The organism is Pleomorphovibrio marinus (genome assembly GCF_003347495.1).
In the GTDB taxonomy this organism is placed as follows: Bacteria; Bacteroidota; Bacteroidia; order Cytophagales; family Cyclobacteriaceae; genus Pleomorphovibrio; species Pleomorphovibrio marinus.
On sequence record NZ_QCXY01000004.1, the window covers coordinates 230687 to 346029 of the forward strand.

At 43.5% G+C, this 115343-nt stretch carries 101 protein-coding genes and 1 other RNA gene (2 of these 102 running past the window's edge); 22 read left to right on the top strand and 80 right to left on the bottom strand.

The features are described from left to right. The 16 genes from DB520_RS12505 to DB520_RS12580 form a co-directional block, all read right to left on the bottom strand. Positions 1 to 999 carry the 5' portion of a glycosyltransferase gene (locus tag DB520_RS12505; protein WP_114750059.1) on the bottom strand. The gene continues 129 nt to the left of window position 1, outside the view, so only the first 999 of its 1128 coding nucleotides appear in the window; it begins with the start codon at positions 997 to 999; its stop codon lies off the left edge, out of view. 116 nt (positions 1000 to 1115) lie between these two features. Next, positions 1116 to 2264 carry a glycosyltransferase gene (locus tag DB520_RS12510; RefSeq protein ID WP_114750060.1) on the bottom strand — a complete coding sequence of 383 codons (1149 nt, stop codon included), beginning with the start codon at positions 2262 to 2264 and terminating at the stop codon, positions 1116 to 1118. Positions 2265 to 2266: 2 nt separating this feature from the next. Continuing rightward, positions 2267 to 3430 carry a glycosyltransferase family 4 protein gene (locus DB520_RS12515; protein WP_114750061.1) on the bottom strand — a complete coding sequence of 388 codons (1164 nt, stop codon included), beginning with the start codon at positions 3428 to 3430 and terminating at the stop codon, positions 2267 to 2269. Then, a complete protein-coding gene (locus DB520_RS12520) occupies positions 3427 to 4320 on the bottom strand; it encodes a glycosyltransferase family 2 protein (protein ID WP_157972058.1) in 894 nt (297 codons plus the stop codon). Before DB520_RS12520 ends, DB520_RS12515 begins: the two co-directional genes overlap by 4 nt. Positions 4321 to 4327: 7 nt before the next feature. Beyond that, on the bottom strand, positions 4328 to 5215 hold the full coding sequence (locus DB520_RS12525; RefSeq protein ID WP_114750291.1) for a glycosyltransferase: 888 nt from the start codon (positions 5213 to 5215) through the stop codon (positions 4328 to 4330). A 5-nt stretch (positions 5216 to 5220) separates the two neighbouring features. After that, positions 5221 to 6042 carry a glycosyltransferase family 2 protein gene (locus DB520_RS12530; protein WP_114750063.1) on the bottom strand — a complete coding sequence of 274 codons (822 nt, stop codon included), beginning with the start codon at positions 6040 to 6042 and terminating at the stop codon, positions 5221 to 5223. 34 nt (positions 6043 to 6076) lie between these two features. Next, positions 6077 to 6793: a hypothetical protein gene (locus tag DB520_RS12535; RefSeq protein ID WP_114750064.1), complete on the bottom strand. Its 717-nt coding sequence runs from the start codon at positions 6791 to 6793 to the stop codon at positions 6077 to 6079. A gap of 704 nt (positions 6794 to 7497) precedes the next feature. Further along, positions 7498 to 9012, bottom strand: coding sequence for a glycosyltransferase family 39 protein (locus DB520_RS12540; protein WP_157972059.1), 1515 nt, complete (start codon positions 9010 to 9012; stop codon positions 7498 to 7500). Positions 9013 to 9031: 19 nt separating this feature from the next. After that, positions 9032 to 10468 (bottom strand): FAD-dependent oxidoreductase, encoded by a 1437-nt coding sequence (locus DB520_RS12545; RefSeq protein ID WP_157972060.1) that lies wholly within the window; start codon positions 10466 to 10468, stop codon positions 9032 to 9034. Beyond that, positions 10465 to 11658 carry a glycosyltransferase family 39 protein gene (locus DB520_RS12550; RefSeq protein WP_114750067.1) on the bottom strand — a complete coding sequence of 398 codons (1194 nt, stop codon included), beginning with the start codon at positions 11656 to 11658 and terminating at the stop codon, positions 10465 to 10467. The genes DB520_RS12545 and DB520_RS12550 overlap by 4 nt, the downstream gene beginning before the upstream one ends. 7 nt (positions 11659 to 11665) lie before the next feature. Further along, on the bottom strand, positions 11666 to 12511 hold the full coding sequence (locus DB520_RS12555; protein WP_114750068.1) for an FkbM family methyltransferase: 846 nt from the start codon (positions 12509 to 12511) through the stop codon (positions 11666 to 11668). A gap of 867 nt (positions 12512 to 13378) precedes the next feature. Further along, positions 13379 to 15166 (bottom strand): ABC transporter ATP-binding protein, encoded by a 1788-nt coding sequence (locus DB520_RS12560; protein ID WP_114750069.1) that lies wholly within the window; start codon positions 15164 to 15166, stop codon positions 13379 to 13381. Next, positions 15159 to 16172 carry a hypothetical protein gene (locus tag DB520_RS12565; protein ID WP_157972061.1) on the bottom strand — a complete coding sequence of 338 codons (1014 nt, stop codon included), beginning with the start codon at positions 16170 to 16172 and terminating at the stop codon, positions 15159 to 15161. Before DB520_RS12565 ends, DB520_RS12560 begins: the two co-directional genes overlap by 8 nt. A 576-nt stretch (positions 16173 to 16748) precedes the next feature. Beyond that, positions 16749 to 16934 (bottom strand): hypothetical protein, encoded by a 186-nt coding sequence (locus DB520_RS12570; protein ID WP_114750071.1) that lies wholly within the window; start codon positions 16932 to 16934, stop codon positions 16749 to 16751. Between the two features lie 652 nt (positions 16935 to 17586). Continuing rightward, entirely contained in the window at positions 17587 to 18057 is a 471-nt protein-coding gene (locus tag DB520_RS12575; protein ID WP_317047761.1) for an ArsR family transcriptional regulator, read from the bottom strand. A 143-nt stretch (positions 18058 to 18200) separates the two neighbouring features. Then, the gene (locus tag DB520_RS12580; RefSeq protein WP_114750073.1) at positions 18201 to 18425 is read right to left on the bottom strand and encodes a hypothetical protein; all 225 of its coding nucleotides are present in this window, start codon (positions 18423 to 18425) and stop codon (positions 18201 to 18203) included. An 85-nt stretch (positions 18426 to 18510) separates the two neighbouring features. On the opposite strand from DB520_RS12580, the gene DB520_RS12585 reads away from it, so the two are divergent. The 3 genes from DB520_RS12585 (at position 18511) to DB520_RS12595 (ending at position 22595) form a co-directional block, all read left to right on the top strand. Continuing rightward, positions 18511 to 19554 (top strand): Gfo/Idh/MocA family protein, encoded by a 1044-nt coding sequence (locus DB520_RS12585; protein WP_198675320.1) that lies wholly within the window; start codon positions 18511 to 18513, stop codon positions 19552 to 19554. 150 nt (positions 19555 to 19704) lie between these two features. After that, positions 19705 to 21084 (top strand): Gfo/Idh/MocA family protein, encoded by a 1380-nt coding sequence (locus tag DB520_RS12590; RefSeq protein WP_232834950.1) that lies wholly within the window; start codon positions 19705 to 19707, stop codon positions 21082 to 21084. 41 nt (positions 21085 to 21125) lie between these two features. After that, the gene (locus tag DB520_RS12595) at positions 21126 to 22595 is read left to right on the top strand and encodes a sodium:solute symporter family protein (RefSeq protein ID WP_114750075.1); all 1470 of its coding nucleotides are present in this window, start codon (positions 21126 to 21128) and stop codon (positions 22593 to 22595) included. A 25-nt stretch (positions 22596 to 22620) separates the two neighbouring features. Here DB520_RS12595 and DB520_RS12600 read toward each other — a convergent pair whose 3' ends face one another. The 6 genes from DB520_RS12600 to DB520_RS12625 form a co-directional block, all read right to left on the bottom strand. After that, the gene (locus tag DB520_RS12600; protein ID WP_114750076.1) at positions 22621 to 23631 is read right to left on the bottom strand and encodes a phosphotransferase; all 1011 of its coding nucleotides are present in this window, start codon (positions 23629 to 23631) and stop codon (positions 22621 to 22623) included. Continuing rightward, the gene (locus DB520_RS12605; RefSeq protein WP_114750077.1) at positions 23618 to 24172 is read right to left on the bottom strand and encodes an AAA family ATPase; all 555 of its coding nucleotides are present in this window, start codon (positions 24170 to 24172) and stop codon (positions 23618 to 23620) included. Before DB520_RS12605 ends, DB520_RS12600 begins: the two co-directional genes overlap by 14 nt. A 48-nt stretch (positions 24173 to 24220) precedes the next feature. Further along, on the bottom strand, positions 24221 to 26185 hold the full coding sequence (locus DB520_RS12610) for a heparinase II/III domain-containing protein (RefSeq protein ID WP_232834951.1): 1965 nt from the start codon (positions 26183 to 26185) through the stop codon (positions 24221 to 24223). A 13-nt stretch (positions 26186 to 26198) separates the two neighbouring features. Then, entirely contained in the window at positions 26199 to 27635 is a 1437-nt protein-coding gene (locus DB520_RS12615; protein WP_114750078.1) for a hypothetical protein, read from the bottom strand. Between the two features lie 46 nt (positions 27636 to 27681). Beyond that, positions 27682 to 29055 (bottom strand): DUF1593 domain-containing protein, encoded by a 1374-nt coding sequence (locus DB520_RS12620; RefSeq protein WP_114750294.1) that lies wholly within the window; start codon positions 29053 to 29055, stop codon positions 27682 to 27684. A 254-nt stretch (positions 29056 to 29309) separates the two neighbouring features. Next, positions 29310 to 31250, bottom strand: a complete 1941-nt coding sequence (locus DB520_RS12625; RefSeq protein ID WP_198675321.1) for an ATP-binding protein — start codon at positions 31248 to 31250, stop codon at positions 29310 to 29312. A 323-nt stretch (positions 31251 to 31573) separates the two neighbouring features. Between DB520_RS12625 and DB520_RS12630 the strand changes: the two genes are divergently transcribed. The 4 genes from DB520_RS12630 to DB520_RS12645 all read left to right on the top strand — a co-directional run bounded on the left by DB520_RS12630 (position 31574) and on the right by DB520_RS12645 (position 35657). Next, positions 31574 to 32095: a hypothetical protein gene (locus DB520_RS12630; RefSeq protein ID WP_157972063.1), complete on the top strand. Its 522-nt coding sequence runs from the start codon at positions 31574 to 31576 to the stop codon at positions 32093 to 32095. A gap of 7 nt (positions 32096 to 32102) precedes the next feature. Next, complete coding sequence (locus DB520_RS12635) at positions 32103 to 32555, top strand: phosphoribosyltransferase (protein WP_114750081.1); 453 nt, start codon at positions 32103 to 32105, stop codon at positions 32553 to 32555. A 205-nt stretch (positions 32556 to 32760) separates the two neighbouring features. Further along, positions 32761 to 34611, top strand: coding sequence for a TonB-dependent receptor (locus DB520_RS12640; RefSeq protein WP_114750082.1), 1851 nt, complete (start codon positions 32761 to 32763; stop codon positions 34609 to 34611). Between the two features lie 11 nt (positions 34612 to 34622). Continuing rightward, positions 34623 to 35657: an aldo/keto reductase gene (locus DB520_RS12645; protein WP_114750083.1), complete on the top strand. Its 1035-nt coding sequence runs from the start codon at positions 34623 to 34625 to the stop codon at positions 35655 to 35657. Positions 35658 to 35706: 49 nt separating this feature from the next. On the opposite strand, the gene DB520_RS12650 is transcribed toward DB520_RS12645, so the two are convergent. After that, positions 35707 to 37026, bottom strand: coding sequence for an ABC1 kinase family protein (locus DB520_RS12650; protein WP_114750084.1), 1320 nt, complete (start codon positions 37024 to 37026; stop codon positions 35707 to 35709). Then, positions 37026 to 37694, bottom strand: a complete 669-nt coding sequence (locus DB520_RS12655; RefSeq protein ID WP_114750085.1) for a TetR/AcrR family transcriptional regulator — start codon at positions 37692 to 37694, stop codon at positions 37026 to 37028. The genes DB520_RS12650 and DB520_RS12655 overlap by 1 nt, the downstream gene beginning before the upstream one ends. A 504-nt stretch (positions 37695 to 38198) precedes the next feature. On the opposite strand from DB520_RS12655, the gene DB520_RS12660 reads away from it, so the two are divergent. From DB520_RS12660 to DB520_RS12670, 3 genes are all read left to right on the top strand, one after another. After that, positions 38199 to 39368 (top strand): DUF4221 family protein, encoded by a 1170-nt coding sequence (locus DB520_RS12660; protein ID WP_232834952.1) that lies wholly within the window; start codon positions 38199 to 38201, stop codon positions 39366 to 39368. Between the two features lie 161 nt (positions 39369 to 39529). Continuing rightward, complete coding sequence (locus DB520_RS12665; RefSeq protein ID WP_114750086.1) at positions 39530 to 40858, top strand: S41 family peptidase; 1329 nt, start codon at positions 39530 to 39532, stop codon at positions 40856 to 40858. A 2-nt stretch (positions 40859 to 40860) separates the two neighbouring features. Further along, complete coding sequence (locus DB520_RS12670; RefSeq protein ID WP_114750087.1) at positions 40861 to 41604, top strand: hypothetical protein; 744 nt, start codon at positions 40861 to 40863, stop codon at positions 41602 to 41604. Between the two features lie 629 nt (positions 41605 to 42233). Here the strand turns inward: DB520_RS12670 and DB520_RS12680 are convergent. From DB520_RS12680 to DB520_RS12695, 4 genes are all read right to left on the bottom strand, one after another. Beyond that, complete coding sequence (locus tag DB520_RS12680) at positions 42234 to 43829, bottom strand: RagB/SusD family nutrient uptake outer membrane protein (protein ID WP_198675322.1); 1596 nt, start codon at positions 43827 to 43829, stop codon at positions 42234 to 42236. Between the two features lie 22 nt (positions 43830 to 43851). Then, on the bottom strand, positions 43852 to 47367 hold the full coding sequence (locus DB520_RS12685) for a SusC/RagA family TonB-linked outer membrane protein (protein ID WP_157972066.1): 3516 nt from the start codon (positions 47365 to 47367) through the stop codon (positions 43852 to 43854). A gap of 163 nt (positions 47368 to 47530) precedes the next feature. Then, the gene (locus tag DB520_RS12690) at positions 47531 to 48637 is read right to left on the bottom strand and encodes a FecR family protein (RefSeq protein ID WP_114750091.1); all 1107 of its coding nucleotides are present in this window, start codon (positions 48635 to 48637) and stop codon (positions 47531 to 47533) included. Positions 48638 to 48781: 144 nt separating this feature from the next. Continuing rightward, on the bottom strand, positions 48782 to 49375 hold the full coding sequence (locus DB520_RS12695) for an RNA polymerase sigma factor (protein ID WP_114750092.1): 594 nt from the start codon (positions 49373 to 49375) through the stop codon (positions 48782 to 48784). Positions 49376 to 49574: 199 nt separating this feature from the next. Here DB520_RS12695 and DB520_RS12700 point away from each other — a divergent pair, with 199 nt between their 5' ends. Further along, positions 49575 to 50828: a mandelate racemase/muconate lactonizing enzyme family protein gene (locus tag DB520_RS12700; protein ID WP_114750093.1), complete on the top strand. Its 1254-nt coding sequence runs from the start codon at positions 49575 to 49577 to the stop codon at positions 50826 to 50828. An 88-nt stretch (positions 50829 to 50916) separates the two neighbouring features. Continuing rightward, on the top strand, positions 50917 to 52434 hold the full coding sequence (locus DB520_RS12705) for an alkaline phosphatase D family protein (RefSeq protein ID WP_198675323.1): 1518 nt from the start codon (positions 50917 to 50919) through the stop codon (positions 52432 to 52434). A gap of 112 nt (positions 52435 to 52546) precedes the next feature. Here DB520_RS12705 and DB520_RS27025 read toward each other — a convergent pair whose 3' ends face one another. Next, positions 52547 to 52717 carry a hypothetical protein gene (locus DB520_RS27025; protein WP_198675324.1) on the bottom strand — a complete coding sequence of 57 codons (171 nt, stop codon included), beginning with the start codon at positions 52715 to 52717 and terminating at the stop codon, positions 52547 to 52549. A 572-nt stretch (positions 52718 to 53289) separates the two neighbouring features. Between DB520_RS27025 and DB520_RS12710 the strand changes: the two genes are divergently transcribed. After that, on the top strand, positions 53290 to 53847 hold the full coding sequence (locus tag DB520_RS12710) for a DUF6252 family protein (RefSeq protein ID WP_114750094.1): 558 nt from the start codon (positions 53290 to 53292) through the stop codon (positions 53845 to 53847). 642 nt (positions 53848 to 54489) lie between these two features. Here DB520_RS12710 and DB520_RS12715 read toward each other — a convergent pair. The 15 genes from DB520_RS12715 to DB520_RS12785 form a co-directional block, all read right to left on the bottom strand. Next, positions 54490 to 54942, bottom strand: a complete 453-nt coding sequence (locus tag DB520_RS12715) for a gamma-glutamylcyclotransferase family protein (RefSeq protein ID WP_114750095.1) — start codon at positions 54940 to 54942, stop codon at positions 54490 to 54492. Beyond that, the gene (hisIE, locus tag DB520_RS12720; RefSeq protein ID WP_114750096.1) at positions 54914 to 55519 is read right to left on the bottom strand and encodes a bifunctional phosphoribosyl-AMP cyclohydrolase/phosphoribosyl-ATP diphosphatase HisIE; all 606 of its coding nucleotides are present in this window, start codon (positions 55517 to 55519) and stop codon (positions 54914 to 54916) included. Before hisIE ends, DB520_RS12715 begins: the two co-directional genes overlap by 29 nt. An 11-nt stretch (positions 55520 to 55530) precedes the next feature. Then, on the bottom strand, positions 55531 to 56286 hold the full coding sequence (gene hisF, locus DB520_RS12725; protein ID WP_114750097.1) for an imidazole glycerol phosphate synthase subunit HisF: 756 nt from the start codon (positions 56284 to 56286) through the stop codon (positions 55531 to 55533). Positions 56287 to 56311: 25 nt separating this feature from the next. Beyond that, on the bottom strand, positions 56312 to 57034 hold the full coding sequence (gene hisA, locus DB520_RS12730; RefSeq protein ID WP_114750098.1) for a 1-(5-phosphoribosyl)-5-[(5-phosphoribosylamino)methylideneamino]imidazole-4-carboxamide isomerase: 723 nt from the start codon (positions 57032 to 57034) through the stop codon (positions 56312 to 56314). A gap of 1 nt (position 57035) precedes the next feature. Then, positions 57036 to 57620 (bottom strand): imidazole glycerol phosphate synthase subunit HisH, encoded by a 585-nt coding sequence (gene hisH, locus DB520_RS12735; RefSeq protein ID WP_114750099.1) that lies wholly within the window; start codon positions 57618 to 57620, stop codon positions 57036 to 57038. Between the two features lie 113 nt (positions 57621 to 57733). After that, entirely contained in the window at positions 57734 to 58516 is a 783-nt protein-coding gene (locus DB520_RS12740; protein WP_114750100.1) for a phenylalanine 4-monooxygenase, read from the bottom strand. 131 nt (positions 58517 to 58647) lie between these two features. Further along, positions 58648 to 59667 carry a 3-deoxy-7-phosphoheptulonate synthase gene (gene aroF, locus DB520_RS12745; RefSeq protein ID WP_114750101.1) on the bottom strand — a complete coding sequence of 340 codons (1020 nt, stop codon included), beginning with the start codon at positions 59665 to 59667 and terminating at the stop codon, positions 58648 to 58650. Between the two features lie 3 nt (positions 59668 to 59670). Next, positions 59671 to 60456 carry a tryptophan synthase subunit alpha gene (trpA, locus tag DB520_RS12750; RefSeq protein ID WP_114750102.1) on the bottom strand — a complete coding sequence of 262 codons (786 nt, stop codon included), beginning with the start codon at positions 60454 to 60456 and terminating at the stop codon, positions 59671 to 59673. Positions 60457 to 60468: 12 nt separating this feature from the next. After that, the gene (gene trpB / locus DB520_RS12755) at positions 60469 to 61647 is read right to left on the bottom strand and encodes a tryptophan synthase subunit beta (protein ID WP_114750103.1); all 1179 of its coding nucleotides are present in this window, start codon (positions 61645 to 61647) and stop codon (positions 60469 to 60471) included. 3 nt (positions 61648 to 61650) lie between these two features. Continuing rightward, entirely contained in the window at positions 61651 to 62310 is a 660-nt protein-coding gene (locus DB520_RS12760) for a phosphoribosylanthranilate isomerase (RefSeq protein ID WP_114750104.1), read from the bottom strand. Beyond that, the gene (gene trpC, locus DB520_RS12765; protein WP_114750105.1) at positions 62307 to 63125 is read right to left on the bottom strand and encodes an indole-3-glycerol phosphate synthase TrpC; all 819 of its coding nucleotides are present in this window, start codon (positions 63123 to 63125) and stop codon (positions 62307 to 62309) included. The genes DB520_RS12760 and trpC overlap by 4 nt, the downstream gene beginning before the upstream one ends. 2 nt (positions 63126 to 63127) lie before the next feature. Continuing rightward, positions 63128 to 64138 carry an anthranilate phosphoribosyltransferase gene (gene trpD, locus DB520_RS12770; protein WP_114750106.1) on the bottom strand — a complete coding sequence of 337 codons (1011 nt, stop codon included), beginning with the start codon at positions 64136 to 64138 and terminating at the stop codon, positions 63128 to 63130. Between the two features lie 44 nt (positions 64139 to 64182). Next, entirely contained in the window at positions 64183 to 64749 is a 567-nt protein-coding gene (locus DB520_RS12775; RefSeq protein ID WP_114750107.1) for an anthranilate synthase component II, read from the bottom strand. Positions 64750 to 64791: 42 nt separating this feature from the next. Further along, the gene (locus DB520_RS12780) at positions 64792 to 66198 is read right to left on the bottom strand and encodes an anthranilate synthase component I family protein (protein ID WP_114750108.1); all 1407 of its coding nucleotides are present in this window, start codon (positions 66196 to 66198) and stop codon (positions 64792 to 64794) included. A 669-nt stretch (positions 66199 to 66867) separates the two neighbouring features. Continuing rightward, the gene (locus DB520_RS12785) at positions 66868 to 67191 is read right to left on the bottom strand and encodes a hypothetical protein (RefSeq protein WP_114750109.1); all 324 of its coding nucleotides are present in this window, start codon (positions 67189 to 67191) and stop codon (positions 66868 to 66870) included. 246 nt (positions 67192 to 67437) lie between these two features. Here DB520_RS12785 and ffs point away from each other — a divergent pair. The 4 genes from ffs (at position 67438) to DB520_RS12805 (ending at position 69280) form a co-directional block, all read left to right on the top strand. Then, an RNA gene (gene ffs, locus DB520_RS12790) (signal recognition particle sRNA small type) lies at positions 67438 to 67530 on the top strand. A gap of 79 nt (positions 67531 to 67609) precedes the next feature. After that, positions 67610 to 68266 (top strand): fructose-6-phosphate aldolase, encoded by a 657-nt coding sequence (fsa, locus tag DB520_RS12795; RefSeq protein WP_114750110.1) that lies wholly within the window; start codon positions 67610 to 67612, stop codon positions 68264 to 68266. 95 nt (positions 68267 to 68361) lie between these two features. Then, on the top strand, positions 68362 to 68565 hold the full coding sequence (locus tag DB520_RS12800; RefSeq protein WP_114750111.1) for a fructose-6-phosphate aldolase: 204 nt from the start codon (positions 68362 to 68364) through the stop codon (positions 68563 to 68565). 4 nt (positions 68566 to 68569) lie between these two features. After that, positions 68570 to 69280 (top strand): cell division ATP-binding protein FtsE, encoded by a 711-nt coding sequence (locus DB520_RS12805; protein ID WP_114750112.1) that lies wholly within the window; start codon positions 68570 to 68572, stop codon positions 69278 to 69280. Between the two features lie 62 nt (positions 69281 to 69342). On the opposite strand, the gene DB520_RS12810 is transcribed toward DB520_RS12805, so the two are convergent. Genes DB520_RS12810 through DB520_RS12820 form a run of 3 tightly spaced genes read right to left on the bottom strand, consistent with a single transcriptional unit; the run spans position 69343 to position 71959 of the window. Further along, on the bottom strand, positions 69343 to 70062 hold the full coding sequence (locus DB520_RS12810; RefSeq protein ID WP_114750113.1) for a tetratricopeptide repeat protein: 720 nt from the start codon (positions 70060 to 70062) through the stop codon (positions 69343 to 69345). 2 nt (positions 70063 to 70064) lie between these two features. Further along, entirely contained in the window at positions 70065 to 71492 is a 1428-nt protein-coding gene (locus DB520_RS12815) for a CCA tRNA nucleotidyltransferase (RefSeq protein WP_114750114.1), read from the bottom strand. Beyond that, complete coding sequence (locus tag DB520_RS12820; protein WP_157972067.1) at positions 71489 to 71959, bottom strand: hypothetical protein; 471 nt, start codon at positions 71957 to 71959, stop codon at positions 71489 to 71491. Before DB520_RS12820 ends, DB520_RS12815 begins: the two co-directional genes overlap by 4 nt. A 103-nt stretch (positions 71960 to 72062) precedes the next feature. Here DB520_RS12820 and DB520_RS12825 point away from each other — a divergent pair, with 103 nt between their 5' ends. After that, entirely contained in the window at positions 72063 to 74450 is a 2388-nt protein-coding gene (locus DB520_RS12825; RefSeq protein ID WP_114750116.1) for a penicillin acylase family protein, read from the top strand. Continuing rightward, positions 74447 to 75082 carry a nucleotidyltransferase family protein gene (locus tag DB520_RS12830; RefSeq protein WP_114750117.1) on the top strand — a complete coding sequence of 212 codons (636 nt, stop codon included), beginning with the start codon at positions 74447 to 74449 and terminating at the stop codon, positions 75080 to 75082. Before DB520_RS12825 ends, DB520_RS12830 begins: the two co-directional genes overlap by 4 nt. Here the strand turns inward: DB520_RS12830 and DB520_RS12835 are convergent. The 15 genes from DB520_RS12835 to DB520_RS12905 all read right to left on the bottom strand — a co-directional run bounded on the left by DB520_RS12835 (position 75079) and on the right by DB520_RS12905 (position 95653). Further along, positions 75079 to 76776 carry a potassium channel family protein gene (locus DB520_RS12835; RefSeq protein WP_114750118.1) on the bottom strand — a complete coding sequence of 566 codons (1698 nt, stop codon included), beginning with the start codon at positions 76774 to 76776 and terminating at the stop codon, positions 75079 to 75081. The two genes, DB520_RS12830 and DB520_RS12835, sit on opposite strands and share 4 nt — an antisense overlap. Positions 76777 to 77101: 325 nt before the next feature. Beyond that, complete coding sequence (locus DB520_RS12840; protein WP_114750119.1) at positions 77102 to 77659, bottom strand: DUF1349 domain-containing protein; 558 nt, start codon at positions 77657 to 77659, stop codon at positions 77102 to 77104. 37 nt (positions 77660 to 77696) lie between these two features. Beyond that, positions 77697 to 78698: an aldo/keto reductase gene (locus DB520_RS12845; protein WP_232834953.1), complete on the bottom strand. Its 1002-nt coding sequence runs from the start codon at positions 78696 to 78698 to the stop codon at positions 77697 to 77699. A gap of 150 nt (positions 78699 to 78848) precedes the next feature. Next, entirely contained in the window at positions 78849 to 79520 is a 672-nt protein-coding gene (locus DB520_RS12850) for an SGNH/GDSL hydrolase family protein (protein WP_157972068.1), read from the bottom strand. Between the two features lie 10 nt (positions 79521 to 79530). Continuing rightward, entirely contained in the window at positions 79531 to 81030 is a 1500-nt protein-coding gene (locus tag DB520_RS12855) for an alkaline phosphatase family protein (RefSeq protein ID WP_114750121.1), read from the bottom strand. Positions 81031 to 81036: 6 nt separating this feature from the next. Beyond that, positions 81037 to 81663, bottom strand: coding sequence for a Pr6Pr family membrane protein (locus DB520_RS12860; RefSeq protein WP_114750122.1), 627 nt, complete (start codon positions 81661 to 81663; stop codon positions 81037 to 81039). Further along, positions 81654 to 82367: a DUF3307 domain-containing protein gene (locus tag DB520_RS12865; RefSeq protein WP_114750123.1), complete on the bottom strand. Its 714-nt coding sequence runs from the start codon at positions 82365 to 82367 to the stop codon at positions 81654 to 81656. Before DB520_RS12865 ends, DB520_RS12860 begins: the two co-directional genes overlap by 10 nt. Further along, positions 82364 to 82975, bottom strand: coding sequence for a transcriptional regulator (locus DB520_RS12870; protein WP_114750124.1), 612 nt, complete (start codon positions 82973 to 82975; stop codon positions 82364 to 82366). The genes DB520_RS12865 and DB520_RS12870 overlap by 4 nt, the downstream gene beginning before the upstream one ends. A gap of 120 nt (positions 82976 to 83095) precedes the next feature. Then, complete coding sequence (locus DB520_RS12875) at positions 83096 to 84784, bottom strand: L-lactate permease (RefSeq protein ID WP_114750125.1); 1689 nt, start codon at positions 84782 to 84784, stop codon at positions 83096 to 83098. 27 nt (positions 84785 to 84811) lie between these two features. Then, positions 84812 to 86698, bottom strand: a complete 1887-nt coding sequence (locus tag DB520_RS12880; RefSeq protein ID WP_114750126.1) for an aldolase/citrate lyase/malate synthase family protein — start codon at positions 86696 to 86698, stop codon at positions 84812 to 84814. Positions 86699 to 86766: 68 nt separating this feature from the next. Further along, positions 86767 to 88911 (bottom strand): hypothetical protein, encoded by a 2145-nt coding sequence (locus DB520_RS12885; protein WP_114750127.1) that lies wholly within the window; start codon positions 88909 to 88911, stop codon positions 86767 to 86769. 1 nt (position 88912) lies between these two features. After that, on the bottom strand, positions 88913 to 91177 hold the full coding sequence (locus DB520_RS12890; RefSeq protein WP_114750128.1) for an alpha-amylase family protein: 2265 nt from the start codon (positions 91175 to 91177) through the stop codon (positions 88913 to 88915). Between the two features lie 20 nt (positions 91178 to 91197). After that, a complete protein-coding gene (locus tag DB520_RS12895; RefSeq protein WP_114750129.1) occupies positions 91198 to 92328 on the bottom strand; it encodes a YncE family protein in 1131 nt (376 codons plus the stop codon). A gap of 101 nt (positions 92329 to 92429) precedes the next feature. Next, entirely contained in the window at positions 92430 to 94037 is a 1608-nt protein-coding gene (locus DB520_RS12900; protein WP_232834954.1) for a sulfatase family protein, read from the bottom strand. Positions 94038 to 94198: 161 nt separating this feature from the next. Then, positions 94199 to 95653: a sulfatase gene (locus DB520_RS12905; protein ID WP_114750130.1), complete on the bottom strand. Its 1455-nt coding sequence runs from the start codon at positions 95651 to 95653 to the stop codon at positions 94199 to 94201. 117 nt (positions 95654 to 95770) lie between these two features. Here DB520_RS12905 and DB520_RS27650 point away from each other — a divergent pair, with 117 nt between their 5' ends. Beyond that, positions 95771 to 96214 (top strand): CPBP family glutamic-type intramembrane protease, encoded by a 444-nt coding sequence (locus DB520_RS27650; RefSeq protein ID WP_198675326.1) that lies wholly within the window; start codon positions 95771 to 95773, stop codon positions 96212 to 96214. Positions 96215 to 96285: 71 nt separating this feature from the next. Here the strand turns inward: DB520_RS27650 and DB520_RS12915 are convergent, their stop codons facing one another. The 8 genes from DB520_RS12915 to DB520_RS12955 all read right to left on the bottom strand — a co-directional run bounded on the left by DB520_RS12915 (position 96286) and on the right by DB520_RS12955 (position 104606). Further along, a complete protein-coding gene (locus tag DB520_RS12915; RefSeq protein WP_114750132.1) occupies positions 96286 to 96708 on the bottom strand; it encodes a VOC family protein in 423 nt (140 codons plus the stop codon). A 74-nt stretch (positions 96709 to 96782) separates the two neighbouring features. After that, positions 96783 to 98171: an FAD-binding oxidoreductase gene (locus DB520_RS12920; RefSeq protein ID WP_232834955.1), complete on the bottom strand. Its 1389-nt coding sequence runs from the start codon at positions 98169 to 98171 to the stop codon at positions 96783 to 96785. Between the two features lie 34 nt (positions 98172 to 98205). Next, positions 98206 to 100110, bottom strand: a complete 1905-nt coding sequence (locus DB520_RS12925) for a sulfatase-like hydrolase/transferase (RefSeq protein ID WP_232834956.1) — start codon at positions 100108 to 100110, stop codon at positions 98206 to 98208. Positions 100111 to 100311: 201 nt separating this feature from the next. Further along, the gene (locus DB520_RS12930; protein WP_114750133.1) at positions 100312 to 100740 is read right to left on the bottom strand and encodes a nuclear transport factor 2 family protein; all 429 of its coding nucleotides are present in this window, start codon (positions 100738 to 100740) and stop codon (positions 100312 to 100314) included. Positions 100741 to 100805: 65 nt separating this feature from the next. Continuing rightward, positions 100806 to 101969 (bottom strand): CapA family protein, encoded by a 1164-nt coding sequence (locus DB520_RS12935; protein ID WP_114750134.1) that lies wholly within the window; start codon positions 101967 to 101969, stop codon positions 100806 to 100808. Further along, the gene (locus tag DB520_RS12940; protein ID WP_114750135.1) at positions 101966 to 102946 is read right to left on the bottom strand and encodes a hypothetical protein; all 981 of its coding nucleotides are present in this window, start codon (positions 102944 to 102946) and stop codon (positions 101966 to 101968) included. The genes DB520_RS12935 and DB520_RS12940 overlap by 4 nt, the downstream gene beginning before the upstream one ends. 12 nt (positions 102947 to 102958) lie before the next feature. Beyond that, complete coding sequence (locus DB520_RS12945; RefSeq protein WP_114750136.1) at positions 102959 to 103876, bottom strand: hypothetical protein; 918 nt, start codon at positions 103874 to 103876, stop codon at positions 102959 to 102961. Between the two features lie 403 nt (positions 103877 to 104279). Next, complete coding sequence (locus DB520_RS12955) at positions 104280 to 104606, bottom strand: RNA polymerase sigma factor (RefSeq protein WP_114750138.1); 327 nt, start codon at positions 104604 to 104606, stop codon at positions 104280 to 104282. A gap of 123 nt (positions 104607 to 104729) precedes the next feature. Here DB520_RS12955 and DB520_RS12960 point away from each other — a divergent pair, with 123 nt between their 5' ends. Further along, positions 104730 to 105236 (top strand): cupin domain-containing protein, encoded by a 507-nt coding sequence (locus tag DB520_RS12960; protein WP_114750301.1) that lies wholly within the window; start codon positions 104730 to 104732, stop codon positions 105234 to 105236. Positions 105237 to 105245: 9 nt separating this feature from the next. After that, positions 105246 to 106349 (top strand): aldo/keto reductase, encoded by a 1104-nt coding sequence (locus DB520_RS12965; protein WP_114750139.1) that lies wholly within the window; start codon positions 105246 to 105248, stop codon positions 106347 to 106349. Between the two features lie 48 nt (positions 106350 to 106397). On the opposite strand, the gene DB520_RS12970 is transcribed toward DB520_RS12965, so the two are convergent. From DB520_RS12970 to DB520_RS13015, 10 genes are all read right to left on the bottom strand, one after another. Then, positions 106398 to 106808 carry a type II toxin-antitoxin system VapC family toxin gene (locus tag DB520_RS12970; protein WP_114750140.1) on the bottom strand — a complete coding sequence of 137 codons (411 nt, stop codon included), beginning with the start codon at positions 106806 to 106808 and terminating at the stop codon, positions 106398 to 106400. After that, on the bottom strand, positions 106789 to 107037 hold the full coding sequence (locus DB520_RS12975; RefSeq protein WP_114750141.1) for a ribbon-helix-helix protein, CopG family: 249 nt from the start codon (positions 107035 to 107037) through the stop codon (positions 106789 to 106791). Before DB520_RS12975 ends, DB520_RS12970 begins: the two co-directional genes overlap by 20 nt. A gap of 254 nt (positions 107038 to 107291) precedes the next feature. After that, positions 107292 to 107711: a response regulator gene (locus DB520_RS12980; protein WP_114750142.1), complete on the bottom strand. Its 420-nt coding sequence runs from the start codon at positions 107709 to 107711 to the stop codon at positions 107292 to 107294. Further along, positions 107708 to 108865: a sensor histidine kinase gene (locus DB520_RS12985; RefSeq protein WP_114750143.1), complete on the bottom strand. Its 1158-nt coding sequence runs from the start codon at positions 108863 to 108865 to the stop codon at positions 107708 to 107710. Before DB520_RS12985 ends, DB520_RS12980 begins: the two co-directional genes overlap by 4 nt. Continuing rightward, entirely contained in the window at positions 108862 to 109344 is a 483-nt protein-coding gene (locus DB520_RS12990) for a hypothetical protein (protein WP_114750144.1), read from the bottom strand. Before DB520_RS12990 ends, DB520_RS12985 begins: the two co-directional genes overlap by 4 nt. A 156-nt stretch (positions 109345 to 109500) precedes the next feature. Beyond that, positions 109501 to 110064 (bottom strand): hypothetical protein, encoded by a 564-nt coding sequence (locus DB520_RS12995; protein ID WP_198675327.1) that lies wholly within the window; start codon positions 110062 to 110064, stop codon positions 109501 to 109503. A gap of 132 nt (positions 110065 to 110196) precedes the next feature. Then, on the bottom strand, positions 110197 to 111399 hold the full coding sequence (locus DB520_RS13000; protein WP_114750146.1) for a GAF domain-containing sensor histidine kinase: 1203 nt from the start codon (positions 111397 to 111399) through the stop codon (positions 110197 to 110199). Positions 111400 to 111719: 320 nt separating this feature from the next. After that, a complete protein-coding gene (locus DB520_RS13005) occupies positions 111720 to 113180 on the bottom strand; it encodes a glycosyltransferase (protein ID WP_198675328.1) in 1461 nt (486 codons plus the stop codon). A 2-nt stretch (positions 113181 to 113182) separates the two neighbouring features. Then, positions 113183 to 114724 carry a 4Fe-4S binding protein gene (locus DB520_RS13010; protein WP_114750148.1) on the bottom strand — a complete coding sequence of 514 codons (1542 nt, stop codon included), beginning with the start codon at positions 114722 to 114724 and terminating at the stop codon, positions 113183 to 113185. Positions 114725 to 114900: 176 nt separating this feature from the next. Beyond that, a protein-coding gene (locus tag DB520_RS13015) for an NAD(P)/FAD-dependent oxidoreductase (RefSeq protein WP_114750149.1) crosses the window boundary here: on the bottom strand, positions 114901 to 115343 show its end. 940 nt of this gene lie beyond the right edge of the window; the window shows 443 of its 1383 coding nt (coding positions 941–1383); the start codon falls outside the window, past its right edge; it ends in the stop codon at positions 114901 to 114903.

Below are 115343 nucleotides of genomic sequence, written 5' to 3' on the forward strand. Positions count from 1 at the left end.
AGGATTATCGATCAAGATCCCTATTTTTTCGGCTATTTGACCTGGAACATAAGGAGGAACTAAAAAACCGGTTTCATTATCCACCACAATATCCTGTAATCCTCCTACTTGAGTGGCAATAACTGGAAGTTTGTGCAACATGGCCTCAGCAGCAACAAGACCAAACCCTTCATGAGCAGAGGACAAACAAAATACATCCATTAACTCGTAAAATGGATCAGGTTTTTCCTGAAAACCTACTGGAATAAACTGATCTTGAAATCCAAGATGTATAGCTAATTCCGTTAACTCACTTAAATCCGGACCTTGTCCAACCAATAAAAATTTAGTTTTAGGATTATCCAACAGCTTTATTGCCTTCAAAATATCTGAAAATCTTTTCACCCTATCGTGTACCCTTCCAACAGACCCGATAACCAAATCATCCTTTTCAATTCCTAAACATTTTTTTAAACTTTGAATCTCAACTTCCGAACAAGTTTCCGGAAAATCTACTCCATTATTTATCAAAATAACCTTTGAAGATGAAACCTTTACCTTTTCCTTTAAAAACTGAACAACAGAAGGGGCTATCCCTATCACCTTATCAGCAAAATTGGAGTATATCCTTTGCAATAAAAGCGCTTTTTTTGATCGGGTTGAAGGAAAAGACGTCTCCTCGAGAATGACCACAGGAACGTTACCGATATATCCACCTACTGTAGCCATACTCATTCCCTCAAATACAGCTCCATGAATGATATGAGGTTGATAATTGCGGATTATTTCTAAAACCTTTTTATACTTTCTCCACTCAAATGGGCTTTTAAATGTCCCCACTTCAATAATCTCTACACCTAAGCTTTTTAACTGTTCTTTGATCGGCCCAACGGCTTTTGTGCAAATAATTTTTAATTCAAACTGATCAAAATCCAACCCTTTAGCAAAGGTCAACCTGATTTTCTCCACCCCGCCTGAAGAAATGGTTTCTATACAATGTAATAGGCGGATTTTTTGCATATTTTTTCTCCTATCCCTGACCCCTTATTGGGAAGAGGGAATGGTTTCAGTTGAAATTTACTCTTTAAAATCTCTAATCGTCTTCAAAAACATTTAAGCCTAGCAGAGAGCCTGATTTAGGGGGTAGAATACACCTCCAACAACTTCTTCACATAATTCCATACAGAATATTTCTTCCCAGCCTCTTGAGCCATCCTTCCAATTAATTGCCTTTGTTCATTAGACAATTTCAAAACCTTTAGCATTTTACATTTTAAATCAGAAGCCTGACGAGGATTTATTAAAAAACCTGTTTTACCATCCTCCACAATTTCGCTAGGCCCACCCTGATTAGTAACAATACAAGGCAATTCACAAAGCATAGCCTCCACTAAGGAAATTGAAAAACCCTCGGAAAAAGAAGGTAAAACAAAGGCATCTGAATTTTTTAAAAACGGATTTACATCTTCTTGAAACCCATAAAAAACTACACTTTCTTGAATCCCAATTTTTTTTACCAAAGCCTCTAAATTCACCTTATCAGGTCCATCCCCCAATATCCATAATTTTAAATACTTTTCTTGATTCTCTTTCACAAGCTCAAAAAACACTTTTATCAAAGTATCCAAATTCTTTACTGCCACCAATCTACATGTCGTAACAAACACAAATGGCTTTTCTCCTTCTCCATGCTTGTTATATACGTCACTTATAGCGATGTTTGCACCACTCTGGGTGCAAAAAAGAGTCCCACTTTCACCTTTTTCCTTTTCCCTAATTCCTAAATCAACCGGATTATACACCACCTCCACTTTCTCCTCTTCAACTTCTCCTAACTCCACAATTCTATCCTTGACCGATTGTGAAATAGCTATAACCTTAGTCGCAGATTTATACACCCATTTGAATACAAACCTCCACTTAAAATCATGATTGGGAAAACCTATCTCCTCTCCTATTCTTACAGGTACACCAGCCATTTTTGCTGCAATCAATCCATGAAAATTGGCCTCGGAAGCCGAAGTATGGACAACATCAGGTTGAATATTTTTAAGAAATTGAAACAACATATAAATTAACCTAAGGTTGGGGATTTTGAAATTTTGGTGAAAATGAATTGGATGAGTGCCCATTAAATGAAGTTCTTGGGAAATTTTCCCTTCACCTCCTAAGACAACAATTTCTAAAAGGTCATAAGAATAAGTATCAAATCCTAATACAGTATGTTTGATCCTTTGCTCTACCCCTCCAAAATCCAGCAATGGGACAATTCTGACAATTTTCAAATCTAGAAGGTCTTTAAATTTAAATAACTTTCGATTAAGGCCTTGTATTCGATTTCATGATTTCTAGCAATAGTCCTTATATCAAATTTTTGTTTTGCGAGATCATAGGCATTGGAAGTTAATTTTGATTTCAAAGACCAATTTTCTAGTAAAAACCTTGTTTGAGATGCTAAATCCAAATAATCACCCATTTTGAATAAAAGCGAATTATTTTTATGCACTAGGTTTTCAATATTAGGGTTAATATCAGATGCAATGATTGGAATTTTGGATAACATCCCTTCAATAACAACACCAGGAGAACCTTCATAATGCGATGCAAACCAAAAAATATCACAAGCCTTCAAAATTTCGGGAATATCCTTTCTCCTTCCTAAAAAAGTAACACTTTCTTCTATCTTTAATTTGTTGCAAATTGATTTATAATAACTCATATCGAAACCATCTCCAACTATTATCAATTTTATATTTCTAAAGTTTTGTAGTAAAACATTAAATGCCATGAAAATTTCATCAAATCCTTTTGATCTAATAACCCTTGAATTGGATACAATTAATATATCTTCAGAACTTAAATTTAAACTGGTTCTTTCAATTGGAACAGCATTATTATATTTACAAACATCTCTACCATTGGGGATGACTTTTATTTTGCCTTTTGGAATACCTAAATACTTCATGTTAGGTATAACAATTGCATTTGAAACTGATAAAAATAAATTTGCTCTATTTGCGGTTACTTTATTTATAAATCGATAAAATTCAAGCTTAATTACTTCTTTCTTACTTAGTAAATTATATCTATCTTTGGAGTGAGAATCACTAATTAAAGTACAAACCAAGGGTATCTTAAATGAAGGAACAACAATTCTTGCAATAATCTCGGATCTAAAGTGATTAGCATGAACCAAAATAGGCCTTTCTTGCTGAATAACTCTTTTTAACTTAATTGAAGCAGAAAAAAAACCAAATCTATGTGGGATATTAAAAAGAATTAAATTTTTAGCATAATGATTAAACTCTATTAACAGCTCATTCTTTGCTTTATATATAACGCAAACAATAATATCAAATTCTTGAATATTCTTAATCAATTCCAAAACGCTTAATTCAGCACCCCCAATTGAAATTGTATCCAATACATAAAGTATCTTTTTATTATTCATTTATAATATTTTTTTAATCTATATAAATAATTAAACAAAAATGGAAAATAATAAATGACTAATTGTCTAATTGAAATTTTAATATTTTCCTTTTTAAGTTGTTTATAAAAGAAATTTAATACTGAAGTTGAAGGGTTCATTTTCACACACATTTCAGATATTTGATATATATAATTAACCCTCAATTCTTTATTAATACTTTTCGATGAATGATTTTGATAAAACTGAACACAACCCTGAAAATCAATTTTTTTTGTAGAGAAATTAACTCTATTTACAATCAAATCATAGGAATCCAGATAAAACCACTTTACTTTTTTATGAACTTTAATAAAAAAATCAAAATCTTGGTGACGAGTTAGGTTTTCATCAAAATTAACCAAATTAAAAACGCTTTTATGGATAATAAAACTAGGAGTTGGAGCATATGTATCATTTAAAAGCAAAAAATCAAAAGCGGAATCAGACTCCATTATTTGCTTAGATTTTCTAAATTTTATTTGGTCTCCATAGTTATCAATTCCGCTACTATACAATGCAAAAGCTCCTGAATTCATTATGTATTTCAGGGCAATATTTAGTCTATCCTTTTTCCAAATATCATCAGAATCCAAAAATGCTATAAATTTTCCTTTAGAATTTTCTACCCCAATATTTCTACAAGAATTTGCACCTTTAGGCCGATTATTATTACGAAATATCAATTTAATTTTATATTCATCTTTAATCAATCCTTTTACAAAATCAAGAGAATCAAAACTCGATCCATCATCTACAAGAATCAATTCCCAATTATGGTAAGATTGATTTAAAACTGATTGTATGCATAATTCCAACTCAAAAGAATTATTAAATATAGGAATTACAATTGAAACTGGGATTTCATCCATGAAAAATTTATCTTTTAGGTTCAAAATGAAATATCAATCTAAAATATTCTAAGGAAACTCCAAAAATAATGGCAATACAAACCATATTTATCGCATAAGAGTCTTTGAGGCTAACTGTAAAAATCTTTTTTGACATAAATTTAAACCTTCTCAATATAAAATTAAGTAAATAGACAAAAAAACTTAAAGGCTTAGATTTAAATTTTCTTTGATATACTCCTCCCATCAACCTTTGATATTTAAAAACTACAGATGAAATTGAATCCCTTGCTGGATGTCTAACAATTATATCTTCTGCATAAATGATTCTATATTTTCTAGAGATTTTTTTTGATAATTCTGTATCTCCATTAGACCGTAGCTTTGAATTAAATCCACCGAATTCTTCCAAAACAGCTTTGTATGAAAACCAATTACCGGCACCACATGCACCCTCACTGGCATAGGACTTAAAATCAAAACCTGTATATTTTTCATAAAGCTCTGCTGATGTTAACTTTCCAACTTGCTTAAAGAAAAGTGGAACAGGTCCAGTTAAAACACCAATTTCTTTATTAAGGTCATTATCAAAATATTTTTTTGCATTTATCAACCAATTTTCATCAGGTAAACAGTCAGAATCAGTAAAGGCCAAAATTTCGGTTTTTGAAAAAGTGATTCCCTTATTCCTAGAGGCATAAGATCCCTTTTCGGGCTCATAAATAATTTTTAAATTTTTATATTCTTGTAAATCTAAATCTAAAAATTCTTCTTCATTGTTATTTACAACTATGATATTAAAAAGCGATTTCTCAAGGGTTTGATTATTAAGACTTTTCAAACATTTTTTTAATCTTTCTGTATCATTAAAAACTGGTACAATGACTGTAAAGTATTTTTCTATGTTTGAATTCATAAATTTCATTTAATCTTTAATTTTAAGGATATAGCTAAAAACTTTAAGATTTCAATAGTTAAAACCTTTATCAATTTAAAATTTAACTTGTTATTCAAAATACCTATTTTCAAAAAAATCAATCTAGATTTTGCTCTATTATAATAATAATCAGAGTTTATATTTCCTGAAATATTAGCATGACCTCTTCTTGCCAAATAAATTGCTGCTTGAAAATTATAAATTTGATGGATTTTCAATTTCATAATTGATACTCCATGAAAAAGCCATTCTTGCCCATTTTTAATTACCAAATTGAATGGTTCATTCTCAAAAAAATCTCTTCTCCACATGGGGCCACCAATTGGCCATTTAATGTTTTGTAATAAATAATCAAGTAAAAGGTTTTCAGAATTAGTTTTCCTAGACCAGAATTCTTCAAGTTCTTTTGTGAAATGATTGAAAAAACGTCCGTAGCCTAGACATACTTTTAAATCCAAATTTTCTTCTAAAATGCTAACCTGTATACTTAGAGTGTTTGAAAGAATTAAGTCATCAGAGTCGATCCATTTGATATACCTTCCTTTTGAGTAATTTAAACCTAAATTTCTACATGAATTACTTCCTTTTTGAATATTATCTGGCCTAATAAAGTACTTAATCCTTTCATCTATAGCAATATAGTTTTTTACAATTTCTAAGGTAGCATCTGTAGATTTATCATCAACAATGATACATTCCCAATCTTCAAATTCCTGATTAATAATTGAATCAATAGTTTCACCAATCAATTTTGACCTTTGAAAAGTTGGTACAATTAGACTAACCTTAGGACTAGTACAATTCATAGCTAAAAAATTTAAAACATAAATTATTATAATACTAAGATGGAGAGGTTATTATGTTGTAGTTGTGGGATAATCTTGAATATTTATATATATCAATCTTCTTTAGATTGAACTCTATTACAAAATCCTTAGCTAAGATTTGCTCATCAAATCTATGAATATCATCTATAAATATAATACTGCTTTTAGTTAATTTATTTCTAAGGAAATTTATGGCACCATATCTTGCGAATTTATTTTTTTTTCCAATTGGGCCATCAATTATTACCAAATCATAATTCTTATTTAACAACTCTGATTTATTTGGGATATCAAACCATTTACCATCTCCATTTTTAGAAAATGGATTATTATCGCTTATTTCAAAAGAAAAAAATGAAACAGAATTACAATGTCTACTAATTAAATTTTGCCAATTCTTATCTTGGTCAACACTTATAAACTCAACATTAAGATTAACTTCTTTTAAAAAATTACTAATAATAATAGTTGACAATCCTGAACCAAACTCTATAATAGTCTTAGGCTTGTAGATCAAAATATCATTGCAAATGTGCTGAATTAGTTGGAAAGGTAAAGAATAATCAGTTTCGAAAAGAAATCCTGTGGGGAAATAAGGTTTTAAAATCTCCAAAGCTTTTAATTCCCTAATTCTGATAATTAATTTTTCTTCAAACTGATAATTAATTTTATTTAAACCAAAGGCTTTATCCCTAATTTTTATAAGCCATTTTAAAACTTTATCTTTCATACAAAAATAATTGTTTTTTTAATTAATGCCTTGGTTAACAATTAATTCTTCAAACTTCTCATTCTTTTCAGGTAATTATAGTAAACTCAAATTACCTTTTACTTTTACAACTTGTATATAAAAGTTGCATCAACATTATTGACTGTTAAAATTATATAAACAATTATAATCAAGGTAAAGCCATATTTAATTTTAAATATTTTCACCAATTATTTGGTTTATATTTAAATATAATTTGAAGTTGTTTCGTTCATTATATATAAAATTAAAACAATTTGTTTCTGACATCAACTTAATTTAACTGTACTATTTTATATAATGTGAGAATTTTCTTCAGAAATTATATTAATAAATTTAGTTAATAATTCTTCCTATACTACTTTCAATAATACTTATATTTTAGGTAACCATAAAGCAATAATATTTTGTCAAAAGCCTTTCAATTTTCAGAAAGAAAATCCTCCATCCCGGAATAATGCCATGTTGCTTCAACGTTTGCAGTTTTTTCAAACTCATGCTTTGTGTTATTATCATAGTCCTTACCAACTCCATCAGCTGTCAAACCATAGTCCAAACTTCTTTGGACCCAGCAATTGAGCAAACAAAATTATGTCTCAAGGAAAATGCTGAAAGTTTAAATGCATTGTTTCAACTCATGATATTTTAGTATCTTTAGAATCATACTTTTAAATTCAATTTTCCGATTAAATCTCCACCTCATACCCACAACTATCCGAAAAGCATTGTTTACGCAAAATAGTGATTCCATTTGAATTCATGGTCCTTTCCCAGTCGTAATGTAGCTCAGGTGTATGATGTTCAAAAACAAGCCATAGGGATCCGGGTACCTCTCTGATTAATTCTAGTCCTTTATTGCCCTCCATTATTTCATAATCAGTAAAAACAAGTGGAAGGTCTTCCCAATACCCCATAGAGCTATAATACCGCATAGACGGAGCTTCTTTATCATAAGAGAAAATAACTTGACCCTCCTTTAATTCCTCAGCAACAAAAGTCATAAGACCTCTTACATTTACACTCTGCACCGGAAAATTCCCAGCAAAGGACCTGATTATTCCGCTCAAGGATACCAAAAATACCAATCCTATAAAAGCATAAGCAAATTTAGCGGGTTTTCCACGTAGAAGTTTTATTATCTCATCCAACCCAAAACAGATTACAAGAATTAGTAAAGGGGTGTAATATAAAAACAATCGCAACTCCAAAGGATAAACCTCAAATACAGACAAAAAGAAGTGGCTGACCAGGGGAAAAAGCAAAAGTATGGTCCAGCCATACCTCTTGAAATAAAGTAATGAGCCCATACCGCATGCAAAAAGGAAAAACATCAAATATTTCTCCACCGTCCACATGCTGAGCATAAGCCGGAACATCATCACAAATTTCAACTTGAAATACATAAGGAGCCTTTGAGGATTGTCAAAATCTGGCAAGAATCCGTATTTGACCTTCCAGAAGTCTTGCATATAGGCTTTCAACGGGTGATCCTTGATGAAAAGTAGGTAATAAACGACAAATACCAACGCCCATATCAAAAACATAGGTAGGTATGGCTTGAGGTCTTCCAGCTTCTTTGCTTTTAGCATCAGGTAAAGCCCTGTGCTTGCCAGAATTATGGGGGCCACATTGGAGAAAAATATCATGACTGATCCTATAATTCCCAGCACCCAAACGTTTTGATTCTCCTTTACCTCCCCCTTTAGCACCAGATAGTACATAAGTAAAATGGAAAAGACATCACCCATATACTGTTTTACCTCAGAGGAATAATAGATCAAAAAATAGTTGATGGAAAACAGCAAAGCCCCAAACAGAATGATTTTAGGGTCCTTAAAAATCAAATGCAGCATTTTATAGAACAATACAGCTGAGCACATATACAGCGTAAGCGGCATAATCCGTAGGGCATATTCCTTATGAGGCAAAAGGTCAAATAAACCCTTCTCGATCAATAAAAACAAAATTGGTGCCGCCTGTTTTTCGTCCAGTGGAAGAAACATAGCCCAAAATGTACGATTTACGAAATTATTGGCCAATAACGCTTCATCGTACCACAGATCCCTGTTAAAAATAAACTGCCAAATGGCCAAACCGGCACCCACCATAAAAACCCCTAGGGTCGCCCCAAAATAAAACTTCCCGGATTGTTGGTAGGGATTGTTCTGTGTTTTGTCCGGGAGCGTTTGAGTCGTTGTCATTATCCTTTCAATTTTACAATCAGGAATATAAAACTGTGGCATTTTTGCCCCTTTCCTGATAAACCTCATAATCGGTGTTGATTTTCCAGAGGTCATGATTGCCTGTACCGGCAATATTCTCAGCCCCAAGTATCCCCATCAATATGCTGTGATCCTGGTTATTGTACTTAAAAGATCCATATCTACCTATCACTATAAGGCCTGAAATCTTGCTCAAATATGAAATGATACTGCCCAGGTGAATCTTGTACCCTATATTGTAAACGGGGTAACACTTAGGCAACCTATAAACAAATCCTGCTGAAATATGGGCTTCCTTTACAAGACTGGTTTTAGCGATTTCCTCTTTTGCCAACGCCACCAACCTCTCATCACTGTTTAACCACAGTTCCTCATTTTCATTGGCCCAGTATTCCATGCATAGAATGGTTTTGTCACTTTGCCTTGTAATCTCCGGGCTCCACCAATTCGAAAAATTGGTGATGCGTCCCACCTTTAAGGATGGATCGTGAATATATATCCAGTTGTCCGGGAAAACTTCCCGCTGATCCACCAATAGATAAACCAAAATGGTGTTTCTGAACCTAAGCTCATTGGCAGCCATTAACACTTCCCCGGGGACATCAGGTAATTGTAGGATAAGTTGGGTCAAAGGCATGGTAGAAACCAAGTGTTTATAATTAGGGGCCTCACCGTTGTTTGTTCCTATTAAAAATTCTCCAGTATTGGTTTTATTCACAGAAATTACCCTTGCATTCAGATGGATTCTTCCCCCATTCTTATTCACGAAATCCCCCATTCGCTGGTACACCATTCCAGTGCCTTCCTTGGGGTAAGCAAATTCATCGATCAATGTACCATGCCTGTTGTTTTTCTTTTCCCTTAAACCTTCCCTAACGGCTTCAAAAAAAGTTAGCTTCTTAATCCGCTGAGCTGCAAAGTCCTTATCCAGGTGGGTGCCTGGGATTCCCCAAAGCTTTTCACTATATGTTTTAAAAAATAATTGGTACAATTTTTTCCCAAACCTTCTGACCACCCACTTTTCAAAACTCTCATCCTCCCTTGTCGGGATAAGCTTTTCCTTGACGTAAGAAAAGATTGCGGCAGACCCGTCCCAAAATCCCAACTTTGTGAAAGTTTCAATAGGCTTTAAAGGATATTGGAAAAACTTCCCTGCATAATAAACCCTTGTGAGCCTTTTCACCATGCTGTAATCCTCACCTACCACTTCCAGCCAGAGCTTCAATATCCTGTCATCTTTGGTAAAAAAACGATGCGGTCCAAGATCCACCTTTTGGCCCCACAGCTCAATGGTTTTGGACAACCCCCCCAACCTGTCTGAAGCTTCGAAAACATCAACCCTGTAGCCTTGCTTTGTTAAAAGATATGCAACAGTAAGACCCGCAGGTCCTGCTCCTACAATCGCTACCCTACTTTTCTCATTTCCTTGGCTCAATATGGGTTAAGTTTTGGACGTTGAAAAAAACAGGAGCCTTGTATCTTCATCAAGAAATTCAACAACTGTGCCGAAGCAATCACAAAAACCACTGGCAATACTGAAACCAAAAACCTGCTGTTCCAGTCCACAGTCAGCAAAACCGAACTCAAAACGTTGACACCAATAAATACGCCTACAAACAGCTTAATAAGATCCGGCAGGCCTTTGCCCTTCATCTCCTTTATGAAACCTAAGTACACAGGCACCAAAAACAGCAAAGCCAATCCGTTATGGTAAAAGGAAAAATAAGGTCTGATATAAAGAAGGTAAAAAAACAATTTTGTGAAAATCAATTGAAAAGAATACAAGGGGTTGCCAAAAATCACCAGGATGAACTGCGCTAAAGCTGGAAAATGTGAGGGAGGAATATATAGATCCTCAGGAGATGTCACAATTAAATATTTGGCATAAGGTTCATGGGTCAATTTGTGGATATTATAGACGATTTCGCCTCTTTGATAATCATCCACATATCCGAAGGTGGTCAACATCTGATTGAGCAAGAAAAAAAATGCCAGCAGCCCAAATAACGTCAACGAAGTCTTGATGGCAGCATTTGGAAGAAACATCCACAACTTCCTAAATATCAACACCAATACAGCGGCCAATAAGGCCACACCGGTAGGTTTGGTAAAAAAAGCCAACGCAAAAATCAAAAGACCAAATACTAGATACCGTTTGTCCTTTTTTACCTGCCAAAGCACCAATAAACTGAAAACCAAACTATTCAAAGAAATCAACATTGACTCACAGAGAATCCAAAAATTCCAATAAGTTATCATTACAAAGCCCAAAAACAAGAAACCGGCCACCAGCCCTGCCTTATTGTCCGAAAATAAGGTTTTCCCTGCCTTATAAATACCCCACAAGGCAACATATGAGACCATCACTTGCCCCACAACCACCATTTCCAGGGAGGAATGAGCCGTTTGCATCAAAAGTATAAACAAAGGGTAACCTATGTACCAAAAATCATGAGGCTTAAAAAACAAGCCTCTTTCCCTCATCTCTTCGGCGTATCCCAAGTACCGCTGCGAATCATCATCCAGGGACACCCCAAGATAAAATCCCAAAACCCCATTTACCAACAAGAAAATAGGGGTAAGCAAGCCGAAAAAAAGTGTATTTTCTTTAAAATATTTATTCATGTTAATACTATACAAGGGGCCTATCCAAAAAATAAAGGTTTTTCAAAACAAATCCCTCAAGCCTGTACCCCTGCTCCATTAGAAGCTTGTAAATGACGTTTTGATTGGGGTTCTCTGTCTTAAAGGTCTCGTCTTCTACTACAATCAACCGTGGTCGAAACCTGTGAAAATCCAATCCTTTTAATACCTCATAATCATGTTCCTCAGCATCAATGGACAGCAAGTCAAATAAAGGTGGCACCTTATGGAGGCACATTAGTTCAGTTAGCGTTTGAGCATCAAACTTTTGTTCCCTATAATGGAGACCTTCCCTTCTTATCTCTTCCAAATTTTGTGGGGAAGCTGTGCTAAGCACATCGTTTTCGACCTGATAAAATGACCGCTCACCGGTATGGTCTGAAACCAACCCACACACTGCCTTGTCCCTTGGCCTGCATTTCTTGTGCTTTATAATAAGGTGGGCGTTGGCATCTATGCATAAGCCCCTCCAGCCCTTGCGGTACAAGCCATAGGTGTTTGAAATAAACTTTGGATGATTGGAGCCTACCTCCACATAATAGCCCATTTTGGTAAAACGGGGTTTCAAAATCCCTTCTATGATCCTATCTTCTCCATAAAAAGCATAGGACACTTTTGCATTCCTACCTAGTGATAATCTTATCAAGATGGAAAACGTAACCCTGAAAAAGTTCAGCACACTGTTAAAAGGGTATTTCCAACTCAAAAACTGTGAAGGAGCCACTTTTAGCTCTTGTACTGCCTGACCGAACATTCCCACACCTGCCCTTGTACGGGCATTTTTGTAAAGGTAATGGTTTAAAAAAGTATTGGTTATTAGCGGTTTCAGCTTCATTTGACTTCACAAATTCAAATATCTTTCGATATATGGTTACAGATTCTATGAAAACTTGTAAAATTGATTTTAGAAAAATATATAGCGAATAAATCTAGTTCAATTATTTAAATTAGCTTCAACCCCTTTATTCTTTGAAAATGCTTTTTATTCATCGTTAACACTGGAAACCAAACTCTAAACAAGTTGCTCCAATTAAAATATTCCTGAACTCTATAAGTTGATTTTGATTTTTCAATTGCTGATAAATAGTGGCAGGCCAAAGAGCTATAGGACTAATAAAATCCAATTTTTTAAATTTTTTGTAAGTATTAAAATATCCTTTCTCTTTACCTCAGTAGTAGCTCCAGCCATTAACTCATAAAAAGTAATCGATGATATAAACAGAAAACCCGTCTCATAAATATCATAAAGAGTGGTCTTATCTTTTTCCTTTGCCCCTAAATGTTCAAAAAAATCCCAGTATCAACTACCATTCTTTGATAGGGAAATTAAAGGAATTACTTACTTCCTCAATTGCCTTAATTTCAACTTCGCCCAAATGGATACTTTTTTTATACACCTTTCTAGTCCATTTTCTTTGAAGAAATATTAGTTATTTTAACACCTAATGCTTCCAGCAACTCTTTAACCAGTTTACTTTTGCCCTCAGGAACATCTTTAATCAACTTTTCCATCTGAACAATATTTTATTTTACTTCTAAAAGTACGGAAATAACAGGTTTTTAGCTAACGATAACGTACGCCTTACATTATAAATTACAAAAAAAAATTGCTATCCATATCGTTGACCCTACCCTTTTCGAACAAAGTTAAAGATTTGAAAATTATAGCAACTATTAAGTGGTATAAAACCGGCTCCTCATATTAAAACTCCTGCATTTCCACCATCCTTTGAAAAACACTGGAACTGGAAATCAATTCTGCGAAATTGCCTTTTTGCACGATTTCCCCTTCTTTTAATACAAGTATTTGATCCACATTCCTTACTGTGGAAAGCCTGTGGGCGATTATCACAATAGTATATTGCCCCCTTAATGCATCGATATTCTCCTGAATGATTTGTTCCGTTTCAGAGTCCAAGGCAGAAGTGGCCTCATCCATCAACAGAAAATCCACCTCCTTATACAGTTCCCTTGCGATGGAGATACGCTGCTTCTGCCCCCCACTTACCATAATGCCGTTGGTTCCCAAGGGGCTGTCCTCCTTTTGGGGTAGGGTTTCCACAAAGTTCCAAACTGCCGCTTTCTGCATTGCCTGTTTACATCTTTCCCTGTTGGCTGCACTATCCACATCCCAAAAGGTAACGTTATTAAAAACGGTGTCGTTAAAGATCACGGGCTCCTGCGTGATGTACCCAATTCTCCTTTGGAAACTTCTTCTATCCAGCTCCGCCATATCCACCCCATCTATCAAAAGCCGTCCACTGTCCGGTAAGGCCAATCCTGCCATAAGATTCATCAGGGAGGTTTTCCCGGATCCCGACTCTCCCACTAGTGCCAGGGTGGTGTTTTTGGGCAACTCCAAACTAATCTCCTTGAGGATGGGCTTGTCCCAATATCCAAAGCTCACTTGTTGAAACTCCATCTTTTCTGTGAAGCACTGGAATTGGGAATTACCTTGTTGCTCCCTGCCTTTCTCCAAATCCCTCAAAAACTCTGTAAGGTTATCCATAGATCCATGGTAATTCATAAGCGCATTCCAAAAGGACTGTCCGCTCATCAAATAGGACAAGGCCCTATAAAAAAACATCAGACTAAGAATAATGGCCCCCAGATTACCTCCAAGCACTTGAATTTCAATCAGTATTACCCCCACAACGATAACAATGATCATGGGTTCCCGGATGGCATTGATAAAAGAATTGAGCAGACCGATTTTCCGGTGGCTGTTTTCTATTTTAGTAATTAAACTCTTTAGTCGATCCCCAAACCTATCCATACTTCCCGTGGCTAAAAGGTACTTAAAAAATGCCACCTTCTGGATCAACAACCCTTGAAAGGCGTGGTTGTTGCCGGTTAACAACTTGGATTGATGCTTTGTCTTACCATAAATACTGGTATAAATAAAATTGGTAAGCACCCCCCCCAATACTACTAATGCAGTGAATTGGGCATTAACCGAAAGAGCAAGTACCACATATACCCCCACCATGGCTGCGGCCTGTAGAAAATTCAGGTAGTTGACAAATCCGTTTACCACCCGCTCCATTTCCCCACTAACGGTGTTTTGAATCCTTCCAGAATCCGAAAGAACAAAGGATTTATAGCTATACCTACCCAGGTTATTTACGGTCAGGTACCTTAGACGCTTTACATAATACCTTCTCAGGGAAGTTCTATATGCCCCTTCCCAGAACTTCACCAAGCCCTTAAGGCAAAAAAACACCACCATCACCAACAACACAGAAACAATGGTGATGGAGATGCCCATGCCCTCAAGTCCTGTTATCACAAAAGCCAAATAACCGAGCCCCTCCCCTGAGCTTTCTCCCCCGTCCAGCATCTGCAAAAGGGGTAAAAACAAAGTCAGTCCCAACCCATCAAAGAAGGCCACCAGCATGCTAAGAGCAAATGCCGCCAACAACCTATACCGAAGATACCTATAAAAATAGGTGAAGTAATAAAAGTACTTTTTTACAAATTTCTTAAGCATAACTGTCCAACAGCAATTGCCAGCCTTTGGTTTTGACCTTTATTTGGTACTGGATACATGGTTGGGCGCCAAAAGAGGCCTTCCAGCTTAATAATCCCTTGTTTATTTTTTTTCCTTCTTGCTCATTTACATGGCCAAAATCCAAAAATTGCTTTTCCTTGAAAATGTCTTCGCACAACCCCTTGATCATAAAATCCAGGGCATGCAGTCTGCGTCCCAGGGCATTGGTGGCAAGGTATTGGGTATGTACACAGGTAGGGGCTACGTATACGATGGCACCGGCCAGCCATTCTCCATTTAAGATTGCCACAAATTGCCTGATTTTTCCGGGGTTGTTCTTTGCCAGATAAGCTATTTCCCCACTGTTATGTACGGGTTGCACCCCGTGCCTGGAAGCCAGGTTAGGAACTAGAAGCTCTTTCCAGAAGCGTCCAAAATCATCTGTTTGACACAAAGAAAGCCTTACACCTTCCGCCTTTTTTATGGCGCTTTTACGGCCTTTTGAAAGGCCTTTCAGATTGAGGGGAAGTGGAATGGCCAGAGACAATTCTTTTTTGATGGTTTTCCCGCCGCAAAGGTGAAGAAAGTACAAATGCATTTCCGCTGCGGGGGGTCCATAGACCGCTGGGGTAACTTTGATCAATAACTCATTGATTTGGCTATGATGGTAGGTTTCCAACAGTGTTTGGTAGGCCTGCAGCTTTAGGTCAAAAGAAAGGCTTTTTACAAACACCAGACCTGCATACCCCAGGCCCAAATGAGAAAACACCCTATCCTCTTCCTGATGGGCAGGGAAGATGGCAATGGGTTTTTTCCCATGGTAGAGTAAGAGCGAACAGTCATTGAACCTGCCTGCACTATGGTAGGACAGGTATTCCCGGGAATGCATCAGTGTTCCGTTTTCAGAACCTTCCAGTACCGTGTCCCAATCCTTTTTCCATGCCTCATCAAAAAACCTGGCAGAAAAAGGGGCAGAAGGTGTCAATATATTGATTGAATTATTCAAAAGGTTTTTTCAAAATCCTCTGACGTCAAATTGCTTCTACAAATTTAATTTCCGTCCGTATTGGCGGTCACGGAGTTCAACCCCTGCCGGGGTTGACGGTTCCATATTGCATTAACCTACCCCGAGTCGTGGACTCGGGGCTAATGGGGTTGAAACCCTGAAGGGTTTCTTTGTGATTGTTCCGGATGTTGTCTTTTCTCCATCCAGGGTGTAAAGTATTCGAAATGATAGGTAATTATAGAGGGGTTTGAATTTCTATTAAACATTGGAAGAATACTTAAAATAGCAACCTATTTAATTCTCACGCTTTAAGTAGTGATTTTCCTCGATGAACGAAAAACAACCTGGTGTCCGCTCATCAAAAGACCACGGCAGTGGTCAAACCCCATTAGCCCCGGGCAACAGCCCGGTGGTAACCCGAATCCCAAATTCCCTCCACAACCACGAAGTGGTTGAACTCCACTGCACAACAAGGTGAGAAAAAACATCATCTTGTAGGCGATCCCTAGTTTTATAGTACTCTATCAATTTCCGGTTCCAATTTATTGACCACGACCGAACCATTGTTCACGGAGTTCAACCCCTGCCGGGGTTGACGGTTCCATATTGCATTAACCTACCCCGAGTCGTGGACTCGGGGCTAATGGGGTTGAAACCCTGAAGGGTTTCTTTGTTTTTTCTCAATGACATGGTTCGTAAAACATCCATATAATTCGAAAATACATTGTTGTTTTCAAGATCCCCATCCTGACTGCTATTCATCTACTCTTTATTTCTGATCAAAAACATCCTCGGTAACTTCCCAAAAAAGACCACGGCAGTGGTCAAACCCTATTAGCCCCGGGCGACAGCCCGGTGGAAACCCAAAACCCTAATTCTCCCCACAACCACGGAGTGGTTGAACTCCACTGCACAACAAGGTGAGAAAAAACATCATCTTGTAGGCGATCCCTAGTTTTATAGTACTCTATCAATTTCCGGTTCCAATTTATTGACCACGACCGAACCATTGTTCACGGAGTTCAACCCCTGCCGGGGTTGACGGTCCATGGTTCGTTTCCGTACCCCGAGTCATGGACTCGGGGCTAATGGGGTTGAAACCCTGAAGGGTTTCTTTGTTTTTTCTCAATGAAATGGTTCGTAAAACATCCATTTAATTCGAAAACACATTGTTGTTTTCAAGATCCCCATCCTGACTGTTATTCATCTACTCTTTTATTTCTGATCAAAAACATCCTCGGTTTCTTCCCCAAAAAGACCACGGCAGTGGTCAAACCCCATTAGCCCCGGGCAACAGCCCGGTGGTCGTTTGAGCCCTACCCTCCATCCAAAACCACGGATGTGGTTGAACTCCACTGTACATCTTCGCTATACTATTCATCATTTTATTATAGCTACTACCTTTCCTCGGAAATCAAACATCGTAAACCACCATTCCTTCCAGGCTATTGCCCGGGTCTTGGTCCAATACCTTGACCAGAACTTTACGGTCGATTTTCTGCTCGGCCTTTTCTACCAAAAACTGCAGGTAATCGAAATTGATGGATTCCCCCACCAACACCAACTCTATCACTCCCGTGTCCCTGCCCTTGGCATAATCCCCCACAATAATGGCCTTTTTGACCGTGCCAAGATTCTTCACCACCTGCTCCAACAGGTGATCGAAACCCAAATACTTGGCCACAATGCTCTTTATTTCCTTAAACAGGGGATGTTCAAGATTGGCCGAGTAACTCTTGGTCTTTCCCAGGGTCTGAGACACCAACAATCCCGCCTCACTAAGACGGTTGAGCTCCACCCTTACCGAATTGGTGGATTCCTTAAACTCTTCGGCCAATCCCCTAAGATAACCCTGGTTGCCTTCCTTGGAAAAAAACTTTATCAAAAGTTTTACCCTCGTTTTTGAGGTAATCAATGAATCTAACAAAATAAATCAGATAAAAACGTGAATGGATGTCTATAAAAAAGTAGGCCATTGAATAAGCCATGAAATTTGAGGGCTGTTTAATTTTTGGTGTGAAATCCAAATTAACCTGTCCAAAAATCAATTAACATTTTACCAACAACAAAGTGCTTTTGCCTTGTGATGGCTTCGCCGGGTAAGTCCCATTGATTTTGGGGGTTACGAGTAACAAATTTACTCGCAGAATGGAAATATCCAAACATTTTCTGTAAACAGGGGTGCTTTTTTTTCAGAGGATGTGCCACCAGCCAGCCCCCCGTTTCAACCATTGGCCATAATCCAAATTCCATTATAGCCCAATTTTAAAATTATGTAGTAAATTGGGTGACCAATTGAAGAAAATCCAAAAAGTAAGGTTCTCAAATAACTAAAGATATGTACCCGGACATCAAAAGAAGAAAATTTTTAACAAAAACCGCATTGGCAGGCATGGGAATAGGGCTTGCTTCCCAGGCTCCCTCTTGGTCCGTTCCCCTGTTTAAGCAAGACTCCAAAAGAGTGGGCATAATAGGCCTGGACACCTCTCACAGCGTGGCATTTACTAAAGCCTTCAATGATGAAGATGCAGAAAAAGACTTGCGGGGATATAAAGTGGTAGCCGCCTATCCGCAGGGAAGCCGTGACATCAAGTCATCTGTGGATAGAATACCTGGATATATCGATGAAATGAAAAAGCTGGGCGTTCGGGTAGTGGGCTCAATTTCTGAACTCCTGGATTCCTGTGATTATGTTTTGTTGGAAACCAATGACGGCAGGCTCCACCTGGAACAGGGCCTTGAAGTATTCAGGGCGGGAAAACCTGTTTTTATCGACAAGCCCATTGCCGCTTCCCTGTCCCATGCAATAGCACTTTTCAAAGCCTCGGAGAAGTATAAGGTACCCATGTTCTCCTCAAGCTCCCTGCGATACATGGAGAATGTGGTTGCGGTAAATAATGGTAAAATAGGGAAGGTAATGGGTGCGGACACCTTTAGTCCAGCAACCTTGGAACCCACTCACCCCGACCTTTTTTGGTATGGGGTACATGGAGTGGAAACCCTATTTGCAGTTATGGGAAAGGGTTGCCAGGAAGTAAAAAGATTCTATGCCGAAGATATGGAAGTAGTAGTGGGAACCTGGGATGACCAAAGAATCGGCACCTTTCGTGGATCCCGGGAAGGCAAACATGGTTATGGGGGAACGGCTTTTGGGACGGACGGCATGACGGACCTTGGCCCATACGGAGGTTATCGGCCACTTCTAGTGGAGATTGCTAAATTTTTTGATTCCGGAAAAGCCCCAATTGACCCGAAAGAAACCCTGGAAATATTTGCCTTTATGGAGGCCGCAGACGAGAGCAAACGCAAAAAAGGACAATCCATATCATTGCACAGTGTAATGCAGAAAGCAGAAAAGGAAGCAGGGAAGATTGATTTGTGAGTTTAGATTTATGATTTTAGATTTCAGATTTGCAAATTTTGGGATGGAGACGGCCTTTTTGAATGGCTTTATGGGGCGCAGAATGGATAGGTATAAGTACAAGTCAAAGGTTAGTGTGTTATTGGCTTTTGGCAAAACTATTTGAAAATAATGGATAAGAGCTTAGAATCAACATCAAAGTTAAATATGGAAAATTCCAGGAGAAAATTTATAAAAAAAACCGCCCAAGGAACAGCCTTGGTGGGTATTGGGGGTATGATCCCGGCTTTTAGTGCCAAAAGTTACGGTCGCATCATAGGTGCCAACGAAAGGATTAACGTAGCCTGCATGGGGGTGGTCTCCCGTGGAAACGCCGTAGGGCAGAACTTCGCCGGGCAAGACGACTGCGAGGTCATCTATAGCTGTGACGTGGACAGCCAAGCCTCCGCAAAATTCGTGGACAAAATACAGGAAATACAAGGTAAAAAACCCAAAGAACAAAAGGATGTAAGAAAAGTTCTTGAAGATCCCGATGTGGATGCCCTGGTAGTTACCAGTCCGGATCACTGGCACGCACCTGCTGCAATCATGGCTTGCCAGGCAGGAAAGCACGTGTACCTAGAAAAACCATGCAGCCATAACCCCAGGGAAGGGGAGCTGCTTATGGATACTGTAAAAAAATACAAGAAGGTAATCCAGGTGGGGAACCAACGCAGGTCCTGGCCCAATGTGGTAGAAGCCATCAAGGAGGTTCACAATGGGGTGATAGGAAAGCCCTATATGGTAAAGACTTGGTATGCCAACAACCGGGGTCCAATAGGACATGGCAAAAAAACTGCTGTGCCGGATTGGCTGGACTTCGACCTTTGGCAAGGCCCCGCTCCTAGGGAAGATTATAGGGATAACCTTATTCACTATAACTGGCACTGGTTCTGGAATTGGGGCACCGGAGAGGCACTCAACAACGGCACCCATATGGTTGACTTGGCCAGATGGGGGCTGCAAGTGGATTATCCCACCAAGGTAAGTTCCGCAGGGGGCAGGTACCGGTACCAGGACGATTGGGAAACACCCGATACACAAGTGATCAATATGGAATTTGGGGATAAGGGTTTGATCACCTGGGAAGGAAGAAGCTGCAATGGAAAACACATCGAAGGAGGAGCCGTTGGCGTCCTCTTTTACGGGGAGGACGGAACCCTTTTGATAGAGGGAGGGAATTCCTACAAAATCTTCGACCTAAAAAACGAAACAGTAAAGGAGGTAAAAAATGACTTTGCCATTGACCCCCAAAACAAAGTAAGCCCTGCTCAAGCTCTGGATGCCATCCATATCCAAAATTTCTTTGACGGAATAAAGGACGGTACCACGGTAAGGTCTGAGGTAGTGGGAGCTCACCAAAGTACCCTTTTGGTACAATTGGGTAATATTTCCCAAAGGGTGGGCAGGTCTTTGGATATTGACCCTGGCAATGGTAAAATCAAAAATGACCCCAGAGCCATGGAACTTTGGTCCAGGGAATATGCCCCGGGCTGGGAGCCAAAAGTTTAATTTGACAATACACCCAAACACCGCTTTACTTTCACAGATACATGGATTTACATTCGCTTGACCTGTTGGTCATAGGCCTGTTTTTTTTATTGATGCTTTTTATTGGCATCTGGTCTTATTTTAAAAACCAAAATGCCGAGGATTACTTTGTGGCAGGCGGAAAGCTCCCATGGTGGCTGTCAGGAATCTCTCATCATGTATCCGGATATAGTGGGGCGGTGTTTGTTGCTTATGCAGGACTTGCCTACACCCATGGCTTTTCGGTATATGTGTGGTGGGCATTTACTATAGGGATCACCGTGGTAGTCAGTGCCAAGGTGTTTCCTGTGTTTTGGGTAAGGCTCAGGAAACGTTTCCAGATTCAGTCCCCCCTGGAGTTTTTGGAAACCAGGTATAACCTGGCCACACAGCAATTGATGGCCTGGAGCGGGGTATTGCTAAAGCTCTTTGATATTGGGGCAAAATGGGCGGCAATCGCCGTGTTGCTGAATGTGTTCACGGGTATTTCCCTGCCTGTAGGAATCTTGATTTCAGGGGGTATTTCACTGCTCTATATCACTTTTGGAGGGCTTTGGGCGGTGATCATTACGGATTTTGCCCAGTTTGTGGTACAAATAGTAGCGGGTATCGTTATGTTTGTGGTGGTAGCTGGAAGGCTAGGTGGATTGTCTTCCTTCTTCACCATTTGGGACCAACTCCCGGAAGGCAACAGCGATCCCTTTAACGAACCCTATACCGCTGGTTTTGCACTGGCATTCCTGTTTATCAACTTCCTTTCCTACAACGGGGGCCAATGGAACCTGGCTACACGATATATATCTTCCCCCTCTGAGCAGCAGGCCAGTAAAGCTGCACGATTATCGGGATTCCTCTATTTGGTCTGGCCGCTCATTCTCTTCTTCCCCATGTGGGCTGCACCGTTAATCCTTCCGGAAATGGAAGACCCTACCCAGTCCTACGGCATCCTTACCATGGAACTGCTGCCCATTGGGTTGATAGGCCTGGTCATTGCTTCCTTATTTGCCAACACCATGTCCATGACCTCCTCGGATATCAACACCATTTCTGCGGTGATTACCAGGGATATCCTTCCGGCTGTGGCCAAAAAATTCAGGGACTCAAGAACCTCCTTGCTCACCGCCCGAATCACCACCTTTTTGTTCACCTTGGGTACCATTCTCATTGCACTTCAGTATGAGCAGTTCGGTGGGGTACTTGGGCTGATCATAAGTTGGTTTGGGGCACTTGTCGGGCCAATCGCAGTGCCTATGCTATTTGGGGTAATACCATGGTTCAGGTCATGCGGCCCCAAGGCAGCCATCAGTTCCATCTTGGTAGGATTGCTGGCCTTCGTGATTACCAAAAACTTTGACCTAAACAGCCTTGCTCTAGAGGTAAGCCTCCCTGTGCTCAGTTCTACTATTACCTATGTGCTGGTTGGCTTTATTGAAAGGGATACAGTTCCTGAAAAAGTAAAGCAAATGCTGGCAGAAATTGCGGAGGAGAAATAAGATTTTGCCTTTCTCCTTTAATTTTCTATCTGCTCTGGTTGATATAAGCCTTCATAAGCAATAGGTATTTCCTAAGCTGATCCAAATTCGAGGCATTTTCCTCGCTGTTATTGCCTTCCTGCACTGCAAGCGCGTGAACCTTGGCCCTGATATTCGCCCGCAGGCATTTGTAATAAACAAAAATGGCTTCGTCTTCCTCTTTTTGGAAGGTTTTATTGTGCCTAATATACTCGGAAAGGAAAAGCCTGGAAAGTCGCTCCGCTTTAAAGCCTTCAAGATCCATGCACATAAAAGCCACCTCATAGAGCATGTCAATCCTCCTGAAACCATCATTGAATTCAATACAGTCGAAAATGACCGGTTTCTTGTGAAGAAAAACATTCCCACTATGCAGGTCCCCATGGATATCCCTGAAAAAGCCTTCGTCCATTCTTTCCTGAAAGCGTTTACCGTATTTTTGTAAAAAGGCATCACTCCATTTTATGGACTCGGGAATTATCCTCTGAAAATCAGGCTCAAGGTGCTGCTTTACTAACTCCTGAACGGATTGAAGGTCATTAAAGGTGTTTTTGGCTTTGGAAAGGATAAAAGAAGTGGTTATTTGTTCGGCCTCATGGTGAAATTGGGCCACCTCCAAGGCTAATAACCTTATATCACTTTCACTGACCTTTTGCTGTTCCAAGAGATAATCCATTCTGCTTTCGGAAGGTAAACGCTTCATCCGTACCACATAGTCCTTTATCTCCCCCTTACTATCTCCGATTGCCCATCCATCTTCAACTAACCTTATGGGAAGCACGGATAGATATATGTCCGAATATCGGCTATTGAGTTTGATCTCACGCAAACAATACTTTTTCCGCAAAGCCAAAGTGGAAAAATCGAGGAAGCTCAACTTTACTGGTTTTTTGAGCTTAAAAACATCAGTACCGGAAAGAATAATCCAAGATATATGGGTTTCAATCAATTCCCCATTGAGCGTCCTGTCCTCAAAAACCCCTGATTGCGCCAATTTTTCTACTTCACCCTTTTCCATGTTGCCTTTCTAGGTATTCCTTTGCTTGCTTCAGCATTTCCGAAATATTGTCATCCGTGGACTGTAGGGATAAATGAGGCTTTTCCACCTCTTCAAATTCCTGTTTCAACAGCCGATAAACCGAAAAGTCCGCCTCACTGTCTTTTCTTTTCTTACTTACCCTCTTTTTGGCCAGGGCTTCTTCTGTTTCTATCTTAATCAGATAAATAGGGCATGAAGCACTTCTTGAAAGGGAGATAAACATATCCCGGAATTGCTGAAGATGGAAAGTGGCATCCAGCACTACCGATTTGCCATTCAGAATATGCCCTTGTGCCATTTTCGCCATTTCCCCATAGATATGGGTTTTTTCTTTCAGGCCATATTGTCCTGTATTACCCAGAGTTCTCCTTACTTCATCACTCCCAATATAGGCTGCTTCCAATGCCGTTGCCAATCTTGTAGCAAAATAACTCTTACCACTCCCGGGCAGGCCTATCACCATTACCATAAAGGATTTTTTACTGGAATGGGGTTCAGTTGAAGACAAGGTCTGCTGCATATTACAAAGAGGAATCGAAAATCACGCTTGAATTGACAATTTGGTTGCTTATTTTGGTTTTATTTCCATTTGGATTTCGTCACTGAGATCAGTGGGCAAATAGGTAAAAGCCAAACGGTATATTTTTTCCCCATGGTTACTGCTTAACCTAGGATCATCTATGGGAATGGGTTCCAAGGTGAATTTGAGTTGCTTTGGATTGTAGTTTAGCTCCAGGTCAGCATCCTTGGCTTTTATCAAAATGGAACCCGGCTTGGATTCCTGGCATTCCAATCCCGTCATTAAGTGAAGCGAGGTATCACCATCTCGACTGTCCAATACAAAGTCATCTGAGATGGTGACACCCTTTCCTTTTTTCAATTTATAGGTACGAAGCCATTTCTTCACATTAGCTTCCTGTGGATAAGCTCTTGATATGTCGGTTTCAAAGGCATAGGTGTTTCCTCTCTTGGAAACCATGGTGTTCATTGCCTCAAATTGCCTTCCCGCCTTTTGGCCCATCCCATTTACCAAAGGGAGGTTATGAAAATTGGACTGCATGGTCCATATGGAATACCTGTCCCTACTAAAAGTCTCCCGGGTGTACGTCCCTACCCCCACATCCAGAAACACCGGATTTCCATTATAATACAGCATAAATGAGCCCACATCATTGTGGTTGTGCTGTTCGTTGTTGTTCCCTCCTTTGGCGGCAAGGTAAAACCCATCCGTAGTACCCTCCTTTTCCCTAGCGATAAAAGCTTCCAAATTTTCAAAATAGTGTGTCCCGATTAAAGGTTCATTGGCAGGGGTCTTCTCCCATTCCCTGAGGTAGAAGAGATTTAATAGTGCCTCCCCTATCCTGCTTTCCCGGATCAGTCCACCATGAGCCTGTTGAGCTAACAGAAAGGCTCCGAATTGCTGCATGGTTTCGTCCTCAATGGCTTTACCAAAACGGAAAATTCTCCCTGCATTATGGTTAATTTTCAATTGAGAATCGGCAAAATTCAGATAGTAATTTCCCTCAGAAATATAGGCCCTGTAAATATACCGACCCATTTCACGGACAATGGATTGATCATATATTGTCATCTCCCCCGAAGAATACATGTCCAGTACCTCTAGAAAATCAAACATCTTCCCTCCTGCGTGGGACCAATATCCAGGACCTTCACTACAAGCTCCGTCATCCGGATAAGAATTGATGAACAAGTCCACCGACTGCATTGCTTTATGGATTCCATCGAGTTTTCTTTGCTGGTCTTCCTCCATGAGTAATATGGTTACCAGCATGTTATAACTGCACCAAGGCGTCCAGTTATTCACCCTGCCTTCATCCCATCCCGTAATCCACCAGAAATCATTTCTCTCATAATAGGGAATTAGTACCTTTTGGTAAATCTCATGTTTCAATCTTTTGGCAATTACCGGACTGACTTCATCAAAGGCATCCTTGAAAAAATGATAAATCCATGCCAGATCAGCTCCTACATCACCCACTACCAAGTCAATAATAGGATCATCCAAATCAGGCACCACAGTGGTGGGATTACTGATGTTATCATCAAACCCGTATAGGTAAAAGTGGGCAGAACTTCCCCAATAAGTCTGTTCACAAAGGGCAAAAACCCCGTTTATCAAGTCGTCTATAAACCGTCCCTTACCTTCCAATAGCTCTGCCATTGCCAAGCTAAACAATGCTTTTTTACGCTGACTCATTACGGCGGCATCCTTGCTCCTATCCCCTGTCCTAGTAAACTCCAGGTACTGTGTTGCTTTAACGGTAGGCCATTCGAAGTCCAAAAAGGCTTCCCCTTGTTCTATGGCCTGCCGGCGGAGATCGGAGGGCAAAGCTTCCCAAGCATCCCTTTCTAGATATCCGGGAAAGGGCTGCCATTCTCCTTTTTCTTCAATCACCGTGCTGATCATTTTCCTGGAAAAATTCGTACCCAGCAAATCTCTTTTAACCTGTGCATTCAATTCCACCGAAAACAAAAACAACAAGACTAGGACAATCCCTTTTAAATACATCATGTCTTACCCTTTTTTATTTTTTGAGAATTACACCAATAAAACCCCTATCCCCCGGTGGAGACAGTCTAGCGCTTCCATCGGCACTTACTTTCTCCTCCTGCTTCCATTCTGCATGGGTTACATCAATCCAATGTAGCTCATAAGTACCTGAAAGTTGTAATTCTACCTCCCCATTTGCAGGAAAATACAGTAAATATTTCTCACCCTCTTTTGCTGCAAGGAATGCTTCATTAGATGACACATTGGACAAAAGATCCATCCTTGCCTCTACGTCCCATAATTTTACTTTCTCCTCCACTGCACGTATGGTTTTAAGGGCAGCCGCTGAACGGCTAGACAGACTTAGACCATGGGGAGGCCTGTGGAACCTACTACTCGCAAAACCACCCAAAATATTTCTAAAGAAGGTCTGAAGAGCATGTTCTGAATTTATCCCCCTCTCCAACCAGGGACCTGCATCAGAACCATATATTTTGGTGCTGTTGACCGGCCTGGGAGAATCTTTGATGTACTGAAACACATATTGGGCATTGTCCCAGTTTTCCTGTCCGGTCTTGTGGCTGTTTTGGGAGATGTCTATGTAATCGTAGCGCTCCGGATGATCCAGGGTACGTTTGTGCATGGTGGATGTTAAATCCCAATCATCCCACATCTGGGTTAGATAAAGGGTCTTTCCACCATCATTTTCCCGGATGAATTCCGCCCAATAAGTGGCCCACTCCTCTACCCCACTGGTTTCGTTGTCTATGCAATAGAGCACATTGTCATACTCTAGGGAAATGGATAGCAATTTCTTCACAAATGCCTGCTGGAAGGATAGCAATACCTCATTGTTGTCCAAATTGGGAGTAGTAAAGAAAAAAGGTTGTTTATTCGCCCCAGGGTGATCGGGATATATACTGTCCAATTTGGCCTCATCATAGGTATAGTTAACATTGTTTTTGGGGTTAAAAGGATCTCCTTGCCATTCTTGGCGAGCATGATCAAATCGGTCCCATATTTCAATCTGGATAATAATTTCCCTTTCCTCTGCCCATTGCAACAGATTTTCAAATTTTTGCCAATAGGTATCGTTCCAGGTGTTGAGGTCGTATAGCCCATCAGCGTTTTTGGCAAAGGCTCTTTCGTCCCCCTCATCCCTGTCGCTCATGGTATTCCTCACATAATTGCCTCCCACAGCCTTGAGGCTATCCAGATGACCTTTTAAATTTTGGTTTTGGAACAGATTGTCATTATTAGTGGCCCCTAGCAAAAGCACAGGTTCATCCCGATAAGACCAGTAGCGGGGGTTTTCTGACCAAGGTTTTATCCCTTCGATAAGCGTAGAAATGCGACCATCCTCCTCGTGGACGGGGTTACAATGAATGGAGAGTATTATAAGTACCAACATTATAAGTCGATTAACTCCATTTACGGTTACTCTTACTTTGTTTAAAAATTTGATGTTCATGGGTTTGTTGGGTTTTGAAACGGAATATTTCGGGTACTTAATTTGCTCAGGGGTTTTTCAGGATAACCCTACGGTACCTTGTGAGAGCAGGAGAGCCGTTGTCGCTTACCTCCAAAATCAGATGCAACTGGCCGCCATTGGGTAAACTCGGCATGGTAAAGGATACCACTTTGCCCTCATCGCTGATATCCAATGCCACTGGCTCTTCTGGTTTATAAATCTCCTCATATAAAAACCAATGGAAAGACAATTCATCCCCATCCGGGTCTGTACTGATGCTGGCATTCAAACTTACCATGTCGTTTGCTTTAAATTCTAGGTAAATGGGAATGCCTTCGGGATGGTCCACTAATTTCACCACAGGAGGATGGTTGGCTTCCTCGAAGGTGGTCAGGCCCCATTGTACCCTAGCCATAAAGTCCCGTTGAAACTCTGGCCTCCATCTGGATACTGAATGTCGCTCATTCAAATAACCGTCTAAGAAATCAGGTGCATCGATATATACCTTTTGGTTAATAGGTCTGAAGCGTCCCCCCCAGCCACCAGCGGAAGGGTCCTCAGGTATATTGAGCCCATTATTGATCAATCCCAAAAAGGAAGGGGTATCTCCTTCTTTCATCCCATCAGTACCATGCCCATGCAACTGATAGCATTCCCCCAAAGGAGAAACTTGGATGTTTTCCTTTACCCAATTCGCATCTTGCATGCTTAGATCTCCAGTCATATACATCCCCCTGAACACCGACAATTCCCGCACCCCCGTAAAGCCCGTCCAAGCAAAACCATTTGCAATAAAGGTGATGTCCTTAAACTCCTTCAGCACATCTGCTCTGTGCCTGTCCTGATCCCCTATGGCATGCACCTGGATCTTTTCACTGAACTGTTTTAGGGCCTCTACATCCCTACTGTTTTTTACTTTCCAAAGGGCCTGATACAATTCCCTCATGCCTCCCCAGATGGCTATATGCACTGTTTCTTCTGAATTATCCACAGTGCTTATCAAATGTTCCGAAGCTTCAGAGTCATACTCATCCCCTATGACCTCGAAATCGTCGTGACCCACCTTTATCAAAGGAAACAGTGATTGTGGCGATGGAAAGCCCTCAGCATGTTGTCTTAAGTTGGGATATACCTTTTCGTAAGCTTGGATCTGGGATTCTATTATTTCTGGTCTAGTATCCAGGCCATGCCCCATTCTACTCGTGGCATACAATCCCAAAATTTCAAATTGGTCTGCATAGTGGAGGAAACGGCTAAGGCTTTGCTCATCATCGGTGTCACCTCCTATGTCCGTCAACACAATAATTTTTGGCTTGCTCCATTCTTGGGCCCTACTTTCTAAGATCCCCAAAAATAGAAATAAAAATAAGTAAACAAGTTTTTTAAAACAATCAGGGGTGATTAATGTGTCTGTGCGCATAAGTGTGGGGTTTTTCAGATGATATAAAGCATTGGGCTGGCGTTGAAATGCTAAAGCACAGGATCTCCCAAAGATTCCGGAACCTAAGACCTCCTCAACTTTCTGGACATTCATCATAAATCACGAATTCATCCTGAGCTAGTTGACCACCATTCTTTTTTGCATTCCTTTTATCCGACCCTCTCTTTTCTTATCAAAAATACGGATTTTTGGGTCAAAAGCATCAGGTTGCCCAATTGGAGCGGGTCAATTGATCACAATGGAATTTCCACAATAAAAACAGTCCCCTTATCCTTGTTGGGTTGAAACCAAAGGTTGCCTCCATGGGCTTTCACAATCTGTTTAGAAATGGCCAATCCCATTCCATGGGTTTCTTCTCCTGCAGTACCCATCCTCCTGCCTTCCGTGAACATTTCAAAGATCTTATCTTTCAATTCGTCTGGAATACCTATGCCCCTGTCTGCTACTGAAATCCTGGCTACATTTTTATTTTTGTCTGCCCGTAAAGCAACTTCAATCACCTCTCCCGATGGGCTGAATTTGATGGCATTTGCCACCAAGTTGCTAACCACCCGCCACATTTTCTCTCGGCTGATAGGTACGATTACTTCGTTCACCTCCAACAACACCTTTTGGTGTTTTTCCTCGGCTTTGTACTTGAGCAGATCCACACAATATTGCAGCAATTGATGAAGCTCGACCGGCTCCTTTTTGATGGTTTCTTGTTCGTTTGATCCCTTTAGGATATCCCCTACCAAATTCAGGGAATTTTCTGAGGAAGTTTTTATATGTTCGAGCAAGGTTTTATCGTCCCCTTCAAGTTTGGTGCTATCCAGGAGCAATTCAGAAATCATCGTAATACTGCTGATAGGGTTTCTCAGGTCATGGGCCACCACGTGCATCATCTTGGTGTTCTCGGCCTGACTCTGCTCAAGAGCCTCTAATGCCTCTTGAAACTCCATGTTTTGTTTGCTGATTTTCCGATTGAATTTTTTGGTTTTTTTAAGACTTCTATAAACCAAAAACAACAGACATCCAGCAGCAAGAATTAGCAAAACCACTACATAGAGATAAATATTTTTTATCTGATTGTCCCTGCTTATGAGAGAAAGTTGATATTCTTTCTCCATGTGCTGGAAGGATTCCTCCATATCCAAGTAGCGGCCTCTGAGACTGGCCCTTTCGGTAGAATCATATAGAATTTGGTAGGCTTTCATGTTTTGGTAAGCAAGCCCGACATCCTCTATGGCTTCTGCATAATCCCACTTTAGCCTACTCAAGCGCAGGAAAGCATTCATGTTGGTTTCACTTAATCCCTCTCTGGCCTCCATATCCACTTCCAATTCATCAATCCAGTCTTTAGCCTCCTCAAGTTGACCGCTATCCAAGTACAATTCTGCCAACTTCATTTTTGCGGTTTGGGCATCATATTTGTCGAATCCGGGTCTATCATTGAGACTAATGCTTTCCAACAAATATTTTTCGGCCTCCTGAATATGCCCCTTCTTGTAAAGTACCCCACCTAAATTCCCTTTTACCACCCCTCTAGCCATAGTGATAAAATGGGATTCATGGGGATACTCAGCCCCCTTTCGCCCCAAAAATTGCAGAGCACGCTGATAGTGGTGTTCTGCACTATCCAGCTTACCTCGTTTTTCGTAGGCCAAAGCCAGGGTATTGATATACATCTGTGGATTTACGATGTTATATTCCAAATTCAATTCCGGACATTCCTGGTTTTCAAAAAAGGCTTGCTTCAGATAGGGAATGGCCTCCTCAAACTGATTTTGCCTGTATTTAAACAAGCCTAGCTGATACGTCAGGGTGCTGGTTTTGCAGGGGTCCAAATATAATCTGGCAAATTCCCATCCCTGATAGTAACTTCTCATGGCCTCCTGATGCCTGTTTTGAAGCCTAAACAGATCTCCTTTTATAAAATGGCTTTTTGCAAATTCCTCCTTATATGTTTTTTCTCTTCCCTCAAGGGCAAAAAACAAGCTGTCCACATATCTTTCTGCCTTTTTGAGGTCCTTATCAAAGTTGAGGTATATCATGGCATAGAGACTATTTTTCTTCCATTGATATAAAAATCCCAATTCTTGAAAAGAACTATACGCGGAATCCAAAAGAAAAAGTGCCCTATTGACTTGGCCTGCATTCAATGCACCGTTAATATTATCAATATGAACATCCATTAATGAGTTCTTACTGTAACTAAGTTCCTCCTTAGTTTCACAGGAAATAAAAACGGACAAAATGAAAATAGAAATAATCAGATCGCAACGGATATTTTTAACCACCTTAAGAAATAGTATTCTAAGTAACATGTAAACTGATTCTACTCAAAAAAAATTAATTCGTTGCAAATATTAAACATGTTAGCCCAACAATTCATGACAATTGTCACATTTGGTAAATTAAATGTAAAATCCATTTGACCCCTATTCTGTAAATTCTATTGGAATTCTAGCAAGGCTTTGATATCTTATGGCTTGTAACCATCAAATTGCTCTTAATTATGAACATCGCCATTCAACAATTACGAAGATACAGCATGGTGAAAGTCATGCCATTATTAATGGTCACGGCTCTGCTTTTACCATTTTTGATCCATCTGATTCCCACCCAAAGTGGAATCCCGATAGGTGCCTATTTACTGCCAATGTTCTATGTCCCATTCCTGGCATTGGTGTTATACCGGTTTAATGCCGCATTGATCATTGCACTCCTAGCACCGTTGGCCAATTTTCTGCTTACAGGTAACCCAAATTGGGGGTTTTTGGCCATTTTGACTTTAGAAGTGGTTGTGTTTACTTTGTTTGCCTGGAAAATTTTAAATAGCCGATTTGGCTGGTTTGCAGCGCCTATGGCAATTATTGGTGCCAAAATCGTTTCCACCTGTTTGTTGTGGATTGTTCCACTATTAGAAACAGCGCCAATTACCTATTTTGTAAGTTCGGTTAGCAATGGCGTTACTGGGATAATGATACTGTTGCTGCTCAACTTAGCCGTTATCCGGTTTTACAAAAAGACGACATAGCACCCAAATGCATCATGAGCACTCAACAAAGCCTTTGGTTCCTTTTGAAGAGGTAAGTAAAGCAATAAGGTCACAGGATTATCCCCCAGTAGACCTTGTGGTGGGAATTGGATCAGGGGGTACAATACCAGCTACCTTGGTTGCATTCCATTTAAAAGTGCCTTTGAGGGTGCTTTGGGTAAATTACAGGGATGAAGAAAACCAACCCGTACGCCCCCAACCAGAATTTACGGTTCCCTTTTTGGAGCAGGAACTCCCCTCAAAAGGAAACATACTATTGGTCGATGATGTAGCGGTAAGTGGAAAAACCCTTGAAAAAGTAATGAACTCCCTTCCCGAATCCTTGAATATCACCACTCTTGTCCTCAAGGGAAAAGCAGACATTGTATTGCTTCCCCATTTATCCACTTGTGTGAAATGGCCATGGAAAGCCTACGCTACAGAGAACCTTGCCAAATGAAATCGAGCATGGCGGTAATGTTACAGATTGGGATGACATCCCCCACTCCGATAGCAATCGGGGTGGCGAGATTCTCCCGAGGGTAGGCACAAGTTCCCGAAACGAGTTCCCCGAAGCAAGTTCGGGGCAGAGAGGGGCAAGCTACATTGCTTGCGGTTTACCAACCGTCTGGCAGGCGAGACCGCTAAAAGTCAATTAAAAACATATGAAGAACTATTGGTTGTTTATTGCATTTTGCATTTTAACCCAAGCTGCATGGGGTTTTCAAGAGGACAGCCTATCCATGGATTTGGAACCGGTAGTGGTGACCGGGACACGATACGAAATGCAAAAACGCAAAGTAGCATCACCAATTAGCATCATTGACAGGGCTACACTCGATCAATCCGGGCAAATAAACGTGCTGCCCGTATTGGTAAACCAAGTACCCGGTTTTTTCCTGAACGATAGAGGGGTGACTGGTTTTGGAGTGGGACCCAATTCGGGTGGAAATATCAGCATCCGGGGAATCAGCGGATCCCCTAACAACAGGGTACTTGTACTTATTGATGGGCAGCCTCAGTTTATGGGCATTTTTGCACATCCCATTGCAGATGCATATACCTCTTCGGATATTGAAAGAGTGGAAGTGCAGAGAGGCGCAGCCTCATTGCTCTATGGATCAAATGCCATGGGAGGGGCCATAAACCTGATAACCAGAAAGGCAAAGAGAGAGGGATGGCAAGGAGGTGCAAACGTTGGCTACGGATCCTATGGCACATTTCTGGGAAGTGCCCATGCAGGTTACCGTAAAGGGAAATTTCATAGCATGGTTTCCGTAAACAGAAATCAAACCAACGGATACAGGGACGATGCACCGGACAGTTTTGAAAACACCACCTTTTATGCTAAAACGGGATATGAGATAAGTGATTCCTACACAATTTCCAGTGAGATCCAACTTTCAGATGCCACCTATTTTCAGCCTGGCACCACAGAGGCCCCTGAGGAAAATGACAGAAGGGAATTTTTGAGAGGTCGGGCGGCGGCATCCCTGCTCAATGACAATGGTTTTACTTCAGGTGCTCTGATGCTATACCACAATTTTGGGGATCATCAGTTCCTGTCAGGTTTCGAGTCAAAGGACCAAAACCAAGGAATCACCTTTTATCAGAACCTCAGCTTAATGACCGACCAGATCCTCACCGTTGGCTTGGATTATAAGCGTTTTGGAGGTAGGGCCTTCAACGAAAACATGCCCCCTCCAGCCAGAATTGGGTTGGGGGAACAACATTGGGTAAACGAGACCGAAGTTTATGCCCATATTCAACAAAGTATAGGGAAAAGCCTTCATCTCAACGCAGGCATTCGGCAGGTAGAAAACTCCCAATTTGGTGGCAGGACACTTCCCGGATTTGGGATTTCTTGGGAGGCAGGTTCCCACACTACCTTGAAAGCATCCTCTGCCAAGGCTTTCCGTAGCCCTTCTGTGGTGGATTTATTCCTATTCCCTCCTTCAAATGAAGAACTCCTGCCAGAGGAAATGTGGAACCATGAAATCGGAATCACGCAGGAATTCCTTAACCAAAAACTATATGTGGAGGCAAACGTTTTTTTGGCAAAGGGAGAGAACCTAATCGTGGTAAGCCCTATGGAACAACCCCCAGTAGGAAGGAACACTGGAAGCTTCACCAACAAGGGAATAGAAACCCAGGTAAAATATCGGTTCGGGGAAGGCCTGGAGTGGATAGCCAACTACTGCTTTGTGGACGTTTCGGAAAATGTGCTGTTCGCTCCTCGACACCATTTCAACACCCAGGCCACCCTAAGGATGGGAAAATTTAATTTGCTCCCCTCCTTACAATACATTAATGGGCTTAACATAGGAGCAACACCGGATGCCGACGTCCCTTCATCCACTTACACCCTATTGAATATGCGGTTGGCATACGCCATTACCCCAAAAATTCAGGCCTACATCAACGGCAATAACCTCACTAATGCACAATATCAGGTGGAAAGAGGGTACCCTATGCCGGGAATAAATATTATCAGTGGAATTCAAGTAAAAATTTAACCCATATAGTCATGGAAAACGATGATGCCAGAAAAAAAAGACGCGAATTTCTAAAATCACTTGCAGGATTAACTGCGGGAATGATGCTACCCATAACAGGAAGACCTTTAGAAGCAGCTATTTCTTCGATGGAAAATCCCAATAGGGTAATGAAAGACCGCATGGGGGAATTGTTGCCCCAGAGAAAATTCGGAAATACCGGCAAATCCATCACCATGTTAGGCTTGGGAGGTGCCCATATCGCGAGAATGAGTGATGCCGAGGCAGAAAAAACCATTGAAAGGGCCATTGAAGGCGGCGTTCGGTTTTTTGACAATGCGGAATCTTATGGTTCTGGGGAAGGAGAAAGGAAGTATGGCCGCTTTCTTACCCCCAAATACCGGGATATTGCATTTATCCAAACCAAAACTACCTCCAGGGATGCCAAAACGGCAAAAGCACACCTCGAAGGTACACTTAGTAGAATGAAAACGGATTACCTGGACTTGTACTATATTCATGCAGTTACTAGTCCCTCAGATGTGGATAACCGGATAAAGAACGGGGTTTTGGACGTGTTGCTTGAGGCAAAAGAGTCCGGAAAGGTAAAACATATTGGATTTTCCGGTCATTCTGACTACAAAGCACATATTAGGATGCTGGAAAGCACAGATACCATGGAAGCTTGTCAAATGCCTATCAACGCCTATGACCCCAACTATAAAAGCTTCATCAATAACGTACTCCCCATATTGGTAGAAAAGGGCATAGCTCCTATAGCCATGAAAACTCTTGCAAATGGAGGGTTCTTTGGCGGAACATCCCATTTTAACCATGGAAGTAACCCAAGGATTGTCCCCGCAGTCCTTTCCGTACAAGAGGCAGTTCATTTTTCATGGTCAATGCCCATAAGTACATTGGTGACTGGTGCTGATGACGCCAAGATGTTAGACGAAAAAATCGGCTTGGCCAAAACCTTCAAAGCAATGGATGAAAGCCAACGACAACAATTGGTGGAAAAGGTTGCCAACTTTGACGGGAAGCTTGTTGAATTTTATAAGGTGTAAGAAAATTCCCCACAGAGGATGATATTCCTCTGTGGGTAAAATTTGTTTCTTATTTGAGCCAGTCCGGCTTAGTGGTTTCAATTTCCGCCTGAAGCTGGTTGAGCAGATTGTACAGGCCAAAATATGTCCTGTTGATGTACAAACCATGCCTGGAGCCTCTAGCCTGCTTGGATTTCCGAAACATCTTTTCGTTGGAAATACGGTCCCCCAATTGGAAAATCTGCTGGAAATAGCTGTCATCGGCAAAGTCAAAGCTATCCACATGAAAAGGCTTGCCCAGCAAGGATATCATCTCCTTGAAAACCCCCTTGAAATATTTTTTCTCCTCTTCGGTGTCCTTGTCACTCACAAATTCCAGATCATAGAAAATTTGGTTTAACTCATCTTCCCGGATCAGCAAATCCCTTTTAATAAGGGAAAAATACCCGGTATAGAAGTCCTCAGGAATTACCTTCACGCATCCAAAATCAATGACTGCCAATTTGCCCTCATTTTGAATAATAAAATTCCCTGGATGAGGATCAGCATGCACTTGTTTCAGCACATGTACCTGATAATGGTAAAAGTCCCAAAGTGCCTGACCTATTGCATTCCTCTCCTCTTGCTTAGGTTGTGTCTGTAGCCATTCCCTCAAATGTAAACCGTCCATCCAATCCATAGTGATGATACGGGGGCTGCTCAGATCCTCATAGTAGGTAGGAAAAGTCAAATTTAAAATATGCGAACAGGCTTGGGAAATCTCCTTGCTTCGCCTTACTTCCAACTTATAATCCGTTTCCTCTAGGAGCCTCTCTTCCACCTCCTCCATGTAATGATCCAACTCCCTTTCATTCATGTTCAGTAGTCGGAGCGCAAAGGGGCGAACCAGTTTAAGGTCGGAACTTACGCTGGATGCCACACCCGGGTATTGAATTTTTACCGCGTAGGCCTTATCTCCTTTGGTGGCTTTATGAACTTGACCAATGGATGCCGCATTTACTGCTGAGGGGGTAAAAGTATCAAACAGGGATTCTGGCCCTGCCCCAAAATACTGCCTAAAGGTCTTCACCACCAAAGGAAAGGAAAGCGGAGGCGCACTGTACTGCGCCATGGTAAATTTATCCTGATAGGCCCTGGGAAGCATGTTTTTATCCATGGCCATCATTTGCGCAACCTTAAGCGCACTTCCCTTCAATTCACTCAGGGAATCATAGATGTCCGTGGCATTGCTAGTATGAAGCTCATCTTTGGAAAGCTGGGGGTTTACTACCCTTTTGGCGTAATGTTTCACATAGTTTCCACCAACCTTGGCTCCTGTCCTAATAAATTTGGCCGCGCGTTGTACCTTGGAAACCGGAATGCTTTCCTGTTCTCTTATTTTATCTGTCATTAGGATGGTTTGGATTGGTAAAGGAATTTTGCAAAATCGAGAAAGGAATCAACGGCGCTTTTACCCATTAAATCGAAGGCCAAATTGACGGACTTCTCTATGGCGGCGTCGGTTTTTTCAAATCCCTGAGAAGTGTCTTTCAGCCAAAACTGGAACAAAAACATTACCTGAAGCCATAAGGCCTCATCATATTTTTCGCTGATATACGGTCGGTTTGCAATTTCTTCCGTTTCCTTACCTTCCAATACGATGTCACCAACGAAGGACTTGAATTTTTCTTTGAAGACTTTAATTTCTTGGGGATATGGAGCTTTCCACCCTTGCGAATGCTGATAAAGGGAAATGAGGTAACTTCTCTTTTTTTTCAAATGCTCTATCCACGTAAAATAAAATCCCAGCAATTTCTCACGGGCAGAGTAGTTAGGATAGACCTCCTGGTTTTGTAATTCTTGAACCGTACGGTCAAAAATCAATTCCCATACCGCCGCCTTAATCGCTTCAAAGGAAGTGAAAAATGCATACAACTCCTCTTCTTTGAGGTGAAGGGACTTTGCGAATTTATAGAGGGATACGGGTTCTTTTCCATTTTCCAACACATATTCCACGTATCCCTCTATGATGCTATCTCTATTGATTTCCGCACTTGCGGATTTATTTTCTTCGGTCATCGGTGTTTTAGAATTTTTTCCTACTTGTTAACAAGATAAACCGTAAAGGGGTTTTAATTTGGGTAGGATTTATCTTTATCCCTTATAAATTTACATACAAGTATCACCACGTGTATTCATATTAAATTTTAAAAATCCAGTGATATTGGATACAACGGAGGAAGTAATGAAATTTTATGAAAAATTTAAACGAATAAACAAAGAAATCCCAAAGCTTCCCCAAATGGACTCAATGCCAATAATATACTAGTCTCAAGTTAGGAATATATTGACGGTCGGATTCCTGCAGAGTAACTTGTGTACTGCGGAGGTCCTCTGCGAATATCTGCGAAATCTGCGGGAGATAATTGTCCGTAGTTTGGTTCACATAAAACTAGTTTCTTTCTGGAAGTAAGGAATGGTAATTTTTGTTAAAAAACCTATCCACCCCATAATTTTAGATTAAACTAGGAGGGATTTTGTCTCTTTTTATAAACGTACAATAAACTTTAATTTTTACTAACCATGGATTCATCTAAAGCAATGGTTTTGAAAATCAAGCACTTCGGGATATTCATGGTGGTATGGTGTCTGCTCATCTCCTGTGCTGCCAATAACCAGGATTCCCCTGAATATAGGGCCTTTACCCTTACACAGGACACCGTTGTGATTGACAGCAGGGATGAAATCATCAACCTAAGGTACGGGATCGGTAACCCGGAACTTTCGAAGGATGGCAAATTCCTTTTTCACTATACCCATGGAGTGCCAAAGTTCTCTAAAATCAATTTGGAAAGATTGATATTGGAAGAAATGATCCCTTATGAAACAGAGGGGCCGAATGGAATGGGTGCCTACTTAGCTGGGTTCAGCACCTTTGAAGATGAATTGCTATTGCTCTGGACTTATGGAGCAAGTGCTGTTTTTAACCAGCGTAGTGAAAAAATAAATGATTTGAGGTTGGACAAAATTGCTTCACAAGAAATCCTTGACTTAAGAGCTTTCCCCGCAAGGTTATTGGAATACCCCAACCATCCCAACCAGCTTTTTGGCTACTACCTAGATAATCATAACGAAGATTATTTCATTCTTAAATTTGATTTAGCCCAGCAATCCTATAAAAAGACAACGCTACCAGTAAAAGAAAAACTCAAAGATTATAGCATGGAAATTATAAAGGATGGAAATCTTGCAGGGGAATTTAGCCCAAAACCATGGCCAACGGTCGCCAATGAAAAAATCTTATTTACCAACATGGTGTTCAATGAAGTACTGATTTACGACATGCATACGGACTCCATTTATTCCAAAGAATGGGAAAGCATATTAACGGAGAACAAAAATGAATACAAAATGCCAGCTAAGGTAGAATTAGAGAAGTCCGATTACCACAGGAGAAAGTTTCAGGAGCACATCAACTTTATGCCCCTTCATTGGGATCCTGTATCGCAGCAATACGTAAGACTTTCTTACAAAACCAAATTTTCGGAAGAACTTAACGAGCTCGGAGCGCCCATTGAAACAGGAGCTGAGGTTTATTTGAGTGTTTTTGACAAAGACCTTAATATCATCTGGGAAACCTACCTAGATACTTATCAAAAGACCCCGCCAAAACACTTTTTTATTGATCAAAGGATTTGGTTATTTGAAAACATGGAAGACGAAATGGCATTTGTCAGAATTACCATAGACTAATTTCCAAATCCAATTATTCCGCTTCATCCCTTAATCCAAAAATATCAAGATTCTCATATTGTGCATAGATGGGGCTTATCTTGTCAAGTAAAAAGGTTTTTTAAAACTTTTTTGGGGGTTTATAACGTTTATAAACTTAAATCAGCGATTTGATCATAATCATGAAAAAAAAATTACCGAATCATTGGGTGCTGTTGATTATACCGATGTTTGGCTTCTGGGCATGTGAAGTAGATGAAGACGTGCCCCATGTCAGGGAACAACGGGTAAAGGAAGCCATATACGAAAGCATGCAGGAATGGTACTTTTGGAACGACCGGATGCCTCAGGGCATAAATCCCAATGCTTTCCGAACCAACAACTCACTTTTGTCGGCTCTCAGGTACGAGGAATTGGACAGATGGTCTTACCTCACTACAAGAGGGGATTTCGAAAGGGCCTTTACCGGACAAAATGCCGGACATGGGTTTGGTATCGCATTAGGTCCTGATGAGGGAATTTACGTTTCATTTGTTTATAAAGACTCACCTGCCGGTAAAGATGGATGGGAAAGGGGATGGGAGATTTTGGAAGTAAATGGAAAACCCGTCGCAGAATACAGGACGAATGGAGGGTATAATTTCCAACTCGGCCCCAATAACCCGGGGGTAACCAATACCTTTACCTTAAAATTGCCGGACGGCACCACTACCAAAAAGTCAAATACCAAGGAAGATTACCAGTCAAACTCTGTCTTGCACAAAGAAATCCTTAAGATAGATAGCAAAAACGTGGGCTACTGGGTATATAACAGCTTTAAAGCCAGTCCCGGCGAAAGCCCCACCAGGAGTCTAGAGGTGGAAGAAGCACTTAAGTATTTTGAAGATGCCAATATCAGTGAGCTTATCCTGGATCTCCGGTATAATGGAGGGGGTAGTGTAGCTGTGGCAGAACAAATCATGAATGCGCTGATCCCATCCTCCTATGATGGGAAGTTAATGTATAAAAACGCATTAAACGGCGATAAAACAAATCTCAACGAATCGTATTTTTTTAGCAAAAAGGGGAATTTAGAGGTGGATAGAGTGGTCTTCATCACCTCAAGAGGATCTGCGTCTGCTAGTGAACTTATTATCAACTGCCTGGAACCTTACATGGATTTAGCGCTAATTGGGGACAGAACTTATGGAAAGCCGGTGGGATCATTCCCTATGTCCAGCTTCAATAATACCTTGGCCCAAAATGATGTGGAGCTAGTGCCGGTGACCTTTGCAACCGCCAATGCGAATGGCAAGGCGGAATTTTTCGATGGGTTTCCTGTGGATATCCCAGTGGCGGACAACCCCTCCGAAAACTGGGGAAGCCCCGAGGAAAGCCGCTTTGCCGCTGCTAGGGATTATATTCAATTTGGGTCACTTTCTCCCTCTGCACGATTACTCCATTCCCCAATGGAAGAATGGGTGATGATAGATGACTTTACAGGGCTGGGTAAGGAATTTCCTGTATATTAATTATGAACTTTGAGGCCCAAACCCGAAGGTGGAAAGGTATATTAAATTGCCTAATCAAAAAATGGTTTTGGTGCTTCGTCATGTTGGTTTCCAATATTTTCCTTGGCTGCTCTCTTTTAGAAAAGCAGTATGAGGAAAGTAAATTTGACCGGGTTCTGGTAATAGGAAATAGCATCACCCACCATCCTCCCAATACGGAAATCAAGTGGTATGGAGATTGGGGAATGGCAGCCTCTGAACCCTCGAAAGACTTTTTCCATACCTTATCCTCTTCTTTCCAAAACCTGGATAATGCCGTGACCTTAAAGAGGCAAAATGTTTTTGTTTTTGAGAGGGGCTTTGATAACCCGTTTATCGCAGACGAATTTGAAGAATTAAGGGAATTTGCACCTGATTTACTGATTATCCGATTGGGAGAAAATGTGCCTTTGGAAAGACTGGAAACAAACAATTTTTCCATCGCCTTGCAGGATTTTGTGGGCTTTATCCTTGACGGTAGGAAAGAAGAAGTAATCATTACCAGCACATTTTGGGAAAATTCACAAATGGATACCCAACTAAAACATGCAGCGGAAGAAAGGGGCTGGAACTATGTGCCAATAGGACACCTGGGGTCATCAGATACCTACAAGGCCATTGGGGAATTTGAAAATGAATTCGTAGAAATTCACCCGAATGATGCCGGAATGGCCGAAATAGCTGCTCTGATCTGGGAGGAAGTGAAAAGAATAAAGGGCAAAAAATAATCTTCCAACCACTCTGCGCAAATTAGCGAAATCAGCAGGGGGATTAATTCCCGCAGATGGCGCAGAATACTTTTGCTTTTAAAAGATTGGGCAATTTTTGCATCATTTCTAAGAATAGCCTTTTTAAGTTTAAGGATAGCACTGCTTGCATAAAAAGCCCCTCTGTATAAATTCGCAAGAACTGCGGGAGAAAAAACCAAAAAAGCCAACCCCCAGTATCGAGGATTGGCATTTCTAGCTTAATATCATCGAAGGGTGCATCGTAAACTTGACAGGGTTTGCCTTCCAGAAAGGTATAGATGCCAGTTCCATGGCATGCTCCCTTTATATCCGGCCAAAAAACGGCTGGTGTTTTACACGGCCGCTCCATTCGGTAGCATCCTTAGCTCCTTTAAAACCGTTTCCACCCTTCCGGTCGTACAGGTCTTCATCGGAGCCGAACTCAAAATAATAAGGAATGGGAATTTGCCAAGTTTAATTACATTATTGATCTCTTACAAAACAATTCGGTTCAGTATCCTTGCACAACGGTTTATATGCCCTGTACAGCTAATTCAGATGTATATAAAACCGACCAATGAAAAAAACGCCATTGGTCGGTTTTTTAATGTTATAGTTATTACTGGTGATTAATCCCTGTAATTTAGGTTTAAATCAAGTTCGCTTTGAGGTAAAACCCATACAAATGATTCAGAAGAAAAAGGCTCATCCTGAACCCCCCTGTCCCCTCCCGGAATGGGTTTTTTAGCTGACCTTAGATAATCTGTCCGGTCACCTTCATAAGCTAGTTCTTTGATTCTTTCATTATCAATTATTTCCTCTGTAATTGCTCCCTGCAAAGGCCCAATTCCGGCCCTTTCTCTCACTACATTTAAGTCATTTGTAGCCCCTCCAACATCACCAGACCTCAACCGAAGTAAGGATCTTGTCAAATACATTTCAGCGAGGCGAATAATGGGAATATTTGCCAGGATGCCTATTTCCTGGCCCCTATAGTATTTATCGCACCAAACCATTGGCGTTACCACCTCGGAATGTATGGTTTCATAGATAAAGGGGTCAGCATTTGGGTCGGGATTATAACCGTCTAATTTTCTATAGAGCTGGTTAAATCGCTTATCCTGCAAGGCTTCTTCAGTAAGCGTGTAATTTCCATTCAAAGGGTCTTCCATCCACCCAATAGCTGCCAAGGTATTGTAACTGAACGTAAATTGATTCCAAGTACATCTTTGAAACGTATTTGCTCCTGTGGTGACCTGTCTGCGCAACGTCATACTGGATAATTCATCCGGACCTACCCTGTTCACAGGATCATAATACAATGCATACCAAAGGACTTCTTTTCCCCGACTACTGTTGTCTTTATTAAAGGCTTCAATAGGGTCCTCTGACAAATCATAATCTCCACCATTTTGATCAATGACATAATTCAATTCTTGGATAGCTTCCTCATTTCTGCCCATCATAAAATATACCTTTGCCAGCATAGCTGCGGCCGTGAATCTGTTTGCTCTGCCAAACTCATAAGATGGATGGTGTAATGAAGCGTTAAACCGCTCCGGCAAGAGGGATTTAGCCCTATTCAAATCAGCTAGGATTTGGGCATAAATTTCCGGACCTGTACCCATTTCGGGAGCTTTAGCCCCATCAAAGTTATCTGCGAATGAAATCCTTAGGGGCAAAAGCCTGGATCCGGCAGTTCCTTCGGATTCATAAGGAGGAAGGAATATCGTAGTTAACACCCAGTAGCCATAACCGCGCATTAAATGCAACTCGCCTTCAATCCTTCTGAGGTTATTTTCAATATCGGCCTCAGAAGCATTTGGAAAAGGATTCCCTCCACTTTCTGCAATAAAATCCAAGGCAGCATTGCAGGAGGCAATAATTTGGTAAGCAGTCACAAAAGCATTCCTTGATTTATCAATCTCAATGTTTGCCATCCTGCCATACATCTCATTGAAAGGAATGTTTGCAGAAGTTCCTGGCAATAGCTGTACGTTATCTCCTTGGGTTGTCTTCAACAGGCGTGTACCTCCGATCAGGTTGTTCCATGCCCCCTTTCTAAATGCCAGCCAATATGCCCCCACAGGAGCTCTTTCAAAATCTCTTAAATTCAGCCAGGGATCTTCAGGCGGATTGGTCAATGTAAAGAATTCTTCATCATTGCAGCCATTGCTACCCATTAGCAACAGGAGGGAGAGAATATATAGAGTTAATTTTTTCATGACTTTTGAATTTAGCGCTGGATTAGAACTTTGCATTGATACCAAAACTATATGTTCTTAAATTAGGTAGAATAGGATTTGTAATGATACCAGGTGCCAAGTTGTTATTCTGGGCACCACCAGAGATATTAATTACTTCCGGATCCCATCCGTTAAAATCAGTGAAGGTTAAAAGATTTGTGCCTGTAACAAAAATCCTGACTCCCTGAATTTTTAGTCTTGAAACAAGCTCCAATGGGAGGTTATATCCTATTTGTACATTTCTTAACCTCACAAAATCCGCTCTTTTAAGAAATCTGTCATGATAGGTAGATTCATTGTTATAATTACCTACACCTTCAATCCATTCTCCCGAAGAAGCATCCCAATCCCAGGGATAGGAACTGTCCCACCTCAACTGTGGATATTCAGCATCTCTGTTTTCAGGAGTCCAGGTATTTCCAATCATAGCCGACCGGAGCATGAACTGTCCTCGTTGGGCATAAGACCCCCTGTGTTCCGCATAGTCGTAGATGTGATTGCCGCCCATGAAGGTGAGAAAGATGCTTAAATCAAAATTCTTATAGTTAAACGTATTGGTTAATCCACCAAAATAGGTGGGCAAACCACTTTTCTCCTCATTGATTATCCGATTATCTCGCACGTTTGGTTGAGTGGCTGGGATTAATCTGCCAGTTTTAACGGTTTCCCCAGTTTCCAAAAACCTGGCCCTGTCTATTTCATGGATTACTTCAACTCCTCTGTCCGGATCGATCCCAGCAAACTCTGCCAGAAAATATGCCCCTAGGCGCCCGCCTTTTTTAGTAATGGTCTGACCGGCAATAATACCTTGGCCGGTAGCATCTACATCAGGGTTCAACCCAACCACTTCATTATTATTGGTAGTATAATTAAAGTCAGTGGTCCATTTAAAATTGTTTTTATTGATATTAACGGAGGTGATGGAAAATTCCCATCCTTTATTTATTAGCTGTCCAGCATTAGCCCAAATACTGCTACCACCATCCAGCCCAGTGGATAAGGGTATGGGAACTTGGAGTAGCATATCTTTCACATCCTGTACATAATATGCTATAGAACCTGAAATCCTGTCGGATAATAATCCGTAATCTATGCCAACATCATAACTATTGGTAGTTTCCCAAACCAGGTCTCTATTACCGATTGCAAGTATGGAAGATCCCCCACCTATCAATTCAGGTACCCCATACCTTCTGTCCGCCCTAAATCTGGTAATGTCCAGATTGCCGGGAATATTTTGGTTGCCAGTTTGTCCAAAGCTTCCCCTCAGCTTAAGAAGACTGATATCACCCCCGTCGAAAAACGCCTCATCGGAAATTATCCATCCTGCTGATAATGCACTAAATGTTCCCCATCTGTTTTCTGGAGTGAAAACAGAGGAAGCATCCCTTCTTAAACTGACTCCAACAAGGTATTTATCCATGAACTTATAGTCAGCCCGGCCAAAATACGCCCTCAGGTATCTTTCTCCCTCCACTCCCGAAAACATATCAATCCTGTTATCAGGAGAACCTAACTGCTGATAGGTACCCACCAATTGATCTCCAAACATAAACCTACGATAAAGGCTGGTATTTTGGGATTCAGTACCAAACACCGCTGAGACATTATGTTCACCCCAACTCTTGGCGTAACTCCCATAAAGGTTGTAATTAAAATTATTAGAGGTGACCGCCTGATCTGTTGCAGAAGTTCCCAGCTCTCTTAAGGTATTACTTACCCAAAAAACACTGTTATTCTGGATAAAATCCACCGAAAGCTCAGACCTAAGGGAAAGGCCTGGCACCCAGGGAACACTGTAATCCAAGAACACATTTCCCAAGGCACGGTATTGATCTACCTGGTCTAAAAACAAATCCGGATTAATATTTGCAACTAAATTAGTACCGGAACGGGGGTTCCAATAGCCACTGGGATGATCTGGATTTTCCACCTTGTACCATGGAAGGGTATTGTAATTCGCTTGGACCCAACCTCCAGCAGTACCTCCGGTATCACCACCCAATCCGCCTCCTCCAGATTTAACTCGGTTATTTTTTGTATAAGTAAAATTCAAGCGTGCCCCAGCCTTTAGATTACTGGCAGGAGTAAAGTCCAAATTTGCGCGGGTGGAAAACCGCTGTAATCGGTTGTTTTCTAAAACCCCCTGATCATCTCTGTAGTTAACAGATAAGAAATAGGAGCTGTTTTCTGTACCGCTGGAGGTGGATAGATTTAAATCCTGAAAGGATCCTGTTCGCAAAATCTTATCAAACCAATTGTTCTGTGTATTTTCTGCCTCCTGACGGGTCATATTGGCCTTAGGATCATCAATAAACAGATTAATGTTAAAATTGGGATCGTAGGGAGAAAGTCCGGAATTACCCCTGGCCTGGTCCATAATGGAAAACCATTGGGAAGTAGAGGCAAAGCCTATATCCTCCGCAGTTCTGTAAAGGTTGGAAATACCAGTAGAATAGCTTACATCTGTTGAGCCCACTCCAGACTTTCCTGATTTCGTGGTGATAATAATCACACCATTGGAGCCCCTAGAACCATAAATTGCCGTTGCCGCAGCATCTTTCAACACCTCTATCGATTCTATGTCATTAGGGTTGATTGTAGAAAGGGGACTTTGAGGTGTGGTATTCTGGGATCTTTCCAAGCCTGTGATACCAGAAAATATAGGCATGCCATCCACTATGTAAAGGGGATCCGTACCTGAAGAAATAGAGTTTGTTCCTCTAACTAAAACCCTTACTGGTGCCCCCGGAGTACCCCCCGACCCAACAGCCTGTACCCCCGGTGCCAATCCCTGAAGACTTGCATCCAAAGACCCAAATGGCAACTGTGTGATTTCTTCTCCACTTACTGAAGCCACCGAACCCAACACATCTCTTTTCTTTTTAGTACCATAGCCAATCACCACGACTTCATCTAGGGCCGCTTGATCCTCCACTAATGTGATGTCGAAATTATTCCTGTTTCCCACAACAATACGCTGGGATTCATAGCCTATAAAAGAAACCACCAGTATCGCATTCTCGTCCACCTCTAAGGAAAAGTTCCCGTCTACATCAGTAGCTGTCCCCAGCGTAGTATTCTCCACCACCACGGTGGCTCCGGGAACGGGGTCTCCATTTTCATCCAAGACCCTTCCCCTAATGACCTCCGCAACGGCGAGCGTTTGCACTGGTGGCGATAGTTGGCTGGCTTGTTGGACATGAATATTACCGTCGACCTGTTTAAACCTCAAATTTGCCTGCCTAGAAACCTCAATGAGGAGGTCATAAACGCTTTTTCCCTCGCTCTCCAAATTAATTAGAGGAGCTTTGCGGATCTCTTTTCGGGCAAACACGAAGTTAAACCCCGTGAGCCTTTCCAATCGCTGAAAGGCCACTTCCACCTTTACTTCAGAAAGGGAAAGGTGAACATAGACCTCTTCGATGCTTTTTACCTGTGCATTTCCTTCGTGGGCAAAGAGCAAACTCATGCTCATACATTGGAAAGTAAAGGCAATGGTTAATAGTTTAGTCATGTGAATAACATGCTTAAGTATGCATTTTTTCATATCTTTGATAGGTTTATTTGTTATTGAATCGGCAGATAAACAATGTTGAAAAAGAGATTGCCGTCTCTTTTTCCATGCATTAGGCCAAAGGTGTTGCCGCACTTTTGGCCTTTTTTTATTTCATATAGGGTTAGTTAAAGGTTAAGAAAACTTGATCGTCCACAATCCTAAAATCAAACCGAGCCGAATGGCTCAGACCTTTCAGTACATTTTCCAAAGTTTGGTCGGTAAACCTGCCTGATATTTCCAAGTCATTCTCGGGCCTATTCACATAAGTTATCTTTACCCCAAACCAATTTTCAAGGGTGCTTTTTATCTCATTTATTGGTGTTTGCCGAAATACAATGGTTTTTCTTGTCCATGCCAAAAGCACATCCTCATCAAATTCAAACTTGCTTACGGACTTTTTGCTCATGTTGACACGAATACCCTGGCCTTGCTGAAGGCTGACCAAGTGGTTTTCCTCCAATGGGATGGAAACCTGCACCTGTCCAGATACCAATGCAATATCCATGGTTCCCCCCCTATAGGCCTTGATGTTGAATGATGTCCCCAAAGCGGTAGTAGTTACTCCTTCACTCTTTACCATAAATGGCCTGTTCGGACTTTTGGCCACGTCAAAAAATGCCTCCCCTTCCAACTCAAGTACTCTTTGATGACTTTCAAACCCCTTGATATACCTCAATGAGCTTCCTGCATTTAACATGACTTTTGAGCCATCGGCCAAAGTGAAACTGGACTTGACGCCAGGAGGTGCGATATGGTTCTCAAAAACCACTGCGGCTTCAGGTTCCACTTCTTGAGGTAAATTAGATGGAAAGAAAAGGTTAGCACAAATAGCTAAGCCAAAGGTTAGCAACAGTATGGCAAGTAATTTATAGAATTGATGATTAGCCCATCCCTTACCTGGATGATGCATCACCTTGCTGTGCCTAAAAATTGTCGTTTCAGCATTTAGAGGTACCACCTTTTCATTCCCTTCCCGAATCGAAACTTCTTTAGCTTTTTTGTTTATAAGTTCCCAGGTATCTTCCAATTGTTCATCCGATACCACCACTGTTTTTTTGGCCATGTTTATGACCAATTTCCTGGCAGTTATGATATTTTCCCTAAACTGCGGATGCTCAGTAAGGAATTTATCCCAATAGCAGTTAGATTCCTTGTTGGGGTGTAAAACCCATTTCTGAAACTCAGGGTCCAGGACAAAATCTTCAACGGTATAACTTTCTTTACACATAACTTTCACTCCTTATCAACAAGAGTTCAAAAGTTTATGGAGTTATCCTTAAAAATTAAAAAAAATTAATTTTTGCTAAATAAATGGTTTAAATTGCCTAAGAGGGCAAAACATGCAAGTAAAAAAAATCTGCAAATAAACCCTTTAACCAATAAACAAAAGGATAGGAAGTAAAAGGTGTTTTTTTACCGAAGCAATAGCCTTCCAAGCTAGCGTATAGGTGGATCTCAGGTTTATACCCATGATTTTAGAAACTTCTTCATAGGTAAACTTATCAAAGAAAAGGTGTAGTAATACCTGTTTCTGTCTATGCGGCAACTTTTCTAAGGCCATGGCCAGCTTTTTCTGCAAATGCTCCTTTGCCTGCAGTGCCACCAACTCACTCTCCACACAATCCACATATAGAAGCTTGGCATTATCCTCGTTAATCTCTTCCCATACCCTCTTTTTCAAGCGCTTTGCCTCCTTAAAAATTTTGTGGGACATGGTTCTGAAAAGATATACCTTGCTGTTGGAGACTTCCCCTAGGCTTTTATGGTATTTCCAAACATCCAGAAAAACCTCCTGAACACAATCCTGGACAAAATCATAGTCGGGGAAAATGGACATCCCAAACTTGAACAAATCACGAGCGTAACACCTATAAATTCCCTCCAGGCCTTTTCTGTCTCCCTCCACCAAAAGACTCCAATATCGCTCAGGAGAAACTAAGGTGCTTGTATTAGAGCTTACATTCATTTGGGTTTATCTAATATTGCCACCAATGTTAATAAATTAATGGTAATCAAACAAGCTAGAAACTGCTAATTACTGGCTGGTTAAAGAAGAAAAAGACAACTAACGGCTTTGAAACTTTAAAGAGTTGCATTATTTATACTACTAGTTTTCAAAATCTTGCTATCTTGGAGCCCGACCAAATATTCCCAACGAAATAACCATGGAAAGAAGAATCTTTTTAAAGCAAATGGCGAAAACATTGCCCATTGCCACTTTATTGCCCCATTTCCCGATAATGGCCGATGCTTGGTCCGAAAGGGTGAAAATCACGGATGTGAAATGCCTCAGGGCACAACTTGGCCTAAGGATAAGCCCTTTGGTCAAAATTGAAACGGACCAAGGACTGGTAGGCATAGGCGAATGCCATCACGACGAAAGTGGATTTGGTGCCAAGGACATCATAGAAAATGCCTTAAAGCCCATTTTGATGGGGCAGGACCCTTTCGACTTAGAGAGGTTACTGTTTAAAATGGGTACCAGGACCTCCTATTATGGGGGAAACCACGGAATATCCACCCATGCCATCACCGGGGTGGAAATGGCACTATGGGACCTAATGGGCAAAATCACCGGACAACCCGTGCACAAAATATTAGGAGGAGGATCCCATGTGGACCAGGTAAGGGCCTACCTCAATGCAGGCCCCAAAGACAGGCTGGACAAGGATAGTTGCGCAGAATTTGCGGAGAGGATTAAAGGGGAAAATTACACGGCAGTTAAAACCAATGTGCTAAGGGATCAGAAATGGTTTGAGATCGATAATAGAATAATGTCCAACAAAGAGGTGGATCAAAATGAAGCTGGGTATGCCAATATGCGGGATGCTCTTGGTATAGATATAGACATCATTGTGCATTGTCACTGGGAGTTTGACTTCGACAGTGCCTTACGGCTTTGCAGAGCCGTGGCGCCTATGCGGCCTTGGTGGGTGGAGGATCCCTTGCCTATCGCCTATAACGAACAGTGGGTGAAGCTGACCGAACAGTCCCCCGCTCCCATCCTTTGTGGAGAGAACTTGTACACCAGGGACGACTTCAGGCCTTTTATCGTGAATCAGGGAGCACATATGATAGAAATCGACGTGTCTATGGCAGGGGGACTGCTGGAAGCCAAAAAAATCGCTGACCTTGCAGAGCTGTACTATATGCCCGTAGCCACCCACAATGTGGCTGGTCCCATAGCCACTGTGGCTTCGGCCCATCTTGGCGCTTCGGTACGGGAGTTTCTGGGCCACGAAATGTTTTTGCTACAAGAAGGTGGAAAAGGCCTACACGGTGACCCTGAAATCCTGGGATATGACCGACCACTGGTAAAAGACGGCTTTATCCAACTTTCCGACAAACCGGGTTTTGGGATAGAACTGAATGAAGAGCTGCTTAAAGACTATTTGGCTGAAGGGGAAGAAATGTGGTAGAAAGTGAAATGGAGAATTGAGAATGGAGAATTGAAAATTGAAAATTGCTTAAGTACTTGGTTACAAAATACCCAATGATCAAACAACTATGAAGCTTTCTTTATTAAAAGGCGTGTTTTTACTTTCATGCATTCTTTTATTTTCGAATTGCGACAGCAAGGAGCAGGAGGAATGGGACACCCACCTCCACTATCTGATGGCGGGTGAGCCCATGCAGGAAAGCATCCTCCTTCAAGCAAGGCTAGCCGCCTCGGACACCATTATTTACGAAGACATCCACGACCCTGCCCTTTTCATGTCCACCGACCTGGAGGGAAAAGAGGGTAAAATCAAGTTTGAAATAGGTACAGACCCTCAATTCCGGGATGCTTTAAGCTCTCCTTGGATATTGGCATTACCGGAAAATGACTTTATAGCCAAATACAAGGCCACTGGACTTTCTCCCGGTACTACCTACTACTACAGGGTTACCTATGGCCCGGAAGAAGACGTGCATAGGCCCAGCCGGGTACAAAATTTCAGCACACTCCCAGCCAAGGATTCCGAAACAGAGGTTTCCTTTGTGATGGTGACAGGTTCACATCTGGCCCGGTTTTACCTAGGCGGTGGGTTTGGCAAGGCCTCCTCCCAGGGCACAGAAGCCTACCGAGGTGAGGACAAATATGAAGGCTTTCACGGCTTCGAAAGCATACTTGCCAAGCAGCCGGATTTCTTTATCGGCAATGGGGACAATGTATATTACGATCATCCCGACAACTACCAGGTGAAGACCCTGCAAGAGATGAGGGCCATGTGGCACAGGCAGTTTTTTATGCCCAGAATAAGGAAGATGTTTGCCGAAATCCCCATCTTCTGGATGAAGGACGACCATGACCACCGCTTTGACGACTCAGATACCACGGCCGTTCATCCCCGGTTTGGTGCTAACCCCTCCAATGAGTTGGGGATCAAAACCTTTCTCGAACAGGTACCTGTGGTGGATCCAGAAGAAGAAGACCCCATCACCTATAGGACAGTGAGGGTCAACAAGCACCTACAGCTCTGGATGGTAGAGGGTAGGGATTACCGCAGCCCCAATGAGTGGCCGGATGGTCCGGACAAAACCATTTGGGGGGAAGAGCAAAAGCAATGGCTGAAAAACACCCTGTCCGAAAGCGATGCCACCTATAAGATCCTGGTGACCCCTACACCTATGATAGGTCCCGACGGGGCAGGGAAAAAGGACAACCATACCAACCCCGATGGGTTCCTTACAGAGGGAATGGATTTTTTTAACTGGCTGGTAGCCAATGATTTTGATAGGGAATCCTTCTTTATCATTACCGGAGACCGGCACTGGCAATACCACTCCATTCATCCGACGGGGTTCCAGGAATTCAGTTGCGGAGCTATGGTGGATCAGAACTCTAGGCTGGGCGTGGATCCAGGCACCCAAAACTCCAATGACCCGGATGGACTAATTATCCAACCTTATACCAGTGTGGAGCCTTCCGGAGGATTCTTGAGGGTCAAGGTAGGGGCAGGCAGCGATGGCCCCAGCATAAGCTTTGATTTCTTTGACGAATATGGGGAGGGGCTCTATTCCTATAGTGGTCAGGGTAACTAGGGAAATTTAAGATGAATTGGCTCTCGCTGACAGAGGAAAAGATTTGAGTGGATGAAAATAAGCTGAACTATAAGTCTCTTTTTTTCATGTGTTTATATTTGTTTTTAATAGGTCATATAGCCTGCCCCTGCCTGCCCCGAACTTGCTTCGGGGAACTCGTTTCGGGGGAATCTTCGCATGCTCTATAATCCTCCCGGTGTGTGACGTGCTCGTCATGCCTGACTGCCGTCCAGGCAGGCTCGATTTCATCAAAGAAACCCTGGTCAAGCACAAACCCGCTCATCTCGTCCGGGGTTGGGGATAGAGACGGGGTGTCATTTCGTCCGTGTTACTGTGTCGACCCTTCGGGTCTGGGTGCTGCCGTGTGAAGTATTGTGTACATCTACTGTAGACCGAAGCCCGAAGGGCTGAAACAACAATTACCGCGGGCCAAAGCCCGTGGATATTGAGTGGCGTAACCTCCCCGAAGCGGGTGGAACAAAAAACCGGGTTGCTGGGGATGGTCTTCTTGGGTGGTTCTATGCCATTTTGATTTGACCGTGTTCATTGGGTTCAACCCCTGCTGCAATTGGCATTTTCATTTCTAAACCCTCGGTTAAAACCCAAGGCTATTTTTGTTGAAGCCCATCGGATTTCTGGTATGGACACGAAAATATTATTCTTTGCCTTCATCTCGCACCCTCTCAATCCCTGTAATTGATTTTATTTTTCCTAGGTTCTACATTATCCTAAATCATTGACAATTGCCCATTAGTAATCGGAATTGTATATCGCATACAGGAACACCAAAATTAGGTAAGGGGCCATATTTTGCATACATTAGACAATTCAGCGAATTAAAAAAAATAATTTCTTATGAAGATCATTACAAATATCCTAATCTTGTTTGGTTCATTTTTCATCTTATCCGCCTGCTCTAGTGATGACGACGGCTCCCCCGATATTCCCGGAGAACATAATGGAAGCGTGTCCTTCCAAGTCTCGGGTGAGGTGGAAGGAGAATATTCCGGAATAGCAGATTTCAGGGCATTTGAAATGAGCGGAATCCACACCTGGGACATTACCATGCTCGACCAGGACCCTATCACTTTCAGCGTCTCTTTTACGCAGGTGGGCAACGAACCTATAGACCGACCGGAGACAGGCACCTACGAACTGGGAATAAACCCTGGAAATCAGTTGGATGACATTTATATGGCTTCATTCGAATACTATGTGGACGGACCCTTTCAGTCAGACAGTTATACGGTCGGCATCGGTGACACCACGGGAGAATTAGAAATCACTTCGTCCTCCGATGAGCGGATTGAAGGCAACTTTTCCTTTACCGCAGTGCGCCTTGACGATGAAGGAAACCTGGGCGAGACCATTTCGGTGACCGATGGGGAGTTCAGTGCGGTGCCCAGGCAGTAATCCAGCCAAAAAATTTGGGTGGTCATTGTTGTTGTTCTAACAAAATTTAATAAGGATGCATTAGGTAGCCTGTGGTCAAGGCTCTTCTTATAAGCGTTTCAACATTCGATGGATCGACTACCAACTTTCCATTGCAATCCAATCCCGGGAGGATGATATTATAAAACCCAAAAGGTGCTGCCGATAGCAATTACGGCCACCGGCTAAAAAATGGGACACCAATGGGCATTCCAAGGCAATAGAATTGGCTGTAATTTAATGTGTTTATAATTGTTTCTTATTGGGCACATGGCCTGCCCCTGCCTGCCCCGAACTTGATTCGGGGAACTCGTTTCGGGGAACTTGCGTCGGGGGAATCTCGTAACCCCCGATAGCTACGGGGCATCCCGGTGGGTGACGTGCTCGGCATGCCTGACCGCCGTCCAGGCAGGCTCGATTTCATAACCACATTCAGCAAAATATAACCCCGGCTGGGGTTTGGATATCGATCGTAAGGGTCGTTTGCTATAAAAATACCAGCCTTCTGGGATTGTGAAGGAAGCAATCCCAGGTTTTTTCCAGGGACTTGCGTTTGTAGTTGTTTTTGTGGAAGTCCTAGATTCCTCGTTTGGATCCTTTTGTGAAAATCAGTAAAAAAACAACCTAATCCAGCAGCTTTTTAAATGCCAAATAATCCCCTTGTTCGATTAGGGGAAGTTGCTCAGGGGAAAGCACATACAGGTAGACCCAACAGTCTTCCCATACTCCAGCATCTCTTAAAAACACCTTTAACACCATACGCTCGTACTCCCAGGGTTCCAGCTCCCCTTCCCCGATACCTTCATAGGCATCCAGCCAGCGTAGGGATCTTTCAGGATCTTGCAATTGATACACTTCTCCGTATACCCTGGACTGCCCCTCCTCTCCCGGTATAAGGCCGGGGTATTCCCCAAGGTCGTAAAGATGCCCCCAGAGGTAGCCCTTGCCGATACATACGGCCTCCTTCTTAAGCCTGTGGGACATAGGATGACCCAGCTCGCTTAGCAAGGTACCATATACAAAAAGCTTGTCCAGAGCCATGGTGCTATTACTTCCTGTGCCTTTGGACAAGCACATCCATCACCTCATCCAGTTCATAGCCCTTTGCCTCCAGCAGGACCAAATAATGGAACAACAGGTCGGCTGCCTCACCCATAAAAAGTTCCTTATTGTCGTCCTTCGCCTCTATTACGATTTCCACGGCCTCCTCCCCTACTTTCTGGGCCACCTTGTTGATGCCCTTATTAAATAGGGAAGCGGTGTAGGAAGTGTCCGAGGGGTTGTTCTTTCTGTCCTTAATGATCTCCCTGAGCCTATCAATAAAGTAGGTTTTGGACCGGTTCGTGTCGGCAAAACAGGTATCGTCCCCCTTATGGCACACAGGGCCTGTGGGCTTCACATAAATCAGTAAGGTATCCTTGTCGCAGTCCACCTGTATATCATGGATGGTCAAAAAATTTCCGGAGGTCTCTCCCTTCGTCCATAACCTGTCCTTTGTTCTGCTAAAGAAGGTCACCTTGCCGCTTTCCGTGGATTTGGCTAAGGCTTCCTCATTCATATAGCCCAACATCAGCACCTTTTTGGTGTCCACGTCCTGTATAATGGCCGGTACCAGGCCCTCTCCTTTCTCAAAGTCTATCGCTAACTCTTCCATGATTGCTTCATTTATATCCGTATGGTAACTCCCTCCCTGTCAAGGTAGGCTTTCAAGTCCGGAATGGGGATTTCCTTGAAGTGAAAAATACTGGCCGCCAAGGCTGCATCGGCTTTTCCTGCTGTAAACACATCCTTGAAATGTTCCATTTTGCCAGCCCCTCCGGAGGCAATAACAGGGATACTTAGGGCAGAGGAAATTTCCGAGGTGATGCCATTAGCAAACCCGGACTTGGTGCCATCGTGGTCCATGGAGGTAAGGAGTATTTCTCCTGCACCTCGCTCCATCACCTCCTTCGCCCATTCCTGGGTGATTTTCAGGGTGGGTTTCCGCCCTCCATGGGTATGTACAAAGTCCACACCGTCTATATTTTTGGTGTCTATGGCTACCACTATACATTGGCTGCCAAACTCCGCTGCCATCTGGTCCACGATTTCAGGATGCTTTACCGCGGATGAGTTGACGCTGATCTTATCTGCCCCGGCATTGAGTAAGGCCTTTACGTCCTCCACAGTAGAGATACCTCCACCCACGGTAAACGGGATATTGATGGTTTTGGCCACTTTGGTTACCAGCTCTACCAGGGTCTTGCGTTTTTCCACGGTAGCAGTGATGTCCAGGAAGACCAATTCATCGGCACCTTCCAAGGCATAGAGCTTACCCAGTTCTACCGGATCTCCAGCATCCCTAAGTTCCACGAAGTTCACCCCCTTCACGGTTCTGCCGTCTTTGATGTCCAGGCAAGGTATAATTCTTTTTGTCAGCATAATTTTTCGCTCTTAGGTAACCGGACTAGCCACGTACAAAGCCCGCCAGTTGTTCCAATGTGATCCTTTGTTCATAGTAAGCCTTGCCCACTATGCATCCATACACTCCAATTTCCTCCAGGGCCTCCAAGTCACTTACCCTCGCCACTCCTCCACTGGCGATAAGCTTTACACCCGGCACTTCCGCTATGATTTCCCGGTACAGGGCGATGGAAGGCCCCTGAAGCAGGCCGTCCTTGGCTACGTCGGTGCAGATCACATAGCTCACCCCCTTCTTCACGTAATCGGCAATAAAGGTCAGTACATCTTCAGCGGTGGTCTCCTGCCAACCTGAGATCGCAATTTTACGATCCTTGGCATCGGCTCCGAGGATGATTTTGTCTCCCCCATATGTACTGAGCCAGGAGGCAAATAGTTCCGGATCCTGGGCGGCCACACTTCCCCCGGTGACCTGGGCGGCCCCTGCATTCAGGGCTTTTTCCAAGTCGGTGGTAGATTTCACCCCTCCCCCAAAATCTACCTGCAAGGTAGTATGTTCACAAATGCGGGATAGCACCTCTAAGTTGACGATTTTCTTGGCCTTTGCCCCATCCAGGTCTACCAAATGCAGTCTTCGGATTCCTGCATCCTCAAATCGTTTGGCAACTTCCAGAGGATCCTTGGCATATTCCTTTTTCTGGGCATAGTCGCCCTGAGTAAGCCTTACGCACTTACCCCCTATGATATCTATGGCCGGTATAATTTCCATATTACAGTGCTAGAAAGTTTTTAAGAATCTTTTCTCCTGTCAGACTGCTTTTTTCCGGGTGTGCCTGCATAGCAAAAAAGTTGTCCCTGTGCAGCAAGGCTGAGAAGTCCAGCATATAGTGGGTTTTGGCAATGGTGAACTCGGGATGAAGTTCCGCATAGTAGCTATGCACATAATAGGCAAAGGGGTTTTCCCCCAGGTCACTGAGAAGAGGGGTGCTAGTGTCGGTAAGCAGGTTCCAGCCTATATGCGGCACCTTTTCCCTGGCTGGAAACTTCTTCACCTGTATTGGGAAAATGCCAAGGCAGGTGGTATCCTTTTCCTCGGAATACTCACAGAGCAGTTGAAGCCCCAGGCAAATCCCTAGAAAAGGCTGTTTAAGGGATTGGATCAGTTGGTCCAGCTCACGTTCCCTAAGGTACTTCATGGCGCTTTTGGCCTCGCCTTGTCCTGGGAAAATCACCTTGTCCGCCTGAAGGATGGTGTCCGGGTCGTCGGTTAGTTCAGCCTTGGCGCCCAACCTTTCCATGGCATAGAGCACGGACCTCACGTTTCCTGCATTGTATTTAATGACTGCTACTTGCATATATTTATAAGGGAAATAAAAGTTTCCTTCGATTCCTGGCTTTTAAAGGGTGCTAAATTACTGGTTTTAGCCTTGGGAAGATAACTTTCCAAAGAATATTTCCAAACTGCCTTTCAGCTATCTTCCGGCTTTTTCAAAATATGCTCCAAGCATTCCTCTATTTCCGGAATGGAGTCGTACAGTTGTTCATAGCTGTCAATCACATAATACCGGTCTTGGAAACGGTTTTTCCAATAGGGGTTGTTCAGGATGGTTTCCACCTTAAAGTCAAGGTGTTTGGGTTCCTTAGAGAGGCAGTATTTGGTTTCCCCGGCGGAGCTTAGGATGCCTGCCCCATACACTTTCAGTGCCCCATTTTCCCGGATCAGGCCAAACTCTATCGTAAACCAATACATCCTGGAAAGCAGCTCTATGGCCAAGGGGTTGTCCATGTTTTTCAGGGCAATTTTTGCCAAGTTGGAAAGGAAGTCCACATAGGGCTGATTGGTGAGCAAAGGGAGATGGGCAAATGCGTCATGAAACATATCAGGCTCCTGCAAGTACTCCAATTGCTCTTTTTTCCTTAGCCAAGTGGAAGAGGGGAAACGCTTGTGATAGAGCAGGCCGAAAAACAGGTCATCATCGATCAGTCCCGGTACTACTTGGACCGACCACTTGGTGCACTTAGCCAGGGTTTCGTTCACTTTATTGAAATTGGCAATCTCCGAAGGAGAAAACCCTATTTGTTCCAAGCCCTGAAGATAGGCGCTTGAAGCAGCCTCTGGCAAGTTTTTATATTGTCTTTCAAAAAGGATCTTCCAAACCTCATAATCCTCCTCGGTGTAGGCATTATAATCTTGGTTCAGGTCCTTTAATCGTGGATCGGACAATATCCGTTGTGCATCGGGTAAGAGCATTGTTGGTTCGGTTTTCAATTAAAAAAGACTGGGCACAATCTAATGTGCCCTAGTATAAATTTACGGCAACTAAGGGGTGGCGGTTTTGTATTTCTGATTTATCTTCCGGGGGAAGGTAAAACCCTGTACACTTACAAAAGGGGGAAAGTTTTCCGCATGGCGAAAGTTTTGCGTATCTGATCAGCCAGCAGGGCACTTTGGGCAAAGTTCAAGGTTTGCTGCCCATCGGAATAGGCATTATCCGGATCTTCGTGGGCTTCATAGATGACGCCATCCGCCCCAGCCATCACTCCTGCCAGTGCCATTTGGGCCACGTAGTCCCTTATCCCGATGCCATGGGAGGGATCCACCACCACAGGGAGATGTGATTTGGTCTTTAAAATAGGTACTGCATTCAGGTCCAGAGTGTTTCGGCTGGCCTTTTCATAGGTCCTGATTCCCCGTTCACATAGGATCAACTTTTCATTACCACCAGAAAAAACATATTCCGCAGACTGCAATAATTCCTCTATGGTTCCGGAAATACCCCTCTTGATCATGACTGCCTTATCAATCTTTCCCAGCTCATCCAATAGGTTGAAATTTTGGGTGTTTCTAGCCCCGACTTGGAAAACATCCACATAGTCGTGCATTTCCTCAATTTGAGATACCTGCATCACCTCTGTCACTATTTTGATGCCGGCAGCCTTGGCATGCTTGTACCATAATTTCAGCCCCTCCATACCCATTCCCCTAAAGGAGTAAGGACTGCTTCTGGGTTTGAAAACCCCTCCCCGCATAAGGTTGATGCGGTTGGATTTCAAATGGGCTATGGTATGTTGGATTTGCTCTTCGGATTCAATGGAGCAGGGCCCGGCGATAACCGCCATGTCCCCGTCTTTTATGCTAACCCCATCTCCCAAGTCAATAGAGGTGGGTTTCACTTTCCATTTCTTGGACACCAGCTTGTAATCATCGGAAACGATATGTATATCCTGGATGCCATTGAGATGGCCTATGCTACGGATGTCAAACTCCCCCTTGCCTATGCCTATAAGGTATTCTCCTGCTTGGGTCTTCACCTGGGTGATTTTATAGCCAACTTTATTGACCTGGTCCATAAGGGCCTCCCTGTCCCTGGCACTGATTCCCGGCTGTAATTGAATGATCATGCGCTACTCTCCTTTTACTTTTTTGATATAAGACGTTATGACTCCTGAAAGCTCCCCTTCTTTTTTGGCCTTTTTCAGCAGATTGATAAATGCACTGCCTATAATAGCACCATGTGCGTATTTTGCCGCTGTGGAAAAGGTCTCATTGTCGGATATCCCGAAGCCTATCAATCGGGGGTTAGAAAGCCCCATTTTTTGGATCCTTTCAAAATAGGTGATTTGTTCTTGGCTGATACCTGATTTGGCACCCGTGATGCTTGCAGAAGAAACCATATAGATAAACCCATCGGAATGCTTGTCTATTTCCCGGATGCGATCCTCGCTGGTCTGGGGGCTGATAAGAAAGGTGTTTCTAAGTCCATATGCATCAAAAACATCCTTGTACTCACTGATGTATTGCTTCATTGGCAAGTCAGGGATAATAAGTCCGTCCACACCCACTTCCTGGCATTTTTTGCAGAATTTCTCTATTCCGTATTGTACCACGGGGTTTAAATAACCCATGGCTATTACCGGCAAGGAGATATCCTCCCTCATCTTGGCAAGCTGTTCAAACAGTTTGTTAAGGCTCATTCCATTCTGCAAAGCAAGGGTATTGCTATCCTGAATGGTAGGTCCATCCGCAATTGGGTCTGAGTAAGGCACGCCCAATTCTATAATATCCGCCCCGGCCTTCTCCAATGCCCTCATAATAGGCAGGGTATCTTCCAGTTCCGGGAAACCAGCGGTGAAATAGATGGATAAAATATCTTTTTTTTTGTCCTTGAAAAGTTTATCTATTCTGTTCATGTATCTTTCAGCTTAATAATTACCCCATTTGATATAGGTTTCCAGGTCCTTGTCCCCCCTGCCGGAAAGGTTAATGACAATCACATCCTCCTTGTTGAATTTAATTTGATCCAGGGCCGAAAAGGCATGGGCGGATTCTATCGCAGGAATGATTCCCTCCAACCTGCTCAGCATAATACCAGCCTGCATAGCTGCTTCATCTTCTACCGCCACAAATTCACCCCTTCCACTGTCAAACAAATGGGCATGTACGGGCCCTATGCCCGGATAGTCCAAGCCAGCGGATATGGAATGAGGTTCCACCACCTGACCATCTTCGGTCTGCATCAGCAAGGTACGGCTACCATGCAGGATGCCTGGTTTTCCAAGCAAGGTGGTGGCAGCGGATTTCCCGGAAGAGATCCCAAGACCGGCAGCTTCCACGGCTATCAGCCGTACTTCAGGCTGGTTATAGTAATGATAAAAAGCACCTGCCGCATTACTTCCTCCTCCCACACAGGCAATCACCAAGTCCGGGTTTTCCCTACCCTCTTTTTCAAGGAGTTGCAACTTCATCTCCTCGCTGATCACGGACTGGAACCTGGCTACCATTTCCGGATAAGGATGGGGCCCCACCACAGATCCGATGATATAATGGGTGTCCACAGGGTTATTTATCCATTGCCGCATGGCTTCGTTGGTGGCGTCTTTCAAGGTTTTGCTGCCGGAGGTGGCGGGCACCACCTTGGCTCCCAAGATACGCATACGCTCCACGTTGGGCTTTTGCCTTGCCATATCCACCTCTCCCATGTATACAGTACAGTCCATGCCCATCAAGGCGCATACCGTGGCAGTGGCCACCCCATGTTGCCCTGCACCGGTTTCTGCGATTATCCTTTTTTTGCCTAGCTTCTTGGCCAATATGATCTGGCCCACGGTGTTGTTTACCTTATGGGCCCCGGTATGGCAAAGGTCTTCCCGTTTAAGGTATATCTTAGCACCATATTTCTCAGAAAGCCGGCCGGCAAAAAACAAGGGAGTGGGCCGACCCACATAATCTTTCAGCAAGGACCTGAACTCTTCCTGGAAATCCGCACTCGTGGTGATCTCCAAGTAATTTTCTCTCAGTTCCTCAATATTTGGATATAACATTTCCGGAATATAGGCACCGCCAAATTTCCCGTAAAATCCATTTTCATCTACTGCGATCATAGCTTATTGCTTTTCACCTCCGGCATGTTCCGGAGATCGAATGGAATGAATAAATCTTTTTACTTTATCTAACTCCTTAAGCCCCGGGGCTTGTTCAAACTTGGAGTTAATATCTACACCTTTCATCATGGGCTGTTCTTTGGCCAGCGCCAGCACCGCCTCCATATGCCCTTCGTCAATTCCCCCACTCAACAAGAAAGGCCTGTCAAAAGGGTAGCTGTGAATAATCCCCCAGTCAAAGCGCTTTCCGGATCCCCCATATTGGGGTGTCTCCGTGTCAAAGAGAAACCAGTCTGCAAGATCCAAATAAGGGGTAACTCTATCCCACTCCCAGACATTGCCTACCCGAAACACCTTAATCACCTCTATGTTCAGCAACTTTTTCAACCTATCCATCTGTTCTGGGGACTCATCCCCATGCAATTGCACTTTGGAAAGCCCATATTCCTCTACCTTATGTTTTATAGTTGCGGGGAGTTCATTGACAAAAACTCCAACTTTTTCTACGGGCAAAGCAGCGTAAAAGGCAGCGGGAACTGAAGGCCTTTCCACATAGCGGGAGGATGGGGGATAGAAAATCATTCCCATCCAGTCGGGAGCCGGCGCCTTTAGGAGGCCCAGTATATTTTCCCTTTCCCGCATCCCACAAACCTTGATGATCATAGTGCGTTCAGTGTCTTTTCAGATAATAAGGTTCTAAAATCGTTCATGAAATTATAGGCGGCCTGATGGGGTCGAATATTTTTCATAAAACTCTCCCCTATGAGAAATCCCTGGTAACCCGCCTCCAATAGCGTGATCAAGGTTTGGGGCGAGGAAATTCCGCTTTCGGAAATCTTTACAAAACCTTCAGGGATCTTTTCCACTAAGGAGAGGCTGGTTTCCACGCTCACTTCAAAAGTTTTGAGATTCCTGTTGTTCACCCCCACCACGTCCAAGTGCTCATTAAGGGAACGGTCAAGTTCTTTCAGATCATGTACTTCCATCAACACCTCCATGCCCAACTCATGTGCAAATTTAGCCAAGCTGGCCAGGCGTTCCGGTTCCAAAATGGCGGCAATCAGCAAAATACAGTCTGCACCCATAGATTTCGCTTCGATAAGCTGGTATTCATCTAGGATGAACTCCTTTCTTAGAATGGGGCAAAAATTGAATTTCCGAGCCTGCTTTAAATCCTCCGTGCTTCCACCAAAAAAATGCTCATCGGTAAGGACTGACAAGGCAGAGGCGCCAGCCTGCATATAGCCAATGGTGGTCTTTTCCACTTTGGCACTGGGGTTTATCCAGCCCTTGGAGGGGGATTTTCGTTTAAATTCCGCAATGATGCCCGTTTTCTCGGGGTCTAGCAAATATTTCCTCATGCTAACGGTCTGGGTACCGAAGTAGATACTTTTCTCCAAAAGCTTTACAGGTACCAAGGCTTTTCTCTCCGCAACTTCTTGTTTTTTATGGGCAACAATCTTATCTAATACATTCATGGTCACTGGGATGAAAGGATGGTCTTTGGATCCAACAAGGTTTTAAATACTTTTAGGGCCTCCCCACTTTTGAGGGATTCCGTGGCCTTGGCTTTGGCATCTTCTAGGGATAACTCGGCACGAGCTGTGGCCAGTGCTGCTGCTGCGTTAGCGATTACCACTGCATCCTGTTGGGCAGTTCCCTGCCCTTTTAAGATTTTCTCGAAGATCTTTGCAGAAGCCTCAACCGTTTCTCCCCCCTTGATATCCCCGGGATGGACTTCTGGCAGGTCAAGATCCTCGGGGGCCAAAATTCTTTCCCCGCTGTTGGAAATCATTTTGAATTTGCCCGTCAGGGAAATTTCATCGTACCCGTCCAGGGAATGGATGATAGAAAACTGCTGTTGGTTGTTTTGGTAAAGATAAGCATAAAGCCTGGCCAATTCCAGGCTAAACACGCCCACCAGTTGGTTTTTGGGGAAACTGGGATTTACCATGGGTCCCAACATATTGAAAAATGTTTTGACTCCAAGCTCTTTTCGGATGGGTCCTACGTTTTTCATGGCCGGATGGAAGAGCGGCGCATGCAAAAAGCAGATATTGGCCTGATCCAGGCTCTTTTTTATTTTCCCTATATCGTTGGTAAATTCATAGCCGAAATGGGCCAACAGGTTGGATGATCCACAAACAGAACTTACGCCAATATTGCCATGTTTGGCCACATGCTGGCCTGCACCTGCCACGATAAAGGATGCCAGTGTGGAAATGTTAAAGGTATCTTTGCCATCTCCCCCGGTGCCACAAAGGTCTATCGCCCCGTATTCGGGAATCTCTACGGGAATACAAAGTTCCAACATCGCTTCCCTAAAGCCCATAAGCTCTTCCACACGCACGCTCCTCATCAGGTAAACGGTAAGGAAGGCCGCTATCTGACTCGGGTTGTATTCCGCAGCCGTGATTTTCTTCAGTACCTCCTTTGCCTGCTCCTTGGTGAGGGTTTTGTGCTCGATTAGATGATTGAGTATGTCTTTCATTTTCTCTGTGTTTGCTTGGGCTCATGCCAATAATTGCCCAAAAGTTAAGCTTCCAACCAGTTTTTCATGATCCTCACCCCATTTTCGGTAAGAATACTTTCGGGGTGAAATTGTACCCCACGGATGGCGTATTCCCGATGCCTTACGGCCATGATTTGACCATCGGGGGTTTTGGCAGTTATCTCCAAATCGGGGGGCAAGGTACTTTCGTCTATCACCCAGCTATGGTACCTGCCCACGGTGAAGGTCTCCGGCAGCCCCTCAAACAAGCGATCAGGTTTGGTCTTTACCCCAGAGGCCACCCCATGCACCACCTCCGTGAGGTTGGTGAGTCCGGAGCCAAAGGCCTCCCCTATCGCCTGATGGCCAAGGCACACGCCAAAAATGTCTTTTTTGCCAGCATAGGCAGTGATCAACTCCGGCATTATCCCGGCGTCTGCCGGCACACCAGGCCCAGGTGACAAAAGGATTTTGTCGTATTCACCGACCTGTTCTACGGAAATTTTGTCGTTTCTGTATATGTCCATATGAGGGCCATATCCCAAATCCCTGATTATGTAAACCAAATTATAGGTAAAGGAATCGTAGTTGTCCAGTACAAGTATCTTCATTCAAGTTTCGTTAAGCGTGTCGCATCATAGCCAAGCCAGCCTTTAAACCTCCTCTGCGGTCTTTAATGCCACCCTCAATGCTTCCAATTTATTAGTAACTTCTTGCAATTCACTTTCTATGGATGATTTAGCCACAACCCCAGCCCCGGCCTGAAACCGCAACTGGCTGTTTTCGGAGACAAAGGAACGGATCAATATGGCGTGGTTAAAGTCCCCATTAAACCCCAAAAAGCCTATGGCTCCACCATAAAACCTTCTGGCCTGGTTCTCCAGTTCGTCGATCAATTCCATTGCCCGGTATTTCGGAGCCCCGGATAAGGTGCCTGCAGGAAAGGTGTCCGCAACCAATTGTAAGGGATTTGTACCTTCGGGAAGTGTGCCGGTGACCTTGGACACCAAATGGATGACATGAGAATAATATTGAATTTCCTTAAATACTTCTACATCTACCTTCTCGGAAGACCTGCTTAGGTCGTTCCTGGCTAGATCCACCAGCATGACATGTTCGGAATTTTCCTTAGGGTCGTCATACAGCTTCCTGGCAAGTTCCGCATCAGCTTCGTCGTTTCCGGTACGTTTGAATGTTCCCGCAATGGGGTAGATAGTAGCTTTCTTGTCCTTGATCACAATTTGCGCCTCAGGAGAGCTACCAAAAATCTTGTAGGAACCATAATCGAAATAAAACAGGTAAGGAGAAGGGTTAATAGATCTCAAGGCCCTGTATACATTGAATTCATCGCCCTTGAAGCCAGTAGTATAAGCCCTGGACAGCACAATCTGAAACACATCCCCTTTGAAGCAATGCTCCCTCCCTTTGCTAAGGATATCCAAAAACTCCACATCAGTGTAATTGGAGGATTCTTCTCCAGAAAGGCTGAAGCTATATCTGGGTATGTTTTTGTTGTTGAGCACCATCTCAATTTTTGGAATGCCGGATTCCTTCTCTTCCCCTTCCAGATAGTGCTCAAGAATATAAAGTTCGTTTTTGAAATGATCCACCACAATCATGTTTCGATACACTGCATAATGAATGAGAGGAACCGAAGAAGGTTGCGGGTTTTTGAGATTTATTTCCTCGAAATTGGGAACGGAGTCATACTGAATGTAGCCAAAGAGACCCGTGGTAATAAACTTGAAATTGAGGTTATCCGACTTAAATTTCCCCGAAAAGCTCCTAAGGGCATCCATCACCTTTTCTCCATTGGAAAGTCCCACCTCCTCTACTTCCCTGTTTGGGAACTGCTGCTTGATTTTCCCATTTACAAGTGAAAAAGTGGCAATAGGGTCGCAGCAAATATAGGAATAGCTGTTTTCGTGGCCATGATAATCGGAACTTTCCAACAATATGGGGTTGGCATATCTATCCCTGATTTGAAGGTAGATACTTACCGGGGTGATGGTATCCGCAAGTAACTTTTTATACCTGGTCTTTATGTGAAAGATCTCCATGTTTGGGTCAGTTATGTAAAAGAAAAAGGCTTACCGGGGTTCCAGCAAGCCTTGAATATTGTGTTTCAAAATGGGCAATGAAAAGCTGAACTCCCTCTATAAGAAGTTAAGATGCCACCACCAGTTTTGAACGTTATATCTGTTTTTCATATGTTTAAAATTTTTCTTCAGAGGTCATATAGCCTGCCCCTGCCTGCCCCGAACTCGATTCGGGGAACTCGATTCGGGGGAATCTCGCATGATTTTAATCATCCCTCTGTGTGTCGCTTGCGTCATGCCCTGACTGCCGTCAGGACAGGCTCGATTTCATAAGCTTTGGCAAAGATAGGCAAGCCACAGAATTATCAAAAACAAATTGTCCTTTTCTTTCATGTGTTTATATTTTCTTTTCAACGGTCACATGGAATCTCACAACGATAATCATCCCGGTGTGTGACGTGCTCGTCATGCTCGATTTCATATGATTATAATTTGTTTTTTAAAGGCCATATAGCCTGCCCCTGCCTGCCCCGAACTCGATTCGGGGAACTTGCTTCGGGGGAATCTCGCAGTCTATAATCATCCCAGTGTGTGACGTGCTCGTCATGCCCTGACTGCCGTCAGGACAGGCTCGATTTCTGTATATGCCAATTTTCAGAACTCCGTGTAACCTTAACGGCATACATGGTTTTATTGCCTTGGCGGAGCCTGCTGTTTCTGGCCTTCCATCATACGTTGATCCTGCCAAACAGGCTGTAGCTGAAGCTCTCTCTCCTCGAGGTTTGTCAGCTCACCGTTTTCAAAAGTAGCAAGTATATAAAAGCGGTCGTCGGTATTTACGCGGTACACCTTTCTCTGTCCATCCAACTGGCTGATGACCGCGGATCTGTTTTGCCGCAAAAACCTATTTTCGGACATGCCCATAAAATAAGGAACCCGTGGCCTAAAAAGCACACATGCTTGCATCAGCATAACCACTACCATTATCCACACTAAACTTCTTAATTTATTCATGTTTGTTGTTTTTAAAAACTTGATTTTCGGGGGCAAAAGTAAGGAAAGCGCCTAATAAATCATGCACTTTCGGAATCTTGAATGTATACCCATAAAATTCATACCACATTACTCAAAAACTTAAGTTCACACTTTTTTATTGTCAACTGAGATAAAAAATAAGGGTTGATAATTAGAATTTTAACTTTTGGGACAATGAAAAAAAGGGGAAAATTTTGCTGCTAATGGTAATACTCGTACCTTTGTTTTTAAGCGGCACGACCAGCTCCTGCTCAATCCCCCAGGTCCGGAAGGAAGCAAGGGTAGGCGGTTGTAGCGGTGCGATGCCGCTTATTTTTTTCCTTTTCCGTCGACATTGTCCCCCGCTTCTGGAATTTTTAGACTAAATTTACGGAAACTAAAAACCACAGTTTATACTATGAAATTCTTTATTGACACAGCAAATTTGGATGAAATTAAAGAGGCCTACGACCTAGGAGTTTTAGACGGCGTCACCACTAACCCTTCCTTAATGGCTAAGGAGGGCATCAGCGGAGAAGAGAGGGTCAAAAGCCACTATAAGGCGATTTGTGACATCGTGGATAATAACGTAAGCGCAGAGGTTATCGCCACCGACTTTGACAATATTGTAAAAGAGGGCAAGGAGCTTGCCAAGATTGATGACAAAATAGTGGTTAAGGTGCCCATGATCAAGGAGGGCATAAAGGCTATCAAGTATTTTCGTAGCGAAGGCATACGCACCAATTGTACCTTGGTATTTTCCGCTGGGCAGGCCATATTGGCTGCAAAGGCAGGAGCAAGCTACTTATCCCCTTTCATTGGCAGGTTAGACGACATCGGATTTGACGGACTAGAATTGATAGAGCAGATTGTACAGATCTATCAAAACTACGGCTATGAGACCGAGGTTTTGGCAGCATCCCTGAGGCATACCATGCACCTTCTAAAATGCGCGGAGATTGGTGCCGACGTGGTCACCTGTCCTCTAAAGGTCATCACCGGGTTGCTCAACCACCCTCTTACAGATAAAGGACTGGCCCAATTCTTGGCAGACCACGCCAAATCCAATAAATAATTAACAAAGCAAAGGCTTTCTCTTCGTAAAACGGAGGTGAAGGCCTTTTGGCTTTGTCCCTGGATAATCCCCTCCATTTTTAATCCCCTCAGCTTATGTATATCATTAAAGTGAAAGGAAAGGCTAAAATTCCTGATTACATCCAAATCAGGGATGAAAATTTTGTGCTTGTTGCCTATTTCAGAGCAGATAGGCCCTTGAAGAACATAGAAAAATTTGGGTTGGGAGGTAAAGAAAAGGAACTGGAACAACTTATCAGGGACCTTCCATTCGGCAAACTCCAAAAGTTGACCTTTTAAGCCTATGGTTTTCACAGATGAACCTGTAGTAAATGTGAAGAATGCCTCTATTTTTCAAGGCATCAACACCGTACTTTCTGAGCTTAGCTTCACCATAGATAAGGGGGAATTTGTCTTCCTCATCGGGCGCACCGGCAGTGGGAAGAGTTCCTTGTTAAAGACCCTTTACGCAGACCTTCCTTTGGTTATGGGGGAGGCAAGCATAGCCGGTTTTGACCTCAACGGCATCAAAAGCAAGAAAATCCCCTTCCTAAGAAGGAAACTGGGAATAGTGTTTCAGGATTTTCAGTTGTTCCCAGATAGGACCGTGGCAGAAAACCTCAACTTTGTGATGCGGGCTACGGGCTGGAAGGAGAAGGCCAAAATGAAAAGCAGGCTGATAGAAGTGCTGATGGGTGTGGGATTGGGAGGAGCGGCTTCCAAAATGCCCCACCAACTCTCCGGGGGAGAGCAGCAAAGGGTCGTGATCGCCAGAGCCTTGCTCAATGAGCCCTCTATATTGCTGGCCGATGAACCCACCGGAAACTTGGACCCGGAAGTTTCTGAGGGTATTTTCAAACTTTTCCAAGAAATAAACCGCAGGGGAACAGCGGTATTAATGGCCACACACAACTACGAACTTCTCAAAAAATACCCCTATCGCATACTAAAATGTGAAAACGGCCGCTTGCTCGACAGCAAAGAGACCGAAATACGTATTAATCCTTCCTATTAAGGCAAAAAGCCGCTAGCATTCCCATGCTAGCGGCTTTTTGTTTTTCAATTTAGTAAGTGTATTTACAAGGAAGAAATGTTCTTTTTGGCCATTTCAAAATCGGGGTTGTGGCTTAATGCCTCCTCAAAAGCGGTTTTTGCTTCTGAATTGCTGCCCCGCTCCTTATAAATAAGACCTTTTAAGTTCAGTGCTGCGGCAAGCATACTTACCTCTTGAGAATTGTTGTCATCCGTGGGAAAGCTCAAGTTTTGATCTGCCGCCTTTTTTTCCTTTATGAGCATGTTCACGGAATTCATAGCCTCGTCGTACTTCTTTAGGGAATACTGCAGATAACCAGACTTGTAAAGGCTAAACAAATCCCCCGACAACAGGTGAAGGGACTCAAAATGGGGTAGCGCACGCTCCAATGCCCCTAATTGCTCCAGCGAGTAAGCAGCAATTTCAAGGGATTCGATGTTTTTGGAATCTCTTTCCAACACATCAAGAGCCACTATTGCTGAAGAAGCGTACTGCTCCATTTCAAAGTAAATGCCGGCTAATTGGTTAGCATATCTGAGGTTCCTGGGATTCCTCACCATCAGCTCATACAGCTTGGCTTTTGCTACCGACACATCATTATAGCGAAGTGCCATCTGATAGATTTGCATGTCGGTTTGATTTCTGACTTTATTGCTGTCTGTATCCACTTTTGGCAAATCGGCTGCGGCTAGACTATCCTCTTGTGCCACGGCCAATCCAGCAAAGGCCACACTCATGCATAAAATCAAAATGTACTTTTTCATATTTACGGTTGTTTTTCAGTCCTTTTTAATCCTTTCTTTTCGGCTAGGCAATACATTAACTCCAAAGCCTCCGATTTATTGTTTTTTATCCTTCCATCTAGGATGGCCTCTTTAATTTCCTCTTTTAGCTCTCCCACTACCTTAGAGGGTTTGATGCCAAAAATAATCATTATTTCATCGCCAGAGACAGGAGGCTGAAAATTTCTGACCTGGTCCTTTTCTTCTACCTCCTTGAGTTTTTTTTCTACCTTGTCAAAATTGGACAGGAAGCGCTTTACCTTCGTGTCGTTTTTGGAGGTCACATCCGCCCTGCACAGTTTCATCAGGTCATCAATGTCATCTCCGGCCTCGAAGAGTAACCTTCTCATTGCCGAATCCGTCACCTTGTCGTTCACTAGGGCAATGGGCCTGAGGTGCAATTTTACTAATTTCTGCACGTACTTCATACGCTCGTCCATAGGAAGTTTTAGCCTTCTGAAGATACTCGGGGTCATCCTCGCCCCTTTGTCCTCATGGCCATGGAAGGTCCATCCACTCTTGGGATGGAATCGCTTGGTCGCAGGTTTGGCAATATCATGCATGATGGCCGCCCATCTAAGCCATAGGTTATCCGTATACGGACATATGTTATCCAATACCTGCAAAGTATGGTAAAAGTTGTCCTTATGGGACTTATCCCCTACCGAGTCCACACCCTGCAACTCCACCATTTCAGGAAGAAACTCATTCAGCAACCCGCTAACAAACAACAGTTTAAACCCATAAGAGGGCTTATCGGTCATTATAATCTTGTTAAGTTCATCAATGATTCGCTCCCCGGAAATGATAGCAAGCCTATGGGCGTTATGCACAATGCCATCAAAGGTATCAGGTTCGATGTCATAGTGTAGCTGGGCAGCAAACCGCACTGCCCTCATCATTCTTAAAGGATCATCAGAAAAGGTAATATCTGGATCCGCAGGGGTTCGGACGAGCTTTCTTTTCATATCCTTTATCCCATCAAAAGGATCCAAGAGCTCCCCAAAACTTGCGGCGTTGACGGAAATGGCCAATGCATTGATGGTGAAATCCCTCCTTTCTTGGTCCTCTCGTAGAGTTCCCGCCTCCACCACTGGCTTGCGGCTGTCAAACCTGTAGGATTCTTTTCGGGCACCTACAAATTCCAGCTCATAGTCACCCACCCTTACATTCGCAGTTCCAAAGTTTTTAAAGATATTCACCCTTACATCTGGGCCATAGGCCTTGGCCACCCTTTTTGCCAATCCTATGCCGTCTCCCACACATACAAAGTCAAGGTCCTTACAAGGCCTATTGAGCAAAAGATCCCTCACATACCCCCCTATCACGTAAGTCTCTAGGCCCAATTCATCAGCACACTCCCCTACCTTTTTAAATATCTCCTGCTTATCTATTTTATCAGATACGTTCATTCATTCCAAATTTTCACCTCCCCGTCAGGCCCTAGAAACATTTCAGTGGCCTTTGAAGTAGTCCAAGGGAAGAGTTGGTCAGTCTTAAACTGAGGTGTTGTGTTTATCTTTTTTTGGCAAAGGACAATTTGACCTGCGCTAAACAAGAAATCCTTCCAAAATTGTTCTTTGATAAATGCAAATTTAATCAAAGCATCTGGATTCTTTGCATCTTCTAGCATTTTGGACGGATAGGAGCTGTACACCACAGGTCTTTCGGTCCATTCTATGATGTCCAGAGCCACTTCTTCAAAAGGCAAGGCAATGGATCTTAGCTGGTAGATTTCGTGAAGAAGATAGATCCCTTCACCTACCGGGTGCAGTTCCTGATTGGAAAAAAGGCGCATTTCTAACCCTTGCCCTCCTCCGTCTTCTACCAATAAGGTTTTGCTTTTCCTCAAATATTGCCCCCATTTCTTATTTTCCACGGCTGTTTTTATTTGCAAAGAAAAAGGAAATTAGCTTAATTGAAAAGGGAAGCTTCAACACCTTTCGTAATTGCCAAAATCATTTCCATCAATCTACACACTTATGAGGAGTTACAGTACCATTTTACTATCCTTGTTTTTGACCACTGCCTGCCAACAAAAATCCAAATTGCCCCAGTTAGAAGAACCCGTGGAGGTAATTCGGGATGAAAATGGAATCAACCACATTTTCGCAGAAAACGAACATGACCTGTTTTTCGCCCAAGGGTATTTGGCCGCAAAAGACCGTATTTTCCAATTTGAAATATGGCGCAGGCAAGCCACGGGTACCCTGTCTGAAATCCTAGGTCCAAAAGCCCTGGATAGAGACATTGGGGCAAGGCTGTTTCAATATAGAGGGGAAAAAGAAAAAGAGCTTTCCCACTACCACTCCCGGGGGGTAGAAATTGTGGATGCCTTTGTAGCCGGCATCAATGCCTATGTGGAGGAGGTAAGGAGTGACCCCTCATTGCTTCCCATAGAATTTGACATGTTAGGGATAATTCCCGGTTTCTGGACCTGGGAGGTGGTCATCTCCCGGCACCAAGGTTTGCTGCAAAATGTGGAGGAGGAGTTGATGATTTCCAGGATCGTGCAACTTATCGGGCCGGAAGCTACAAAGGAGCTTTTTTATTTTCATCCTTTTACCCCTGATTTGGACCTGCACTCCTCCATCCCCAAGGAACTCCTTTTCAAGGATATCATAGCTCCCTATGAGGCATTCAGAGCATACCTGAAATTTGACCCTGAAGATGTGTCTCCTACCTACCGAAATACCCAGGAAGCTTTCCTGCATCAAAGTAGGGAGGAGGAAATGGAGCATGCCATCAGGTCAACCATAGACTATACTTCCATCGGTAGTAACAACTGGGTCGTAAGCGGAGAACTGAGTGAAAGCGGTTATCCCATGATGGCCAACGACCCCCATAGAAGACACAGTGCCCCCTCCCTAAGGTACTGGGCTGGGTTGCATGCCCCAGGATGGGACCTGGTAGGAGGTGGTGAACCAGTGCTACCTGGATTATCCATAGGTCAAAATGGGGTTGGGGCATGGGGGCTTACCATTTTTCGTACGGATATGGAGGACCTACGCATCTATGACATGGACCCTGAGTCTCTCACCAGGTATAAATACCAGGGAGAATGGAAAGAGATGCAAACCATACAGGACACTATTTTGGTAAGGGGCGAAGAGCCGGAGGTAGTGACCCATTATTATACCTTACATGGACCTGTCACCTTTATCGATGAGGAGCTTCACAAGGCAGTAGCCATAGAATGCGCCTGGCTAGAAACAGGCGGAGCACCATATCTTGCAAGCCTTCGCATGGACCAGGCCCAATCCTGGGAGGAATTCAGGGAAGCCTGTAAATACAACCATGTACCTGCCGAAAACATGGTTTGGGCGGATAAGGAAGGGAATATTGGTTGGCAAGCTACGGGTATAGCCCCTATCCGAAAGACCCATTCAGGTATGGTGGTCGTACCCGGAGACGGGAGCTTCGACTGGGAGGGTTATTTACCCATGTTGGAAAGACCCAACGTAAGCAACCCTTCCAAAGGATACTATAATACCTCCAATGAAAACCAGGTGGACACTGACTACTCCCATCCTGAAACCATTGGCTATACCTGGTCGGATTCCTTCCGTGGTGACAGGGTAAAGGAAATTCTAGGATCTGGAGAAAAGTTTACCATAAAAGAAATGGCAGCCCTACAAAACGACTACTTATCCATTCCCGCCAGGATACTGGTGCAAGAAATTGAGTCCCTTACCTTTAAGGATGAACAGGCCGAAAATGCCAGAAAGAGACTGTTGGATTGGGATTATAGGCTTATGCCAAATTCCATTCCAGCGGGGATTTATGTAATGTGGGAAAGAAAAATCAGGGAGGGATTGTTTCCAATGGTGGTTCCCCAAGAGGCAAGGCAATGGATGGAGTCCTTAAATATGACTAAAATTTTAAATTGGATAAAGGAAAAAGATGCCACCGTATTCAAAGAAAAGGACAGGGATACCTTTTTGGAAGAAAGGATGGTGGCGGCATTGGAGGAGTTGGAAGGGAAACTGGGACCGGACTGGGAAAACTGGCAATATGGCCAAGCGGCCTATAAACATGCACTGATTCGTCACCCACTGAGTGCTGCGGTTTCCCCAGAATGGCAGGAGAAAATCGATGTAGGCCCTGCCCCTAGGGGAGGGTACAGTTATACTCCCGGAGCCAATGCCTATGGGAACAATAATACCACTGGGGGTTCCTTTAAGATCGTCGTGGATACCGGGGATTTTGAAGCAACCTTAGGTATAAACACCCCAGGGCAAACTGGGGATCCGGAAAGCAGGTTTTACAGGAATCTATTTGGCAAATGGGCCAATGACGAGTACTTCAATGTCAACTTTACCAAAGAAAGGTTAAGAGAAAAAGCCGTGGAAAACTACACGCTCAAATGAGCAATTCATCTACTGCAATCCTTATATTGGCCGGAGGAAGTTCCAGCAGATTGGGCTATCCAAAACAAACTCTTCCCTACAAGGGGGATTTTCTGTTAAACCATGCGATACATGCTGCTATGGGGGTCAGTGCTAGTCAGTGCAGGTTGGTATTGGGGGCCTATGCTAAGGAAATCCAAAAAATAATACCGAAAATCGACTCCATGGAGGTTTTGCAATGTAAAAACTGGGAGGAAGGAATGGGAGCGTCTATCCGATGTGGTATGAAGGACCTGCCCAGAACTATCGACCAAGTCATTATTATGCTCGGGGATCAGCCTTTTGTGAACACTTCCTTATTGAAAACCCTAGTGGATTTAAGGAAAGAAACCGACAAAAACCTGGTAGCCTGCAAGTACGGGGATGGAGTGGGGGTTCCTGCTTTGTTTGGGAAAAAATATTTCCCCCTGTTAAACAAGCTTCAGGGAAGCGGAGGGGCAAAAAAGATTTTGATGAATCAACAGCAAGACCTACTTACCCATTATTTCCCCATGGGAATAGTGGATGTGGATAAAGAATCTGACTATCAGGCCCTGCTCAAGGAAGATTGGGAGTATTTTAGAACAAAAAATACAGGATTGCCCAAGTGCTAGGTTTGCTTGCTTCCATAGATTTCGAAAAACCTGTTTTCCGAGGCCACTGTACCGATCAAAATAATTTCCGACGCTTCGGGGATTTCCATTTCTGGCTCTGGGTTGATACGCATTTTGCCTTCTTTTTTAATTCCTATGATGGTGCATCCGGTTTCTTTTCTTATTTCGGTTTCCTTGATGGTTTTGCCAACCAATTCCAGGGGAACTTTTACCTTGATCAGGTCCAATCCTTCCGCTACCATCAATACATCGCTTCTCTGGAGCAGGTTGAGCATCATATTGGCTCCTATGGATGCATAGGACATTACAAAATCCGCTCCGGCCCGGTGCAGGGTGGTAAGGTTTCTTTCCAAGGTACAACGGCTAATAATCTGGACATCTGGCCTTAACTGTCTACAGTAAATAGTAAGGTACACATTAACATCATCATCATGAGAGGTGATCATCACACATGGGGTCTGCTCAATTCCTGCCTCTTTTAGCACTTCCAATTCGGCAGCATCCCCTAGAATGGTTTTCTCATAATTCTTGATCCTCTCCCTTTCTTTTTCCACAATCCGGTAATCTATATTTCTTCCCCCCAAGGCCTTACCAGTAGCTCTTCCCACTCTCCCACCCCCAATGATCAAAATGGGTGCCTTGTTATTTTGTTGCGTCTGGTAGGTTTCATTATAGATTTTGATCTGGTCCACGGAGCCGGCCAGGACCAAAACGGTATTTTCGGAAATCCGAGTTTCTGGTTGGGCAGCAAAGTAGCGGCCCCTTTCCCACACACCTACCACGCTTACTCCAATCTCCTGTCTCAGCTTGGTGTCTTTCAGCATCTTTCCTACCAAGGAAGAGCCGGCCACCAAGGCTTCGGAAATTAATAAATCCCCAAACCTACCGATAGGGTGGGCCTTTGCTCCCCCCACACTTGCTCTTCTGCTTAGGTAAATACCCATCACTTCCCCCAACTGCAAGACGTGGTTTGCCCCGGCTAGTTTAAGAATATCTATGGAGGCCTCGGCATTGCAAGTAGCGATAATCGGCACATCCTTGTTGATTCCCCTTACTGTAAAGGCCACATTGGTATTCACCACATCACTTTCGGTAGTAGCTACCAAAGCCGCATCTGCTACCCTGGCTTTTTGATAAGTTTCTGGGTCTTCCAATGGCCCCAACATTACCTGTAACCCAATCTGTGACAGCTCCAACCCCTCGGAGAGGGTAGGCACTAATATCACATAGGAATAGTTGAATCTTTTTAATTTTTTTACCAAGGCCTCCGTAACCGGCCCGTAGCTGGTAAGCAATACATGTCCCTTAGTTCCTTCAGGTAAATTCCAAGGTACTTTCGATTGCTCCTGTGCTTTCATCCAAGGGGAATAGAAAAAGTTGATAAAGGTAAATGGAAATAATATCAACAAAAAAAGCATACCCGAAAGCAGTACGAACATGGAAAAAAACCTTCCCATGTCACTGTCAAAAGTGATGTCCCCGAAGCCTAAGGTGGACATTACCGTGAGTGTCCAATACAATCCTGTGATGACTGAAAAGCTTCGTCCTTCTTGGAGCATTAACAAGTGAAAAATAAATGAAAAAACCGATACTATGATAACCAATACCAGTAAAAATTTTAGCAACAAGACGAAATTCTGCCTGTCTGGCTTATTTCTCAAAAAAAGTAAAACTTGTGTGGTAAGAATTTTCATCTGTTTATAATTTTTTTTCAGCGGTCAGATAGCCTGCCCCGAACTTGTTTCGGGGGAATCTCGCTTTAATAATCATCCCTCCGTGTGAGGTTCTCCTCATGCTCGATTTCATGTGTTGATATTTACTTTTCAATGGCCACATAGCCTGCCCCTGCCTGCTCCGAACTCGATTCGGGGAACTCGTTTCGGGGGAATCTCGCTTTGATAATCATCCCTCTGTGTGAGGTTCTCCTCATGCCCTGACTGCCGTCAGGACAGGCTCAAATTCACACCTCCAATTTATCCAGTATTGCAGCAAGAATTCCTCCATTGGCAAAAAACCATTTCAACCTAGGATTCCCTTAATGGAGACATCTTGAAACAGCACCTCAAACCCCTTTCCTTCCGGAGAAGCTGCCATTATGCCAACCTTAATGGGTTGACTCGGGATAAAATAACCTAACCTATACATACTGTAATCCCCTCCATCCAGGGAATAACTTGCCTCCACAAAGTCTCCTTCTCTCCGTAATTTAAAATAAATGTCGGCAGGTGCTTCTTCTAAAGGCAATACAGACCAATCCGAATACCCATGGGTAATCACAGCACTAATGTTTTGCCTTCCATCCACATATTCAACCCCTGCCTTGATCCAGTTTTCTTTATCCTGCAGGAGCATGAGGCCAGCTTGATCGTACTGATCCAGGTACCTACCGGTAAACTTACAAGAAATCTCAAAATCACCTTCTTTTGTGGAATGGTAAAAATGCCCTGAATGGCGGATAAAGCCATAGTGCGTCTTTACCCAGAAATCGGTATCGGGAGAGGTCACAAGCCGCATTACCTGTCCTTCCTTCACCCATTCTTTGGGTGGGTTTATCCAATCCCATGGATTGTCCTGCATATTAATTCTTCTTGCCTATCTCGATTACAATCCCAATTTATATCACCCTGCAATCAGATTGCCAAAGATCCGAATTGGGTCCCAGATGCTCTTTCAGCGGCAAGGTGATTGCACTGAGTTCATTGACGATATCCTCTGTAATAGGCACATTTAGGGTTTCCAGATTCCTCTTTACTTGAGAGCTGTTTCTCCCTCCTGCTATTACAGCGGCCACCCCATCCTGCACCAATAACCAAGCCAGGCTCAAGGCTCCCATGGCTATTCCCAAATCCCCAGAAAGGTCTTTTATCTTGGAAATGGTCTCAAAGGTAAGCTCCTCACATCCCTCATCCTGGTGCCTGGCCTGAGACCTTTCCTTGGTGAAATGCCTGGTTCTGGCCCTGTCATCCGGCACTTCCTCCTCATTCCCAAATTTACCTGTCAACAGGCCTTGCATAATGGGTGAGTAGCATAGGATAGGAACATCCTCCGCTACACAATGCGGCAAAATCTCAAATTCAATGGCCCTGAAAAGGAGGTTGTAGGCCATTTGGTTACTACTCAATGAAAATCCGGCATTTTTGGCAATGTTCAGGCTCTGGGTTCCGAAATTTGATACACCATAGGAACGGATTTTTCCCTGCTTTTTTAGTATTTCCATAGCCTCTAGGGTTTCTTCCAGTGGAATGGCTGGATTAGGCCAGTGGAGCTGATACAGGTCTATGTATTCGGATTGGAGGTTTTTCAAACCACGCTCGCATGCTTTAATAACCCCTTCTTTGTCAAAATCCTGAGGCCCCACCTTGGATGCGATAATAATGTTTTTTCTTTCCCCCTTTAAGGCTTTCGCCAACAAGTTTTCTGACTGCCCCGCCCCATAAGCCTCAGCCGTATCAAAGGTGGTAATTCCAGATTCATAAGCGGTCTTGATCGCTTGAAGAGAGTCTCTTTCATCCTGGTCTCCCCAATTGAAGCCACCCACAATAGCCCAACAGCCAAAAATCATCCTTGAAATCTCAAAATCGGTATTTGGTAACTGATAAGTGGTAGAAATTTGCATGGTTCTCTGTTTATTTTTAATAGTTTAATTGTCTTTTAGCGGTCATCCCTATAGCTATCAGGAGAAAACTAGCACTCCAATAGGTATTTGGGCATCCCTGCAGGTGAACTTTTCCTCATGCCGGATTATAACTAAAAGTAAGCATATCCCTTACTTTATCAAAAAACCTGCGATAAATGCTGCCTGCAAAGACCTGGTGCCTTCATCAAAATGTACATGATCTACAAAGGTTTCAGACCCCAAGTTCTCCGTAAACCGATGGAGATCAATAATCTCTGCACCAAACTCCTTCCCTACTTTATCCCCTACCTCATTGTATTGCATCAAGTCTTTTTCGAATCGGTGAAAGGACGTGGATCTGTTGTTGTGCCTTTCCTCATCCAAGGGCGTGGTCCTTACCCAAACTACCTTTGTCCCAATCTCCACTGCCAGGGCATAAATGCTCCGGAGATTTTCTTCATATTGGGTTATGGAAACCTGTATTTCCCCGGATTCGGGATCCCTTTTAATATCGTGAAGGCCACAATTGAGAAGCAAAATATCCGGGGCAAAGGTGGGGTCCTCCCTTTTCTTTTGTAGGTACTCCAACACCATTCCCGAATCACCCCCATTGGCGCCTTGGGGTTGGTCCAAGTCCTGGGAGTCTTTACCATCATCCCTTTTTCTGTCATACCTGTAAAATCCATCTAAGTATTGCTCCAGGTATGGCCCATATTGAATGGAAATGCTATCTCCAATCACAAATAGTTTGGGCAAAGGCGTGTTTACATTTGACATAAGGAAGAATAAGGAAATTATTGCAGAAAACAGGAGCTTATGCATATTAGTTGTTTTATGGTATAAGGCCTCTGCTGGTAAAGGTATGGTCCATATAGAAATGGTTTCCCACATTTTTTATTACCACCCCTAAAGAATAAGTGCCCCAGGAATGAGTGCTTTCCACGAAAATCGTGTCCACGTGATAATCGGGCAAGTCGCCTCCATTATCCTTAAGTATTTCCGACATTATCCTGCCCTCCTTTTCCTTCGCGGGAGCAATGCCATGTAATTTCAGGACGGTGGGCAAGATATCCACTATTGCAGTGGGAGCTTTGTTAGGGAACTTCTCTTTGAAAAGTGGCCCTATAGCCATCAATGGGGGGTGCATTTCATAGGGGCTGGAGCTGCCGTGACCAGCCACGCCATTGTTATTGCTGTACCCTTTGAACCCAAATTCGTTGGTTTCATCCGACCAGTTCATGTCCACCAAAATACTTGACTTTCTTTCCCTATGCCCCCACTGTATGGCCTCAAAAGATAAGGTTCCCTGCACAGACCCTGCCCAACTGCCATTCTCCTTTCCTGTTGTAAATAAGGCACCTACCCAAGGTTCCCCTTGTAAGCCTGCCACTACTTCTTCCTTTTGTTTTTCATCCTCTAAATAGATAGCTCCACCAGCCACTTTCGCCTCTATCCCTTTTTCCTTTAACCAATTTTCTAAACCTGGATTACCCTCATGAGTGACAAAGCCGTGATCCGCAGTTATTATTAAATGGAACCTATCTTGCCAGCCAATGCTATCCACATGTTCCCAGATGTCACGTACTTGTCCATCCAAAAACTGCATGACCGAAAGGGTTTCGGGAGCACCTACACCGTAGGTATGGGCTGTTCCATCCGGGTCTGAAAGCCACATCGTACATACATCAGGGCCATGCTCCTCAAAGGCCAATGCCTTGAATGCCTCCACTACCCATTTGTGCCGTTCTTCGTTGGGGGTTTCCTTTTCTGGTATAGTACCCAATTTTTCTGTCAGTTCAACTTTCAGGTCTTCCGGCATAAATAAATCTGGATTCACCAAGCCTCCACCCTTTGTAAGGTGATTAAGCAGAAAGGATTGCCCTGTGGTTCCGGTACTAAAAACCATGTATTTCAACCCTGCTTCCTCGAGAATTTCCCCAAAGGAGGAAGTAGTTAAGAGTCCACCAGAAAGCTTTTCCCCTGCTTCCATCAGCTCCTGGGCATTGCCGGTATTGATCACTTTTTCTGTAGAAACCTCAGCCAAATAAATGCTGTTGCCTAACAATCCGTGGGTTTGCGGAAAGGCACCCGTTGCATAGGAAGACGAATTCACCCGCGTTACAGAGGGAAATGTAGCATGGTGATCTTCATTATAGACTCCATCTTGCTTCATTTTGTATAGAAAAGGGGTGTTTTCTTCACTAATATAGTCGGGACGCATACCATCCAAAACCACTATCAGTGTTTTATACCGTAAAGCCTCCTCCTTGTTGGAATTACAGGAAACCAGCAAAAAGAGACCTAAAATCGGAAGAAGAATAGGGTTTGTCATTGGGTATTAAAGTTCGTTTTGGGCATGAAGTTTAGGCTTATTTTTATAGTTTCCCAAGCCTACTAATAGTGAGGAAAGGAATAGGAACAGAATTACAATAAAGGTAATATTGATCAAAACCCCTTGCCATCCAAGATCACTTACTTCAAGAAATGGATAAGGATAAAAACCTGAATACCTTCCCCTTATAAGTACGTAGATAAGGTAACTAAAAGGATAGATTAACCACTTGGGTATATTTCTCCATGGAGTGGGAATAAATCCTGTATATTTCCACCAGTATAGTCCCACCATTAGGGGCATTACACTGTGGAGAAGTTCATCTACTATCTTTTGTAATCCCTGAGGGTCCCAAATAGGCCTTAGCGCAATCTGATATACCAAGCCTACCACTAAAATATAAACAGTAATAGCGGTTAGGCTACTTGAACCCTCCTTGAAAGTACTTCTGTTTTTACCAATGAAATAAACCGCCACCAAAGTGTTGGTAAGGATCGTGAAAAAACTAAAGAAGCGAATCAGCATTTCTGGGATTTCCGTCTGCCTGTTTTGCCACATCAACACAAATTGCACCACTACTGCCACCCCAGCCAATATACCTATTAGTAACCCCGATTTCTCTTTTAGAGCCATGGTTGAAACTTTACGTAGAGAAGTCCCCCCAATATGGCCAGGCCAAAACTAAACAGGGTGCCGATCAGGATATATTCGGTCAACTTTCTGTCACCAGTCTGCCTCAGATCCCCGAACCTGAACACGGATTTTGCCGCGACAAGGAATCCAATGGCCTCATACCTACCACTTATTATAAACACAAACACGAATAGTCGCTCCAATATGCCTATATACTTCCCGGCCTCAGCCAGTGAATCCGATTCCTCACTATCTACTGCTATTGGCGTCCACTTCGAAATAAACGTTTTAATAAAGATAGATGCCGGCAGGGTTAAAAACAGGGCCATTGTAACCAGGAGCCATATTTTCCCTTCATACATTAACCATTCTTTCCAAGAGTGTCCTTCCACCCACTGAAATATAGCCAAAAGCACCAATACATGGGCGAATTGGTCCCAAAAGAACCATTTCCTTTTGGTGTTTTCCTTCTGGGCGTAGAGCTTGATCCCATCTATCACCCCATGGGAAACCGCAATAACCAAGGCATATGGCCAAAAATCAGCATCCCAGACCATTACATACACCAGAAGGCCATGAATGAGGATGTGAAGGTAAAACTGGTATGCCCTTAACTTATGCTGTTCCTTTGTCTTTACCCAGGCATCCGGCTGTAAGAAGAAGTCCCCTATCAGATGAGCCAGCAATAGCTTGACAAGTATCATAAGTTGCTTTCAATTTTATGGGAAACATATTCCATCCACTGCCTGATCACTTCAAAGTGGGCTCTTTTAAGTCTGGTACTGAAGGCATGTTGTGTGATTCCTAATTTTGCTCCCTGCTCCTGCTGCGAAAGTTCAGGTGTGTCTAGGGTGTGAAACACTGCCTCGGCTGCATTGGCTGTCCAACCATCCATGATCGTCAGTGCCAGTTTCAGTTCTATATTTACCATTTGGTCTAATTCCTTCCAGGGACTTTTGAAGGCAAGGTCCTGTTTCCTCTTTTTTAGGGACTCGAATGTCTCACCGGAATGAACAAAAGCACTTCCATTGCTTTCCGTGATTTTGCCCGCATCAAAGGTCATCTCTCCTATGCCTATGGCCATCCGTACATCCAGTGGACTCATCATCTTTATTCTTGACTTGATAAAGATTGCTGCTTTTAGGCTGTTGGCGGGATCCTCCAACCTGAGCTGGAAACTATCTCCGCGATATACCTCCCAGCCCTGCGGGGAATGACCCCAATTGGCCAATAGTTGTTTTAGTGGAGGCATCCATATTTCTGGACTTTCATCTTGAGAATTGACCAAATCCCCTGTTAGTACTGCTATCATCCGAGTAAATTATCAATAAAATAAGCGATAATCAAATATATCATTTATAAATGTGATATAGTACTTATATCATGCTTTTAATTGATAAATGAGCTTATCCTTCCTATCCAAGATAATGATTTAGTCCATAAAAACGTCTGTAGTCCCCAGCAAGCCAATCACCAATAGGCCAATCAGCCCAGTGAAGATCAGGTAGTAAAGGGTGGGGAAAACCGTTTTGCGAAGCACCATTCCTTCCTTGCCCAACAGGCCCACCGTAGCAGAAGCAGCCACCACATTGTGAATGGCCACCATATTTCCAGCAGCCGCACCTACCGCCTGCAGAGCCAGGATCCAGGTGGGTGGCATGGAAAGGCTGTCTGCAACACCATACTGGAAAAGGCTGAACATCAAGTTACTCACGGTATTACTACCAGCGATAAATGCTCCAAGAGCCCCAATGGAAGGAGCTACCGCTGGATAAACATACCCCACCAGATCGGCGACCCATTCGGCCATCAAAATAGGCATTGCCTCAAGGCCTATGGGGTTCTCGCCACTGTTTATGTACACCCGCACCATCGCCACGGCAAAGAGTAACACTACCCCAGCGTTGAGGATCATCTTGCTGCTTTCACCTAGGGCACGCGCCACCTCTCTGCCACGCATGTCGTGCAAAAACACTGTAACCAGGCACACCAACAGCATAATGCTCCCCGGCAGGTAAAGAGGGATACTGGATGCCGAGATCGGGGTACCCAAAATCTCATCGTAGCCCACCGATATGCTTGTGAGTAGTTCCCTAAAAGGTAACTGGGGAAGTCGGCTCAAGACCAGTAATATCGCCAAAAGGAAATAAGGGAACCAGGCCTTCCACAAGGGCACCTTTTTTCCGTTTTCATCCACAGAAAAAGACAAGGTACCCAACCATTCCGCGGGCCAGTTTTCCCTGGCCTCCATTTCCCAGGCCCTGCTTGGCAAAAGGAAGCCGCGCTTGGCTGCGGTCACCACAATAGACAGTCCTACCAGAGATCCCAGCAGACTGGGAAATTCAGGGCCAAGAAACACGCCCGTGAGCGCATAGGGTATCGTGAAGGCCAATCCCCCGAACAGCGCGAAGGGAAACATTTCCAGGCCATCCTTCCAGCTCCTGTTTTTGCCAAAAAAACGCGTGAGCATAAGGACCATCAGGAAAGGCATCAAGGTTCCGACTACTGCATGCGTCATGGCCGCCCTAGCTGTTACCATATCCAGAAGCTCCGGAAAACCCATACCAAGAGCCTCAAGAGCTCCTGCCACTTCTGGCCCCTCCAATCCTCCTCGGACCCCCACCAGCACCGGAGTACCTACTGCGCCGAAGGTCACTGCGGTGCTTTGCACCATCATTCCCAAGATTACCGCCGCAAGGGCTGGGAAACCCAAGGCCACTAGCAGGGGAGCCACGATCGCAGCCGGAGTCCCGAATCCAGCCGCTCCCTCGATAAAGGAGCCAAATAACCACACGATGATGATCACCTGTACCCGACGGTCAGGACTGATATCCGCAAAACCTGCACGGATGGCCCCAACACCACCGGAATGCTTTAACAGATTTAGTAACAAGATGGCCGCAAATACTATGTAGAGTATATCGAAGGTAATAAATAAGCTCTGTATAGAGGAAGCAGCCACCTCAACCATCCCTTGGCCCCAGAAAAGCAATGCAACTCCTGAGGTAAGCAAGAAGGTCACCGGCATGGTGCGGCGGGCGGATTGCCGAAAGCCGACAAGCATAATGGCAGCCACCAAGATAGGCATCAGTGCCAGAAAAAACAGCAGGTCTTTGGACATGGTATTTTGGGGTTGGGGTTAAAGGAATTATGTGTTAAGGTCTAGATTTTCCGTAATTCTATAGTTCTCCGACCTCAACCGTTCTAAGTAAAGCTTAATGCGTTTACGTGCAGTTGAAAGGTCCGTATTGTTCAAGTTAATGTTCAATAGGTCAATGAACCAGGGGATTTTCACCTTTTCGGAAACGTACACCTCTGCAATCTCCCTGGCAATGGGAAGAGTGGTTTTTTTGGAGTCCTCGTGGACATCACGGTCGGATGCTGCAAGCAATTTCTTGTATTCCTCTTCCAGCAGCTTGTGAAACAAATCCAAAGTAAAGGACTCCCCTTTTTTGATCCCTGTTTCTTTGTCGTCCTCGGTGAGCTCAGCTCCTTTGTGCGCCCATTCCCAGAGTATGCTCAACCGTATTTCTCCAGTTGCCATGTCCTCCATCAGGTACAAAACGTCGTCATCCCCGAAAAAGTCTGCTGGTTTAAGTGCTGCCGCCTGCATCCCCTGCCCGAAGGCATTGCCATATTGCACTGCCACGCTTATCAGGTTACGTGCGCCCCGAATGGTTCTGGGTGCTGGCTCTAAGGCGATAAGGCCGTTAGCGTCGTGCTGGGTATAGGTCAGCGGTGGGAAGGTACGACCAGCCTGGTTTTCCTCTCCTGCCTTTTGCCATACCGGACGCACAATATGGACCATCTTCCAGTGGGCCACCCACTTTCCACTGGCACCCTCGCTTTGTTCACGTTCTGCACCTGCCACAGCCTTCTCCATACTGGAAGAGACACCAGCCTTGGAACCCACAGGAATATTGGGCTCCATCCCCCCCTGCCATAGCGCAAAATTGCCATCTAAATCAGGGGTATTTACTGCACGTCTTACGCGGTCCTCGTAATTCCTCATGTACCCATAAGTCATTCCCACCGATTCTATGTTAGGGTTCACAAAGTCCTTGTCCCATGCCAAAGCATCCGAAACGCTGTTGATATAGTCCCAGCGGCCTGTGTTGAAGCCGACAAAGTGTAATCCCAGTGCCGCCCGGATTTCCATCAGTTGGTAAGTGGCCTCTAGTTGCTCCACCAAAACGTAGGTGCGAACTGTGCCCTCACGTAGGCCCAAGTGCGACTCCAAAGCTCCTATCATCCTATCCCATAGTGCCGCCTCCTCCGCTGTCTGTATTTTGGGCAGATAAAGCACTACCGGAGCACCCGCTTCATTCAGCGCGCGATGGTTATTCACAACGTAAAGCACCAAGTCCGCGATGGAAGCAGAGAATCCCCCACCCCCAGAGTCGGAGATATGTCGATCATCAAGGTGAAGACCTCGGGCTCGGAAAATCTTTGTAGTGAAAGAAAGTTGTTCCTTCCAATCCTTTATTTTTGGCTCACCAAAAAAGGACACCGACCATTCATTCATCTGGGCAGCTACCTTCTCGGCCACGTCATGGAAAAGTGAATCACCATGTATGGCTAGTTTCAAGTTACGTTGATTGTCTAAGGACATGGTACTTGTCTGTCCAAGGGCATCTTCCCCGTCAAACATCCACCCATCTGCTCCGGATAAAAGTGCATATGCGACGTTCCTTATGCTACTTTCCAATGGAGCCCCGGGCTTGGCACCTGGCCCTGTGCCTTGGATCCATTGCCGCTTCAGCCCATCCGGAATCCCCTGGCCCATAAATTTGCCCTCTCGTGCGTCAGACACCTTAATTTTTGTACCGGGAATTAAACTGTTGCTGTCCAGAAAATGGATACGTTCCCGGGAAGTGAATCGGTGCTTACGCCTTTCCATTCGTCGCTGCATCAACCTATGGACCTCCTCATTGAAGTGACTCAGCGCCTCTAGGGCAGAAAGTACCTTTGGGGTATAAACGTCCCCATATTTCTCAAGTAGTTCCTTTTTGATGTTGATTTTGCTATCGCTCATACAATTTGGTTTAGTTAGTTTGAAAAAAGATAAGTTAGGATATTTTGGTGAAAGTATTATAACTTTTCCTATTTTGATTTCTTTACTATTTCCAGATCCCTTACCACCTGAGGCCTGAATTGCTCCCAGGAAAAGGTGGTGAACTCCTCTCCATAATGCTCGGTGCTGACGTGAGGAACACTCCTATACCTGTCTTTGGTAAGTCGGATCACTTCATCCCAATGCCCCACACAGCGTTCTAAGTAGGATATTGCCTCGTCCTTTTTAACTCTGTTTTCGGCTTGACGGTGGAATTCCCAAGCAACTCCAGCCCTTACCTTGTCTGCAAAATATAGCCCCAAATAGGCCCAAGTTTCCATATCGTCCAATTCCGACTGTAAGGCCCCAGAATAGTTACTTTCCATGCGTCTCAAATCCCCCAGTAGTTCCAGTATTTCTTTTGCCTCAATTTCTGCGAGATCTGCCAAGTCAAGTGGGCCCATCTTTTCGCTGACTCCATTTTCCTGAAGTTTACTCTTCACAAAATCTGATATGGACATTAGCCCCGGATCCAAGGTTTCATGGTTCACCAACTCTTCTAAGGAAATGAAGGGAGAGCTTCTGTCAAAAAAGGCTTCATGATTGGAAGGTTCAGGTGCCAAAAAACCTTCGGCATATAGAGTGTAATCCCAGGTAGCTCTGTAAAAGGAGGCTAGCCTCATGGGGACATTACTAGCCAACTTATAGGCTTTTAAGAGTCCTTTTCCTGTACCCTCTCCGTACCTTAGCGTAATTTCGTCTTCAAAATAATGATCCGGCAACCCATCGTCGTACAACAGCCTTCCCCATACTTTGTAAAACATCCATTGCTTTTCAAAAGCATACTGCCAAGTTTTTTGGGGTGAAGGAACATGAGAATAGTCCAATGCAGGTATATATCCTTCAGAACCAATAAAATACCCATTCACATAGGTGTGGTTGTTTTCTTTGAGGTGTTCCCGCACAAAATCAGGTTGCCCCCAGCGGAGGATGAAAAAATCCTCGTTTCGGATCATCCATTGTATATTATAATCCTCGGGAATGGGATCCCAGAACCTTTGGTCCAACTCACCGGAATGATAGTCATGCGTGATTGCAAGCTTAGGAGTGGAGTGGCCGTGGGACCAGTTAAACTTAATTTCTACTAGGGCTGGATCCTCTAACTCCGCATTGGCAAGCACCTCTCTCATGGCCATAGGGTCCCCGGCAAGTACGGACCTGTGCAAAAACTTCACTTTCCTTTCTGCATCCTTCATACCTTGTACGAAGGTTTCCTCTATCCAGCCTTCTCGCTCCTCAGGTGTCATTTTTTCGTCAAAGGTACCCATCCAATCCGCTAGGGTAACACCAATGCCCGTAAGATCCGGATATTCATCTATAAGTGTGGCAACCGATTCACGAGTGTATTGGATGACCTGCTCGGACAGGTCATTGTATTCCTCCCCGCCATAGGCCTCTACGAAGGAGGGAGAAACCACAATGTTCCAATTCACAATAAAGGTTTGTATCCCCCTATCCTTGGCCATTCGAAACAGGCTGTGCCAGAAGTCCTGCCATTCCTCCATTTCCCTTTGATCGAAGGGACTGGCATCAGGAAAATTTTCTGTCCTCACCATATAGGGAAAGGGGTGGTTGTTCCACAAAGACAGCACGTTCAGGCGGTTTTCCACCATCATATCCAAAAACCGCTCCCAGAAGTTTAAATCCCTACACACCTTAGTATGAATACGGGTGGCCTCACTGTCCCGGTAGGGGGACCAAGGAAGGTTGAATTTCACAATCCTGTATTCCATAGCGGGGTTAACCGCTTGGTCTTTTATATCCGCCAGTCCTTTTCCATGACGCAGTTCATCCGATATGGCAAGTAAGCCGTACATAGCTCCGATCTCATCGGTTGCCTTCACATGGATTTCCCCCTTTTGGTTTTCAATACTATAGCCCTCTTTTTCAATTTCCTTTTGTCCTTTATTCGGTGCAGCAGGATCAACCAAGATTACCCTAATACCAGCATCTTCCAGGGGATCAGAGTGGGAATATAACTTGACACTCTCTCCCTTTTTTACCAAAGCTTTTCCCAAAGCAACAACACCGTGGGAAACAGGCCCCGAGTCGTAATCCACTACCAGTTTTACCTGGGAAAAGGAAGAAAAGCACAGGCAAATACTACATATGCCAATCAAAGCAATTTTCTTCATCCTATTTATATTCAGTTTCAAGGTGTACCGCAACAAAGTCCTCTAGCTTTTCTATTTCAAGAGTTACAAACCCTGGCTCTCCAGTTACTTTTATAGAGCCCTGATCCTTCAGTATTTTGTGGGAAATAAGATGCTGTCCTGGAAATGGCAACTTAAAGCTTAATTGATGGACTGGAATCAATTCCCGAGTAGGCCGTTTTGGCCCAGAACTGGTATTTACCAGGGAAAAAACATATTTTCCGGGTGTCTCCATAGACCTTGTCCATCCCATATGCACCGAAGCCGGAGCATTGCTCTCGGGTAGGTTTTCTTTCCCTACTAGGTATTTTACGGCTCTGGCCAACACATTTCTCGCATCACCATGTCCCATTTGATGAACCGTGACATCGGGCTGGTTGGCAAAATAGATCACCTTACCTTTTCCAAATTCATTTTCGACAATGGTGGGGTACTCACTAGAAAGTTGCTCCACCCAGGCTTTGTCCGGTGGCTGGTTATGCACAGTGGGAACCACATTGCAAATTACCTTTACAGAGGATAGGGGTTTGGTTTTTAAGGTATAAGCATATTGATGGAGCAGTTGCGTCTGTGCTGCGTCCTCTGCTACCAAGGGGTGGGTGGCTGCCGAAATAAATTGGTAATTGTCCTTTCTGGTATTCCATCTTTCTCCTCCATAATTCACCCCAAATAACTGGGACAAGGCAAAATTCTCCCTTGGGTTTCCTTCCTGGTCCAGGAGGCTTGTGGCATAGGTGGCCATCACCTTTCCTCCATCTTTCACATAGGACGTTAGGAGTGCCACTTCTTCCTCCGCCATACAATGCACATTGGGAAGAATGACCAGGCTATATTCTTGCAGCTTTTCTGCACTGACTTGCTCAGAAAGAATAAAATCGTGGGGAATATGGTTTTCTATCAGTACGGCCTCCATGCCCTTGATCGCATCCCCGAAATGCTCCTCTTCCTCCAGTTCATTTCTGTAATGCAAGCGGGTGGGCCGGGAATAATAAATCCCAATCCTAGAAACTGGAACATGCCCGGCCAGCAAGTCCGCATGTTCCTTTACAAAATGGTTGGCATCTTCTTCTACATAGGCATTTCTGGTATCATAGGCAATAGGAGGCACATTGGTAAAATAGCAGTTCCAAAACCTACCCCCCACCGATAGGATTTCCCATAGCCAAATTTTGACATCCAAAGAAGGCTCTATTACCAACCTGTGAGAGGTACCATTACCCCCATACATAACTACCGCTTCCCTTTCGGGAGCTACCGATTTGAGGAATTTGATAATGGACTGTGCGTAATTGTAATCCTCATAGTGAATATGCTCAGAATTTTCCGTGAGGAAAGCAACGCTAACCAGGATGTCAAAATGATCGAAGGCATTTTTCAGGTCTATGCCGTTGTTTACCCTACGACCTACTTCATACATGCTGAACACCTCAGCGGTGTACACCTTATCCTCTCCAAAGGATTTTATGGTTTTCTTTATTTTGTCCATATAGGTGTCCGCAGCATGGCGTTTCCAACCCATGTAGGTATCCAGTTCTTCCGGGGAAGATTCTCCCATTACCGGAAGCTCCTTGCCATTGTAGTCTTTGTAGGCCTCCTGACAATAGGGACAATAACAGATGCCGTCATAGCCCGGGCTGTTGTGCCATATACCGTCCAAATCATAAGCTTCCAATACCTTGCTTATGTATTCATTGGCATAGTCGTTTCGGTAGGGTGTATTGTAGCAGGCAATGTGAAGATGAGGTTTGGTATAGGTCATCATCATGGGGCTCTGATCCCTATTTTTGGCAAACCAGTCTGGAAACTTTTCATATACCTCCGGTACCACACCTCTAAAATCCACACGCCCCATTATCCGTATCCCTTTAGCCTTGCAGGCTTCGGCTATTTCCTGGAGAATGTCCCTACCCTCCAAAAAAGGGTTTAAGTTTGCCGCTGGCAAGGGGTTTTGCCAAAAATCAGTAATACCTCCAGCATTGACGCAGAGCGCATTTGCCCCCGATTTCAACACATAATTGGTCACTATATCCACATCGTAGTCCTGCGCGTCCGTCTCCCTTAATACCGTATGCATAATGCGAAGGGGCTGTTGAAACCAGGGAAGGTCCTGTCTCAGGGACAAACTTTTCGAGCTGGCCTGAGCCGACATTGCTGGAAAAAGCCACATCCCTCCCATAAATACTGCACCTGCCTTGATGAATTCTCTTCTACTTTTTGATCCAAGATCGATATCCTTATATATATCCATAAAATCTTCTGTTGCTTACTTTATTTTCTCCCTATACCAAACTGATCTCCAGCTTTTACTACCTTTCCTCCCTGCATATGCACCTCAATCATTTTCTCGCTAGCCACGTAATTATGGTGCTCGTCTTTCAGCAGAAGGAGAATTTCCCTACTCGCCACATCTATCACTTCACCGCTGGAAGGATAGGCATATTTGCCATCGAGGCTAAAGGTAATCCAACCCGGCATATCCTGAAGGGGAATGGTAGTAAGCTGCTGATAGGGAGGCTCTGCACTGAAAATATGCATACGCATATTATGCCCGTCACAGACCCATACCTCACTTTCATCCGGGGTAAGCCCAACGCCATGGCTTGGATTGCCATGCCTTCTAACCGGACCCTTGTCCCATCCTTCTACGATAACCTGGGCGGTTACTTCTCCGGTTTTCAAATCCCCCACTTCAAACCCCAAGAGATCGTCCACATTGACAAAGGCCAAGGTTTCCTTGCTGTTCACCGTAAAGGGGCGTATTCCATTTGAAAAAGGGCCAATTTTTTGAACTACGGTATGGTTTTCCGTTTCTGCGACGTGAAGCAATGGGGAGGCAATATCGCCCATATACACTTTTTTGCCCGATGGGCCATATACGGTGTTGTGGGCCCTTTGCACCACGTCGATTTTCTGAATAAGCTCACCGGTTTCACAATCCACCACATTCCAGAAATCCTTTTCCAGGGAAGGCATATACATAATTTTACCGTCCGGGGAAATGGACATGCGATCCGCTCCTCCTTCATAGGTCTTTTCCCATACCAGCTCCTCTGTTTCCAAATCAATGCGCTGTAAGCCTTCTAAGGTACTGATGTATAAGCTGTTTAGTGTGGTGCTAACCGCTATACCCTTTACGTTAGAAGGTTTACCGTTTTTCATAAAGCCCTTTGTGGGGATCCGTTTGACAAATCGATGGTTGTCCTCCATATCAAAGACCAGCAAACCATGGCCACCATATCCCAGATAGTTACGGATACCGGGCACTGCTACATACAAATATTTGTGTGCTTCATCCGTGATGGATTCTTTGGGAGGGTCAGCAGTTGTTTTCCCTTGAGAAACAAAAAGGATGCTGAGGAAGAAAAACAGGAAAAGGGGTAAATGCTTAATTGTCTTCATGGCTTTGCCGGTTTATTAGATTCAATGTTTGATGTATCACTAGAAAATAATCTTCTTTCAAGCTGCAGGTCCGTTTTATATTGGACATGCAGGATTGGACCCTAAAATACTCCGGGGTTCCTATGGTCACCGGATCTGTTTTTCACCGTTCTTTTAAGGGGAATTTGCATTCCATCGGTAGATTCCAGCCAATCATAAATTTCATGTGCAAGTTCTTCTATTTGGTCCCGATGCTCGGGACTAGCTATTAGGTTGTTCATCTCATAGGGGTCTTCCAATAGGTCGTAGAACTCATTGGTATCCCAAATTCCATGATAGCGGATGTACTTGTAGCGGTCTGTCCGTACCCCGTGCATGGTAGGGGTATGGGGAAAGTCATATTCCCAATAATATTCGTAGAAGATCCTGTCCCTCCATCCCGATTCCTCTCCCTTAAGCAGTGGTACAAAAGACATCCCATGCAAATGATCCGGTGCTTTCAGTCCTGCCATTTCCAGTACCGTAGGGGCAATGTCTATGTTCTGCACCATCTTATCAATGGTTTTCCCCGATTCAAACAATTCCGGGCAATGCACAAGAAAGGGTACTTTCACGGATTCCTCATAAAAATGCCTTTTATCGATTAATCCATGCTCGCCAAATGAAAACCCATTATCACCCATATATATCACCATGGTGGATTCCAGCTCTCCCACCTCTTCAAGGTAGTCCAGCACAGCACCAATGCTTTGGTCCACTCCAAGCAAGGTTTCGCAGTACCTCCGGAAAAACTCCCCAAAATCCATTCGGCCATGGTACATATAATCTACTCCATGCCAGCCTTCTCGCTGCATTTTTTGCCAATCGGGCATCCTTCCCTCCCCATAATAGTCCTCTCCAGCATACGGTTCCGGCCCTGGGCCTTCCCTTTCCAGGGTTTGGTTACCATCCATTCTTTTACCTGTAACCTGCGGGGCTGAGGTATAAAAGGAAGGGGGAATTACTAGTTCCTCCTCCTCGTATTTCTTAAAATGCCGTTGGGCAGGAGCAAACTCTGCATGCACAGCCTTATGGGATAAATAAAGAAAATAGGGCTTCTCCTTGTCCCTTTGCCTCAACCATTCCAAAGCATGCTCCGTAAGCAAATCGGTGATATAGGTACTGTCCTCATAAGAGATGTGTTCACCATTAATGTTAAGAGTGGGGTTATAATAGACTCCCTGACCCCTGAAGCTTTCCCAATGATCGAATCCGGGGCGGGGTTCATCGGAATCGGAACCCATATGCCATTTGCCAAAAAAGCCCGTTTCATAGCCTCCTTTCTGAAGGTATTCCGGAAAGAATACCAAATTATCGGGTACCGGAGCGTGATTATCCACCACAGTGTGGGAATGGGAAAATAGTCCTGTAAGAATGGATGCCCTACTAGGGGAGCAAAGGGAGGTAGTAACAAAGGCATTGGGAAAATGGGCACCTTGAGCAGCCATTTTATCCATGTTAGGGGTTTCTAGCCAAGGTATTTTGCCGGTAAATCCCATAAAATCATACCTGTGGTCATCACTCAAAATGAAGATAACGTTCCTGGGCTTTTCACCCTGTCTAAGGCTTTCCAAAGAGAGAGATGTTCCTTTCGAATCCCTGCTATCCTTTTCTGATCCACAGGAAAGGCAGAAGAGCAAGGGAAAGGAAAACATCCAAGCATACCTCGAGAAAAAAAGAAGGTTGATCATTGTAATTGGGTGTATTGTTAAAGGCGTTGAGAAACTATCCTAAAGTTGCTCAAGAATGCCTCAATTACCAAATAATTCTACATAAAATAGGGTTTTCCCTACGGTAAAACCGGAATTGCCACTTTTCAGGAACCTGACTTTATTTGGGCGGCAACTCTAAGTTATTTGGGCGTAATAGCATGAAATTTTTCATTGGGAACATTGGGTATCGGCGCCCCTGTGTTATCCAGCCACTGTTGGAGGGTATCCAATAATGCTCGGGCCTTTACTTTTTCAGTGGTCTTCAGGTCATTATCTTCGGAGATATCGCTACCGAGGTCAAATAGCTCATAACCATCATATTCATGGTACTTTATCAACTTCCAATCTCCGTTAATAACCACAGAGGAGGGTACGGCTCTCCAATGATTCACTTCCGTTCCATAAACCGGCAGCACACGCTCTTTATCCTGCCCTTCTAAGTAAAGGGGAAAATGGAAGAAAATAGATCTATCCGGTAATTCTTCCCCCTTCATAAGGGGTAAAAGGGAAAGGCCATCAACAGGCTGCCCTCCTGGTGGTGACAATCCTGCCAGGTCTGCGAAAGTGGGCATAAAGTCCACGCCTGACACTGGGTATTCCGAACTTCTCCCTGCCAGTATCACTGCGGGCCATCGGAACACCGCAGGTACTCTGATGCCTCCTTCATAAAAGGTGCCTTTTCCAGCCCTTAAAGGGCCATTATCCGTAAAACGCATCAATCCTCCATTGTCAGAGGTAAAGACCAGCAGAGTATTGTCTTCCAATTCCAATTGCCTCAATTTCTCCATTACCCTGCCTACGCTTTTGTCCAATTGCTCTACCTCCGCAGCATACACGGGGTCAAACCCCTCCAATCCCAAGGATGAAATTTTTTGCCGATAATAGTCCACCCGATCCTGCCTGGCTGCCATAGGGGTATGTACTTCCCAATGGGAGAGGTAAATGAAGAAGGGATCCTCCTTGTGTTTTTCCATCAATTCCAATGCGGTATCCGTGAGCTTTCTTGCCACAGTGGTGTCATTGTAATACCTCTCCTCCTTACCATTCCGATTGGAGTACTCCCCCAACACACCGGCAGAAGAATTGTAGGTAAATCCCTGATTGTCGTCTCCGATATGCCATTTTCCCAGCCGAGCGGTAATATAACCAGCCTCTTCCAACAGTTCTGCCAAAGACGTAATTCCGGGATCCACATGGTTGATATTCACCGGAAAAGTTTGATAGGTACTGTCCTCCCCAAAAGACGGAACTTTCCAACGCATTTTTTCCACATTGCCTTCCCTGGCATAACCCTGGGGCAGGTATACATGGTGGCGGGGGCCGTACATTCCAGTCAATATCCCTGCCCTAGAAGGGGCGCAGTTAGCAGCACTGGGGTAAAACCGGTTTAGTGTCATCCCCTCCCTGGCCAGTTGGTCCAGATTTGGGGTTTCATGCAATGGATTATCCCGGAATCCCACATCTGCCCATCCCAGGTCATCCGCTAAAATGAAAACAATATTGGGAGTAGATTTTGCCTTATCAGTTTGGCAGGAATAGAGCAAAATGGAAGTCAAAAAAAATAGTAGGAACTGAAGTATTGGCAACGGCTTCATATAATCATAATTTACTCTGGAAATATTGTAAAGATACAAATGAGGAGGATATCAGCTAAACTTGAGTGTTTCGTTTTCAATTTCCACAATAAAAACAAATACTTTTTAATTAGTTTTATGATCTTAGCTGATCTAGTTTTGACTTTCTCCTTATCTCTAGTTTTTTCATTACTCAAAGGCGATGAAATTTTTGAAATTTATTTTTTGAGAGAGCAGTCTTTATCTACTGTTTTTTTCTCTACAGTAATTTTAGCCCCAATAATCGAAACTTTTACCTTTCAGTTTTTAACCACTGAGTCATTAATTTGGATATTTCGAAAAATGAAAATCCCACATGTAATGTTTTTCTCGATACTAATTTCGGGAGTAGCATTTGGGTCATCACATGGGTACAACATGAATTACGTTTTAGTGGCCATACTGATAGGGTTACTCTATGGAGTTTATTATTTTATAGCTAGGTATCACCATAGAATGAATGCTTTTTTGACAATTTGCATTGTTCATTCAATCTCGAATTTAATTGGATTTGATTTTGATGATTGGCTTGGGGTTTTATAAATAAATATTTACCTGAGCCTACGATAGTTTACCTATTGAAAAGAATGCGTAAATAAATCCTAAAATTAAATTTAAGAAGCAAAAATTTGATCCGGATCCTGAAAGGATTTAAACTCCAAGGCATTCCCACTGGGATCCAGAAAAAACATGGTAGCCTGCTCTCCTACTTCTCCCTTGAACCGGATGTAGGGCTCTACAATAAAATCAAGTCTATTTTTTTTGAGTTTTTCGGCTAAACTATGCCATTCTTCCCATGGAAGAATTACGCCAAAATGCCTGACAGGAACATTTTTTCCATCTACCTGGTTGGCCTTTGCCTGAGTCAATTCTTCCGGTTTGACATGGGCAGAAAGCTGGTGTCCAAAAAAATTGAAATCTATCCAGTTTTCAGTGCTCCTGCCGATTTCACAACCCAGCAAATCTTGATAAAAGTCCCTGGTTTCTTCTATATCCCTGATGGGAAAGGCGAGGTGGAAAGGCTGAATGGTTCGCATAATGTTATTGGAATGAATGATTAGGGAAAATACATCATTTACCTTCGTAAGCTTTGCCGTTTCCCTGAGAATTTTTACACTATTTTACCCGGATTAAGGATTCCCAAGGGATCCACCATTTGTTTTAAGGATTTCATCAATCTTATTTCCTCGGGAGATCGGGAATAATGAAGATAAGCTTTTTTATGCATACCTATACCATGCTCAGCCGATACTGACCCCCCGTAGGACTGGATAGGCGCATATACTACCTCATTGACCGCATTTATTGTTTCTTCCCCTTGCTTCGTTTTATCCACAATCAGGTGAATATTCCCATCTGCCATATGGCCGAAGACATAGCATTCCCTTACAAAAGGGAGTTTGTCGAGTGCCATAAGTACTCCCAGCACATACTCCTCAATCTGTCCTATAGGCAGACTGATGTCAAAATGTTGGTCATGTCGGCAAAGGGCCACCACATGGTCCATATGCTCCCTTAATTCCCATAATTGCTCTTGCTGGGCCGGAGAATCCGAGAGTGCGGCATCTGTAATCATTCCTTGATCCAAGGCATCCGAAAGTAAGTGCTCCAGGCGTTGCCTATCTTTTTCTTGGTCTGCTCCTGAGGTTTCCATAAGCACATAATAGGGGAATTCCGGAGCCAATGGTAGGTTATTGCCGAAAACTGCGGCTGCCATGGGACGATAAGTAACCTGCCAAAGCACTTCGTAGGCAGAAAGGGTTCCTGCAAGGTTGGATTCCAGCCATTTGAGTGTCTTAACTACCCTATTGTAATCCTCAAAAGCAAGTAAGGCAGAATTTCGGCTTCTTGGCTTTTCAATAAGCTTCAGTACCGCTTTGGTGATTATTCCCAAGGTACCCTCTGCACCTATAAACAATTGCTTCAAGTCATAGCCAGTGTTGTCCTTTATTAGTTTTTTTAGGGAAGAAATAAGGGTACCATCGGCCAAAACCACCTCCAGTCCAAGAACCAAGTTTCTGGTCATTCCATATTTAAAGACCTTTAGGCCTCCAGCATTAGTAGAAATTGCCCCTCCAATTTGGGCTGAGCCCTTCGCACCAAAATTCAATGGGAACATTAAATTTTTGTTCCATGCAGCCTGTTGGACGTTTTCCAAAATGGCTCCAGCCTCCACTGTTAGCGTTCGGTTATCCTCGTCCAGTTCCAATATTCTGTTCATCCTTTCCAAGGAGATGACCACCTCCTTTTCGTTGGATTGGGTACTTCCCACCAAGTTGGTTAACCCTCCGTGCATGACCACAGGCTGTGCATAGTGGGTACAAATCTTCATGATTTGAATTACCTCCTCCGTAGTGCGGGGCAATAGCAAGGCCTTAGCACGAAGGGGTTGATCCATTTCCCATATATGGGAATACCTTTCATTTAATGCTTCTCCCGTAAGGACTCCCTCAGTGCCCAATTGCCCCATAAAGGCCTCTAAAAGATTATCTTGACTCATTTATCTACACTCCCAAAATTTAAAATCCCTCCTATTATCGACGGGTATCTATAGCAACACCACAGTTGATCTGTGTCTGGTCCAGTGCCATACCGATAAACATGGGATAGCTCCAGCTTCTATACCTTTCCCAAATTTCCCCGCTATACTTTGGCATAATTTCGCCCTGAATCACAGGTAACAACGGCATGGCCTTTTCCTCCAACAAGCGGGTACTGATGGCCGCCTGCAATACCAAAGGTTCGTAATCGTCCTTTAATCCTTTTTCCAGTACTTTATAGGCCTTATCCAAATGAAAGGAATGCCGTATGCAAATTTCCGCTGCCTTGACGCCTACCGCGAGCGACTCGTCGTCCAGTAGTTTTAGCAAGTTGGCCTTTATCCCGGAAACTTCGTCACCATGAGCGTCTGCGGCAATTAATGCCCAAAACCTTACGGCACTATCATGGTGATCAAAATAAGTTTGTAACTCAGAGGCTTCTTTAAACTTGCCCACGGCTTTGGCCCCAGCCAATATATCCCGATAATCCGCTTCCGAATATGCTCTCGCCATCTCATAAACAGAACTATTATCAGCAACTGCGCGGGTCATCATGTCTCCTTCGTTAAGTAAACCAGTATCTCTGTGCTTTACCATCCAATCGTCGAGTCGTTCTCCCAGGTTTTGTAGTAGGCTGGCGTGCCTCTCCTCTCCTATTAGGTTGGTGGTTTCGTGGGGATCCTCTTGCAGGTCAAAGAGTTGTTCCACAGGTTTTTTAGTATACATTTTTTGCGTTTCTTGAGGGAGTTGACCAAGATTCGCAAGGCGGTTGAATTCCTCATAGCTTCCTCCTTTATTGAAGATTATTGCCTGCTGGAAATAGGGTAACTGAGGCATAAAGTGACGAACATAGAGATATCGTCCATCGAACACGGACCGGGAAACCTCATAGCAATCATCCGCCCGGTCACGATATCCAAAAATATAGGGGTTCTCTTCTGCTTCAGGGCCCAAAAAGTTTATGCCTTCCATCATTTCAGGGACTTCTGCCCCTGCAAGTCTTATAACGGTTGGAGCAAAATCCACGAAACCCACCATTCGGTCCGAAACCTGCCCCTGTATATTCGATGCTAGTTCTTTGTATTTTTCAGGTACATGTAGGATAAAAGGAATTTGCAAACCGGCATTATTCAACCAGCGTTTATGACCTGGAAGACCATGCCCATGGTCAGAAAACACAAATATAATGGTGTTGTCCAAAAGGTTGTCTTCTTCTAGTTGGTTCAGCAAGTCACCCACACCCTCATCAAATACAGCCAACAAATCGTACATATGGGCCCAGATCTGCCTCATTCTTGGGGAGTCCGGAATATAGGGAGGCAATTTTGCCTTTTCGGGATCACGCCTCTCGGCAAGCTGCTCCGTGTCAGAAGCCCTCAGAGCATTGGTGGGCCCTTCATGGGTGATCATAAAGTTAAATACTGAAAAGAAAGGTTGGCCTTCGGGTCCATTTCTCCAATGGGCCTCGCTGCTGCTCTCATCCCACCTTCCTTCATGGCTAAAGTTGTAATCTGTTTTCACATTATTAGAGGTGTAATAGCCTGCGTCTCGCAAGATCTCTGGAAGGATGCGCATGGATGAAGGTACCGGAATTTCTGATCTCAGGTGTTGTGTCCCAAGGCTAACGGCATATTGACCAGAAATGAGCGTGGAGCGGGCAGGAGCACATATTGGGGCGTTTGAATAGGCTCTGGTAAACCTGATACTACTTTCTGCTAGTTTGTCAATATTTGGAGTGCTTGCGTAATCGTCACCGTAGCAACCATAAATGGGGCTGAGGTCCTCATGAGAAATCCACAAAATGTTTGGAGGAGGCAGCTCCTCATAGGAGGGTGAACAGGAAAAACCTAGGCTGATGCATACTACAACTATAAAAAATCTCATTGGGGCTTTGGTCATGGGTGATGGGTTATGAGTTATGGGTTGGATTGTTGGGTTTTTTGTATTGAGGTTAATATTGCGGACTTGAGCATTTTAAGGATGGAATTGGCTTTACAAACAAGGTCATTGAATTCGATTTCATATGATTATAATTTCATATGATTATAATTTGTTTTTTAAAGGCCATCTTTAAGCATACTTTTAATTTTCTTTAAAATCCTATTCCATTTTAAAGGACTGCCAACTGACCATCTTCCACTTCCCGTCCAATTTGACATACACATTGGTATACCGGAGTTGAAGGTTGTTGGGTGAGCCATCCTCGTGCTTTCGATGATAGGTACATTCTGCATTGATGATGGCCGTATTATCATACATACGTACCCTTGATTCCGCAATGGTGATATCATCATAATGCCTTTCACCCGCAGCAATTGGTGCGATAAAGCTTGCCTTATCGTCGACTTCTCCATTGGAATGAATATAATGAAGGTCATCACTGATCACCGCCTCCAAAAATTCCACGTCCCGTTCTACCATGGCCTGGAAGCGTTGCTTTTCCAAGTCCAATACTACGGAGGATTCGTCTGGGTGAGATGTGCAGGCCAGCATAAGAAACAGGATAAGCCCACTGAAACTTTTGTACATAACGGTCAGGTATTTTGGGTTAATCAACACTAAAACTACAAAAAAATATCGAAGAATACTGACAGCTATTCGAGACCATCAATGTTTATTGTCTTCCCAATCAACCTCAGCGGGGTATCCTCACTTATCTCCTTAACCTTTTCAAACAGCTCAGCTCCAAGACCTTCATTGGGATCAAGTAATACCGCCCAGTTATCCTGATCCCGAATTAAGGGCACAAATTCAACACCTTCTACTTTTTTGTTTTTGACAAGAACCCGAACCAACAGTCCCTCCCTGGAATAGGTCAACTTCCACCAGTCGAATACAGCGTTGCCGACACTCAAAAATAAGGGTTTGCCCTTCCATATTTCAATCGGTTGAAGGACATGGGGGCCGTGGCCCATCACAAGATCAGCTCCGGCATCTATCGCAGCTCTGCCAAGGGTTCTTTGGTATTGGGCTACCTCTTCAGAGTTTGAAACACCCCAGTGAAAGGAAATAATGGCGACATCCACTTTTTCCTTTAAAGCTCGGATATCCTCCTCCATTCTTTTCAGTGCCATTTCGTCAGGAATAGTGACGATGATGGGGGGTTGCCCCGGTTTGTCCAAGACCTGTTTAGGAGGCTGGTAATAGGTATGCACCTTTAGTGCGGCTATTCCTGGTTCTTCCTCAGTGGCGGCATGGCCGTAGGGCCAATACAGGGTACTGTATTGGATAAAACCAACCTTGGTACCTTTCTTGTCAAAAATAATAGGCCTGTGCGCCTCCTCTTGGTTTATTCCACCGCCCGTATAGCCTATTCCCACAGAATCCAGCACCTCAAGGCTTCTTAGGAGTGAAAATGCAGGATAGGTGACGTTATTGGCAACTCCTACCCCATCAATTCCCGCATCCACTAGTGCACTTACTTGTTCAACATCCGAATGGGTCCACAATTTTTTATGCGGTATGATGGGGTTTATGGTGTCCCCCTTACCAGAAAATGGGCCTTCCAAGTTGAGAAAGCGCAAATCTCCTTGTTTAAGGGTGGGCAAAAGGTAGGTGAACGCTTCCACTGGATTTTCCCTGTCCTGAATATTGGTGTCCCCCATCAGGAATATAACAAGATCAGCCTCCTGAGCTTGAGTTTTCCAATCCCATCCCACCTCATTTTGCCGATAAACCTCCTTATCAGGTGTTTGCCCATTAAGTAGTGTGGCATGCAGCAAGCAAACTACCAGGGATATAAAACCTTTTGAAATCATAGCTTACTCATCCACTTTTCCAAGGATTGCCCTCCAGAAAGGTACGCATTCATTTCTTTAAGGGTACTATACCCCATGGCTAATGCGCTTCCGAAAGCACTACCATCTTTTGAGCCTTCTATCAACCTTTCTGCTTCCTTTGGGCTCAACTCACTAATTTTTGAAAAATAGGAAACTCGCTGAACGATAGGCTCTTTACCATCGATAAAATTCGGGGAATTAATGTATTTTTCCTGTTTACTTGGATCCGGTTGCGCAATTGCCTTAGCCAATTCTCCAAAATAGGTATCCGTTTGCTCTCTCCATTTCGCAGTCTTGTTTACCCATCCGGCCCCATCCTCGTCATCCGGCATTATGGTATGAAAGCGTACAAATGTCCTGGGCAACATTTCCCTGAATAGGGAGTGGAGTGCTTCCTGATCTGCCTTGTCCATTTCTTTTCCGGAAGTCAGGTATTCCCTGATTACAGTACCATCTTGATATATTTTATTCTCCAAATTGCCTGAGGGACTCTTTTGGTCAAAGGTATTTGCCTTCTGCAGTTCCTTCGTAACAGCTTGGTGACAGAGTGCTCCAGCCATCAGCGCCATGCGTTGGGCATCCATTTGGGACTGTGCTCCGGAATTCCATTTTTCCTTTGTTTTTTCCAGGGAACTCAGTATCTCCTCCAGTCCATAGGGCACCAATCCACCCAGCCGAAAGCTGTTTCCGGGCACAATAAAGCGGATGTCTGGGCTGATGCAATGCTTTAGTGAGGCCTGTATAAATCCACTCCCCAACCCCAGCCGGGAAACACAGTCCATCAAGACCAGTGGGGTAAGGTAATTGTGCGAGGTATCCGGCCAATTTTCATTGGGGAGTTGGGACTTGCCAAAGGCAAAAGGAGGCAACATAAAGGCAGAAGCCAGCAGTGCACTTAGTTTCATAAATTCCCTTCTCTTAAGTTGGGAATTAGGTTGATATATGGGAGTAATCATATGGGTTTTGGGTTAAAATCTATGAATCTGGTCCACCTTTGCGATATCATATACGCTGTCTTTGTCCAGTTTTCCGGAAAAGAAATCACTGGCGGCCTTGATATTCCGGAAGCTGTTTCCCAATCCTAAGGCATAGGAACTTTGCTGGTCGGATTTTTCAACTGCTTCTATAAGAGAAATATCCGTTTTGCCGTGATTTTGAAGATCTCGCGCTAATCGGATGATATCATCCTTCTCATTGTAAAAGTTAAGATCCTCGATGTAAGCTTTCCTCTTTTTGGGATCCAGGTTTTGATAGGCCTCAATATAAGTTTCAAGGTTTTCACTAAGCTTTTGGTAATGGTTGGGAAACTCGTCCAGCCAGTCTTCCAAAGAAGAGGAGTTTTCATGAAAACTATGATAGGCCATAAGGTTTTGCTGCACCATGGAAACGGCAAGACTTTCCACATAGTTAACATGGAGCAAGTGAGCGGCCGGGTGCTTATCCATATGGGGGCTTAGGGTGGCTTCAGAGAGGTATACCCTGGGGGAAACCGACTTATTTTTGCCTCCTTGGTACACCTTGGCAAAGGTGACGGCATCCTGGTAAATGTCCTGTTCGTCTTTGGAAAACCTGGGCCGGTAGATGGTGTCTTCATCAAGTTGCCTGGATTTTACCTCAATGTCTATGGCTCTATGGGCCAGCCAACCTATGGCGGCGGCAACACGAGCCTCGGTGCCATCCCCCTCTTTGCGGATTGGCCAACTTTGTATTGCCTGCTCAATAAAGGGCACTGCATGGATATGGTTTCCTCTGGCCCCGGAGGCCATCAAACCGGCATCCGGTTCGTTTTGAAGGCTTATCTTGAAAGCCTCATGGATTTCATCGGAGTACTGTATGATCCGGTACATATCATCATAGACAGCGATGTGGGTAAGGTGTTCGGACATGGGTTATATAATTTTGACTATCTCAATATTACTGATTAATGAAGTCCCCAACTAATTGCCGGGGACTTTTAGATGATAATTTTAGGTGTTTAATTGTTAATCAATAAGACTATATGGGGTGTGGAGCCAACCCGAGAAACTTTTCCAAATTCCCTGACATATGTAATAGAGGAAGATGAAATTCAAATTTATTACAGTGCCATCTCCAAGGTTAATCCTAGACTTCTGCCCTGGGGATTTTTCCTAACCACCCATGCCTCTCTTAATTCATGACTCCCTTCTTTTTAAGAGTTCAACATTGTCGTTCGAAAATATCCAAATGACAGCAATGAAAACCACTAATACTCCCAATGCTGCTAACATAGGAACATGAGACTTTCGCATTGTGAAAGTGTAAGAACTGCTATACCTTTTCTTGGATTTTTTTTTTGGGAACCCTATCATTGGAGCCCCCTTGTATTTGGCTCATTTTCTTAACTAAATCCCATTTAAAGGCTTTTAAAAGGTAAAATTTTATGGAATCTTTTACCTTAAGCTTTTTCCTTCTGTACCAAACATAAAAAAACACATCATGAATACTATCCTCTATCATCGTCCTTTCCTTACATAGTCTCTGCCCATATCGATACAAGTCCTCCGAATAGTTAGTATAAACATATTCAAAAGCACGTTCATCACCAGATACTATTTTATCCCACAAGGTGAGATCATCAAGGTTGGATAAATCCATGATTCAGGTTAGTTTGAGTAACAGTTGGTTAAATAACAGAATTTTATGTTTTTGTTCAAAGATTTTGTGGGATTTAATTCATATTTTAACTTTGAAAATATACTAACCGAAACCCCTTTAGAGATGTACCTTCCAAAAAAACTCTTTTTCGCCGATGATGGAAGTATCCCCAATTCCAAGCTTCCCCTACTCTATTACCAACAAGTGATAGACTCCAATGGAGAAAAGGCGGCGGGATGGCTGGAGAACACCTTCGCTACCAACGGCTGGACCAACAGCTGGCGCTGGGGAGTGTACGACTTCCATCATTACCACAGCAATACCCATGAGGTCCTTGGGGTTTTTCAAGGTTCTGCCTTAATTTTGCTGGGAGGTGAAAAAGGTGAAAAGGTGAAGGTGAAAGCCGGTGACGTCATCGTAATCCCAGCAGGGGTAGGCCATAAATGCCTCAGTCACTCCCCTAACTTCACGGTGGTAGGTGCCTATCCAGAAGGGAAAAGCCCCGACCTGCTAAAAGGCCAAGCAGGGGAAAGGCCGCAAGCAGACCAAAATATCGCCAAGGTCCCTATGCCTGCCTCTGATCCCATCTTAGGAAACAAAGGGGGCTTGGTCGAAATCTGGAAGAAATAAGCAATGATTATGAACAGCAGAAGAAAGTTTATCACGCAATCCCTAGGCCTTGCCGCAGGCACGGCATTGGCCCCCTTTTTATCATCGGCAAACTCTATCCCTAAACCAACTATGAATCTAAAAGAAAAACTAAATGTAACGCTACCTTCAAATTACGGCCTTGGAGGCGTGGCCATTGGAAACGGTTTTAGGCCCACTTCTGATGAACAAGCCCAAAAAGCCCTGGAAGGTGCCTGGGAAGCCGGGGTTAGGTTTTTCGATACCTCCCCATTTTACGGCTTTGGAATAAGTGAGAGAAGATTTGGAAGGTTTCTTCACAATAAGAACCGCAATGAATATATACTGGCCACCAAGGTGGGAAGGTTGCTCAAACCCGCCAAGGAAGCTCCAAGTAATGGCACTTGGAAAGAGGCTTCACCCTTTACCTTTGAATATGACTACAGTGCAGAGGGGGTAAGAAGATCTATAGAAGATAGCTTACAACGTCTGGGCATTAACAGTATAGATATTGTTTTTATTCATGATCTTTCCCCCGAAAATGCGGATATGAAAGACAACTGGATGGACTACTTTCAGGTGGCCGCAAAGGGTGCCATGCCAGAACTTACCAAAATGCGAGAAGAAGGCCTGATCAAAGGATGGGGGCTAGGCGTGAACCGTATTGAGCCCATTCTGGAAACCCTTAAAGTGGCAGAGCCTGACATCTGTCTTTCCGCCACACAATATTCCCTGATGTACCATGAAGATGCCCTAAAAAGACTTTTTCCCGCCTGCGAAGAAAAAGGGGTGGACATCGTCTCGGGTGCTGCCCTAAACGCAGGGTTTCTCGCAGGTATTGACCGGTATAATTATTGGGGGGAGATGCCGGAGGGCTATAAAGAAAAAAGAGCCAGGATGAAAGAAATAGCCGAAAAGCACGGCACAGACTTGAGAACAGCTGCGCTACAGTTTGCCGCTGCTCCCAAAGTGGTCAAAGCGGTAATACCAGGTACCCGATATCCTGAGCAAGCCAGGGAAAACGTGGAATCCATGAAGGTGAAAATACCTTCCGATTTGTGGAAGGAATTAAAAGAGAAAAAGCTAATTTCGCAACATGCCCCAGAACCCCTATAAATACTTTTTGTATCTGGGGTTTGGGATTGAAAATACCAAGCTGAATACCTACAAAAAATGATTTTGTAGGTATTGGTTTCGTATATTCCTGTAGATATAAAAATCCCCATCAATACTCATGACAGCAAGGATATTGAGCTTTTCCGAAGCAAGGATTAAACTGGCGTCTACCAAATCCATAGGCACGTCACTGAATTTTTCACTTAGCTGAATCAGGCGTGGTAAGGAATCCTTGGAAAATTCCACCAAATGAACACCCCCCCTGTCTATCCATTTAAGTAAGTTTAACTGAGCCTTGACACTAAAATCCAACATGTGGCTTGATTCGGTAATAACAGGCCAGGTGGAGTAATATCGGTAGGGGTTGGTTTTGATAAAATCTACTGCCTTTTGATGATAAGCATCCCTTTTGTTAAATAGCGCAATGATAGGGCCTGCATCAATGAGGATGTTTTCCATATAACCTTTCTTTCAACATTTGTTTAAATTGAGAAGATGCCTTTTTTAACCCTCCTTCTTCAGCTCCAAAAAGATCCTTTCCCAACTCATAGGCCGATTGGGTAAGCTGCTCTTTAGTCAAGTATTCTGCCAATGCCTCCTTTACAATATCGGATTTGGTCATTGATTTTACCCTACTAATTTCCTTAAGACGTTTTTCCATTTCTTTATCGAGCCTGACATTAAGCATAAATATAATTTTTAAGCTGTAATACAAAGTACGGTGTTTGTCAAGCTAAAACTCCCCATTTAAAACCTGATCAAAAAATAAAGCGCCAAACACAGCTCTTGGAAAAACCACTTTAAATTAAAAAAATTCCACTCCCTTGGGGGTTTAGGGAGGATATCCACAATCTCAACCTTTCCCTTAGAGAATACAAATCCCTTTCTTTCCATGTTTCGCGATCGCAAGTTCAAGATAAAGAAGGCTTAGCAATACAGAACCTAATTGAAATTTTCATCCACCACTTTCCAAAATGCTTCGGGAGTCAAGGGTTTATTCACAAATTCTTTTACAGAAGAAATGAGGGCGGCCCTATCTCTGTCATCTGGGTTATGGCTTGTGGTAAGTATGCTTATTACTGCTCGATCACGAATGTCCTTTGATAACTCATCGTATTCTTTCAGAAATTCCCAACCGTTCATACCCGGCATATTAATGTCTAGAAAGACAATACCTGGCCTAGGGCAATTGCCAAAATCTCCCTTACCAAGCAAATACTCCAGCCCCTCTTTGGCTGATTTTACAGATTGAATATGCACAGATGTACATTCTTCCTCCAACACTATTGTATGGTAAAAGTTGGTAGCCTCATCGTCGTCAATGAGCAAGACACATTCAAATTTATCATTTTGTTCTCTCATAGGACTTTAGCTAAGGTAAAATAAAAAGAACTACCTAGCTCTTTTTTTGAATCAATCCAAATTTTTCCACCATGGATCTCCACGATCTTGCGACAATAGGCCAACCCCAAGCCTGTCCCGTCATATTCCTCCGTGGCGTGCAAGCGTTGAAAAATCAAAAATATTTTGTCATAATCAGATTTCTCTATTCCAATGCCATTGTCTTTAACGCAAAACTCCACATGAGTGTTGTTCTCATTGGCAGACACCTCAATGATTGGAGTTACGTCTTGCTTTCTAAACTTGAGACCATTACCGATCAGGTTCTGAAAAAGCATGCGTAGCTCTACTGGATTACCTATCACAATAGGTAGTTCTTTGAACATTACCCTGCCATTTACCGCTTTCAGTGCAGCATCAAAATCCATCACAATGGTGTGTACTAATTCCTGAGAATCCACCTTTTGGAATTCTCGTTTGTTTCCAATCCTGCTAAAGTCCAAAAATCCTTTAATCAGTAACGTCATCCTACCTGTGGCCGATGTCACATATTCCAACATCTTTTTCCCCTGTTCGTCAAATTTCGAATAATACCTATTCGATATCAGTTGGGTCATATTTCCGATGGTTCTAAGTGGCTCTTGTAAATCATGGCTGGCAATACTGGTGAATCGCTCAAGTTCCCGATTTTTCACTAATAAGTCCGTATTCAAATTTTCGAGCAGTATCTTATGCTCAGATAATTCTTGTTGTTGATCATCCAATTCCTTTACATTTTCAAACAATGCCGCTGAACTTTCCGATAGCTTTTTGTTAATCCCCTCAAGATTTGAAAAGCTGCTCTTTGCAATAAATACAAGTGTCACACAGGTCCAAATTACCACCAAGGAGATTACCATGTTCATGTTGGATAAATCGCTCGCATTGGTAAGCATATCATCGGATAGAATAACAGCCGTAATTGTCAGAAAAGTACAGATAAAAGCAGTGAAAATGCTGGCATACTTTCCAGGTATGAGCCAGCTGTATAATATCACTATGGCGTACATACTGGCCACAGCCACCGTTTTATCTGTATTCATATCCACCAAGAAAACAACACCAGCAATCATTGCTGCAAAGAATACCAAGGTTGCGGTTTGAAAAAACATCAAATATCGACGGTCTATACTCATTCGACGCCCTTACTATTCAACAACGCCTTTAATTCTAGGTTCTCCGCTTCATACTTTTTCAGCTGCTTTTCTAACCGGTACGTTTTCAGTTCATCCTTGGGCTGCACCTCTATCAACTTAGGTAAATCCCGAATGAGTACTAAGGCAGTAGCTAGACTCACTAGAGCCGTCAGCAACCTCACCAGTGCACTAAGTCGGTAACCTGGCCACCAAAACATCATCGCATCAATTAGGTGGGTACTGCCACAAAGAATTATAAATGCACCAAAAAGCCAGAAAACTGGCAAGAAGGGAAGATTGTGGCGTTTTTGGGTAAAAAAAATAATTATGGCAGGAATCACAAAATAAGCCAGCCAGATGGCAATATCACTAGTGATATATAGCCAACCATGAAAAGATGACCAAGTACCACACTCCCATCGGGCTGGCCAATCATCTGCCAAAAATAGTTTGCCAAGAAATTCCCACACTTGCTCCATATAATTATAGCAATTTTAAATATGAGTAAATGTAAGTGATTCTAAGTGGAACTAAAAACGTTTGATTTTGCATTGAGCTAATCCTCCCTTTTTCAAGGAATAGAAAAGTAAATTAAGGTAGTTCTGCGTTGCAAATCACGAACGGTGAAGTTACCACTATTGGTTTTTTATCTGGTGCCTTGGCGGATTATCAATGAATCTGGGTTGTTTTGCGGAATGCTCAACAACTTTTTCAAAAAAATGATTGCTGAATTCAACATCTTTCTTTAGGATGGAATCATCAAGGTCTAACAATAGGGTATTATAACCATTTTCAGCGATTATCCCAGAATTCGCATTGCGGAAAACATCCTGCCTATCAATAAGAACGGGATACCTATAGCTGTCATCTTTATCTCCTTCACTGGAATAGAAAAGATCAACATTATCTCCCCGCACATACACCAAAAAACTATAATGACTATGCAACCCTACTTTTTCAATTAATTCATCCATTTTTTGCAGCACCGACCAACTTTCCTCAGAATCGGCTTCAATTACGGTAACAATTTTAAACCTGTTATCCGTATTCAAATTCATCCTTTCCCAGTGTTTACCATCCATCCTTACATCAACCTTATCCAACACTAAATTGATTTTCTCCGAATGTTCCTTGTCAGTTCCAGGAAAAATCAACGTTATCATTAAAAAGACCTTTGAGATAAATAAGTACAGATTCATACCTTTTTGATTTATATTAAGAATGGAATACTAATCTAGTAATATTAAATGTAAATAAATAACGGATAGAATCAAAGAATTAGGCATACACTTTTGTGCTTTTATAGCCTTCTGCCTTTATTTGAACTAACATCAAACCGGAAGCCTTACCTCGAACTTTGAATATTCCCCTATTTTGGAATCGATTTGCAATGTGCCTCCCATACCATCTATCAGATGTTTTACCAGCGCCAGACCAAAACCATAGCCCTTTTCCCCGAAGGTTCCCATAGTGGTTTTTCCCTCTCCCTTTAGGAGTGCTTCAACTTGCTCCCGAGTCATTCCAGCTCCGGTATCTTTTACTACTGCTAATAATTCCTTCCGATTGGCCTTTTCACCAAGGATTAAGTTTACCGTTACACTACCTTCTGTAGGGGTAAACTTAATGGCGTTGGAGATCAGGTTCCCTAGTATCTGCAAAAGCTTCGTCTTGCGAAACGCAATTTCCATTTTTTCATCATTCAGCTCCACCACCAATTTTACTTTCTTCTGTTCACCCTGCACAGCATAAAGGTTTTCCAGTTTTTCTTTTAGTGTCAGTAAGTTGTATTCAAGATCTGGATTCAAGGTATTCTCTCTCTTCCCTTCATCCCGGGAAGAAAGTATCTCATCGGCCAACTCCAACAAGGATTTACCACTGTTTTGAATGACTTTGATAAATTCCAGCACCTCATCCAACTTATTGTTGTCCCCCTGTTCTTTGATGATCTGTGCAAGACCAACGATACCTCCTATCGGTCCCCTGATATCGTGAGCCACTTGCATTTGCTTTTCTTTGGAGGTTTTCACCTCTGATTGCAAAAAAGCCAGTGCTTTTATTATTTTTAATCTGTTGACGATCTCATCAGCAATTATTTGCAACAATTCCACTTTTTCCGGACTAATATGCTTGGTCTCCGTATCCAAGACACATAAAGCCCCCAGATTAAACCCGGATTCGTTCTTCAAGGGGACACCCCAATAAAATCTTAGATTGGGATTGTCTGTTACATAGAATTTTTCCATGAAACGCTCATCCTTAGAAAGATCCTTGATTTCCATGGGATGATTTCCCATTATGGTGTATTGACAGACTGAATCCTCCCTGGGCACCTGCGTAACTGGAAGCCCTTCTGTGGCCACACTCCATTGCGTATAAGAGTCAATCAAATTGACCAGGGAAATAGTTGTACCAGCCACCTTCGCAGCAAGTTTGGTAAGGTCTTTTAAATTTCCTTCTAACTCACTGTTATCTAAGTCATAATTGGCCAATTGCAGTAGCCTGTTAAATTCATCCTCAGGGATGGGTCTTTCCATAAAAATAGCTGTTTCGTCTTTTGAAAAGGTAGCTGTAAATAAACTAGATTCCTACCATTGACGAATAACATATTTTTTAGTCCTAAATTACTAAGGATTTAACTGTATACAAACAGCTAAAAGCCTTGCTAGGATTTATTGTATTAGGAAATTTACAAAGGGGGTTCAAATTACAATAACCAGAAAAATGAACCTGTTCGTGCTATCCGGATTCAGAACGGATTTTAAGGGAGCATTTCCAAAAGGATTTGACCTAGAATAGGGTGGCAAATAGGTACATATGGAAGGAATTGGGAGAGCATATTGTCCTAGAAACCCTGCTAATCCAGCGTATTATGGAAGGACTGGATAAATACCAGAAAATAACCAATACACAAAAGCAGATGCAACGGGAAAAACAACCAATGTCCCAGCCAAATGCTCACTCCCACCAACACCAAAAACACCAGTGCAAAACCTCCCTCTGCATAGGTACTTAGCGGTATTTCTAAAGTTAGGTACCTGTTTTTCTTAATTTCCAATAAGGATTGAGCGTTGAATTTTGGTGTACGGATAAAGGGGCTTTTTTGCCCGGTAAAACCCTCCCATACCGCGATGGAGTTGTGTAAGGCCATTCCCATCGAAACCGCCAGAAACAAAGGCAACTGGTAAAAAAAGGTGGACAGCTTCTGCCCTACCCCTTTTAACTCAAAGGTGTTGGCCACAAAATACACTCCTGCAATTATAAAGAAGCCTAGCATAAAAACTATTCCGTACTTCCACAGCCATTCCGGAAAGTGCCCATACAAGCTCATCCACCAGAGAGGTACACTTAGTGCAGATACCATCAGAATAGCGATAAAAATCGTACTATTCAACAAATGTGCAGTGGCATGTAGCTTGGCCATCAAAGGAAGATCCTTACGTAACCACATGGAAAGCAGGTGCTTTTTGGCACATTCCGCTCCTCCTTTTGTCCAGCGGAACTGCTGGGACTTAAGGGCACTCATTATAGGTGGGAGCTCGGCGGGTGAAGCCACATTGGGTAAATAGATAAACTCCCAGCCGGCCTTTTGAGCTCGGTAACTAAGGTCCAGGTCTTCGGTAAGGGTGTCGTCGCTCCAATCCCCCGCATCAATAATACATTGTTTCCGCCATATGCCTCCGGTACCATTGAAGTTGATAAATGCACCCAAGGTGTTTCTGCCTACCTGCTCCACGATAAAATGGGCGTCCAGGGCGAAAGCCTGTAACCGTGTCAACAAAGATTGCTTCAGATTGAGATGGGTCCAGCGAGTTTGAACCATCCCCACTTTTGGGTTGCTGAATTCCGGAACTGTACATAACAGGAATTCCGGATCTGGCACAAAGTCTGCATCAAAAACAGCAATGAGGTCCCCTTTTGCCAAGGATAGTCCATGTTTGAGGGCCCCGGCCTTATAGCCATCCCTGTTTTCCCTCCTGACATGCTGGATAGATAGGTGGGAAAGCGAGGTGATTTTTTTGGCAAGGATATCACTGGTTTCATCATCGCTATCGTCCAGAACCTGTATTTCTAGCCTGTCTTCAGGGTAATTGAGTAGTGAGACGGCTTCCAGCAAGCGGTCAGCGACATATTTTTCATTATAAATGGGCAGTTGTACGGTAACCTTTGGCCAGTGCAGTGGTGGCACTTGAGGGGTTACAGCCAAAGAGCGCCTTTTTTTCAGGTAATGCCACAGTAAATGCCCTTGAGCCAAACTGTAAAGAAAAATAAAAACAAGAGCCAGTACATACAGCCCCACTATTATCGATGTCAACATTATTAATTTTCCACCTTGATAGAATCGTTGCCAATTATTATCGGATGCTCGTTAATTCTTCCTTTTTCGGATTTGTTTTCCAACTTCAGCACTCCCCTGGGGCAAACCGCAGAACAAATGCCGCACCCCACGCAGGATGCACGAACGATGTTTTGTCCTCGCTGTGCATACCATTTTACGTCTATCCCCATCTCACAATAGGTGGAGCAATTGCCACAACTTATGCATTGTCCACCATTGGTAGTAATCCTAAACCTGGACTTAAACCGCTGCACGATGCCTAGATAAGCAGCCAAAGGACATCCAAACCTGCACCATACCCTGTTTCCCATAAAGGGATAGAACCCGGTACCTATCACCCCTGCAAAAGCCGCTCCAATCAAGAAACCATACCATTGGTGAAGCATGCCTGTGGCATCCCCCAACAGCCCAAACCCCGAAAAATAATTCCAGATGGTAAACCCTGTCATTACAACTGCGAACACCAAGACTCCATGCACCATGTAGCGTTCAATTTTCCAGGCTTTCAAGGATTTGTCCGAAAGATGCCTGTAGGGATCCCCCAAGGTCTCTGCCAAGCCTCCACAGCCACAAATCCATGAACAGTACCATCTTTTCCCATAGAAATAGGTGAAAATAGGCACCCCCAGGATGATCAGTATAATTCCCCAAACCAGCATAAACATCCCTAAGGCACCACTTCCCAACATTCCTTCAATCCTGTATTCGAAAAAGAAATCATAATCCAGAGGCCAGATATTCTTGAAATCATGCCAAGGCATATTTAGCAGGACCAGGATCTCGGGGATCAAAAAGGCAAATGCCAACTGAAAAAACATCACGGAATACGTACGTATAATTTGGTAGGGATTTCCCTTGTACCTTCGAAACATGCGTATTCCCATCACCAAAATTGCCAAGGTGTACAAGCAACCGTATAAAAACCACTGGCTGGCAGGTTCACCCGACAAAAACATGCTCAACCCATCCACCATATCCGTGAGGTTGGTTAAGTATTCGGCATTCCAATACAGAATGATATAAAAGCCGATCAAATAAGTCCCGGTTAGGATCCCCAACCATCCCCTGTTCTTCATGGAAGAAAAATAGGTACCGTTGTTTTTGATCCCATCCGGTTCATCCCTGTGCAGGGGAAAAATGTACATAAGTGCCCCTATTATGGGGAGCAGCAGTGCCCCAGCAAAAAACAGCCAAGGATGCTGCTGCACCGGCCCGTGTGCGGAAGCTTTGGTAATGGAAAAAGCATAGTCTTCATAAATTACCTCATCCCATTTTTCCTCTTCCTTTAATCTGTCATTGTAGGCATCAAAATAGTTATTAAAGTCGTTGACAAAAGCTATTTGATGGGAATAAGTGTTCCCATACATAGGTTTAAGGACTTCGAGAAGCTCCTGATGTTCTTCCTTGATTTTTTTATCCGTAATTTCAGCATCAAGGGTAAACTGCCCAATAAAGGGAATCAGGGAAAACAAAAGCAATCCCCCTACAAAAAGGGCCAGTCCCAGGTATTGAATAATCTTCATAGGTTTATAGTTGTCTTATTTAAAAGCGATAACTTGCCCCGCACCGCAGGTCGGGGTAGCCTGCCCCTGCTTGCCCCGAACTCGTTTCGGGGAACTTGTTTCAGCGGATTTGCTCTGGAGGAATCTCGCAAGATTCCTAATCATTCCTACATGTGATATACTCTTCCTACTCGATTTCATAGTGATGTTCCGGTTAACCTACTCCAGAAGGAGAGTTTTTTATGAGTAATCTGAGTACCAAATCGATGATTATATGCTTGAAGGATAGAAGTGATGTGGGAATCGAAAAACTCAGGATCGAAATCGGCTTCATTAAGCCTCGCCATTACTTTATTAATTTTCCACTGATTATTAATTGCACAATCGAAGAATTCGTGGCTTACCCTTAATCCCAAGGCATTAACTCCCAAGATTGCCTGGGTTTTGGCATCAAACGTGATCCTAAACCCAATTTTGCCATTGGGGTGTTCCCAGTAAAAGCTTCCCATTTTCTCCTCCAAAGTGGCTGGTACTTTTCCATAGGTTTGGTATTCAATATCAAAAAACTTGGCGGAATTAAACCAAACTCCAGGTTGGTAGGTATGTGCCTTGTCGGAGGTGAGGTTGTACCCCAAAGTCT

Bases quoted from the DNA above. Each gene is read 5' to 3' on its own strand.
- DB520_RS12690 (WP_114750091.1), bottom strand. From the start codon at position 48,637: ATGTGTAAAGAAAGTTATACCGTTGAAGATTTTGTCCTGGACCCTGAG.
- DB520_RS12980 (WP_114750142.1), bottom strand. From the start codon at position 107,711: ATGAGAGAACAAAATGATAAATTTGAATGTGTCTTGCTCATTGACGAC.
- DB520_RS12935 (WP_114750134.1), bottom strand. From the start codon at position 101,969: ATGATTTCAAAAGGTTTTATATCCCTGGTAGTTTGCTTGCTGCATGCC.
- DB520_RS12845 (WP_232834953.1), bottom strand. From the start codon at position 78,698: ATGCAAATTTCTACCACTTATCAGTTACCAAATACCGATTTTGAGATT.
- DB520_RS12945 (WP_114750136.1), bottom strand. From the start codon at position 103,876: ATGTCCGAACACCTTACCCACATCGCTGTCTATGATGATATGTACCGG.
- DB520_RS12660 (WP_232834952.1), top strand. From the start codon at position 38,199: ATGGATTCATCTAAAGCAATGGTTTTGAAAATCAAGCACTTCGGGATA.
- hisA (WP_114750098.1), bottom strand. From the start codon at position 57,034: ATGGAAATTATACCGGCCATAGATATCATAGGGGGTAAGTGCGTAAGG.
- DB520_RS12585 (WP_198675320.1), top strand. From the start codon at position 18,511: ATGTACCCGGACATCAAAAGAAGAAAATTTTTAACAAAAACCGCATTG.
- DB520_RS12555 (WP_114750068.1), bottom strand. From the start codon at position 12,511: ATGAAGCTGAAACCGCTAATAACCAATACTTTTTTAAACCATTACCTT.
- DB520_RS12610 (WP_232834951.1), bottom strand. From the start codon at position 26,185: ATGATGTATTTAAAAGGGATTGTCCTAGTCTTGTTGTTTTTGTTTTCG.
- DB520_RS12870 (WP_114750124.1), bottom strand. From the start codon at position 82,975: ATGATAGCAGTACTAACAGGGGATTTGGTCAATTCTCAAGATGAAAGT.
- DB520_RS12775 (WP_114750107.1), bottom strand. From the start codon at position 64,749: ATGAAGATACTTGTACTGGACAACTACGATTCCTTTACCTATAATTTG.
- DB520_RS12875 (WP_114750125.1), bottom strand. From the start codon at position 84,784: ATGTCCAAAGACCTGCTGTTTTTTCTGGCACTGATGCCTATCTTGGTG.
- DB520_RS12625 (WP_198675321.1), bottom strand. From the start codon at position 31,250: ATGGATGTTCATATTGATAATATTAACGGTGCATTGAATGCAGGCCAA.
- DB520_RS12865 (WP_114750123.1), bottom strand. From the start codon at position 82,367: ATGATACTTGTCAAGCTATTGCTGGCTCATCTGATAGGGGACTTCTTC.
- DB520_RS12805 (WP_114750112.1), top strand. From the start codon at position 68,570: ATGGTTTTCACAGATGAACCTGTAGTAAATGTGAAGAATGCCTCTATT.
- DB520_RS12550 (WP_114750067.1), bottom strand. From the start codon at position 11,658: ATGAATAAATATTTTAAAGAAAATACACTTTTTTTCGGCTTGCTTACC.
- DB520_RS12580 (WP_114750073.1), bottom strand. From the start codon at position 18,425: ATGGAATTTGGATTATGGCCAATGGTTGAAACGGGGGGCTGGCTGGTG.
- DB520_RS12640 (WP_114750082.1), top strand. From the start codon at position 32,761: ATGAAGAACTATTGGTTGTTTATTGCATTTTGCATTTTAACCCAAGCT.
- DB520_RS12895 (WP_114750129.1), bottom strand. From the start codon at position 92,328: ATGAAGACAATTAAGCATTTACCCCTTTTCCTGTTTTTCTTCCTCAGC.
- DB520_RS12810 (WP_114750113.1), bottom strand. From the start codon at position 70,062: ATGAAAAAGTACATTTTGATTTTATGCATGAGTGTGGCCTTTGCTGGA.
- DB520_RS12860 (WP_114750122.1), bottom strand. From the start codon at position 81,663: ATGGCTCTAAAAGAGAAATCGGGGTTACTAATAGGTATATTGGCTGGG.
- DB520_RS12560 (WP_114750069.1), bottom strand. From the start codon at position 15,166: ATGCTTAAGAAATTTGTAAAAAAGTACTTTTATTACTTCACCTATTTT.
- DB520_RS12880 (WP_114750126.1), bottom strand. From the start codon at position 86,698: ATGAGCGATAGCAAAATCAACATCAAAAAGGAACTACTTGAGAAATAT.
- DB520_RS12885 (WP_114750127.1), bottom strand. From the start codon at position 88,911: ATGAAGAAAATTGCTTTGATTGGCATATGTAGTATTTGCCTGTGCTTT.
- DB520_RS12900 (WP_232834954.1), bottom strand. From the start codon at position 94,037: ATGATCAACCTTCTTTTTTTCTCGAGGTATGCTTGGATGTTTTCCTTT.
- DB520_RS12920 (WP_232834955.1), bottom strand. From the start codon at position 98,171: ATGAGTCAAGATAATCTTTTAGAGGCCTTTATGGGGCAATTGGGCACT.
- DB520_RS12760 (WP_114750104.1), bottom strand. From the start codon at position 62,310: ATGATCATCAAGGTTTGTGGGATGCGGGAAAGGGAAAATATACTGGGC.
- DB520_RS12520 (WP_157972058.1), bottom strand. From the start codon at position 4,320: ATGGATGAAATCCCAGTTTCAATTGTAATTCCTATATTTAATAATTCT.
- DB520_RS27650 (WP_198675326.1), top strand. From the start codon at position 95,771: ATGATCTTAGCTGATCTAGTTTTGACTTTCTCCTTATCTCTAGTTTTT.
- hisIE (WP_114750096.1), bottom strand. From the start codon at position 55,519: ATGGAAGAGTTAGCGATAGACTTTGAGAAAGGAGAGGGCCTGGTACCG.
- DB520_RS12685 (WP_157972066.1), bottom strand. From the start codon at position 47,367: ATGACTAAACTATTAACCATTGCCTTTACTTTCCAATGTATGAGCATG.
- DB520_RS12590 (WP_232834950.1), top strand. From the start codon at position 19,705: ATGGATAAGAGCTTAGAATCAACATCAAAGTTAAATATGGAAAATTCC.
- DB520_RS12645 (WP_114750083.1), top strand. From the start codon at position 34,623: ATGGAAAACGATGATGCCAGAAAAAAAAGACGCGAATTTCTAAAATCA.
- DB520_RS12630 (WP_157972063.1), top strand. From the start codon at position 31,574: ATGAACATCGCCATTCAACAATTACGAAGATACAGCATGGTGAAAGTC.
- DB520_RS12940 (WP_114750135.1), bottom strand. From the start codon at position 102,946: ATGATTACTCCCATATATCAACCTAATTCCCAACTTAAGAGAAGGGAA.
- DB520_RS12515 (WP_114750061.1), bottom strand. From the start codon at position 3,430: ATGAATAATAAAAAGATACTTTATGTATTGGATACAATTTCAATTGGG.
- DB520_RS12710 (WP_114750094.1), top strand. From the start codon at position 53,290: ATGAAGATCATTACAAATATCCTAATCTTGTTTGGTTCATTTTTCATC.
- DB520_RS12815 (WP_114750114.1), bottom strand. From the start codon at position 71,492: ATGAACGTATCTGATAAAATAGATAAGCAGGAGATATTTAAAAAGGTA.
- DB520_RS12800 (WP_114750111.1), top strand. From the start codon at position 68,362: ATGTATATCATTAAAGTGAAAGGAAAGGCTAAAATTCCTGATTACATC.
- DB520_RS12780 (WP_114750108.1), bottom strand. From the start codon at position 66,198: ATGGAGATCTTTCACATAAAGACCAGGTATAAAAAGTTACTTGCGGAT.
- aroF (WP_114750101.1), bottom strand. From the start codon at position 59,667: ATGATCATTCAATTACAGCCGGGAATCAGTGCCAGGGACAGGGAGGCC.
- hisF (WP_114750097.1), bottom strand. From the start codon at position 56,286: ATGCTGACAAAAAGAATTATACCTTGCCTGGACATCAAAGACGGCAGA.
- DB520_RS12700 (WP_114750093.1), top strand. From the start codon at position 49,575: ATGGAAAGAAGAATCTTTTTAAAGCAAATGGCGAAAACATTGCCCATT.
- DB520_RS12890 (WP_114750128.1), bottom strand. From the start codon at position 91,177: ATGGATATATATAAGGATATCGATCTTGGATCAAAAAGTAGAAGAGAA.
- DB520_RS12840 (WP_114750119.1), bottom strand. From the start codon at position 77,659: ATGCAGGACAATCCATGGGATTGGATAAACCCACCCAAAGAATGGGTG.
- DB520_RS12650 (WP_114750084.1), bottom strand. From the start codon at position 37,026: ATGACAGATAAAATAAGAGAACAGGAAAGCATTCCGGTTTCCAAGGTA.
- DB520_RS12705 (WP_198675323.1), top strand. From the start codon at position 50,917: ATGAAGCTTTCTTTATTAAAAGGCGTGTTTTTACTTTCATGCATTCTT.
- trpB (WP_114750103.1), bottom strand. From the start codon at position 61,647: ATGATCGCAGTAGATGAAAATGGATTTTACGGGAAATTTGGCGGTGCC.
- trpD (WP_114750106.1), bottom strand. From the start codon at position 64,138: ATGAAAGACATACTCAATCATCTAATCGAGCACAAAACCCTCACCAAG.
- DB520_RS12655 (WP_114750085.1), bottom strand. From the start codon at position 37,694: ATGACCGAAGAAAATAAATCCGCAAGTGCGGAAATCAATAGAGATAGC.
- DB520_RS12670 (WP_114750087.1), top strand. From the start codon at position 40,861: ATGAACTTTGAGGCCCAAACCCGAAGGTGGAAAGGTATATTAAATTGC.
- DB520_RS12925 (WP_232834956.1), bottom strand. From the start codon at position 100,110: ATGACCAAAGCCCCAATGAGATTTTTTATAGTTGTAGTATGCATCAGC.
- hisH (WP_114750099.1), bottom strand. From the start codon at position 57,620: ATGCAAGTAGCAGTCATTAAATACAATGCAGGAAACGTGAGGTCCGTG.
- DB520_RS12855 (WP_114750121.1), bottom strand. From the start codon at position 81,030: ATGACAAACCCTATTCTTCTTCCGATTTTAGGTCTCTTTTTGCTGGTT.
- DB520_RS12740 (WP_114750100.1), bottom strand. From the start codon at position 58,516: ATGCTCTTACCCGATGCACAACGGATATTGTCCGATCCACGATTAAAG.
- DB520_RS12695 (WP_114750092.1), bottom strand. From the start codon at position 49,375: ATGAATGTAAGCTCTAATACAAGCACCTTAGTTTCTCCTGAGCGATAT.
- DB520_RS13000 (WP_114750146.1), bottom strand. From the start codon at position 111,399: ATGGAAAGACCCATCCCTGAGGATGAATTTAACAGGCTACTGCAATTG.
- trpA (WP_114750102.1), bottom strand. From the start codon at position 60,456: ATGAACAGAATAGATAAACTTTTCAAGGACAAAAAAAAAGATATTTTA.
- DB520_RS12595 (WP_114750075.1), top strand. From the start codon at position 21,126: ATGGATTTACATTCGCTTGACCTGTTGGTCATAGGCCTGTTTTTTTTA.
- DB520_RS12905 (WP_114750130.1), bottom strand. From the start codon at position 95,653: ATGAAGCCGTTGCCAATACTTCAGTTCCTACTATTTTTTTTGACTTCC.
- DB520_RS12970 (WP_114750140.1), bottom strand. From the start codon at position 106,808: ATGGAAAACATCCTCATTGATGCAGGCCCTATCATTGCGCTATTTAAC.
- DB520_RS12535 (WP_114750064.1), bottom strand. From the start codon at position 6,793: ATGAAAGATAAAGTTTTAAAATGGCTTATAAAAATTAGGGATAAAGCC.
- DB520_RS12785 (WP_114750109.1), bottom strand. From the start codon at position 67,191: ATGAATAAATTAAGAAGTTTAGTGTGGATAATGGTAGTGGTTATGCTG.
- trpC (WP_114750105.1), bottom strand. From the start codon at position 63,125: ATGAATGTATTAGATAAGATTGTTGCCCATAAAAAACAAGAAGTTGCG.
- DB520_RS12540 (WP_157972059.1), bottom strand. From the start codon at position 9,012: ATGACAACGACTCAAACGCTCCCGGACAAAACACAGAACAATCCCTAC.
- DB520_RS12620 (WP_114750294.1), bottom strand. From the start codon at position 29,055: ATGCGCACAGACACATTAATCACCCCTGATTGTTTTAAAAAACTTGTT.
- DB520_RS12635 (WP_114750081.1), top strand. From the start codon at position 32,103: ATGCATCATGAGCACTCAACAAAGCCTTTGGTTCCTTTTGAAGAGGTA.
- DB520_RS12955 (WP_114750138.1), bottom strand. From the start codon at position 104,606: ATGGATTTATCCAACCTTGATGATCTCACCTTGTGGGATAAAATAGTA.
- DB520_RS12615 (WP_114750078.1), bottom strand. From the start codon at position 27,635: ATGAACATCAAATTTTTAAACAAAGTAAGAGTAACCGTAAATGGAGTT.
- DB520_RS12930 (WP_114750133.1), bottom strand. From the start codon at position 100,740: ATGTACAAAAGTTTCAGTGGGCTTATCCTGTTTCTTATGCTGGCCTGC.
- fsa (WP_114750110.1), top strand. From the start codon at position 67,610: ATGAAATTCTTTATTGACACAGCAAATTTGGATGAAATTAAAGAGGCC.
- DB520_RS12915 (WP_114750132.1), bottom strand. From the start codon at position 96,708: ATGCGAACCATTCAGCCTTTCCACCTCGCCTTTCCCATCAGGGATATA.
- DB520_RS12835 (WP_114750118.1), bottom strand. From the start codon at position 76,776: ATGAAAATTCTTACCACACAAGTTTTACTTTTTTTGAGAAATAAGCCA.
- DB520_RS12960 (WP_114750301.1), top strand. From the start codon at position 104,730: ATGTACCTTCCAAAAAAACTCTTTTTCGCCGATGATGGAAGTATCCCC.
- DB520_RS12525 (WP_114750291.1), bottom strand. From the start codon at position 5,215: ATGAATTCAAACATAGAAAAATACTTTACAGTCATTGTACCAGTTTTT.
- DB520_RS12570 (WP_114750071.1), bottom strand. From the start codon at position 16,934: ATGAATAGCAGTCAGGATGGGGATCTTGAAAACAACAATGTATTTTCG.
- DB520_RS12975 (WP_114750141.1), bottom strand. From the start codon at position 107,037: ATGCTTAATGTCAGGCTCGATAAAGAAATGGAAAAACGTCTTAAGGAA.
- DB520_RS12995 (WP_198675327.1), bottom strand. From the start codon at position 110,064: ATGAATCTGTACTTATTTATCTCAAAGGTCTTTTTAATGATAACGTTG.
- DB520_RS13005 (WP_198675328.1), bottom strand. From the start codon at position 113,180: ATGTTGACATCGATAATAGTGGGGCTGTATGTACTGGCTCTTGTTTTT.
- DB520_RS12605 (WP_114750077.1), bottom strand. From the start codon at position 24,172: ATGCAGCAGACCTTGTCTTCAACTGAACCCCATTCCAGTAAAAAATCC.
- DB520_RS12990 (WP_114750144.1), bottom strand. From the start codon at position 109,344: ATGGAGCAAGTGTGGGAATTTCTTGGCAAACTATTTTTGGCAGATGAT.
- DB520_RS27025 (WP_198675324.1), bottom strand. From the start codon at position 52,717: ATGAGCGGGTTTGTGCTTGACCAGGGTTTCTTTGATGAAATCGAGCCT.
- DB520_RS12985 (WP_114750143.1), bottom strand. From the start codon at position 108,865: ATGAGTATAGACCGTCGATATTTGATGTTTTTTCAAACCGCAACCTTG.
- DB520_RS12600 (WP_114750076.1), bottom strand. From the start codon at position 23,631: ATGGAAAAGGGTGAAGTAGAAAAATTGGCGCAATCAGGGGTTTTTGAG.
- DB520_RS12715 (WP_114750095.1), bottom strand. From the start codon at position 54,942: ATGTGCTTGTCCAAAGGCACAGGAAGTAATAGCACCATGGCTCTGGAC.
- DB520_RS12825 (WP_114750116.1), top strand. From the start codon at position 72,063: ATGAGGAGTTACAGTACCATTTTACTATCCTTGTTTTTGACCACTGCC.
- DB520_RS12680 (WP_198675322.1), bottom strand. From the start codon at position 43,829: ATGAAAAAATTAACTCTATATATTCTCTCCCTCCTGTTGCTAATGGGT.
- DB520_RS13010 (WP_114750148.1), bottom strand. From the start codon at position 114,724: ATGAAGATTATTCAATACCTGGGACTGGCCCTTTTTGTAGGGGGATTG.
- DB520_RS12530 (WP_114750063.1), bottom strand. From the start codon at position 6,042: ATGAATTGTACTAGTCCTAAGGTTAGTCTAATTGTACCAACTTTTCAA.
- DB520_RS12850 (WP_157972068.1), bottom strand. From the start codon at position 79,520: ATGCATAAGCTCCTGTTTTCTGCAATAATTTCCTTATTCTTCCTTATG.
- DB520_RS12665 (WP_114750086.1), top strand. From the start codon at position 39,530: ATGAAAAAAAAATTACCGAATCATTGGGTGCTGTTGATTATACCGATG.
- DB520_RS12830 (WP_114750117.1), top strand. From the start codon at position 74,447: ATGAGCAATTCATCTACTGCAATCCTTATATTGGCCGGAGGAAGTTCC.
- DB520_RS12965 (WP_114750139.1), top strand. From the start codon at position 105,246: ATGAACAGCAGAAGAAAGTTTATCACGCAATCCCTAGGCCTTGCCGCA.